General features: G+C 67.0%; 92 protein-coding genes, 1 tRNA gene and 2 riboswitches (1 of these 95 running past the window's edge). Of the genes, 44 read left to right on the top strand and 49 right to left on the bottom strand.

From position 1 onward, the window contains the following. Nucleotides 1-27 precede the first annotated feature (27 nt). The 5 genes from HV786_RS01745 to HV786_RS01725 all read right to left on the bottom strand — a co-directional run bounded on the left by HV786_RS01745 (nucleotide 28) and on the right by HV786_RS01725 (nucleotide 5,509). A tRNA-Gln gene (locus HV786_RS01745) sits at nucleotides 28-104 on the bottom strand. A gap of 1 nt (nucleotide 105) precedes the next feature. Then, a complete protein-coding gene (gene ispE, locus HV786_RS01740; protein WP_128828957.1) occupies nucleotides 106-1,062 on the bottom strand; it encodes a 4-(cytidine 5'-diphospho)-2-C-methyl-D-erythritol kinase in 957 nt (318 codons plus the stop codon). Between the two features lie 129 nt (nucleotides 1,063-1,191). Continuing rightward, the gene (locus tag HV786_RS01735) at nucleotides 1,192-2,790 is read right to left on the bottom strand and encodes a methyl-accepting chemotaxis protein (protein WP_062840011.1); all 1,599 of its coding nucleotides are present in this window, start codon (nucleotides 2,788-2,790) and stop codon (nucleotides 1,192-1,194) included. A 233-nt stretch (nucleotides 2,791-3,023) separates the two neighbouring features. After that, nucleotides 3,024-3,626 (bottom strand): lipoprotein insertase outer membrane protein LolB, encoded by a 603-nt coding sequence (gene lolB / locus HV786_RS01730; RefSeq protein ID WP_128828958.1) that lies wholly within the window; start codon nucleotides 3,624-3,626, stop codon nucleotides 3,024-3,026. Continuing rightward, entirely contained in the window at nucleotides 3,623-5,509 is a 1,887-nt protein-coding gene (locus HV786_RS01725) for a tetratricopeptide repeat protein (RefSeq protein ID WP_128828959.1), read from the bottom strand. The genes lolB and HV786_RS01725 overlap by 4 nt, the downstream gene beginning before the upstream one ends. Here HV786_RS01725 and mutM point away from each other — a divergent pair. The 4 genes from mutM to HV786_RS01705 all read left to right on the top strand — a co-directional run bounded on the left by mutM (nucleotide 5,508) and on the right by HV786_RS01705 (nucleotide 9,427). Further along, a complete protein-coding gene (mutM, locus tag HV786_RS01720) occupies nucleotides 5,508-6,335 on the top strand; it encodes a bifunctional DNA-formamidopyrimidine glycosylase/DNA-(apurinic or apyrimidinic site) lyase (RefSeq protein WP_062840008.1) in 828 nt (275 codons plus the stop codon). The genes HV786_RS01725 and mutM overlap by 2 nt on opposite strands. Nucleotides 6,336-6,475: 140 nt before the next feature. Beyond that, a complete protein-coding gene (locus HV786_RS01715; RefSeq protein ID WP_056325358.1) occupies nucleotides 6,476-7,429 on the top strand; it encodes an MBL fold metallo-hydrolase in 954 nt (317 codons plus the stop codon). A gap of 100 nt (nucleotides 7,430-7,529) precedes the next feature. Next, a complete protein-coding gene (locus tag HV786_RS01710) occupies nucleotides 7,530-9,209 on the top strand; it encodes an FAD-dependent oxidoreductase (protein ID WP_175209815.1) in 1,680 nt (559 codons plus the stop codon). A gap of 17 nt (nucleotides 9,210-9,226) precedes the next feature. Further along, a complete protein-coding gene (locus HV786_RS01705; RefSeq protein WP_056325352.1) occupies nucleotides 9,227-9,427 on the top strand; it encodes a DUF2783 domain-containing protein in 201 nt (66 codons plus the stop codon). Between the two features lie 41 nt (nucleotides 9,428-9,468). Here HV786_RS01705 and HV786_RS01700 read toward each other — a convergent pair whose 3' ends face one another. Further along, nucleotides 9,469-10,377 (bottom strand): LysR family transcriptional regulator, encoded by a 909-nt coding sequence (locus tag HV786_RS01700; RefSeq protein WP_128828961.1) that lies wholly within the window; start codon nucleotides 10,375-10,377, stop codon nucleotides 9,469-9,471. A gap of 166 nt (nucleotides 10,378-10,543) precedes the next feature. Here HV786_RS01700 and hmgA point away from each other — a divergent pair, with 166 nt between their 5' ends. Together hmgA and fahA are read left to right on the top strand one after the other, a co-directional pair. Beyond that, a complete protein-coding gene (hmgA, locus tag HV786_RS01695) occupies nucleotides 10,544-11,842 on the top strand; it encodes a homogentisate 1,2-dioxygenase (protein ID WP_128828962.1) in 1,299 nt (432 codons plus the stop codon). A gap of 136 nt (nucleotides 11,843-11,978) precedes the next feature. After that, entirely contained in the window at nucleotides 11,979-13,295 is a 1,317-nt protein-coding gene (gene fahA / locus HV786_RS01690; RefSeq protein ID WP_142053186.1) for a fumarylacetoacetase, read from the top strand. Between the two features lie 22 nt (nucleotides 13,296-13,317). Here the strand turns inward: fahA and HV786_RS01685 are convergent, their stop codons facing one another. The 3 genes from HV786_RS01685 to HV786_RS01675 all read right to left on the bottom strand — a co-directional run bounded on the left by HV786_RS01685 (nucleotide 13,318) and on the right by HV786_RS01675 (nucleotide 17,284). Continuing rightward, on the bottom strand, nucleotides 13,318-14,307 hold the full coding sequence (locus tag HV786_RS01685; RefSeq protein ID WP_420809621.1) for an acyltransferase: 990 nt from the start codon (nucleotides 14,305-14,307) through the stop codon (nucleotides 13,318-13,320). 150 nt (nucleotides 14,308-14,457) lie between these two features. After that, nucleotides 14,458-16,353 carry an LTA synthase family protein gene (locus HV786_RS01680; RefSeq protein WP_128828963.1) on the bottom strand — a complete coding sequence of 632 codons (1,896 nt, stop codon included), beginning with the start codon at nucleotides 16,351-16,353 and terminating at the stop codon, nucleotides 14,458-14,460. A 202-nt stretch (nucleotides 16,354-16,555) separates the two neighbouring features. Next, a complete protein-coding gene (locus tag HV786_RS01675) occupies nucleotides 16,556-17,284 on the bottom strand; it encodes a FadR/GntR family transcriptional regulator (protein WP_128828964.1) in 729 nt (242 codons plus the stop codon). A gap of 129 nt (nucleotides 17,285-17,413) precedes the next feature. Between HV786_RS01675 and HV786_RS01670 the strand changes: the two genes are divergently transcribed. The 5 genes from HV786_RS01670 to HV786_RS01650 all read left to right on the top strand — a co-directional run bounded on the left by HV786_RS01670 (nucleotide 17,414) and on the right by HV786_RS01650 (nucleotide 22,075). Then, nucleotides 17,414-18,253 (top strand): NAD-dependent epimerase/dehydratase family protein, encoded by an 840-nt coding sequence (locus HV786_RS01670; protein ID WP_175209813.1) that lies wholly within the window; start codon nucleotides 17,414-17,416, stop codon nucleotides 18,251-18,253. A gap of 8 nt (nucleotides 18,254-18,261) precedes the next feature. Then, complete coding sequence (locus HV786_RS01665; RefSeq protein WP_128828966.1) at nucleotides 18,262-19,140, top strand: SMP-30/gluconolactonase/LRE family protein; 879 nt, start codon at nucleotides 18,262-18,264, stop codon at nucleotides 19,138-19,140. A 112-nt stretch (nucleotides 19,141-19,252) separates the two neighbouring features. Then, nucleotides 19,253-20,230: a TRAP transporter substrate-binding protein gene (locus tag HV786_RS01660; RefSeq protein WP_128828967.1), complete on the top strand. Its 978-nt coding sequence runs from the start codon at nucleotides 19,253-19,255 to the stop codon at nucleotides 20,228-20,230. Between the two features lie 7 nt (nucleotides 20,231-20,237). After that, nucleotides 20,238-20,801, top strand: coding sequence for a TRAP transporter small permease (locus HV786_RS01655; RefSeq protein WP_128828968.1), 564 nt, complete (start codon nucleotides 20,238-20,240; stop codon nucleotides 20,799-20,801). After that, entirely contained in the window at nucleotides 20,792-22,075 is a 1,284-nt protein-coding gene (locus tag HV786_RS01650) for a TRAP transporter large permease (RefSeq protein ID WP_056325325.1), read from the top strand. The genes HV786_RS01655 and HV786_RS01650 overlap by 10 nt, the downstream gene beginning before the upstream one ends. On the opposite strand, the gene HV786_RS01645 is transcribed toward HV786_RS01650, so the two are convergent. The 5 genes from HV786_RS01645 to HV786_RS01625 all read right to left on the bottom strand — a co-directional run bounded on the left by HV786_RS01645 (nucleotide 22,068) and on the right by HV786_RS01625 (nucleotide 27,108). Further along, on the bottom strand, nucleotides 22,068-22,814 hold the full coding sequence (locus HV786_RS01645) for a phosphatase PAP2 family protein (RefSeq protein ID WP_175209811.1): 747 nt from the start codon (nucleotides 22,812-22,814) through the stop codon (nucleotides 22,068-22,070). The two genes, HV786_RS01650 and HV786_RS01645, sit on opposite strands and share 8 nt — an antisense overlap. A gap of 62 nt (nucleotides 22,815-22,876) precedes the next feature. Further along, complete coding sequence (locus HV786_RS01640) at nucleotides 22,877-24,217, bottom strand: sensor histidine kinase (protein WP_128828969.1); 1,341 nt, start codon at nucleotides 24,215-24,217, stop codon at nucleotides 22,877-22,879. Continuing rightward, the gene (locus HV786_RS01635; protein ID WP_128828970.1) at nucleotides 24,214-24,927 is read right to left on the bottom strand and encodes a response regulator transcription factor; all 714 of its coding nucleotides are present in this window, start codon (nucleotides 24,925-24,927) and stop codon (nucleotides 24,214-24,216) included. The genes HV786_RS01640 and HV786_RS01635 overlap by 4 nt, the downstream gene beginning before the upstream one ends. Nucleotides 24,928-24,947: 20 nt before the next feature. Continuing rightward, nucleotides 24,948-26,363: an FAD-binding oxidoreductase gene (locus HV786_RS01630; protein ID WP_056325318.1), complete on the bottom strand. Its 1,416-nt coding sequence runs from the start codon at nucleotides 26,361-26,363 to the stop codon at nucleotides 24,948-24,950. 112 nt (nucleotides 26,364-26,475) lie between these two features. Further along, on the bottom strand, nucleotides 26,476-27,108 hold the full coding sequence (locus HV786_RS01625) for a BPTD_3102 family carboxylase-like protein (RefSeq protein ID WP_175209809.1): 633 nt from the start codon (nucleotides 27,106-27,108) through the stop codon (nucleotides 26,476-26,478). Between the two features lie 315 nt (nucleotides 27,109-27,423). Here HV786_RS01625 and HV786_RS01620 point away from each other — a divergent pair, with 315 nt between their 5' ends. Then, nucleotides 27,424-28,815 (top strand): phosphomannomutase/phosphoglucomutase, encoded by a 1,392-nt coding sequence (locus HV786_RS01620; RefSeq protein ID WP_175209807.1) that lies wholly within the window; start codon nucleotides 27,424-27,426, stop codon nucleotides 28,813-28,815. A gap of 7 nt (nucleotides 28,816-28,822) precedes the next feature. After that, the gene (gene pgi / locus HV786_RS01615; RefSeq protein WP_175209804.1) at nucleotides 28,823-30,370 is read left to right on the top strand and encodes a glucose-6-phosphate isomerase; all 1,548 of its coding nucleotides are present in this window, start codon (nucleotides 28,823-28,825) and stop codon (nucleotides 30,368-30,370) included. Here pgi and HV786_RS01610 read toward each other — a convergent pair. From HV786_RS01610 to coq7, 10 genes are all read right to left on the bottom strand, one after another. Beyond that, on the bottom strand, nucleotides 30,360-31,493 hold the full coding sequence (locus tag HV786_RS01610; RefSeq protein WP_128828971.1) for a glycosyltransferase family 4 protein: 1,134 nt from the start codon (nucleotides 31,491-31,493) through the stop codon (nucleotides 30,360-30,362). The genes pgi and HV786_RS01610 overlap by 11 nt on opposite strands. Next, nucleotides 31,490-32,647, bottom strand: a complete 1,158-nt coding sequence (locus tag HV786_RS01605; protein WP_175209803.1) for a glycosyltransferase family 4 protein — start codon at nucleotides 32,645-32,647, stop codon at nucleotides 31,490-31,492. The genes HV786_RS01610 and HV786_RS01605 overlap by 4 nt, the downstream gene beginning before the upstream one ends. Continuing rightward, nucleotides 32,644-33,759, bottom strand: a complete 1,116-nt coding sequence (locus HV786_RS01600; RefSeq protein ID WP_128828972.1) for a glycosyltransferase family 4 protein — start codon at nucleotides 33,757-33,759, stop codon at nucleotides 32,644-32,646. The genes HV786_RS01605 and HV786_RS01600 overlap by 4 nt, the downstream gene beginning before the upstream one ends. A 3-nt stretch (nucleotides 33,760-33,762) precedes the next feature. Then, nucleotides 33,763-35,694 carry an asparagine synthase (glutamine-hydrolyzing) gene (asnB, locus tag HV786_RS01595; RefSeq protein ID WP_175209801.1) on the bottom strand — a complete coding sequence of 644 codons (1,932 nt, stop codon included), beginning with the start codon at nucleotides 35,692-35,694 and terminating at the stop codon, nucleotides 33,763-33,765. Nucleotides 35,695-35,738: 44 nt separating this feature from the next. Further along, nucleotides 35,739-36,881 carry a glycosyltransferase family 4 protein gene (locus HV786_RS01590; RefSeq protein WP_128828974.1) on the bottom strand — a complete coding sequence of 381 codons (1,143 nt, stop codon included), beginning with the start codon at nucleotides 36,879-36,881 and terminating at the stop codon, nucleotides 35,739-35,741. Next, complete coding sequence (gene murJ, locus HV786_RS01585) at nucleotides 36,882-38,231, bottom strand: murein biosynthesis integral membrane protein MurJ (protein WP_175209799.1); 1,350 nt, start codon at nucleotides 38,229-38,231, stop codon at nucleotides 36,882-36,884. Further along, nucleotides 38,228-39,253: an SDR family oxidoreductase gene (locus HV786_RS01580; protein ID WP_128828975.1), complete on the bottom strand. Its 1,026-nt coding sequence runs from the start codon at nucleotides 39,251-39,253 to the stop codon at nucleotides 38,228-38,230. The genes murJ and HV786_RS01580 overlap by 4 nt, the downstream gene beginning before the upstream one ends. A gap of 11 nt (nucleotides 39,254-39,264) precedes the next feature. Then, nucleotides 39,265-40,542, bottom strand: a complete 1,278-nt coding sequence (gene tviB / locus HV786_RS01575; protein ID WP_128828976.1) for a Vi polysaccharide biosynthesis UDP-N-acetylglucosamine C-6 dehydrogenase TviB — start codon at nucleotides 40,540-40,542, stop codon at nucleotides 39,265-39,267. Nucleotides 40,543-40,635: 93 nt separating this feature from the next. Next, nucleotides 40,636-41,742: an MraY family glycosyltransferase gene (locus HV786_RS01570; protein WP_056325286.1), complete on the bottom strand. Its 1,107-nt coding sequence runs from the start codon at nucleotides 41,740-41,742 to the stop codon at nucleotides 40,636-40,638. A 767-nt stretch (nucleotides 41,743-42,509) separates the two neighbouring features. Beyond that, a complete protein-coding gene (gene coq7 / locus HV786_RS01565; protein WP_128828977.1) occupies nucleotides 42,510-43,187 on the bottom strand; it encodes a 2-polyprenyl-3-methyl-6-methoxy-1,4-benzoquinone monooxygenase in 678 nt (225 codons plus the stop codon). A 122-nt stretch (nucleotides 43,188-43,309) separates the two neighbouring features. On the opposite strand from coq7, the gene HV786_RS01560 reads away from it, so the two are divergent. From HV786_RS01560 to HV786_RS01545, 4 genes are all read left to right on the top strand, one after another. After that, on the top strand, nucleotides 43,310-43,753 hold the full coding sequence (locus HV786_RS01560) for an OsmC family protein (RefSeq protein ID WP_128828978.1): 444 nt from the start codon (nucleotides 43,310-43,312) through the stop codon (nucleotides 43,751-43,753). Between the two features lie 115 nt (nucleotides 43,754-43,868). Then, complete coding sequence (locus HV786_RS01555; RefSeq protein WP_128828979.1) at nucleotides 43,869-44,840, top strand: thymidylate synthase; 972 nt, start codon at nucleotides 43,869-43,871, stop codon at nucleotides 44,838-44,840. Between the two features lie 408 nt (nucleotides 44,841-45,248). After that, nucleotides 45,249-47,312 carry a putative bifunctional diguanylate cyclase/phosphodiesterase gene (locus HV786_RS01550; protein ID WP_175209797.1) on the top strand — a complete coding sequence of 688 codons (2,064 nt, stop codon included), beginning with the start codon at nucleotides 45,249-45,251 and terminating at the stop codon, nucleotides 47,310-47,312. 71 nt (nucleotides 47,313-47,383) lie between these two features. After that, nucleotides 47,384-47,869 (top strand): dihydrofolate reductase, encoded by a 486-nt coding sequence (locus HV786_RS01545; RefSeq protein ID WP_062839986.1) that lies wholly within the window; start codon nucleotides 47,384-47,386, stop codon nucleotides 47,867-47,869. Between the two features lie 10 nt (nucleotides 47,870-47,879). Here the strand turns inward: HV786_RS01545 and HV786_RS01540 are convergent, their stop codons facing one another. Beyond that, nucleotides 47,880-49,298, bottom strand: a complete 1,419-nt coding sequence (locus HV786_RS01540) for an aminotransferase-like domain-containing protein (protein ID WP_056325966.1) — start codon at nucleotides 49,296-49,298, stop codon at nucleotides 47,880-47,882. A gap of 158 nt (nucleotides 49,299-49,456) precedes the next feature. On the opposite strand from HV786_RS01540, the gene aptA reads away from it, so the two are divergent. The 10 genes from aptA (at nucleotide 49,457) to HV786_RS01490 (ending at nucleotide 64,485) form a co-directional block, all read left to right on the top strand. Next, a complete protein-coding gene (aptA, locus tag HV786_RS01535) occupies nucleotides 49,457-50,782 on the top strand; it encodes an omega-aminotransferase AptA (protein ID WP_056325267.1) in 1,326 nt (441 codons plus the stop codon). A gap of 106 nt (nucleotides 50,783-50,888) precedes the next feature. Then, nucleotides 50,889-52,382 carry a CoA-acylating methylmalonate-semialdehyde dehydrogenase gene (locus tag HV786_RS01530; protein WP_128828980.1) on the top strand — a complete coding sequence of 498 codons (1,494 nt, stop codon included), beginning with the start codon at nucleotides 50,889-50,891 and terminating at the stop codon, nucleotides 52,380-52,382. 171 nt (nucleotides 52,383-52,553) lie between these two features. Next, nucleotides 52,554-54,068 carry a M81 family metallopeptidase gene (locus HV786_RS01525; RefSeq protein WP_128828981.1) on the top strand — a complete coding sequence of 505 codons (1,515 nt, stop codon included), beginning with the start codon at nucleotides 52,554-52,556 and terminating at the stop codon, nucleotides 54,066-54,068. Between the two features lie 79 nt (nucleotides 54,069-54,147). Further along, entirely contained in the window at nucleotides 54,148-55,713 is a 1,566-nt protein-coding gene (locus HV786_RS01520; RefSeq protein WP_128828982.1) for an ABC transporter substrate-binding protein, read from the top strand. A 66-nt stretch (nucleotides 55,714-55,779) separates the two neighbouring features. After that, nucleotides 55,780-56,721: an ABC transporter permease gene (locus HV786_RS01515; protein WP_128828983.1), complete on the top strand. Its 942-nt coding sequence runs from the start codon at nucleotides 55,780-55,782 to the stop codon at nucleotides 56,719-56,721. Between the two features lie 10 nt (nucleotides 56,722-56,731). Continuing rightward, entirely contained in the window at nucleotides 56,732-57,637 is a 906-nt protein-coding gene (locus HV786_RS01510; RefSeq protein WP_128829043.1) for an ABC transporter permease, read from the top strand. Between the two features lie 5 nt (nucleotides 57,638-57,642). After that, nucleotides 57,643-59,352 (top strand): ABC transporter ATP-binding protein, encoded by a 1,710-nt coding sequence (locus HV786_RS01505; protein WP_056325253.1) that lies wholly within the window; start codon nucleotides 57,643-57,645, stop codon nucleotides 59,350-59,352. A 27-nt stretch (nucleotides 59,353-59,379) separates the two neighbouring features. Continuing rightward, complete coding sequence (locus tag HV786_RS01500; protein WP_175209795.1) at nucleotides 59,380-60,789, top strand: amidase; 1,410 nt, start codon at nucleotides 59,380-59,382, stop codon at nucleotides 60,787-60,789. A gap of 29 nt (nucleotides 60,790-60,818) precedes the next feature. Then, entirely contained in the window at nucleotides 60,819-62,294 is a 1,476-nt protein-coding gene (locus HV786_RS01495) for a M81 family metallopeptidase (protein ID WP_128828984.1), read from the top strand. 232 nt (nucleotides 62,295-62,526) lie between these two features. After that, nucleotides 62,527-64,485 (top strand): DUF945 family protein, encoded by a 1,959-nt coding sequence (locus tag HV786_RS01490; protein ID WP_128828985.1) that lies wholly within the window; start codon nucleotides 62,527-62,529, stop codon nucleotides 64,483-64,485. A 78-nt stretch (nucleotides 64,486-64,563) separates the two neighbouring features. On the opposite strand, the gene gcvP is transcribed toward HV786_RS01490, so the two are convergent. From gcvP to HV786_RS01450, 8 genes are all read right to left on the bottom strand, one after another. Beyond that, nucleotides 64,564-67,437 carry an aminomethyl-transferring glycine dehydrogenase gene (gene gcvP / locus HV786_RS01485; RefSeq protein ID WP_128828986.1) on the bottom strand — a complete coding sequence of 958 codons (2,874 nt, stop codon included), beginning with the start codon at nucleotides 67,435-67,437 and terminating at the stop codon, nucleotides 64,564-64,566. Nucleotides 67,438-67,537: 100 nt separating this feature from the next. Beyond that, nucleotides 67,538-67,915 (bottom strand): glycine cleavage system protein GcvH, encoded by a 378-nt coding sequence (gcvH, locus tag HV786_RS01480; RefSeq protein WP_056325238.1) that lies wholly within the window; start codon nucleotides 67,913-67,915, stop codon nucleotides 67,538-67,540. A 99-nt stretch (nucleotides 67,916-68,014) separates the two neighbouring features. Further along, nucleotides 68,015-69,115 (bottom strand): glycine cleavage system aminomethyltransferase GcvT, encoded by a 1,101-nt coding sequence (gene gcvT, locus HV786_RS01475; RefSeq protein WP_175209793.1) that lies wholly within the window; start codon nucleotides 69,113-69,115, stop codon nucleotides 68,015-68,017. A gap of 84 nt (nucleotides 69,116-69,199) precedes the next feature. Then, a riboswitch (glycine riboswitch) is annotated at nucleotides 69,200-69,322 on the bottom strand. Nucleotides 69,323-69,365: 43 nt separating this feature from the next. Continuing rightward, nucleotides 69,366-69,467, bottom strand: a riboswitch (glycine riboswitch). Between the two features lie 65 nt (nucleotides 69,468-69,532). After that, nucleotides 69,533-70,426, bottom strand: a complete 894-nt coding sequence (locus HV786_RS01470) for a ZIP family metal transporter (protein WP_128828989.1) — start codon at nucleotides 70,424-70,426, stop codon at nucleotides 69,533-69,535. 30 nt (nucleotides 70,427-70,456) lie between these two features. Further along, entirely contained in the window at nucleotides 70,457-71,071 is a 615-nt protein-coding gene (locus HV786_RS01465; RefSeq protein WP_175209791.1) for a superoxide dismutase, read from the bottom strand. A 169-nt stretch (nucleotides 71,072-71,240) separates the two neighbouring features. After that, nucleotides 71,241-72,443 carry a BaiN/RdsA family NAD(P)/FAD-dependent oxidoreductase gene (locus HV786_RS01460; RefSeq protein WP_128828991.1) on the bottom strand — a complete coding sequence of 401 codons (1,203 nt, stop codon included), beginning with the start codon at nucleotides 72,441-72,443 and terminating at the stop codon, nucleotides 71,241-71,243. A gap of 23 nt (nucleotides 72,444-72,466) precedes the next feature. Next, nucleotides 72,467-74,728, bottom strand: a complete 2,262-nt coding sequence (locus HV786_RS01455; RefSeq protein WP_128828992.1) for an arginine/lysine/ornithine decarboxylase — start codon at nucleotides 74,726-74,728, stop codon at nucleotides 72,467-72,469. 175 nt (nucleotides 74,729-74,903) lie between these two features. Further along, the gene (locus tag HV786_RS01450) at nucleotides 74,904-75,356 is read right to left on the bottom strand and encodes a hypothetical protein (RefSeq protein ID WP_128828993.1); all 453 of its coding nucleotides are present in this window, start codon (nucleotides 75,354-75,356) and stop codon (nucleotides 74,904-74,906) included. A gap of 106 nt (nucleotides 75,357-75,462) precedes the next feature. Here HV786_RS01450 and HV786_RS01445 point away from each other — a divergent pair, with 106 nt between their 5' ends. Beyond that, nucleotides 75,463-75,981: a GNAT family N-acetyltransferase gene (locus tag HV786_RS01445; protein ID WP_128828994.1), complete on the top strand. Its 519-nt coding sequence runs from the start codon at nucleotides 75,463-75,465 to the stop codon at nucleotides 75,979-75,981. A 9-nt stretch (nucleotides 75,982-75,990) separates the two neighbouring features. Here HV786_RS01445 and HV786_RS01440 read toward each other — a convergent pair whose 3' ends face one another. Further along, on the bottom strand, nucleotides 75,991-77,232 hold the full coding sequence (locus HV786_RS01440) for a GGDEF domain-containing protein (protein ID WP_175209789.1): 1,242 nt from the start codon (nucleotides 77,230-77,232) through the stop codon (nucleotides 75,991-75,993). 136 nt (nucleotides 77,233-77,368) lie between these two features. Here HV786_RS01440 and HV786_RS01435 point away from each other — a divergent pair, with 136 nt between their 5' ends. Continuing rightward, nucleotides 77,369-78,232 (top strand): GNAT family N-acetyltransferase, encoded by an 864-nt coding sequence (locus HV786_RS01435; protein WP_175209787.1) that lies wholly within the window; start codon nucleotides 77,369-77,371, stop codon nucleotides 78,230-78,232. A 4-nt stretch (nucleotides 78,233-78,236) separates the two neighbouring features. Here HV786_RS01435 and dcd read toward each other — a convergent pair whose 3' ends face one another. The 4 genes from dcd to apbC all read right to left on the bottom strand — a co-directional run bounded on the left by dcd (nucleotide 78,237) and on the right by apbC (nucleotide 85,754). Then, complete coding sequence (gene dcd / locus HV786_RS01430) at nucleotides 78,237-78,800, bottom strand: dCTP deaminase (RefSeq protein WP_008166733.1); 564 nt, start codon at nucleotides 78,798-78,800, stop codon at nucleotides 78,237-78,239. A gap of 109 nt (nucleotides 78,801-78,909) precedes the next feature. Further along, nucleotides 78,910-82,770: a translocation/assembly module TamB domain-containing protein gene (locus HV786_RS01425; RefSeq protein ID WP_420809619.1), complete on the bottom strand. Its 3,861-nt coding sequence runs from the start codon at nucleotides 82,768-82,770 to the stop codon at nucleotides 78,910-78,912. Further along, nucleotides 82,767-84,662, bottom strand: coding sequence for an autotransporter assembly complex protein TamA (locus HV786_RS01420; RefSeq protein WP_175209785.1), 1,896 nt, complete (start codon nucleotides 84,660-84,662; stop codon nucleotides 82,767-82,769). Before HV786_RS01420 ends, HV786_RS01425 begins: the two co-directional genes overlap by 4 nt. A gap of 3 nt (nucleotides 84,663-84,665) precedes the next feature. Further along, nucleotides 84,666-85,754, bottom strand: a complete 1,089-nt coding sequence (apbC, locus tag HV786_RS01415) for an iron-sulfur cluster carrier protein ApbC (RefSeq protein WP_128828995.1) — start codon at nucleotides 85,752-85,754, stop codon at nucleotides 84,666-84,668. 101 nt (nucleotides 85,755-85,855) lie between these two features. Between apbC and HV786_RS01410 the strand changes: the two genes are divergently transcribed. Together HV786_RS01410 and metG are read left to right on the top strand one after the other, a co-directional pair. Continuing rightward, on the top strand, nucleotides 85,856-86,131 hold the full coding sequence (locus HV786_RS01410; RefSeq protein WP_056325207.1) for a hypothetical protein: 276 nt from the start codon (nucleotides 85,856-85,858) through the stop codon (nucleotides 86,129-86,131). A gap of 132 nt (nucleotides 86,132-86,263) precedes the next feature. Then, complete coding sequence (gene metG, locus HV786_RS01405; RefSeq protein ID WP_256387871.1) at nucleotides 86,264-88,420, top strand: methionine--tRNA ligase; 2,157 nt, start codon at nucleotides 86,264-86,266, stop codon at nucleotides 88,418-88,420. Nucleotides 88,421-88,485: 65 nt separating this feature from the next. Here metG and HV786_RS01400 read toward each other — a convergent pair whose 3' ends face one another. From HV786_RS01400 to HV786_RS01390, 3 genes are all read right to left on the bottom strand, one after another. Continuing rightward, complete coding sequence (locus tag HV786_RS01400; RefSeq protein WP_128828997.1) at nucleotides 88,486-89,223, bottom strand: sulfurtransferase; 738 nt, start codon at nucleotides 89,221-89,223, stop codon at nucleotides 88,486-88,488. A gap of 88 nt (nucleotides 89,224-89,311) precedes the next feature. Continuing rightward, on the bottom strand, nucleotides 89,312-90,109 hold the full coding sequence (locus HV786_RS01395) for an META and DUF4377 domain-containing protein (RefSeq protein WP_128828998.1): 798 nt from the start codon (nucleotides 90,107-90,109) through the stop codon (nucleotides 89,312-89,314). Between the two features lie 31 nt (nucleotides 90,110-90,140). Continuing rightward, a complete protein-coding gene (locus tag HV786_RS01390; RefSeq protein WP_128828999.1) occupies nucleotides 90,141-90,668 on the bottom strand; it encodes an META domain-containing protein in 528 nt (175 codons plus the stop codon). A 304-nt stretch (nucleotides 90,669-90,972) separates the two neighbouring features. Here HV786_RS01390 and HV786_RS01385 point away from each other — a divergent pair, with 304 nt between their 5' ends. Beyond that, nucleotides 90,973-92,118: an acyltransferase family protein gene (locus HV786_RS01385; RefSeq protein ID WP_128829000.1), complete on the top strand. Its 1,146-nt coding sequence runs from the start codon at nucleotides 90,973-90,975 to the stop codon at nucleotides 92,116-92,118. On the opposite strand, the gene HV786_RS01380 is transcribed toward HV786_RS01385, so the two are convergent. Continuing rightward, nucleotides 92,099-92,497, bottom strand: coding sequence for a helix-turn-helix domain-containing protein (locus HV786_RS01380; protein WP_128829001.1), 399 nt, complete (start codon nucleotides 92,495-92,497; stop codon nucleotides 92,099-92,101). The genes HV786_RS01385 and HV786_RS01380 overlap by 20 nt on opposite strands. Before the next feature lie 569 nt (nucleotides 92,498-93,066). Here HV786_RS01380 and HV786_RS01375 point away from each other — a divergent pair. Both HV786_RS01375 and kch read left to right on the top strand, forming a co-directional pair. Further along, on the top strand, nucleotides 93,067-93,882 hold the full coding sequence (locus HV786_RS01375; RefSeq protein ID WP_128829002.1) for a response regulator transcription factor: 816 nt from the start codon (nucleotides 93,067-93,069) through the stop codon (nucleotides 93,880-93,882). Between the two features lie 424 nt (nucleotides 93,883-94,306). Continuing rightward, nucleotides 94,307-95,518: a voltage-gated potassium channel protein gene (kch, locus tag HV786_RS01370; protein ID WP_128829003.1), complete on the top strand. Its 1,212-nt coding sequence runs from the start codon at nucleotides 94,307-94,309 to the stop codon at nucleotides 95,516-95,518. On the opposite strand, the gene HV786_RS01365 is transcribed toward kch, so the two are convergent. Together HV786_RS01365 and HV786_RS01360 are read right to left on the bottom strand one after the other, a co-directional pair. Then, the gene (locus tag HV786_RS01365) at nucleotides 95,495-97,105 is read right to left on the bottom strand and encodes an EAL domain-containing protein (RefSeq protein ID WP_336298540.1); all 1,611 of its coding nucleotides are present in this window, start codon (nucleotides 97,103-97,105) and stop codon (nucleotides 95,495-95,497) included. The genes kch and HV786_RS01365 overlap by 24 nt on opposite strands. A gap of 74 nt (nucleotides 97,106-97,179) precedes the next feature. Further along, nucleotides 97,180-97,821 (bottom strand): TetR/AcrR family transcriptional regulator, encoded by a 642-nt coding sequence (locus HV786_RS01360; RefSeq protein WP_175209783.1) that lies wholly within the window; start codon nucleotides 97,819-97,821, stop codon nucleotides 97,180-97,182. A 194-nt stretch (nucleotides 97,822-98,015) separates the two neighbouring features. On the opposite strand from HV786_RS01360, the gene HV786_RS01355 reads away from it, so the two are divergent. The 10 genes from HV786_RS01355 to HV786_RS01310 all read left to right on the top strand — a co-directional run bounded on the left by HV786_RS01355 (nucleotide 98,016) and on the right by HV786_RS01310 (nucleotide 110,105). Further along, nucleotides 98,016-99,521, top strand: a complete 1,506-nt coding sequence (locus tag HV786_RS01355) for an efflux transporter outer membrane subunit (RefSeq protein ID WP_175209781.1) — start codon at nucleotides 98,016-98,018, stop codon at nucleotides 99,519-99,521. A gap of 43 nt (nucleotides 99,522-99,564) precedes the next feature. Then, nucleotides 99,565-100,632 carry an HlyD family secretion protein gene (locus HV786_RS01350; RefSeq protein ID WP_175209779.1) on the top strand — a complete coding sequence of 356 codons (1,068 nt, stop codon included), beginning with the start codon at nucleotides 99,565-99,567 and terminating at the stop codon, nucleotides 100,630-100,632. After that, nucleotides 100,632-103,367, top strand: coding sequence for a ribosome-associated ATPase/putative transporter RbbA (gene rbbA / locus HV786_RS01345; RefSeq protein WP_175209778.1), 2,736 nt, complete (start codon nucleotides 100,632-100,634; stop codon nucleotides 103,365-103,367). The genes HV786_RS01350 and rbbA overlap by 1 nt, the downstream gene beginning before the upstream one ends. A gap of 1 nt (nucleotide 103,368) precedes the next feature. Further along, on the top strand, nucleotides 103,369-104,493 hold the full coding sequence (locus tag HV786_RS01340; protein ID WP_056325177.1) for an ABC transporter permease: 1,125 nt from the start codon (nucleotides 103,369-103,371) through the stop codon (nucleotides 104,491-104,493). A gap of 49 nt (nucleotides 104,494-104,542) precedes the next feature. Further along, nucleotides 104,543-105,004, top strand: coding sequence for a hypothetical protein (locus HV786_RS01335; protein WP_338076516.1), 462 nt, complete (start codon nucleotides 104,543-104,545; stop codon nucleotides 105,002-105,004). Next, nucleotides 104,994-105,740 carry an acetoacetyl-CoA reductase gene (gene phbB, locus HV786_RS01330; RefSeq protein WP_128829006.1) on the top strand — a complete coding sequence of 249 codons (747 nt, stop codon included), beginning with the start codon at nucleotides 104,994-104,996 and terminating at the stop codon, nucleotides 105,738-105,740. The genes HV786_RS01335 and phbB overlap by 11 nt, the downstream gene beginning before the upstream one ends. 342 nt (nucleotides 105,741-106,082) lie before the next feature. Next, entirely contained in the window at nucleotides 106,083-107,519 is a 1,437-nt protein-coding gene (locus tag HV786_RS01325) for a cytochrome ubiquinol oxidase subunit I (protein WP_128829045.1), read from the top strand. A 4-nt stretch (nucleotides 107,520-107,523) separates the two neighbouring features. Next, nucleotides 107,524-108,531: a cytochrome d ubiquinol oxidase subunit II gene (cydB, locus tag HV786_RS01320; RefSeq protein ID WP_128829007.1), complete on the top strand. Its 1,008-nt coding sequence runs from the start codon at nucleotides 107,524-107,526 to the stop codon at nucleotides 108,529-108,531. Next, nucleotides 108,531-108,668, top strand: coding sequence for a DUF2474 family protein (locus HV786_RS01315; RefSeq protein WP_081259985.1), 138 nt, complete (start codon nucleotides 108,531-108,533; stop codon nucleotides 108,666-108,668). The genes cydB and HV786_RS01315 overlap by 1 nt, the downstream gene beginning before the upstream one ends. Before the next feature lie 27 nt (nucleotides 108,669-108,695). Beyond that, nucleotides 108,696-110,105 (top strand): aminotransferase-like domain-containing protein, encoded by a 1,410-nt coding sequence (locus HV786_RS01310; protein WP_128829008.1) that lies wholly within the window; start codon nucleotides 108,696-108,698, stop codon nucleotides 110,103-110,105. Nucleotides 110,106-110,119: 14 nt separating this feature from the next. Here HV786_RS01310 and HV786_RS01305 read toward each other — a convergent pair whose 3' ends face one another. The 5 genes from HV786_RS01305 to HV786_RS01285 all read right to left on the bottom strand — a co-directional run. Beyond that, nucleotides 110,120-110,701 carry a WG repeat-containing protein gene (locus HV786_RS01305; RefSeq protein ID WP_128829009.1) on the bottom strand — a complete coding sequence of 194 codons (582 nt, stop codon included), beginning with the start codon at nucleotides 110,699-110,701 and terminating at the stop codon, nucleotides 110,120-110,122. Between the two features lie 86 nt (nucleotides 110,702-110,787). Beyond that, complete coding sequence (locus HV786_RS01300; protein ID WP_175209776.1) at nucleotides 110,788-111,765, bottom strand: Bug family tripartite tricarboxylate transporter substrate binding protein; 978 nt, start codon at nucleotides 111,763-111,765, stop codon at nucleotides 110,788-110,790. 74 nt (nucleotides 111,766-111,839) lie between these two features. Continuing rightward, nucleotides 111,840-113,081 (bottom strand): tricarballylate utilization 4Fe-4S protein TcuB, encoded by a 1,242-nt coding sequence (tcuB, locus tag HV786_RS01295; RefSeq protein ID WP_128829010.1) that lies wholly within the window; start codon nucleotides 113,079-113,081, stop codon nucleotides 111,840-111,842. Further along, nucleotides 113,068-114,483 (bottom strand): FAD-dependent tricarballylate dehydrogenase TcuA, encoded by a 1,416-nt coding sequence (tcuA, locus tag HV786_RS01290; RefSeq protein ID WP_128829011.1) that lies wholly within the window; start codon nucleotides 114,481-114,483, stop codon nucleotides 113,068-113,070. Before tcuA ends, tcuB begins: the two co-directional genes overlap by 14 nt. 77 nt (nucleotides 114,484-114,560) lie before the next feature. Continuing rightward, nucleotides 114,561-115,343: the 3' portion of a LysR family transcriptional regulator gene (locus HV786_RS01285; protein ID WP_128829012.1), read on the bottom strand. 144 nt of this gene lie beyond the right edge of the window; 783 of the gene's 927 nt are visible here — the last part of the coding sequence; its start codon lies off the right edge, out of view; its stop codon occupies nucleotides 114,561-114,563.

Here is a 115,343-nt window from a genome sequence, read left to right as displayed (position 1 = left end):
GTTCAACAGCTTTTTTATGTATTCGGTTGGCTGGGGAGGAAGGATTCGAACCTTCGCATGCCGGAATCAAAATCCGGTGCCTTAACCAGCTTGGCGACTCCCCAACTATCTTGCAATCCAATTCCGCAACGGATGTTCAGCTAATCCAGTACATGCCTGCACTAACCGAAACCGTGGATGCGTTTGGCTGAATGTTTTATCAGCGCCGCGCATTATAGCGGTTATTTCTTGTTCTGCCAAAACGGCCTGCGATGTTTCGGAAAATTCGGCGAATAAACATGCGCCTGATCCCGACATGCGAACAGGGAAACCCCGCTCAGCAAGCCACCGCGATGCCCCAAGTACTTCAGGATAAAGACGGTAGACCACCGGCTCCAAATCATTTCTTCCGTAAAGCGCGCATCCTTTGGCAAATTCACCGCTGGCAAATTTACCGCTGGATTCGCTAGGCAAAAATGTTTGCGAAGCAAGAAAGTCCGCTATTGTGATGTAAGAAGAATTCCTTGTCAAATCGGGTGCGGAAAAAATGCCAACGGTCGGCACGCTGGCATCCGGTTGCGCCACCAGATAGGCGCGTTCGGGCAGGGTCACAGCCGTGAGATCTTCGCCAATTCCCTGCGCGAATGCCGACTGGCCGAAGACGAAGACGGGCACGTCCGCGCCCAGCGGCAGCGCCAGCGCCATGAGCTCGCGGCGCGTCAGCCCCGTGTTCCACAGCTTGTTCAATGCGATCAGAACTGATGCCGCATCGCTGGACCCGCCGCCCAATCCGCCGCCTTGCGGGATGCGTTTTTCAAGGCTGATCTGCGCGCCCTGGCGCGTGCCCGTGGCCTTTTGCAGCGCGCGCGCGGCGCGCACGGTGAGGTCCTCATCTTCCGGGACACCCGGCAGGTCAGTGGCGCGGCTGATGACGCCATCGGCGCGCACCTCGAAGTGCAGCGTGTCGCACAGATCGATGAAGCGGAACACCGTCTGAAGCAGGTGGTAGCCGTCGGCGCGGCGGCCCACGACGTGCAGAAAGAGATTCAGCTTGGCGGGAGCGGGAACGTCGTAGAGAGTCACGAAAGACAACCGGTGCGAAAGGATTCCGTCATTCTAGCGAGACGGGCCGGCGCGCCAGGAAAACTGGCGGGCCGGCCCGTGCGCCCAACGCGTGCGGACACGCACTGATGGCGGAACTGCGAGGTGACGTTACGCGAGTTGCGGCGTCATGCTGGCGCCCAGCCTGGCGGCGGGCGCGTCGATGACCTGACCGTCGGGCAGCTTGAAGACCGACACGGCGCCGGCCAGCTGGCGAGCCTGCTCTTCCAGCGCGCCGGCCGCGGCGGCCGCCTCTTCGACGAGCGCGGCGTTTTGCTGCGTCACGCTATCCATCTGCGACACGGCGCGGTTGACCTGGTCGATGCCGGTGGCCTGCTCTTCGGAAGCGGCCGAGATCTCGGCCATCAAGCTGGTCACGCGCTGCACGGACTCGACGATCTCGCGCATCGTGGCGCCTGCGTTTTCAACCTGCTCCGAACCCACGCCGACCTTCTGCGCGGAGTCCTCGATGAGCTGCTTGATTTCCTTGGCGGCCGCGGCGCTGCGTTGCGCCAGCGTGCGCACTTCGCTGGCAACGACGGCAAAGCCCTTGCCCTGCTCGCCCGCGCGTGCGGCTTCCACCGCCGCGTTGAGCGCCAGGATGTTGGTCTGGAATGCAATGCCGTCGATCACGCCCACGATGTCGGCGATGCGCGACGAGCTGCCCGAAATGGCGCGCATCGTTTCGACCACGCTGGAGACAGCTTGCCCGCCGCGCTGCGCGACGGCCTCGGAGGCGGCGACCATGCGGTTGGCTTCACGCGCGGTGTCGGCGTTCTGCTTCACGGTGGTGGCCAGCTCTTCCATGCTGGCCGCGGTTTCCTCGAGGGAGGCGGCCTGCTCTTCGGTGCGGCTGGAAAGATCGGTGTTGCCCGAGGAGATCTCGCGCGCGCCGACGTTGATTTCGTCGACGCCGCGGCGCACTGCCGACACGGTGCGCACCAGGCTGTCCTGCATGCCCTTGAGCGCGCTGAGCAGCGCGCCGATTTCGTTCTTGCCGAAGTCGGCGACGCGGCGCGTCAGGTCGCCTTCGGCGATGCGACGAAAGACCTCGCCGGCCTCGACCAGCGGACGCACGATCATGCGGCGGATCAGCACGTGTGCACCCACGGCCACCAGCAGGCCCAGCGCAAGAATACCGGCGAGCAGCCCGGTGAAGAGCGAGTTGAACATGGAGATTTCGTCCATGACCGCCTGGCCGGTTGCCTCGGCGCGCTGGATGAACGCATCGCGCTCACTCACCAGGCGCTCTTGCACCGACTGCGTGCCTTGCTTGAAGTAGGCCTCCATGTCGCCCGCTTCAAGGACGCGGCCCACGTTTTGCAGGTTGGTGCTGAGCTTGGTGTAGGCGTCGATGATGGCGGCCGATTCCGCTTTTTCCTCGGCGGTCAGGCCGCTGGAAAAGCCCTGGAAGGCCCGGTCGGCCGACACGATGCGCTGGCGCGCCGCGACGAGCGAGGTCTTGTCGTCGGTGTTGCCTTGCGCGACGCGGGTGGCGTAGCGGCTGAGGTCGGTGCGCGCCGCGACCAGCGACAGCGAAGCGGCGTTCACCGCGTTGACCTGCTGCTGCGACAGGCGATAGAGCTGCGCGACATCCTGGTTGGTCTGGCGCAGGGCGGCAAAGCCCATTGCGCCGATCACCAGCTGGAAGGTGAAAAAGATCGCGATGATTCCCAATAGCACCGTCGCGATGCGGGTGTTCCTGAACATGGCCATTCTCCAAAAGGGTGGGCGGCAGACTCGCGTCGACCCCGATTGCTGCTGCGCGTAAGTACCTCGCGCTAAGGCAGGGAGAATTATTCAGTCAAGGCAATATATTTCAAGCGGTAACACGCCCCGATTTGCGGCGCTTATTCGCTTGATTGGAAATCCGGGGGTGTGATAAGGGTTAACCCGTATTCGATGACGCTGGATGCACCGTGCGGCCGTGAAGCCGCACGGGATCAGGATTGATTGACGACCAGCCGAACGAGGATCCGGCGGCCCGGCTCCAGACGCTCCAGCACGAGAAGCTGGGGCCCTTTTTCGTCGTAGCGGGAGAGATTGGCGCGCCAGCCGCCCTGCTCGAAGGCGATGGGGCGGCCCAATTCGTCGCGCTTGACGTCAGAGGCCTGCGGATCTGCCGCCAGCTTGCCGCGCAGCCAGTCGCGCAAGCCCGACACGGGCATGCTGCTGCCCAGGGCGTCCTCGGCGAGCGCATCGGGGTTGTCGGCGACCAGGCGGGTGCCGTCCGCCTTGGTGAGGCTGGCGGCGCCGGGACGGCCTTCCACGCGGGCTTCGGTCGACCCCAACGGGTTGGTCAGGTCCAGCACATAGCGGCGCCCATCGTCGGACCACGAGAAGCCGCCCTGCACTGCATTCTGTTTGCCGCCTTCTTCGTTGACGGTGATGGCAAAGCGGCCAATGCGCGAGAACGCGTCGTCGCTGGCCCCTTCGATGGGTTTGGGCAAGGACGTGCAGGCGGCAAGCGTGAAGGCAAGCAGCGCCAGCGCCACCCAGCGCAAGCCGGACGCCGCGCCGCGAAATCCTGCAAAGACTGCCGTCACAGGTTGACCCCCAGACGCTTCACGACGTCCTGGACCGTCTTGTTCTTGGGATCCTTCTGCAAGGCGGCGCGCAGCAGGTCCGTGGCCTGATCGCGCTTGCCCTGCGCCCAAAGCACCTCGGCCAGATGGGCCGCGATGTCGGCTTCGGGACGCACACTGTAGGCCCGGCGCAGATAGTCCGCCGCCGCAATGGTGTCGCCCATGCGGAACTTGACCCAGCCCATGCTATCGAGGATGAACGGATCGTTGGGCGAGAGTTCCAGCGCCTGCGTGATGAGATCGAGGGCTTCGGGCAGGCGTTGGTTGTGGTCGGCCAGCGTGTAGCCCAGCGCGTTGTACGCGTGGGCATGGTCCGGATCCAGCGCGATGACCTGACGCAGCATGCGCTCCAGGTCTGCCAGACGGTTCTGGCGTTCGTACAGCATCGCCAGTTCGTATTTGATCTCGACCGTGTCCGGCAGCGCCTGGTCCGCGGCTTCCAGGGCAGCGACCGCCTGACCGATGCGGTCGGCATCGCGCAGGATCTGCGCCTTGGTCAGCGAGCCCAGGGCGCGTTCTTCTTCGTCCTGCGGGCCGGCCGAGTCGATCATGGCCAGCGCGTCGTCCACGCGGCCGCTCTTGGCGCGCAGCGCGGCCTGGCGCATGCGCACGGAATAGCGCAGCGTGGGATCGTCGATACGGCCGAGTTCGGCGATGGCTTCGTCGTAGCGGCCCTGGTCTTCGGCGATGCGCGCGAGCAGCACGTGCGCATCGGCGGCAGCCGCCCCGGCGTCGGTGGCGCCGGGCACCGTGGCCCGCTGGCGCTGGTTCTGAACGTCCAGATACTGCTGCAGCAGGGTCTTGGCCTGCGCGAGTTGTCCGGACTTGTAGGCCAGCTGGGCCTGCATGAAGAGCAGGTCGAAATCCTCGGGCGAGCGGCGCGACATGGCCTGAAGCTCGGCCAGGGCGGCGTCGTAGTCGCCGCTGTCGGCCAACTGGCCGGCCAGCATCAGGCGGACCTTGCGCGCGCCGGGATTGCGGTTGATGAAGGCGCGGGCCTCGGTCTGAGCGCGCTTGGGATCGACCTTGGAGCCGTACTCCAGCACGCGCTGGGCGGCGCCTTCGGATTTGGGGTCGGCGGCCAGCGCGGCGCGCGATTCCTGGGCGGCGCGCTCGTAGTCGCCGGCGGCGGAAGCCACGTCGGCCAGCGCGAGGTGCGCGGCAGGCAGCTTGCGCACGCTGTCGCTCAGGGATTCGTCCAGGATGCGCAGCGCAAGGCGGCGGTCGTTCAGGCGGCTGAGCACGGCAAGCGCCTGGCCGATGGCGGCCGGCTTGTCGCGCGAGGAATCGATGCGTTTGCGCAGCGCTTGGGCCAGGCCCTTGGTCTGGCCATTGGCGGCGGCCAGCGCCAGTTCGGTGGAGCTGGCTTCGATGTCGTTGGGGGCCAGACGGGCCCAGACGCGGGCGGCATCCAGCGCCCCGGGCAGATTGCCCCCGGCAAGCTGGAACTCGAGGCCGCGGCGGGCAAGGCGGGGATCGCCAGTGTCGCGGGCCAGACCGACCATGGTGGTGGCGGCCGTGCCGTACATACCGCGCTGGGCGGCGATCTCGGAAGCCAGTACGCGGTAGAAGATATCGCCGGTCAGCGACACATAAGGCAGTTGACCTGGGCGCAGGCGGATGACTTCGGTTTCAGGCTGGCGGCTTTGGGGAGCCATCCGTGGACCCGTCGCGTCACGCGTCCGGCCGTCGGCGGCCTGGGCCGGCGGGGCCATGATTGCTGCCAGCGCAAGCCCCAACGCGGCGATCCCGATATTCATTTGTTTAAAAGACGACTTCACGCGGCCCGTCCGGTTGATGGCACAATCTTCGTACACGCAATTGATGATCTTACACTGGCTCATGCCGGAACTGCCTGAAGTCGAAACCACGCGCCGAGGAATCGACGCCATCATCACCGGCCAGACGCTGTCGCGACTGGTCGTTCACGAACCCCGCATGCGTTGGCCCATCCCGCCGGAACTACCGTCCCTGATCGGCGGACGCACCGTGCTGGAATGCGCGCGGCGCGGCAAGTATCTGCTCCTGCGCTTCGAACATGGCACCCAGATCGTGCATCTGGGCATGTCGGGCTCCCTGCGCAGCGTGGCGCCCGGTGAATTCCTGCGCAAGCACGATCATGTCGAATGGATCTTCGACGGCGCCGTCCTGCGCCTGCACGATCCGCGCCGATTCGGCGCCGTGCTGTGGCACGACGACGCTGATGGCCCCCTCGAAGCCCACCCGCTGCTGGCCAAGCTGGGCATCGAGCCCTTCGACCCGCGCTTTGACGGCGCCTGGCTGCACCGGCACTTCAAGAACCACGGCGCCGCGGTCAAGCAGGTGCTGCTGGCCGGCATGGCGGTCGTGGGGGTGGGCAACATCTATGCGTCGGAAAGCCTCTTTCGCGCGCGCATCAACCCGAAGACCCCGGCCAACAAGCTGTCACTGGCCCGCTGCGAGCGCCTGGCCGACATGGTGCGGGCCACGCTGGCCGACGCCCTCACCTCCGGCGGCAGCACCCTGCGCGACTACGTGGGCGCCAGCGGCGAACCGGGCGCCTACTTCGAGATCCACGCGGCCGTGTACGAGCGCGAAGGGCTGCCCTGCCGGGTCTGCGGCACGCCGATCCGCCGCTTTGTCCAGGGGCAGCGCGCCACCTACTACTGCCCAAAATGCCAACGGAACTGATCGGCGACGTGACGACGCGCCTGGCGAAATCGCCGTTACAACTCGGGAATTCGTTTATAGCAAACGTATTGCACGAAAACTAACGCGGGACTATATTTCCTTCCACACACCCTATTCCTAGAAAAGTGGAAGGAGCCTCCATGAGCAAGCAATTCGCCTCGCACGCGGACATGGACGACAAGGTCGTCTCGTTCGAAAAGCTGTCCGACAACGCCTATGCCTACACGGCCGAAGGCGACCCCAACACGGGCGTGATCATCGGCGACGAGGCCGTCATGGTGATCGACACCCAAGCCACGCCGGTGATGGCCGAGGACGTGATCCGCCGCATCCGCGAAGTGACGGACAAGCCCATCAAGTACATCCTGCTGTCGCACTATCACGCCGTGCGCGTGTTTGGCGCCTCGGCCTACAACGCCCAGGAAATCCTGGCCAGCCGCGACACCTACGACCTGATCGCCGAACGCGGCGAGCAGGACAAGGCCAGCGAGATCGGCCGGTTCCCGCGCCTGTTCCGCAACGCCGAGTCGATTCCGCCGGGCCTGGTCTGGCCGACCATGACGTTCAAGGGCGAAATGACGGTCAACCTGGGCAACCTGGAAGTCAAGCTGCTGCAGGTCGGCCGCGGCCACACCAAGGGCGACACCATTGCCTGGCTGCCCGAACAGAAGATCCTGTTCGCCGGCGACCTGGTCGAATACCAGTCCACGCCCTACTGCGGCGACGCCTACTTCCGCGATTGGCCCACCACGCTGGACGCGCTGGCGGGCTTTGAAGCCGAAAAGATGGTGCCGGGCCGCGGCCCCGCCCTCAAGAACGCCACCGAAGTGCGCCAGGGCCTGGCCGGCACGCGCGCCTTCCTGACGGACCTGTACGGCGCCGTGAACCGCGGCGTGGCCGAAGGCAAGGACCTGAAGACGATCTACCGCGAGGTCTACGACTTCATGAAGCCGCGCTACAGCGACTGGGTGATCTTCGACCACTGCATGCCGTTCGACGTGTCCCGCGCCTACGACGAAGCCACGGGCTACACGCACCCGCGCATCTGGACCGACAAGCGCGACCTGGAAATGTGGGCGCAGCTGGAAGGCTGATCCCCCAACCCTGCCTCGACAAGCAAGAACCGGACACGCGCGACCCCTTGCGGCGCAGCGTGTCCGCATAACTAGAAAATGACCCACACAGGAGACAACCGTGGGAGACATCGACTTTCAGGCGATGGAGTTCGCCTATGAAAAGCACGCGGACCAGACGGCGGCCAGCCTGGCGCGTCATCAGGTCGTGGTGGTGGGCGCCGGCCCCGTCGGCCTGACGACGGCGCTGGACCTGGCGCGCCAGGGCGTGCACGTGGTGGTGCTGGACGACGACTACCGACTGTCCACCGGATCGCGCGCCATCTGCTTTTCCAAGCGCACGCTGGAAATCTGGGACCGCCTGGGCGTGGGCCAGCGCATGATCGACAAGGGCGTGTCGTGGAACGTGGGCAAGGTGTTTTTCCGCGAGCAGGAAGTGTGGCGTTTTGACCTGCTGCCCGAGCCCGGCCACCGGCGCCCGGCGTTCATCAATCTGCAGCAGTACTACGCCGAAGGCTATCTGTACGAAGCGGCCCGCCAGCAGCCCAACATCGAGCTGCGCTGGAAGAACAAGGTCGCCGGCGTCATGCAAGGCGCCGATGGCGTGACGCTGACCGTGGAAACGCCGGAAGGCCCGTACTCGCTGCATGCCGATTGGCTGATCGCCTGCGACGGCGCGCGCTCGCCCGTGCGCAAGCTCATCGGCCAGGAAAGCCACGGCCGCATCTTCCGCGACCGGTTCCTGATTGCCGACGTCAAGATGACGGCGGATTTCCCGTCCGAGCGCTGGTTCTGGTTCGACCCGCCCTTTCACCCCAACCAATCGGTGCTGTTGCACCGGCAGCCCGACAATGTCTGGCGCATCGACTTTCAGCTGGGCTGGAATGCGGACCCCGTCGAAGCCGTCAAGCCGGAGAACGTGCTGCCCCGCATCCGTGCGCTGCTCGGGCCGGACGCGCAGTTCGAGCTGGAATGGGTCAGCGTCTACACCTTTGCGTGCGAACGCATGGACAAGTTCCGCCACGGCCGCATCGTCTTCGCGGGCGACTCCGCGCACCGCGTGTCGCCGTTCGGCGCGCGCGGCGCCAACAGTGGCGTGCAGGATGCCGAGAACCTGGCCTGGAAGCTCAAGCTGGTGCTGGCGGGGCTTGCGCCCGACACGCTGATCGACAGCTACAGCGCCGAACGCGAGTTCGCCGCCGACGAAAACATCCTGAACTCATCGCGCGCCACCGACTTCATCACGCCCAAGAGCGAGATCAGCCGCAGCTTCCGCAATGCGGTGCTGAATCTGGCAAAGGACCATCCGTTCGCGCGATCGCTGGTGAACAGCGGCCGCCTGTCGCTGCCGGCCACCTACGCCGGATCGCCGCTGAACACGCCGGACGCCGACGCATTCACCGGCCGCATGGTGCCGGGCGCGGTGGCGCTGGATGCGCCGGTGCTGATCCGGGGCGAACCGGGCTGGTGGCTGTCGCAGCTGGATGGCGAGTTCGTGCTGGCGGTGTTCTGCGGCGCCACGCTGCCCGCCCGCGAAACGCTGGCCGCGTTGCGGGCGCTACGCATGGCGCCGGTGCCCGTCAAGGCCGTGCTGGTGGCTGATGCGCAGTGCGACGTGACCGCGCTGCCCGCCGAGGTGGCGGTGGTGCGGGACAGCGAAGGCTGCCTGGCCAAGCGCTATGACGCGCAGGCGGGCACCGCCTACCTGATCCGCCCCGATCAGCACATCGCCGCGCGCTGGCGCGACTTCGATCCCAACGCGGTCGCCGCCGCCGTTCATCGCGCGACAGGCCGCGCGTGATTTCAGAGGTTATCCCCATGCTTATCACCGACACCAACCTCGCCGCGCCGGACGACTTCTACGAAGCGCTGATCGATGCCCACCGCGACCTGTCCAACGAGCAGAGCCAGGAGCTGAATGCGGCGCTGATCCTGCTCTTGGCCAACCACCTGGGCGATCTGGCCCTGCTCAAGGAAGCCTTGCACCACGCACGCGCTTCCGTGACGCAGACGGCCTGAAACGCCGGCCCCGCCATCACGGCGCGGCGCCGCGCAGGCCGCTAGGAACCGACCGCGAAGGTATTGACGATCAGGGCGCGCAGCCACTGATTGCCGCCGTCGCGGTCCACCCGGCGCTGCCAGTACATGTTGGTTTGCAGCGCCGGCACCTTGAGCGGCGGCATCATGAAGCGCAGGCCAAAGGGCGCGGCGGCGCTGGCCGCCAGCTTTTCCGGCACGGTCGCCAAGAGGTCGGTAGCGCTGACGATGTAGGGCACCGCGGAAAAATGCGGCACGCTGAAATGCTCGGCCAGATCCACCCCCGCCCGCTCCATCGACTGGTTGACCTGCCCATAGGGCGCCGCGCGCGACACGATGAGGTGACGCTCCGCGCGAAACGCCTTGATCCCCATTCCCGCATGCGCGGTGGGATGCGCCTGGCGAAAGAGCGTGGCGTAGCCCTGGCGAAACAGCATCCGCTGAAGCGTGCCCGCCCCCATGTCATCGAACGCCCCGATCGCCAGATCCACCCGGCCCGACTCCATCTCGCGCGGCAGGTCCGGACCCAGCACGCGCACGGAGTCGATCCGGACCAGCGGCGCCTTCTGGACGCAGACCTCCATGAGGCGCGGCATGAAGTGGATTTCGCCGACGTCCGTCATGGCCACGCGAAAGCGCCGGTTGCTGGTGGCCGCATCGAACACGTCCTGGTCCTGCAACGCCTGCGATAGCAGGCCCAGCGCTTCGCTGACGGGTCCGGCCAGCCGCTGGGCCCGCGGCGTGGGCAGCATGCCCTGCGCCGTGCGCACAAAGAGTTCGTCGCCGAACGCCGTGCGCAGGCGCCGCAGGGCATTGCTGACCGCCGGCTGCGACAGATCCATGCGCCGCGCCACCGCCGACAGGTTGCGGTCTTCGAGCAGGTGTTGAAACAGCAGCAACAGGTTCAAATCCACGTCGCGCAACTCGGCCATTTGGCCTCCCTACTATTCACAAAATTTATAGTCGCTATTTTTGCATTCCCGTAGCCGCAACAGGGATTTTTTCCGACAATGGCACATCGGCTCGGGCAACGCCCGCGCCGGCCACCACACCAAGCCGCGCGGCCAAGCACCGCGCCCGCCGCCCCAGGAGGATTCCATGGAACTGCAATACCAGACCGGCTTCGGCAACGATTGCGCCACCGAGGCCTTGCCCGGCGCCCTGCCCATCGGCCGCAATTCGCCGCAGCAATGTCCCTACGGCCTGTACGCCGAGCAGCTTTCCGGCACCGCCTTCACCGCGCCCCGCGCCGAGAACCGCCGCTCATGGCTGTACCGGATCCGTCCGGGCGCGCAGCACAAGCCCTTTGAAGCCTTCGACGGCGCCACCGGCTGGCTGAGCACGTTCGGCCACGGCCCGGTCACGCCGAATCAACTGCGCTGGAGCCCGATGCCGATTCCGGACGCGCCCACGGATTTCCTGGAAGGCGTGAAGACGTGGGGCGGCAATGGCGGCCCCGACGAACAGGGCGGCGTGGGCATCCATCTGTACGCGGCCAACCGCTCGATGCAGGGCCGTTACTTCTACAACGCCGACGGCGAACTGCTGCTGGTGCCGCAAGAGGGCCGGCTGCGCCTGGCCACCGAGTTGGGGCTGATCGACCTGGAACCGCTGGAGATTGCCGTCATTCCGCGCGGCGTGCGGTTCCGCGTGGAGCTGCTGGACGGCACGGCGCGCGGCTACATGCTCGAGAACTTTGGCGCGGCGCTGCGCCTGCCGGAACTGGGCCCGATCGGCTCGAACTGTCTGGCCAACGCACGCGACTTCAAGACGCCCGTGGCCTGGTACGAAGACGTGGACGGCGACTTTGAACTGATCGCCAAGTTCACGGGCGGCTTCTGGCGTGCCTCGATCGATCATTCGCCGCTGAACGTGGTGGCCTGGCATGGCACGCACGCCCCCTACAAATACGACCTGCGCAACTTCAACACCGTCGGTTCGATCAGCTTCGACCATCCGGATCCGTCGATCTTCACGGTGCTGACGGCGCCGTCGGACACCCCGGGCACGGCCAACATGGACTTCGCGATCTTCCCGCCGCGCATCCTGGCCATGGAGAACACGTTCCGTCCGCCCTGGTTCCACCGCAATATCGCCAGCGAATTCATGGGCCTGATCCAGGGCGTGTACGACGCCAAGGCCGATGGCTTCGCGCCGGGCGGCGCCAGCCTGCACAACTGCATGAGCGGCCACGGCCCCGATGCCGAGACCTTCGAGAAGGCCTCGCATGCGGACACCAGCAAGGCGCATTACATCCGCGACACGATGGCGTTCATGTTCGAGACCCGCCGCGTGATCCGCCCGACGGAGCAGGCGCTGGCGTCGGTAGAATTGCAGGGCGATTACTACCGGTGCTGGCAGGGCATCGCAAAGCACTTCGATCCCAAGAAGGCGTGACGCGTCCGCGTCAGCCTTCATTGCCGGCGGCGATGCGCGAGGAGCGTATCGCCGTTTGGCGTTTCATGCATCCGGCGCGCGGCAGGCCCGTGCGCCCGGCCGGCTCCCATAACCACACTGACCGAGACACGCAGCCATGACCACCATCAACGAAACCCACGACCCGTCCTTGAAGAGCTGGGTCGCCAGCGCCAATTCGGACACGTCGGATTTCCCCGTGCAGAACCTGCCCTACGGCGCTTTCCGCCGCAAGGGCACGCAAGAATCCTTCCGGCCCGGCGTGGCCATCGGCGACCAGATCCTGGACCTGGCCGCGCTGGCCGGCAAGCAGCCGTTCGAAGGCCTGGCCGCTGAAGCCCTGGCCGCCTGCGCCACCGACAGCCTGAATGCGTTGATGGCCCTGGGCCAATCGCACTGGAGCGCGCTGCGCCTGGCCCTGTCGCGCGCGCTGCGCGAAGGCGCCGCCCTGCGCGCCACCGTGGAGCCGCTGCTGGTCGCGCAGGCCGACGCCGAATACACCACGCCCGCCCGCATCGGCGACTACACCGACTTCTATATCTCGGTGCATCACGCCACCGCCGTGGGCAAGCAGTTCCGTCCCGACAATCCCCTGCTGCCGAACTACAAGTGGGTGCCCATCGGCTATCACGGCCGCGCCTCCAGCATCGGCGTGAATCAGAAATTCCCGCGTCCCGTCGGCCAGACGCGCCCCGCCAACGAGGGCGAAACGCCGCAATTCGGCCCCTGCGCGCGCCTGGACTATGAACTGGAACTGGGGATTTTCGTGGGCACGGGCAACGCCCAGGGTGAACGCATCGAACTGGCCGATGCCGATTCGCACGTGTTCGGCCTGTGCATCCTGAACGACTGGTCGGCGCGCGACATCCAGGCTTGGGAATACCAGCCGCTCGGCCCCTTCCTGTCCAAGAACTTCGCGTCCACGATCTCGCCGTGGATCGTCACGATGGAAGCGCTGGAGCCGTTCCGCACGCAATGGAACCGCGGCGCGGGCGAACCCCAGCCGATGCCGTACCTGTCGTCGGACGCCAACCGCGCCAAGGGCGCCTATGACGTGCAGATGCAAGTGCTGATGACCACCGAGCAATCCCGCGCCGCAAGCACGCCGCCGGTGCAGCTGTCCAGCAGCAACTTCCGCGATGCGTACTGGAACGTGGCGCAGCTCATCACGCATCACACGGTCAATGGCTGCAATCTGCAACCGGGCGACATGCTGGGCACCGGCACGCTGTCCGGACCGCGTCCGGCGGAAGCGGGTTCGCTCTTGGAACTGAGCAATGGCGGCAAGGCGCCGATCGAACTGCCGTGGGGCGAAAAGCGCACGTTCCTGCAGGACGGCGACCAGATCATCATCCGCGCCGAATGCGTGAAGGCGGGTTATCCGCGCATCGGCTTCGGGGAATGCTCGGGCGTCGTGCTGCCCGCGCGCGTCTAAGGCTGCGCCCCCCGCAAACCCGCTAACTGGCGGGTGGGTTTGCGGGGGCCGGCCTTCCGGCGGCCGGCGATCCGGGGGCCGGCATCCCAGCCGCCGGCATTCCCGAGGCAGACGTACCCGGCCGCGCGACAAGCGCCTCGATCTCGTCGTCCTTGGCCTGCCACTGCTGGCCGAGCCATTGGTGGAACGTGGTGCGAAACGCCTTGTCGCGCGAGTAATCGGCTTCGCAGAAGGCTGGCGGCACCGGCAACTGCCGCATCCGCACCACCACCTGCCCTGCGCGTCCGCAGGCAAAATCCCAGAAGCTGGGCACGCCGTCCGGATAGGCGATGGTCGCGTCGATCATCGAACGGAACCGCGCGCCCATCGCATTCAAAGACACCGCCAACCCGCCCGCCTTGGGCTTGAGCAGATGGCGGTACGGGGAACCCTGCGCCGCGCGCTTGGCTGGGCTGAAACGCGTGCCTTCGGCAAATACCATCACGCTGGTGGGCACCAGCGAAAACTTGGCGCAGGCGCGGCGTGCGGCTTCCTGGTCCTGGCGCCCCAGATCCGGGTTCTTGCGCAGGGCCGCCTTGCCGTGCCGCTTCATGAAGGGAAAGTCCAGCGCCCACCACGCCAGTCCGATGACGGGAACATAGATGAGCTGCTGCTTGAGGAAGAACTTGAGCAGCGGGATGCGCCGGTTCAGCGCGTACTGCAGTACGAAGATGTCGACCCACGACTGATGGTTGCAATTGACCAAATACCAGTCCGCATAGCGCAGGCCCTGATTGCCCTGGATATCCCAGGCTTGGGGCTGAATGCGCATGAACCAGCCCGTATTGCACGATACCCACGCCGTGGCAATGCCGTTGAGAATGGGATCGATGCGCCGCCTGACCGCGGCAAACGGCAACGCCAGCTTCAGCAGCGAGACCGGGAACAGCAGCAGGCACCAGAACAGCGTGTTGGCGGCCAGCCAAATGGTGCTGAGCACGCCGGTTATCCACGCCAGCCGGCCGCGCGGCACGGGGATGGCCAGGCGGCGCCGCGGTTGCGGCGCCGCGGGTTGGGCGTGCGAAAGCGCCGGGGATGCGGCGCGGGAGGCTCCCGTGGAGGGGTTCGGCGTTGTCATGGCCGCCAGTGTGCTATCGGCCCGCGGAATGAGGCTTGAGTAGGATCAAGGCAGGCGGTACTTCTCTTCGCGGTACGCCCAGCTTGCCCACAGCGCGTGCGCCAGCGCCTCCTGGGTCAGGGCCGGGTCCGCCGGCTCGACCGGCGCGTACGTTTCATCCTGCCCCACCGGCGCCGCCTTGTAGCTGAACTGCCGGGGCGCCTTGGCGGGCTCCAGCACCAGCAGCTGATCGCCCTTCAGATAGCCGAAGTTGTCCGCGTACTGCATCATCGCGCGGTTGGGATCACGCTGCGTCAGGTCCACGCCCAGCATGGGATTCACATTGTCCAGGCCGATCAGCGACAGCAGCGTCGGGGCCATGTCGATCTGGCTGACCAGGCGATCGTCCTGCCGCGGCGCGATGCCCGCGCCCAGGATCAGCGCGGGGATCTGGAAGTGCCGCACCGGCACGGGAATGGACCCGTACACGCGAGAATCGTGGTCGGCGATGACGAGGAAAACCGTGTTGTCCCAATACGGCGCCTTGCGCGCCTTCTCGAAGAACTGGCCCAGCGCCCAGTCCGCATAGCGCACCGTGTTGTCCACCGTGGCCGGATCGCCCACGGGCTGGATGCGCCCGGACGGATATTCCCAGGGCGAATGGTTGGTCACCGAGAACGCCAGCGTGAAGACCGGCTTGTCGCCATCGGCGCGCAGCAGACGGTCGACCTGATTGAACATGTCTTCGTCCGAGGCGCCCCACGATCCTTCGAATACGGGGTCGACGAACTTGGGCCGGTCCACGATCTCGTCAAAGCCGTTGCCCAGGAAGAAGGCGCGCATGTTGTCGAAGTGGGACTCGCCGCCGTACACGAAGCGCGAGTGATAGCCATGCTTGCCCAACAGCTGCGCCAGCGTGAAAAAGCCCGTCTGCGAACGCGGCAGCTTGACCACGGCGTCGGCCACGCTGGGCAAAAAGCCCGCCGTCACGGCTTCGATGCCGCGCACCGACCGCGTGCCGGTGGCGTAGGCGCGGTGGAACATCCAGCCCTCCTTGCCCAAGCGGTCGATGTTGGGGGTGAGGTCGCGCCCGCCCAGGCTGCCGACGTACTGCGCGCCCAGGCTTTCCTGCAGGATGATCACCACGTTCAGCGGCTTGTCCCGCCGCACGGTCGCTTTCTGTTCATGCAGGCTGGGCAGCTTGGGATCCATGGGCGCGCCGGTCATGCCGGCCTTCTCGCGCACGATGGCGTTCATCTCGTCCACGGCCATCTTGGGATACATCGCGGCCGACGAGCGCTCGTCCCGCATGCGGTACGCCGCATCGAACACGCTGTACAACGAATTGAGCGCCAGCGCGTTCACCATGGCGTCCGAGCTGAACGCCACCTTGGCCGGATTGATGGGGCGGTGTTCCAGCGTGCCGCGCGCGCCCAGGAACACCAGCGCCAGGATCACGAAGGACGCGATGGGCCGCTTCCACCACGCCATGAAGGAATCGCGCGAGCGCGTCGGGAAGAACTTGACCGCCAGCCACGCCGCAAGGACCAGCACCACGAACGCGGCAAGCAGCACGCCCTTGTAGCCCTGCCACAGCATCGAGCCCACTTCCTTCGGATTGAGCAGGTAGATGAAGTAAAGGCGGTTGGGCCGCGTGTCGTATTCGGCGATGAACTGCGGGGTCGATACCTCCAGCAGCACATACAGCATCCACCAGACGCGGAACCACCATGCGGTGATGCGCACGGCAAGCGGCCGGTGACCGAACCACGGCGAAAACACCGCCGGCAGCGCGATCACCATCGACAAAAGGCACACGTCGATGCGCAGTCCGCCAAAGAGAAGCGGGCCGAGGCCTCCGGCCGCTTCGACGCGGTCCCACATCCAGAAGGCCAGCCCCAAGCGCGACAGCGTCAGGAGCGCCAGGACGGCAATGATGAATCGAAGGGTCAGGCGACGCATGCCAGCCCCTCGCGCGCGTGGGGCAATGCGTGCCCCCATGAAGAATGCGTACTGCCGTGTGTGCCGCGCAAAACCATGCCGTTTCGATGATCAAAAAAATAACCGCGCCAAGAGTAACGCGGTTTTGGATTTATCGACGGCGGCCCGTACCGTTCAAACGTTGTACGACATCACACTTGCGGCAAGCAAGGCCACGAGCGCGCTACTGCGCGCGGCGCAGGCGCTCGCGGCTGTTGCTCAGGTGCGTGCGCATGGCCGCGCGGGCCGCCTCGGGGTCCTGCCGCGTGATCGCGCTGAAGATGTCTTCGTGCTCGAGATTCACGCGCGCCAGATACGCTGCGCGGTCTTCGTGGGCAAACTTGGCCGAGTTGATGCGGGTGCGGGGAATGATGGCGGACCCCAGATGCGCCATGAGGTCCGCGAAGTAGCGATTGTCGGTGGACTGGGCCACCAGCAGATGGAACTGGAAATCCGGCGTGATGGTGTCGCCGCCGCTGTCCAGCGCCAGCTTGAAGGCATCGAGCGCCCGCCGCATCGCCTGCAACTGGTCTTCGCTGCGGCGGATGGCCGCCAGGCCCGCGGCCTCGCTTTCCAGGCAGATACGCAGTTCCAGCAGGACCAGCACGTCGCGCACGGTGGCGATGTCGGCCGGGTCCACGCGGAAATCGCCGCCCCCGCTGGGTTCCAGTGCATACGTGCCGACGCCGTGATGCGTTTCAACTAGGCCCGAGGCCTGCAACCGCGACAGCGCCTCGCGCACGACCGTGCGGCTGACGCCGAACTGACGCATGATGGCCGATTCGGTGGGAAGCTTGTCGCCGGGACGGATTTCACCGCTGCGGATGCGTTCGGAAATGTTCTCGACCAGGCCTTGCGCCAGGTTGCGGGGACGACGCTGCGGCAGGACAGGGGTATCGACAGGAGCGTTCATCAGGGATTATCCGAAGACGGTTGCGCAGCGCTTGACGCTGGAAAATGGCGATCATTATACTTCGCGACAGTTGTACGATAACGTACCAGACAAGTCCACTCCACCGCGCCATTCACAGAGCGTTGCGTCATGAGCCGAGCTGTCAACAACATGCCTGCATCTTCCCGGTGTCATCGTTTGTTATTGACCGGCGCCGCCGGCAACCTGGGCCTGGTCCTGCGTCCCCGATTGAAAGCCCATGCGGACATCCTGCGCGTGTCGGACGTGGTCGCCATGGCGCCCGCGCAGCCGGGCGAGGAAGTCGTCCCCTGCAACCTGGCCGACGCCGCCGCCGTGTCGGAACTGGTGCGCGGCGTGGACGCCATCGTGCATCTGGGCGGCGTCTCGGTGGAACGCCCGTTCGAGGAAATCCTTCCCGCCAACATCCAGGGCGTCTACAACGTCTACGAAGCCGCCCGCCTGCATGGCGTGCAGCGCGTGGTGTTCGCCAGTTCCAACCACGTCATCGGCTTTTACGAGCAGGGCCAGACGCTGGACGCGGACGTGCCCCTGCGGCCCGACGGCTATTACGGCCTGAGCAAGGCCTACGGCGAAAACCTCTCCCGCTTCTATTTCGACCGCTACGGCATCCAGACCGTGTGCCTGCGCATCGGTTCGTCGTTTCCCGAACCCAAGGACCGGCGCATGCTGGTCACCTGGCTCAGCCATGACGACCTGACCGACCTCGTCGTCCGCGCTCTGTTCACGCCGGACGTCGGCCACCTCATCGTGTATGGCGCATCGGCCAACCGCGACAGCTGGTGGGACAACAGCGGCGCGGCGGTGCTGGGCTTTGCGCCCAAGGATTCGTCGGAACCATTCCGCGCAAAGGTCGAAGCGCAGCCCGCGCTGGCCGCGGACGACCCCGCCGCGCGGTATCAGGGCGGCGCCTTCGTCAAGGCCGGCCCCTTCCCTTTCCCGAACGCCTGAAGCCTCCCATGTCCACCACCGCCGAACGTCTGGGAACTGTGTTGTGCGGCGTCGGAGAAAGCCCAATCTGGCGCCGGGCCGACCAGGCGTTCTACTGGACCGACATTCCCGGCAAGACCCTGTGGCGCTGGTCGCCGGAAACCGGCGCATTCGCGCAGTGGGCACTGCCGCAGATGGCGGGCAGCATCGCCATGCGGGGGGACGGCTGGCTGCTGGCGATGGAAGATGGCTTTTATGCTTGCGACGCACTGCGTGAAGGCCAGGCCTGCGCCGCTCGCCCGCTCGCATCCGTTGCCCATGCCGCGCCCGGCATGCGGTTCAACGACGGCCGCTGCGATCGGCAAGGCCGGTTTCTGGCGGGCACCATGGTCATGGACATGGCCCTGGCCTCGCCCGCCGGCGCGCTGTACCGGCATGACGCGCGCGGCGTTACCGTCCTGCTCGACGGCCTGATCGTGCCCAATGGACTGGCGTTCAGCCCGCAGGGCCGGACGATGTACCTGTCCGATTCGCACCCGTCGCGCGCCACCGTATGGGCGTTCGACTACGACACCGAGACAGGTGTGCCGGCCAACCGCCGCGTCTTCATTGACGCCCTGCCCGCCGGCCGTCCCGACGGCGCCGCGGTGGACGCGGCGGGCTGCTACTGGATTTGCGGCAACGACGCCGGCAAGGTGTATCGCTACACCCCCGACGGCCGGCTGGACCGCACCCTGGACGTGCCCGCCGCCAAGGTCGCCATGTGCGCCTTCGGCGGCTCCCGCATGGACACGCTTTTCGTGACGTCTATCCGCCCGGGCAATGCCGCGCCCGGCGCGCTGGACGGCGCCGTGTTCGCCCTGCACCCCGGCGTGCAGGGCCTGGAGGAAACCGCCAGCGCCGGTTAGCACCCGACGGGCGCGCCCCTTTGCGCCCACCCCGAGCAGGTCAGTGCATATCAAAGAGCTTCGGGGCCGTCCCGGCCCTCAACGAAACGCCGTACCCCATCCGGAGGTAGACATGCTGCACCCTCACCTGAGCCGCGCCATTCTGGCCGCGGCCGCCTTGCTGACGCTGATTCCCGCCACTCACGCCGCCGAGCTGCGCTCCGCGGACATCCATCCCGACGACTACCCCACTGTGCAGGCCGTGCGCCACTTCGGCGATCTGGTCAAGCAACGGACCAACGGCCGCATCACCGTGAAGGTGTTCTCTGGCGGCGCGCTTGGCAACGAAGACGATTCGATCGAACAGGTGAAACTGGGCGCGCTGGCCATGGCCCGCGTGTCGAGCGCGGCGATGCACAACATCTGCCAGACCACCCGCGTGCCCTCGCTGCCGTTCCTGTTCCGTTCCAAGGAGCATCTGCACAAGGTGCTGGACAGCGAGATCGGCGATCAGATCCTGCGCTCGTGCGAGGGTGCCGGCTTTGTGGGCCTGGCCTGGTACGACAGCGGTTCGCGCTCGATGTACACGACCAAGAAGCCGATCAAGACGCTGGCCGACGCCAAGGGCCTGAAGATCCGCGTGCAGCAGTCGGACCTGTCCGTGGCGATGGTCGAGGCGATGGGCGGCAACGCCACGCCGATGCCGATGGGCGAGGTGTACACGTCGCTCAAGACCGGGCTGGTCGATGCGGCCGAGAACAATTTTCCCAGCTACGAAAGCGCGCATCACTACGAGGTCGCCAAGTTCTATTCGCTGACCGAGCACACGATGACGCCCGAGATCCTGATCTTCTCCAAGCGCCAGTGGGACAAGCTGCCGCCCGACGACCAGAAGATCCTGCGCGAAGCGGCGCGCGAATCGGTGCCCTACATGCGCAAGCTGTGGGACGAGCGCGAGCAGAAGTCGCGCGCGGTGGTCGAGAAGGCGGGCTCGCAGATCTCGCAGGTCGACAAACCCTCGTTCCAGGGCGCGATGAAGCCGGTGTACGAACGCTTCGTCACCACGCCTGAAATGAAAGACCTGGTCGCCAAGATCCAGGCCGTGCAGTGAGGACATCATGTTGGCCACACCCACGAATGAACCAGATGTCGCCGCGGGGGGCCGGGAAGAAGCCCTGGCTGCCCCGCTGGATGCCTACTCCCGCGCCTGCGCCCGATTGGCGCGGATCTGCATGTGGACGAGCGTATTCGGGCTGATCTGCCTGATCGTCGCCGTCTCGCTGCAGATCTTCGGCCGCCATGTGCTGAACAGCACGCCGACCTGGGCGGAAAGCCTGGCGCTCCTGCTGGTGCTGTACGTCACCATGCTGGGCGCGGCGGTGGGCGTGCGCGACGCCGGGCATATCGGCTTCGAGTCCCTGCTCGACGCCCTGCCCCCCGCCGGGCAACGGCGGCTGCGCATCTTCATCCATCTGCTCGTGCTGCTGTTCGGCGTGCTGATGGCCTGGAACTGCGGCGTGCTGGCCGAGTCCGTCGCGGCCTACAAGATCCCCAACCTGGGCATCTCCAACGCGTGGAAGTACGTTCCTGCAACCCTGTCGGGCACCTTGATCGCGCTCTTTTCCGTCGAGCACATCATCGCGATCCTGCGCAACCAGAAGGTGGTACCGGCATGGCGCTGACACTACTGTCCTTCACCTTCATGGGGTTCCTCGTGATCGGCGTGCCGGTGGCCTTCGCCATCGGGCTGTCGTCCATCACGGCCATCATGTACGAAGACCTGCCGCTGGCAGTGGCCTTCCAGCAGATGACCTCGGGCATGAACGCGTTTTCGTTCCTGGCCATCCCCTTCTTCATCTTCACCGGCGAGCTGATGCTGTACGGCGGCATTGCCGACCGCATCGTGGCGTTCGCCAAGTCGCTGGTGGGCCATGTGCGGGGCGGCCTGGGCATGTCCAACGTGGTGGCCTGCACGCTGTTCGGCGGCGTGTCGGGATCGCCGGTGGCGGACGTGTCGGCGATGGGGTCGGTGATGATCCCGATGATGAAGCGCGAGGGTTATCACGCCGACTACGCGGTAAACGTCACGACCCACGCGGCGCTGGTGGGCGCGCTGATGCCGACCAGCCACAACATCATCATCTACACGCTGGCCGCGGGCGGCAAGGTATCCATCGCGGCGCTGATCGCGGCAGGCGTCGTGCCCGCCCTGATCCTGACCGCGTGCAACCTTGCCGCCGCCTACTTCGTGGCGCGCAGCCGGGGCTACCCGGCAGGCACGTTCCCGGGCTGGCACATCGTGTTCCGCTCGCTGGTGGCCGCGGCGCCGGGGCTGTTCGTGGTGGTGCTGATCATCGCAGGCATCCTGAGCGGCGTCTTCACCGCGACGGAATCCGCGGCGGTGGCGGTGCTGTATGCGCTGGCGCTGACGATCTTCGTCTACCGCTCGCTGACCTGGGACCAGTTCGTGCGCGCGGCCAGCAAGGCGGTGAAAACCACGGGCGTGGTGCTGCTGCTGATCGGCATCTCCGCCACGTTCGGCTACCTGATCAGCTTCTATGGCGTGGCCGAAAAGACCGGGCAGCTGATGGCGTCGATTTCCACGGAACCGTGGGCCATCTTCCTGATGGTCAACATCATCCTGTTCGTGCTGGGCACCTTCCTGGACATGGCCGCCACCATCCTGATCTGCACGCCGATCTTCCTGCCGATCTGCATGCAGTACGGCATGGGGCCCGTGCAGTTCGGCATGGTGCTGCTGCTGAACTGCGCGCTGGGGCTGAACACGCCGCCGGTGGGCACCACGCAGTTCGTGGGATGCGCCATCGGCGGGGTATCGGTGGGAACGGTGATGCGCACCATCTGGCCGTTCTACGGCGCGCTGCTGGCCGCGCTGGCGCTGGTGACCTACGTGCCGGCGTTCTCGCTGTGGCTGCCGGGCGTGCTGCTCAACTGACGCGCGGCGCGCGGGACGGGCCGTGCGCGGTCCGTCCCACGATCACCGGATAGAAGAAGATCGCGGCCAGCAGCCACATCAGCGCGGCGGACCACAGCGTCTGGCTGAGAAAGTGCGCGCCCTGCAGGATGCGCACGACGGAAAAGCCCGCGCCCGCCGCCACCCCGATCGCCAGCCCGCCCCAGCGCCACGCAGGCCGGCCCAGCGCCCATCCCGCAAAGTACAGGCTGAGCAGCGCGTAGCCCGCGCCGGCATGGCCGCTGGGCAAGGCGCCGCCGGCGCGCGCACGCGCCCAGGTCCACCAGTGCACCGGATACGGCGTGTAGCCGCCCAGCGTCTCCAGATCGTAGGGACGCGGCAGCGTCGTGTGATGCTTGAGCTGGTTGATGAGCACTTGCCCGGTCAGGCACGATGCCGCCACGGCGATCGCCGCGCCGCGCCAGCGGCGCCATGCGGGGATGCGGTAGCTGGCGGCCGCGATGGCGGCCGCGGCCAGACCCACGCCGATCGGCAGGGCGAGCACAATGCGGTGGCCCAGCAACTCCAGCCACCGGCTGCCGTGCAGCGGAAAATCGTCGATCACCGGGTCAAAGAGCGCACGCGCGATGTACATGTCCAGCCCCGATTCCTTGGCCCACCACGCCAGACAGGCAAGCAGCAGCGTCACGGCTCCGACATGGGTGAGCAGGTAAAAGGCTCTCGTCGGCGCGTGCGGCGCCGGCAGTAATGGGGACGGCATGATCGGGATTTTCCGGACGATTCGGGCCAGCGCACTTTACGGGCCCGACAGTCGAAAATTCGTCAAATTCGCGTGGTAGGCGCTGCCGTCTCGGCCTGCCGGAATCGCAATAGGAAGCGGGTGCCGCGCGCGGGCCCCTCTTGCGAGGACTCGACCGTGAGCGACCAGCCCTGCATGTCGCATACGCGCTTGGCGATCGCCAGTCCCAACCCGCGCGCCGCCTCGTCGCTGCCCGCCGCGCCCGAATCGCGCATGCGGCCGCTGAAATACCGGCGGAACAGGAACGGCAGGTCGCTGGCGGCGATGCCCTTGCCGTCGTCGCGCAGTTCCAGCCCGCCCTGCGCATCCAGCGACGCGGTCAGCGTGGCCGGCGCGGCGTGCTCGATGGCGTTGCGCACGAGGTTGCGCAGGACGGTGAGCAGGGCGTAGCGGTCCAGCGTCAGCACCTGGCTTGCCGGGATCTGGTTATCGAAGCGCAGGTCCGCCTGCCTGGCTTGGGCGGCGTAGCCGCGCCAGGCGTCCTCCATGCAGGCGGCAATGTCGACGGGCTCCGGCTCGCGCAACTGGTCGCGCGCCATCGCGCGCGCGCTTTCCAGGCTGACGATCACGTGGTCCACGTTGTCGACCACGCGCGTCAGGCGCTGCTGCTGGTCCGGCGTCAGCGCCTGCGTCAGCAGCATGAGCTCGCTGTCGGACCGGATCGCGGCCAGCGGCGTACGGACTTCGTGGCTGAGATTGCCGGCAAACTCCCGTTCGCGGGCGATCGACCGGTCGACCTGGCCCTGCACGCGGTTAAAGGCTTCGATGAGCCGCCCGGCCTCGTCGTCGCGCGTGACCGCCATGTCGGGCGACCCGGGCGCCCATGTCGACAGCCGGTCTGTCAGGTCCAGCAGCGGCCCGACCGCCACTGCTGCCACACGGCGCGACAGCGCGTAGGCCAACACCACGCACAGCGCGCCCACGCCCAGCACGATCAGACCGAAGTCGTGCACCCGCTCTTCGTTGTCGGTGGCGTCGTAAAGCAGATACACCTTGCCGCGGTCGGTCTCGGCCACCATCACGTGCCACGTGTACGCGCCCGGTTCGATGAGGTGCAGTCCGTTCTCCAGCGATAGCAGCTCGGGCGGCATGCCGACGGGCGGCTGGCCGTCCACGCTGAGCCACGCGCGCATGGACCCGCCCAGTTCACGCGGGCCGCGACGCGGCAGGAACTCGTCACTGCTGCGTGCATGCTGGACCAGGCGATCCATTTCGGTGTTGAGGATGTCGTTGACCAGATCGTCCTCCATCTGGTCGAACGTCAGGTAGGCCAGAAGCGCGAGCGCCGTGACAAACAGCGCCACCGCGCCCGTCAGCGCCCAGACGACGCGCTGGGTCAAGGTGCCGGAGGAAGCGCGGCTCATGATGCGGCGCCGGGCAACGCCAGGCGCCAGCCCGTGCCGTGCACGGTCTCGATGCCGTCAAAGCCCGCGTCGGCCAGCGCGCGGCGCAAGAGGTGCACCTGGCTGCGCAGCGCATCGGACGAAGGCGGCTCGTTGCCCCACAACACGGATTCGAGTTCCTCGCGCGTGACCACGCGGCCCGGATCGCGCAGCAGCACTTCGATGATGAGGCTTGCCTTGCGGGTCAGATGGACCGGCACGCCGCTGACCGACACCACACGGCTGCGCGCGTCGAACTGAAGCGGGCCGAACGTGCGCTCGGCGTCCACCGTCGACCCTTTGGCGCGCTGGATCAGCGCCAGCAGCCGGGCCTCGACCTCGAGCAACGCGAACGGCTTGGTCAGGTAGTCGTCGGCGCCGTGCGAAAAGCCCGCCAGCTTGTCTTCGAGACTGTCGCGCGCGGTCAGCATCAGCACCGGCACGGCCAGCCGCCGTTCCGTGCGCATGGCGTGCAGCACGGCGTTGCCGTCCATGCCGGGCAGGCCGATATCCAGCAGCACGGCGTCAAAGCGTTGCGTCTGCAACTGCTGCAAGGCGGCGGGTCCGCTGTAGGCCACGTCGGGAAGAAAGCCGCGCGCCTCCAGGAAGCTGTACAGATTGCCGGCGATGATGTGGTCGTCCTCGACGATCAGCACCCGGTGATTCGCGCCCGCTGCGGGAGGGGTTGCCATGTTCTGCGATCCTGGCCGCGTTACGTGGAAAGCACCTTGCCGGGGTTCATGAGCCCCTGCGGATCCAGCGCGCGCTTGATCCGGCGCATCAGGGCGAGCTCCACGGGATTCTTGTAGCGCGGCAGCTCGTCACGCTTGAGCTGGCCCACGCCGTGTTCGGCGCTGATCGAGCCCTTGTGCGCGTGCACGCTGTCATGCACCACGCCGTAGATCTCGCCCTGCAACGCCAGCAGCTCGGCTTCGCTCTGCCCCGGCGCATGCGCCACGTTGTAGTGCAGGTTGCCGTCGCCCAGATGGCCGAAGATCACATGGCGCACGCCCGGAAAGCGCGCCTGCAGCAAGGCGTTGGTCTTGTGCACGAATCCGGCAATGGACGAGATGGGAATGGAGACGTCATGCTTGACCGACTTGCCCAGTTCAGCTTCGGCCAGCGGGATGCTTTCGCGCAGGTGCCACAGCGCCTTGCTCTGCGAGACGTTCGCGGCGATGGCGGCGTCGTTCACCAGGCCCGCCTCGATGGCCTCGCCCAGCACGGCCTCGAAACGCTCGCGGGCGTGGGTCTCGCTCTCGCTGTCGGACAGCTCCAGCAAGGCGAACCACGGCGAGGCCGCCGATTCGCCTTCGAAGGGCAGGCGCTGCTGCGGAAAGAGGCGCACCACGCCTTGCAGGCAGGCGCCGCTCATGAGTTCGAAACCGGTCAGCGAGGCGCCGAACCCCGCGCGGGCGCGCGACAGCACTTCCACGGCGTTATCGATGCTGTCCAGCGTCAGTAGTGCCGTGCACGACGCCACGGGGCGCGGGTACAGCTTGAGGGTGGCGGCCGTGATGATGCCCAGCGTGCCTTCGCTGCCGATGTACAGGTCGCGAAGGTCGTAGCCGGTGTTGTCCTTGCGCAGGCCGCGCAGGCCGTCCCAGATCTCGCCTTCGGCGGTCACGACCTCCAGGCCCAGCGTGAGGTCGCGCGTGTTGCCATAGCGCAGCACCTGCGTCCCGCCCGCGTTGGTGGCCAGGTTGCCGCCGATGGTGCAGCTGCCTTCGGCCGCCAGGCTCAGCGGGAACAGGCGGTTCGCGGCCGCCGCGGCCTCTTGTACGGCCTGCAGGATGCACCCGGCCTCCACGGTGATGGTGTCGTTGTCGGTGTCCAGCGCGCGCACGGCGGTGAGCCGGGCGGTGGACAGGACGATGGCTGTGCCGGAATCGTCCGGCGTGGCGCCGCCGCACAGGCCCGTGTTGCCGCCTTGCGGCACCACCGGCACGCCATGCTGGGCGCACAGCTTGATGGCGGCCGCCACGTCGGCGGTGGAGCCGGGGCGGATCACCGCCAGCGCCGCGCCGCGATAGCGGCGGCGCCAATCCAGCACATAGGAATCCGCGTCCGCGCCCGTCAGCACGTGGGAGTCGCCCAGGAGGGCCTGTAGATCGCTCAGCAATGTCATGGATGCCGCACTTGAAATCGGCCCGGCCGCTGGGGCCGGGCGCAGTTCATCGGATGTGCGGACTATTGTAGGGGCTGGACGGCGCCCGCCGAAGCCCCGCCTGGCGGGCCAATCAGCCGACCGCCTGGTCCAGCCGGGTGCCCGTCATGCCCGAGCAAAAGGCGCGGGAGGCAATGCGCTCCATCAGGAAGGCGCGGTCCACGCCGGCGGGGCCGGGCAGTTCGGACAAGGCGCGGTAGGCGCGGCGCAGGACCTCGCCGCGGGTGGCGCCGCAGACCATCAAATGGGTGCACGGCAGGCGGCGGTCGCCGCAGCCGTCGATGCGCACTTCCAGCACGTGCGGCGCAATGGGATCGTGTTCGGCAAGCGGCACGTCGTGCCCGCGTGCCTGCGTCTGCGCGTCGATGACGCGGAAGACGCCGCTGCGGTCGTCCAGCGAAAACGACACGGTGCCGGCGGCCTGCCAGCCGCGGTCGCGCGCCACGCTGGCGGCCACCGTGCGCAACGCGCTTTCCATCGAGGCTGCCAGATGCGGCGCGGGGCACTCCGCGATGAGGACGCGCGCGTCGCGCCAGACGCTGCGTTCCCAGGCGCGGCCGGTGGCCAATTGGCCTGTCGCGGCGGCAGACACGTGGATATCAAGCCGGCGCTCGCGGCCCGCGGCCGGGCCGGCAAAGTCCGTGGGCGGTCCCCGCCTGCTTGTGGCGCCGCCCGATGACATGACTGTGGATACTTTGGCGCCCATGGCCCCTCCTGGTCTTTCTGCTTGCCCGGCAAGCGTATCACCTTCGGATGACGAGCAACTTTTGTGCCATGCGCGGCGGCCCGGGAGCAGGCCTTTGCGCCCGCCGCCGTGCACCGCAAACAGGCGGCGGCGCGCCGGGCGCCGCACCAAGGCGGGGCAGGCCGCACCGGGTAAATGCCCTACTCCGCCCGAAGGATGAAGCCCCCCGCGCCGATGGGGGATAATCCAACTTTGACCCCTGCCATAGCGGCTTGGATGTACGGGTTTACCATTACCCGGCAGCCGCCGCGCTGTCCCCCTCAACAAGGAACCGTCGTGGGCAACAATACACAATTTCCGGCCTCTGTTTTCAAGGCATATGACATTCGCGGCACCGTGCCGGACCTGATCGACGCAACCTTTGCCCGTTCGCTCGGCGTGGCGCTTGCCGCCCGCGCCCGCGAGCAGGGCGTGCAGACGCTGGTGGTCGGGCGCGACGGCCGCCTCAGCAGCGACATGCTGTCGCTGGCCCTGCAGGAAGGCATGCTGGAAGGCGGCGTCGACACGCTGGACATTGGCATGGTGCCCACGCCGCTCGTCTACTTTGCCGCGAACATCATGCAGACCGGCTCGGGCGTGGCCATTACCGGCAGCCACAATCCCCCCAAGTACAACGGATTCAAGATGATGATGGGCGGCCGCGCGCTGTTCGGCGACGACGTCCAGCAACTGGCGCAGACCATGAACGGGCAAGCCCCGGCCCCCGCCCCTGAACCCGGCACGCGCCGCCAGCTCGATCTGGCGCAGACCTACATCGCGCGCGTGGCCTCCGGCGTCAAGCTGGCGCGTCCCATGAAAATCGCCATCGATTGCGGCAACGGCGTGGCCGGCGCAGTGGCGCCGCAGCTCTTTCGCGCGCTGGGCTGCGAGGTCGACGAACTGTTCTGCGACGTGGACGGCAACTTTCCCAACCATCACCCCGATCCCGCCGAACCCAAGAACCTGCAGGACCTGATCAAGCACGTCGCCGAGACCGATTGCGAACTCGGCCTGGCCTTCGACGGCGACGGCGACCGCCTGGGCGTGGTCACCAAATCCGGCCAGATCATCTGGCCCGACCGCCAGCTCGTCCTCTTTGCCCGCGACGTGCTCGAACGCAATCCCGGCGCGACCATCATCTATGACGTCAAGTGCAGCCGCCACGTGGGCCTGTCGGTCGAAGCCGCCGGCGGCGCCGCGCTGATGTGGAAGACGGGCCATTCGCTGGTCAAGGCCAAGCTGGCCGAGACCGGCGCGCCGCTGGCCGGCGAAATGAGCGGCCACATTTTCTTCAAGGAACGCTGGTACGGGTTTGACGACGGCCTGTACACGGGCGCCCGCCTGCTGGAAATCGTGTCGCGCTCCGCCGACGCCTGCGCCCCGCTGGAAGCCCTGCCGCAAGACGTGTCCACGCCTGAGCTCAAGCTGGAAATGGAAGAAGGCCAGCCGTTCACGCTGGTCAAGTCCTTGCAGGAGCAAGGCCAGTTTCCCGACGCCAAGCGCGTGATCACGATCGATGGCGTGCGTGCCGAGTACGCCGACGGCTTCGGTCTGGCGCGGCCGTCCAACACCACGCCGGTCGTCGTGCTGCGGTTCGAGGCGCAAAGCGAAGCGGCCCTCGCGCGCATCCAGGCCGACTTCCGCCGCGAACTGGGCAAGCTCGCCCCGAACGCCACTCTGCCATTCTGATCCGCCCATGTCGTTAGCCAACAGCCCCGCGTGGCAGCAGTTCACCGCCGCAACACGCACGGCATCCCGGGATGGCCAGAAGCTGCGCGTCATCAATGCGCCCGGGCTGCGCCTGGACCTGAGCGCACAGGCGCAATCGCCCGAACTACTCGCCGCCTCACGGGCTCTGCTGGCGCAGCAGGACTTCGATACCTGGCGCGCGCGCCTGTTCGATGGCGGTCAGGCCAATTGGACGGAAGGACGCGCCGCCTGGCATACCGCCTTGCGCGCGGCCGAGCCCCCCGCAATGGTGGCCAAGGCGGTGCTTGCCGAGCGCGAACGCCTGCGCGAATTCGTGCGCGCCGCCGACGCGGCCGGCCGCTACAGCGGCGTGCTGCATCTGGGCATTGGCGGCAGCGATTGGGGACCGCGCCTGGTCACCCGCGCGCTGCGCCACGAGGGCGCGCGCCGCGACGTGCGGTTTGCGTCCAACGTGGACTCGCATTCGGTTGCCGAAGCGATGAGCCACCTGGATCCGCACAACACGCTGGTCATCGTCGCCTCCAAGTCGTTCACCACCACCGAACCGCTGGCCAACGCCGAGGTCGCGATGAACTGGCTGCGCGAAGCCGGCGTCGCCGATCCGATCAAGCAGGTCGTGGCGATCACCTGCAACGTCGAGGCGGCGCTCAACCTGGGCATCCTGCCCGACCACATCTTCCAGATCTGGGACTGGGTCGGCGGGCGCTATTCGCTGTGGTCCGCCATCGGCTTGCCGGTCGCGCTGGCGTTCGGCAACGACACCTTCGACCGGCTGCTGGCGGGCGCGGCGGCCATGGACGACCATTTCCGCAACGCGCCGCCGGACGAGAACGCGCCCGTGCAGCTGGCCCTGGCCGGCGTGGCCAACCGCAGCGTGCTGGGCTATGACTCGCTGGTGATCGCGCCCTACGATTCGCGGCTGCATCACATCGTGCCGTGGGCCCAGCAGCTTGAAATGGAATCGCTGGGCAAGGTAGCGACGGCCGACGGCAGTCCGGCCGGCGTGCCGACCGGTCCCGCGGTGTGGGGGATGCCGGGCACGGATTGCCAGCACACGTTCTTCCAGTGGCTGCATCAGGATGCGGCCGGCGCGCCGGTGGAATTCATCCTGTGCGAACAGCCGGACCATGCGTACGCCCGGCACCACGAACTGCTGGTCGCCAACTGCCTGGCGCAGCGTTCGGCGCTCTTGCGCGGCAAGACCTTTGAAGAAGCCTTGGCGGAAACCTCCGCCACGGAACGCGATCCGGCACGCGCGCGCCTGCTGGCGCAACACCGCGTGCACCCGGGCGGACGGCCGTCGTCGCTGATCGTGCTGCCGCGCCTGGAAGCCTATACGCTGGGCGCGCTGCTGGCCCTGTACGAGCACAAGGTGTTCACGCAAGGCGTGATCTGGGGCATCAACCCCTTCGATCAGTGGGGCGTGGAGTTTGGCAAGGTGTTGGCCAAGAACATCATGCGCGAGCTGGACGCGCCCCAGCCCAGCCAGCAGGACCCATCCACGCGCTTCTGGATCGACGCGATCAGGCGCTAAGCGCGTCGTACAGCGCGACGTGAATGCGCGCGACCTGGTTGATGTCGAACTCGCGCTCGGCGAGCGCCCTGCCCGCCGCGCCCATCGCCTGGCGCAATGCCGCGTCCTTGGCCAGGCGGGCAATGGCGTCGGCCAGGGCGGCGGCGTCCCGCACCGGCACCAGGAGGCCGGTGACGTTAGGCTCGATCGCGTCACGGCAGCCCGGCACGTCGGTCGTCACGACCGCGCGTCCGCAAGCGGCGGCCTCGATCAAGGATTTCGGCAGGCCTTCGCGGTAGGACGGCAGCACCGCGATGTGCGCGGCCGCATACAGCGCCGCCACATCCGATCGCTCGCCCAGCGCCTGCACGCAGCCATCCTGCTGCCACGCGTCGACATCGGCCTGCGTGGCGGAAGCCGGGTTGCCGGCATCCAGGCCGCCCACCAGTTGCATCGTCACCGGCACGCCACGTTCGCGCAGCAGCCTTGCCGCCTGCACGAACTCCTGCACGCCCTTGTCGCGCAGCAGGCGCGCCACCATCGTGACGACCACGGGCGGCGCAGGCGGCTCGGGCGTGGGACGGAAGGCGTCAAGGTCCACCCCCGCGCCGCGGATGATGACCACCTGCTCCTCGCGTACCGCGCCCAGCGACTTGAGCAGGTCGCGGTCGTTGGCGTTCTGGAAGATCACCCGGCTGTTCGGATGGCCCAGCGCGATGCGATACAGGCGCGCCACCACCGCCCGCACCAGCCGCATCTTCAGCGAATTGGACAGGAACACGAATCCCAATCCGGAAATCGCCGCCACCATGCCCGGCACACGCGCCAGCCGCGCGGCGATGCCGCCGTACAGCACGGGCTTGATGGTGACCAGGTGCACCACGTCGGGCCGCAGCCGGCGGAACAGGCGGACCAGCGCCAGCAACGTGCCCAGCTCCTGCAGGGGGTGCTTGCCGCTACGCGTCATGGGAATGGCGTGATGGGTCATGCCCAGCGCCTGGATGTCGGCCACGGCGGGGCCGTCCATCGTCGCGACGTGGACGTCGTAGCCCGCCTTCTGCGCGGCCAACGCGACCGGCACGCGGTGCGACATGAAGAACGCCGGGTTGTTGACGACAAACAGCAGGCAGCGTCCGGCGCTCATGCTTGGACTCCAGAAATGCGGCGCCAGACGGCGATATAGCTTTGCACCATGCGTGCAAGATCGAAATGTTCCAGGACGCGCGCGCGTCCTGCCTCGCCCGCGCGCTCGCGGCCTCGCGCGGCCACGTCGCACAGCGCGGACTCGATGCCGCGGGCCAGGGCCTCGGCCTGCTCGGGCGGCACTACCACGCCAGTATCGCCGACGATGTAGGCGGCGTCGCCCACGTCCGTCACCACGCAATACACGCCGCACGCCATGGCCTCGGCCACCACGTTGGGAAAGCCCTCTGCGCAGCTGGACAGCACGTGCAGGTCCAGTCCGTTCATGACGGCGGGCACGTCGTCGCTGGGGCCATTGAGCACCACGCGGTCGCGCAGATCCAGCTTGTCGAGCAAGGCGCCAAGCTGCGCGTTGCCTTCGGTCATGTCGCGGCCGATCAGCACGCAGCGCAGCCCCGCGTCGCGGCCATCGCGCACCAGCGCGGCCACGGCGCGCAGCAGGTTGGCGTGGTCCTTGAGCGGATCCCAGCGCGCCACGCAGCCGATCACGGGCACGTCCTCGGACAGGCCCCATGCGGCGCGCACGCGCGAGCGCGCCTGCGGGTCCGGCGCGTAGCGCGACAGGTCATAGCCGTTGGCGATCACGACCATGCGGTCGCGGCGGTAGCCTTTTTCAGCGTGGCGCTGCGCGGCATTCTGCGCGGCGCACACAATGGCGCGCGGGACGATGCCCGACAGCATGGCGCATGCGCGCAGCACCAGCCGCGCCGAGCGGCTGCTGCGTTCAAGGTGTGCCCCGGAATTGCGGATGCCCCAGGCGATGGCGCGCACGCCCGCCGTGCGGGCGGCCAGGCCGCCGATCAGGTCGGCGTGGTACATCCAGGTCTGCACGGCGTCCGGACGGGCCGAGGCGATCAGACGCCGAAGCGCCAAAAAACCGCCCAGACTGACCCGCCCGCGTTTCATGCCCAGCGTGTGCACCGTGACGCCAGCGGCGCGCAGGCGTTCGCCGTAAAGGCCTTCATCGGTCAGCGAGACGACCGTGTGCTCGACGTCCGCCTGCGGCCAGGTCGTCAGGCGGAACAGCACGGATTCGGCGCCCCCCTGCCCCAGCCCGGTGATGACGTGCAGAATGCGCAGCGGCCGGGTGCTCATCGCCCCTCCCGCACCGCTTCGAACAGTTCATCCCATTCGGTCAGCACGCTGGCCAGCGCGTAACGCTGGCGCACGGCCGCGGCGGCGCGCGCGCCCAGTTGAGCGCGCAGGGACGCGTCGCTCATCAGGCGATGCAAGGCATCGGTCATTGCGACCCGGTCGCCCGCCGGCACCAGCAGCGCATCCTGGCCGTCGCGCGTCATCTCGCGCGGACCGCTGGGACAATCGAACGCCGCGCAGGGCAGCCCCAGCGACATGGCTTCCAGCAACACATTGGGAAAGCCCTCGACGAGCGAACTGAGCACGAAGGCCTGGCCGCGCGCCAGTTCTTCCCACGGCGCTTCCGTGCGGCCGGGCAGGCTGACGCGCGACTGCAGGCGCAAGCGCGCCACCTGCTGTTCAAGCGCGCCGCGCTCGGGGCCTTCGCCCCAGATGCGCAGGTTCCAGTCCGGAAACTCCGGCGCAAGCTGCGCGAAGATGTCGATCAGGAGATTGAATTGCTTGTCGGGCACCAGCCGTCCCATCGCGATCAGCTCGCGCGGACCGGCGTCCTGGCGCTGCTGCACCAGCGGCGCATCCAGCAGGGGCGCGGGAAGCGGATTGGGAATGACGGCAAGTCGCCGGATGCCGGGCACCTGGCGCGCGAATGGACCGGCGGTGTCTTCCGCCTGCACGGTCACCATGTCGGCGCGCGGATACAGCACACGGCGCAGCTTGCGCCAGACAGAGCCGGTGGTGGTCTCGGCGACTGGATTGGTGCGCTCGCAGACGATCAGCGGCACATCCAGGCCTCGCGTGGCCAGGATGGCGGCCACGTTGACGTTGGTGAGAAAGGACACAACCACGTCAGGCCGGGAATCGCGGATGTGCTTGCGCAGGACCAGCAATCGCTTGAACGCCGCCATCGCGCCCGTCGCCCGGGTGCCGGCCAGATCCGCCAGCCACGCGAGCTGGACCTTGTCCGACAGGGGATAGAAGCAGGTGCCCTTGGATGAGTAGGTGGGCGTCAGGATGACGGTGTCTCCGCGCTCGGACCATGCGTTGACCAGGGTCGCCGCGACGCGTTCCGCGCCGCCGGCGTGCATGGAGCTGACCAGCATCAGTATTTTCATTCCTCAACGGTCCTCAATCGGTCCCCCTTGATCCATCCCCGCCCGGTAGCGGTCCAGCCAGGCCTGCATCATCAGCACGCCCCACAGATGGCTGTCCCAATTGCGATGCCCCGACGAGTGCTCGCGCCATTTGCGCAGGATGGGCTCGGGTTCGAACCAGCCTTCCTGGCGCAGGCGCGACGGATTCAGCAGCGCGTCGGCCCATTCCCGCAAGGGACCGCGCAACCACGCGGCCAGCGGCACGGCAAAGCCGCGCTTGGGCCGGTCGACCAGCGCCTGCGGCACGTGGCGGTGCAGGACCTGCCGCAACAGCCACTTGCCCGTATTGCCGCGCACCTTGTATTGGTGTGGCAGGCTCCAGGCAAATTCATAGACACGGTGGTCGATGAGGGGCACGCGGGTTTCCAGGCTGACGGCCATCGCCGCGCGGTCCACCTTGACCAGGATGTCGTCGGGCAGGTAGGTCACCGTGTCCAGCTTCATCATCGATTCGAAGAACGACCCCTGCATGGCGCGTTCGAACACCGACTCGGGTTCAACGCCGCCCTTCACCACACGGGCGGGGTCTGACCAATACGACACGAACAGGCGGTAGAACTCGCCTTGCGTGTCCGCGCGCAGCAGTTCGCCCAGCTTACCGACCTTGCCGCGCCAGGCGCCGCGGCCGGGCAGATGGGTGGAGGCGCTGAGCACCGCGCCGGCCGGCTTGCGCAGCAGGCCGGGCACGCGCTCGAACTGGCGCCACCAGTTGTCCACCCGGAAGTAGCGCGAATAGCCGCCGAAGAGTTCGTCGCCGCCGTCGCCGGACAAGGCCACCGTGACGTGCTGGCGCGCCATGCGCGTGACGAGCGACGTGGGGATCTGCGACGAGTCGGCAAAGGGTTCGTCATACATGTCGGCCAGCGTCGGCACGACCGCCAACGCGTCGTCCGCGGTGACGTAGAGTTCGGTGTGATCGGTGCCCAGGTGCGTGGCCACGGCCTTCGCGTGCTGCGCCTCGTCGTAGCCCTTCTCGTGAAAGCCGATGGCAAAGGTGCGCACCGGCTGCGAGCTCTGCGCCTGCATCAACGCCACGATGGTTGACGAATCGATGCCGCCGGACAGGAAGGCGCCCAGGCTTACGTCGGACAGCATCTGTCCGCCGACGGCCTTGGACAGCACCCCTTCCAGCGCCTCGGTGGCTTGCGCGTCCGAATCGAACGACAGGCGGTGCTGCGCAGCCGTGTCCGCGGCCTCGCGCGCCGACCAGTACACGCGCGGCTCCGGCATGCGGCGGCTGCGGGTGTCGTCCGCCGAGAACTCGACCCACGTGCCGGGCGGCAGCTTGGCGATGCCTTCGTAGATAGACTGCGGCGCGGGGATGTAGTTGTGCCGCATGAACGATGCGAGCGCGTTGCGGTTCAGGTTGCGCCCGAATCCCGGAATCGGCATCAGGCCCTTGAGCTCCGAGGCGAACACCAGTTCGGCATTGGAGTAGCCGTAGTAGAGCGGCTTCTCACCCATGCGATCGCGCGCCAGCACGAGCTTGCGCGCGGCCTTGTCCCACAGCGCGATGGCGAACATGCCGACCGCGGCCTGCAACGTGGCTTCGATGCCCAGCGCGGAAAAGCCCGCGAGCAGGGTCTCGGTGTCCGAATGGCCGCGCCAGGCCGGCGCCCGCGCCGAGTCCTCGAGCTGCTTGCGGATGTCCAGATGGTTGTAGACCTCGCCGTTGAACACCATCACGTATCGCCCGCACGCGGACGTCATCGGCTGATGGCCGGCTTCGGTCAGGTCCAGGATCGCCAGGCGCACATGCGCCAGCGCGATGCCGGCGTCAGTATCTTCCCAGAACCCGTTGCTGTCGGGCCCACGGTGGCGGATGCGCCGGCAGCTGTCCGCCAGCACCTGTTCCTTGTTCCCCAGGGGGCCCCAAATTCCGACTATTCCACACATGATGAGATTCTCGTGGTCACCGTAGCAACGGCGCGCGCGGGGCCCTAGCGGCCCTTCGCCCGCACGCCGTCAAAAAGTTCCTGCCATTTCCGCAGCACGCGCACGGCCGAGAATCGGTCGCGCACGTCGGTTGCCGCCTGCGCCAGGCGCGCGCGGCCATTGTCATCGCCCATGACCACGCCAAGCGCCTCGCACAGCGCCGGCACGTCGCCGTTGGGCCGCACCAGCACGCCATCGATGCCGTGGCGGATGATCTCTCGCGGACCCGTGTCGCAATCGAACGAGACCGCCGCCAGACCGCTTGCCATGGACTCTAGCAACGTGTTGGACAGCCCTTCGAAGCGCGAAGTCAGCACGTAAAGATCGGCGCTGTCGTACCAATCGCCGACATTGCCGGCACGTCCCGGCAACGAGATGCGCGATTCGAGCCCGGCTTCGCGCACCTGCGCTTCCAACGACTGGCGTTCGCTGCCCTCGCCCAGAATAACCAGATCCCAGCCGGGATGCGACGGCGCCAGCTGCGCGAACGCCTGGATCAGCAGGTCGAAACCCTTGTCGCCGTGCAGACGCCCGACCGCCAGGAGCCGTTTGCGGCCATCCCGGGGAGCCGGCTGCAAGAGCGGTTCGGCGCGCGGCAGCGGGAAGTGTACCGGGTTGGGAATGACTGCCAACCGCGAGCCCGGCACATGCTGTTCCAGCCACTGCGCGGTGCCGCGGGTCAGCGCGACCACGCGCGCGGCGCGCGGATAGGTCAGCCGGCGCAGCCGCTGCCAGAAGCCCGACAACGTCTGGGACGGCGGATGGGTGTGTTCGGTTGCAATGACCTGGCAGTTCAGGCCCGCAGAGGCCAGCACGGACAGCACCGACGCCGTGGTCATCATGCCCAGCACGATGTCGGGCCGGAACGACTTGATCACGCGGCGCAGCGCGCGCACGCGCTGCAGGTTGCCGAGAATGCCGCGCAGCCCGCCGCCCTCGCCCGCCGTGTGCAGGACCTCGCGGCGCACCTTGGGGTGCAGCGCATAGACATCGCCGTCGGCGCTGGCCTGCGTAACCACCATGACATCGCTGCCCTCGGACGCCCAGTGGGCGCTCAGGTCGGCGGCGACGCGCTCAGCGCCCCCGCCGTGCAGGGAATGGATGAACAGCAACACGCGCGCCGGACGGGCGGGGTCGGCTACGGACATTCAATCGGCCTCCTTGGGTTCGGCCTTGCGCATCGCCACGGCCAGGTAGCAGGCGAAGGACAGCACATACATGAGGCTGGTGGCCAGCATGATGCCGGCCGCGCCCATGCGGGGCGCCAGCACGGTGTTCAGCACGGCCTTCAGCGCAAAATTGGCGACCGCGATGGCGGCCATGATGCGGTAGCGGTTCTGGCTGGCCAGGAGTTGCACCAGGATCAGCACGCCGAAGTAGAACGGCAGCTGCAGCAAGCCCCAGCGCAGCACGTGCGCGACGGCTTCGGTGTTTTCGGCGGTAAAGGCGCCGCGCTGGAACAGCACCGACACGCCCCAGGGCGCCAGGACCCAGCCCAGCGCCACGGCGCCGGCGCCGGCGGCGACCATCAGCAACGACCATTTGAGCGCCATGCTGCGCGCGCGCGCCGTGTCGCCGCGCGCCTGCACATCGGCCAGCACGGGAAGCGCGGCGCGGCCCACGGACACGGCTCCGATGCCCAGCAAGAGGGACAGCAGCCGGCTGGCATAGCCGAGCGTGGCGTTGGCATTGGCGCCCAGGTTGGCGGCCGCGTACTGGTCCAGCGGACCCACAAAGCTCATGGCGACCTGGCCGATCAGCATCACGCCGGCCGCGCCCATCAGTTCAGGCCAATGCGGCGACTTCAGTGTCAGTGACGGCGCGCCCCAGAAGCCGCCGTCGGCGCGCGCGGCCAGCCAGGCCAGCCAGACGGTCTGGATGGCGTAGCCGACCAGCGTGCCCCACAGCAGCGGTCCCACGCCCTCGGCGCTGGCGGCCAGCATGACCCAGGCCAGCGTTGCCACGGCAGGCACACTGTCCAGCAGCGTGTTGACGTGGCGTTCCTGCGCGCGCAGCCGCGCGGCGCTGATGCCGGCGATCAGCAGCAACGCCGCCACGGGGGCAAAGGCGATCAGCAGGTCGCCCGTCATGGCGCGCACTTGCGCCGACAGGCCCTGCCCCAGCCAATCCACCACATACGGCCAGGCGAACCACGTCAACAGGGCCAGTGCGACGCCGGCGGCGGCGACCCAGCCCTGAAGTTCGCGAATGAAGAGTTCTTTCTCGGCCCCGCCGGTGCGCGCCAGGCGCACCAGCACCGGGATCAGCACCACCGACAGCACGCCCACGATCGTGACGGGCAGCCAGGTGCCCATGGTCATCGTGAACTGGTAGGCGTCTACGGCGTCGCTGACGCCGTAGCGGTACGCCACCGCCATCTCCTTGATGGCGCCGGCAGCCTTGCCCAGCAGCAGAAACACCGCCACCCGGAACGCGCCTTTGAAGATGCGCTGATGATCCGGGTGGATGTTGCCGAGTTTTCGGACGAGTGCTTTCAACGCAGGAACTGCGTGTACCAGGGCATGGCGACTTCCAGGCCTTGCAGCACCGTGTGCGTGGGCGCGTAGCCCAGCAGGCGGCCGGCCTTGCCGATGTCGGCCTGCGAGTGGCGCACATCGCCCGCGCGGAAGTCAGCGTAGACCGGCTGCTTGGCGTAGTTCACGCCCTGGTTGCCCAGGGCCTGTACCAGGAAGCTGAACAGCTGGTTCAGGGTGCTGCGGCCGCTGACGGCCACGTTGTAGACCTGGTTGCGCGCCTCGGGCGCGGCCAGCGCGCCCAGGATGTTGGCCTGCACCGCGTTTTCCACAAAGCAGAAGTCGCGGCTGGTCTCGCCGTCGCCATTGATGGTGACGTCCTTGCCCTGGATCATCGCGGCGGTCCACTTCGGGATCACGGCGGCGTAGGCGCCGTCCGGATCCTGGCGCTTGCCGAACACGTTGAAGTAACGCAGGCCCACCGTCTCGAAGCCGTAGGAGCGCGCGAAGACGTCGGCATAGAGCTCGTTGACGTACTTGGTCACGGCGTAGGGCGACAGCGGCTTGCCGATGTTTTCCTCGACCTTGGGCAGCGCCGGATGGTCGCCGTAAGTGGAGCTGGACGCCGCATAGACGAACGACTTCACCTTGGCGTCGCGCGCCGCGACCAGCATGTTCAGGAAACCGCCGATGTTGACTTCGTTGGTCGTGATGGGGTCATTGAGCGAGCGCGGCACCGAGCCCAGCGCGGCCTGGTGCAGCACGTAGTCCACGCCTTCGGCCGCGCGGCGGCAGGCGTCCAAGTCACGGATGTCGCCTTCGATGAAGGTGAAGCGCGCCCACTGCTGCGGCGAAACCGAAGCCTGGACTTCGTCCAGATTGCGCTGGTGGCCGGTCGCGAAGTTGTCCAGGCCGGTCACGGTCTGGTCAAGCTTGAGCAAGGTTTCGAGCAGGTTCGAGCCGATGAAGCCGGCGCAGCCGGTCACCAGCCACTTGCGCGGCGCGGCGGACAGTTCCTGGGTGACAGTATCGAATCGTGTGGTCATGGCGAAATCCTTTACAGACGCAGGTCGGATTCAGCGGGCGACAGCACGTACTTCAGGTCGTACAGGATGTGTTGCGGCTTGCCGAGCTTGCGGATGCCTTCGGCGCCCATGTCCTTGAACTGGTTGTGCGCCACGGCGAGGATCACGGCGTCGTACTTGCCTTCCTCGGGCTTGGCCACCGGCGTCAGGCCGTATTCGTGCATGGCTTCGTCGGCGTCCACCCACGGATCGTAGATGTCCACGTCGACGTTGTAGTCGCCCAGTTCACGGACGATGTCCACGATGCGCGTGTTGCGCAGGTCGGGGCAGTTTTCCTTGAAGGCCAGGCCCATCACCAGCACGCGGGCGCCCTGCACGTGAATGCGGCGCTTGGTCATGCACTTGACCAGCTGCGACACGACGTAGCTGCCCATGGAGTCGTTCAGGCGGCGGCCCGCCAGGATGATCTCGGGGTGGTAGCCGATGGATTGCGCCTTGTGCGTCAGGTAGTACGGGTCCACGCCAATGCAGTGACCGCCCACCAGGCCCGGACGGAACGGCAGGAAGTTCCACTTGGTGCCGGCGGCTTGCAGCACGGCTTCGGTGTCGATGCCCATCTTGTTGAAGATCAGGGCCAGTTCGTTGATGAGCGCGATGTTCACGTCGCGCTGGGTGTTCTCGATCACCTTGGCGGCTTCGGCCACGCGGATGCTGGACGCCTTGTGCGTGCCGGCGGTGATGATTTCCTTGTAGAGCTTGTCGACCAGGTCGGCGACTTCCGGCGTGGAGCCCGAGGTGACCTTCTTGATCGTGCTGACGCGGTGTTCCTTGTCGCCCGGGTTGATGCGCTCGGGGCTGTAGCCGGCGAAGAAGTCCTCGTTGAACTTCAGGCCCGACACGCGCTCCAGCACCGGCACGCAGTCTTCTTCGGTGGCGCCGGGATAGACGGTGGATTCATAGATGACGATGTCGCCGCGCTTGAGCACCGCGCCGATGGTTTCGCTGGCCTTGACCAGCGGGGTCAGGTCCGGCTGCTTGTATTCGTCGATGGGGGTGGGCACGGTCACGATGAACACGTTGGCCTCGCCCAGTTCGGCGCGATCGGCGGTGTAGCTCAGCTGCTTGGCTTCGGCCAGCTCGGCGTCGCTGACTTCCAGCGTGTGGTCGTGGCCCGCCTTCAGCGCGTCGATGCGGCGCGTGTTGATGTCAAAGCCAATGACCGGGCGCTTCTTGCCGAATTCCACGGCCAGGGGCAGACCGACGTAGCCGAGGCCGACGACAGCGAGTTTCACATCCTGGATTCGCAACATAACTCTCCCTTCACCGTAGAACGTTTACGGCATTTTAAAGATGGTCTGGTGATGGATACCGAGCCCCCGGCGGCTGCCGCCGGGGCACTCAAACTAATCGGTGGTTCGCAGCACGGACGGCAGCAAGAGCCACCCCGGGCGGCGCCAGGAGACCAGGCGCGCGTACAGCCAGATATAGACGCTGGCAAAGACAACCAGGCTGGCGCTCAGGGCCCAGGCGTTGTCCCACCAGATCGTGGCTGGCACCAGCCCGATCAGCGCCAGGACCCACATGTACGGGGACGCCAGCGCATTGCAAAGCGCGGGGACGGCGTGGCGCCGGCCGCGGCTGAAGGTGACCCGGACCAGCCGGCGGAACACGAGCTGGTGCAAGTGCAGCGCATCGGGCTGATCCACCGGCACGCCGCGCTTGAAGCGGCGGCGCCAGATCGAGAAACCGGTTTCGAAGACGGGGTAGAACAGGACCGCCAGCGCGTAGAACGGCGACACGGACGGGTTGCGCACAACCAGCAGCACGGCCAGTTCGGCCAGCATGAAGCCCAGGAAGTACGCGCCGCCATCGCCCAGGAAGACCCGGCCAAACGGGAAGTTCCACACGAGAAAGCCCAGGGTGGCCGACGCCAGCGCCGCGGCCACCAGGAAGATCGGCACATCGCCGACCTGCAGGGCAACCAGGCTGATCGACACCGCCATCAGCGTGGCGACCATGCCGGCCAGGCCGTTCATGCCGTCCACGATATTCAAGGCATGGGTACAGCCGCCCACCGCGAACATGGTGAACAGCAGCGAAACAGGCCAGAACGAAAGCACGTAATCCACAGGGGCCATGCCGACACGGCTGACGCCGCCCAGCAGCCACCACGCGATGGCCGCGGATAGAAAAGCGGCCAGCAAACGCTTGCTGGCGCCGATGTCCTTGGTGATGTCTTCAAGCAGGCCGGCCACGAAAACGGGCAACGCCGCGACGAACAGCGCGGGCCACAGCCAGGTAAGGGTCATGTTGCTGGGTCCGAGGACCAGCAGGCCAGCCAGCGTACCGGCAAGCACCGCCAGACCGCCGACGCGGGGCGTCGCGCGGGAATGATTGGCTTGGGGCTTGTTGAGGTCGCTATCGCCGGTAAACGCGCCATGCCAGCGCTCGGACGCCACGATGAGTCCCCCCACCATGAACGCGACCACGCATATGTACAGCCAGGTCACTGGATCACCTCTGGTTGGTCTATCGAGACAGGCCCGCCATTATCGGAGGCAGGTGTAACGCCCATATATGGGAGGGATAAAGAAGTGCAATTCCGCGGCACAGAACGTAACGCGCGCAGGCGGGCAATCCGTCCGCCGCGCATGTGACTGGAACGCGCTGGCGCGCGAGCGCCCGGCAGTACTGGTTTCATGTGGGAGATTGTAGAGCGTTCCGCCTCTGGGCACGCGAATTATCCGAGGGAAAACGCGGGGCCCTGAGAGCATCCGCGCGGCGCGGCGACTCGCGGGAATTGCCGCGATCGCTTACAAATAGGGACGCAACGATTCGGGGCAAAAAAAAGCCCGAGATCGTGAGATCTCGGGCTAAATCCACCAAAGGAGGAGGGTGGAGGAGACAACCGTGGCATGTTGGGAGCTGGCTTTCTGCTCGCTACGCTTCCGGGGTTTTCACCGCGCCGTCTGCGTTTCAACATCCGATGTGTGAATAGTACCTACGTTTTTTGTGCGTTGCAAGATTTTTTTTGATCTATTTTCGAGGGCCCGGAACGCGTTGCTTTTTTGCTGCAAATTTTTCGCGGCCCTCTCGCAAAGCCGCGCCAATCAACGACCTTGCCCAAAACCGGGTTTTTGCGAAACGGGTTTACCCCTTGCGGAATAACCCTGAATCATCGCGGGTAATCCCACCCTGGCCACCGCACCAAAATGGTGCCTCAGGCACCATGAGGCGGCGGAATTTGCGCATTGCAACATTTTTTGCAGGCGCGGTTTCAGATCCAATAGGCGGTGGTCGTCATTACCTTGGACATGGCGCGCATGGCCATTTTCACGGGTGCGGGCAACGGAACGCCCCCTGCCTGCTCGGCGCTGGCGCGGTGCTGCGCCTCGTCGTCCTTCATCTTCTGGACGATCTGGCGGGAACGCTCATCCTGCACCGGCAAGGTGCGCAGGTGTTCGTCCAGATGGGCCTCGACCTGCTTTTCGGTTTCGGCCATGAAGCCCAGATTGCGGGGCACGCCCGCCACGCTGGCCATCACGCCCAAGGCAAACGAGCCCGCGTACCAGACGGGATTGAGCAAGCTGGGCCGGCTGCCCAGCTCGTTCAGGCGCTCGTTGCACCAGACCAGATGGTCGACTTCCTCGGCGGCGGCGTTCAGCAGCAGCGCGCGCGGCGCGGGCTCCTTGCAGACCGACGCCTGGCCACGGTAGAGCGCCTGGGCGCAGACCTCGCCGACATGATTGACCCGCATGAGCCCCGCGGCGTGGCGTTTTTCCTGTGCTGAGAGGGTCTGGGGCGATTCCTGTGCGGTGGCGGGATAGGCCCGGCCGGCGCTGGCGTTGCCGGACAGCACACGCAACGCCCGGTCGGTCTCGGCCAGCAGGGCATCCAGGGGACCGTGGCGTCGGCGCAGGGAAACAGGACCGGTTTGGGACAACGTGGGGGACATGGCATCTCCTGGCAAATCGGACACCCCGCACCCCTGATGCGAGGCGGGGTTCTCATGCCCGGGATTGTACGCAACGGGTATCATCAGCCATTGACTGCGCTCAAGCTCAAGGACTCACCAAAATGGAATGCACGATCGACTGGGGCGGCCCAAGCGGCATGCTCTTTACCGCCAGCACGGGTAGCGGCCACGTGGCCGTGATGGACGGCGCCGTGGACGGCGGCGGCCACAACCTGGCGCCCCGCCCCATGGAAATGCTGCTGGCGGGCACGGGCGGCTGCACCGCCTACGACGTGGTGCTGATCCTCAAGCGCGGCCGCCACGCGGTCACCGGTTGCAGCGTCAAGCTGCAGGCCGAGCGCGCCGACACCGACCCCAAGGTCTTTACCCGCATTCACTTCGCCTTCACCGTCACCGGCCGCAATCTGCCGCGCGCGGCCGTCGAGCGCGCCGTGCAGCTTTCCCACGAAAAGTACTGCTCGGCCTCGGCCATGCTGGAAAAGACGGCCGCCATGACATTTTCCGTCGACATCGTCGACACGCAGGAAGCCGCCGCCACCACCTGAGCCGCCTCGCGCGGCCGTGGTGTAATTCGGCATTCACTATATATAGGCGCCGCCGCGACGCGTTCGTGGCGGCGCGCTTGCTTCCCGGACTGGGACAGCAGGCACAAGGATCGCCATGAAACAATACCTGGACCTCGTTCAATCCATCCTCGACACCGGCTCGTGGCAGGAAAACCGGACCGGCATCCGCACCCTCAGCATGCCGGGCGCCTCGCTGCGCTTTGACCTGCAGCAGGGCTTTCCCGCCGTCACCACCAAAAAGCTGGCGTTCAAGTCGGCCATCGGCGAAATGGTGGGTTTTCTGCGCGCCTCGCGCAGCGCGGCGGAATTCCGCGATTTGGGTTGCAAGGTCTGGGACCAGAATGCCAACGAGAACGCCCAGTGGCTGGCGAACCCCTATCGCGAAGGCCCGGACGACCTGGGGCCCGTGTACGGCGTGCAGTGGCGCCAATGGCCGGCCTACAAGATGCTGGACGCCAGCCGCCCCGCCCAGATCGAGGATGCGTTGTCGCGCGGGTACGCCAAGGTGGCCGACTTGATTCAGGACGGCGAGCCGAAGGTGCTGCTGTACAAGGCGGTCGACCAATTGCGGCAATGCCTGGACACCATCCACGAACGCCCGGGCGACCGGCGCATCCTGTTCCATGGCTGGAACTGGGCGCAGATCGAGGAAATGGCGCTGCCCCCCTGCCACCTGCTCTACCAGTTCCTGCCCAACGCGACGACCCGCGAGATCTCGCTGTGCCTGTACATCCGCTCCAACGATGTGGGCCTGGGCACGCCGTTCAATCTGACCGAAGGCGCGGCGCTGCTGCACCTGGTCGGCCGCCTGACCGGCTATACCCCGCGCTGGTTCACCTATTTCATCGGCGATGCGCACATCTACGAGAACCATCTGCCGATGCTGCGCGAGCAACTGACGCGAACGCCATATGAGTCACCCCGCCTCGTGCTGTCGGACCGCATTCCCGACTTCGCCGTGACCGGCCGCTACGAGCCCGAGTGGCTCGAGAAGGTCGAACCTGGCGATTTCTCATTGTCGGGCTACACGCACCACGCGCCCCTCACGGCCGCAATGGCCGTCTGACCCCGGCGCCGGCCTGGCCCGGCGCCCGCCTTTCAGGGCTGATCCGCAACCCGCCGGACGACCATCCGGCGCCCCATTCCTTGCACGTCCCGCAGCAGGTGAAGATTGGTGAGCTTCTGGAAGCGTGATTTCGGTATAACCCATCCCTTAGCCTCGGACGCGCGTCCAGCATGCCGCGCGCCCCGTCGCTATCGACCGGCCCTCGCGGCGCGCCATGCCGAACGCCCGAACCGCGCCGACCGCTGGCGTTGCCCCGCCCAATCCCCCATCCCTATAAAGAGAGTGTGAGAATCGCCAGCGACGAGAGCAGGATCCTCCTTGCGACCGTAATGCAACTGTTGACTACCAATTGAATTGAAAATCGTGCCCCGCGCCGCCGCCGCATGCGCTTAGGACAGGACCCCACAAATGCTCGTTGGAACTTATAACCCTTCGCTCGTCCTCGTATCCTTAGGGGTCGCCATCCTGGCGTCGTATACGGCGCTGGGCATGGCCAACCGCGTGAAGGCATCGAGCGGCCTGCCTGCCGCGAAGTTCTGGCTGGCGGGTGGCGCGTTCGCGATGGGCATCGGGATCTGGTCCATGCACTTTGTGGGCATGCTGGCCTTCAGCCTGCCCATCCCGATGGGGTACGACCTGCCGCTGACCGTGCTGTCGCTCGCCATCGCGATCGCCTGCTCGGCCTTCGCGCTGTGGATGGTCTGCAAGGACGAGCTGCCGTGGCGCAGGCTGGCGGCCGGCGCGCTGCTGATGGGATCGGGCATCGCGGCGATGCACTACGTCGGCATGGCGGCCATGCGCATGGCGCCCGGCATCGATTACGACCCGACATGGTTCGCGCTGTCCGTGGTGATTGCCGTCGCCGCGTCGGGCGCGGCCCTGTGGATCACCTACCGTCTTCGGCAGGACGGGCCGCGCGTGGCGCTGTCGCGCCCGGCGGCCGCGGGTGTCATGGGGCTGGCGATCGTCGGCATGCACTACACCGGCATGGAAGCCGCGGGGTTCCCGGCCGGCAGCATCTGCATGGCGGCCGACGCCGGCATCTCGGCCGGCTGGCTGGCCATCGCCGTGACCGCGGTCACGCTGAGCGTGCTGGCCATCGCCCTGGTCGTGGCCGTGCTGGACAACCGTCTTGAGGCGCGCACGTCCGCCCTGGCCTCGTCCCTGGCCGAAGCCAATGAAGAACTGGTGCAACTGGCGCTGCACGACACCCTGACCAAACTGCCCAACCGCATCCTGCTCGAAGACCGGATGGAACAGGCCATCGAAAGCGCGACCCGCCGCCGCGGCCATTTCGCGGTGCTGTTCTTCGACCTGGACGGTTTCAAGGCCGTCAACGACGCCTACGGCCACCATACCGGCGACGCGCTGCTGATCGATCTGGCGCAGCGCATCCGCCAGGCGCTGCGCACGCAGGACACCGTCGCTCGGCTGGGCGGCGACGAGTTCATCGTGCTGAGCGAGGTCATTGAACCGACCGACGCGGCCAACGTGGCGGACCGGCTGATCGAGGCCATCGGCCGTCCGGTCACGGTGTACGGCCACGACGTGCTGGTGACCTCCAGCGTGGGCATCGCGGTCTTCCCGAACGATGGCGAGGACACCCACTCCTTGCTGACCAATGCCGATGCGGCGATGTACCACGCCAAGCGGCTGGGCGGCACCGGCTACAGCTTCTTCGAGCCGTCCATGAACGCGGACGCGCACGAGCAGATCGAGCTGCTGCACGACCTGCGCCTGGCGCAGGAGCGCGGCCAGTTCGTCCTGCACTACCAGCCCAAGTACGAGGCGCCGGCCGGCCCGATCATGGGCGCCGAGGCGCTGCTGCGCTGGAACCATCCCACGCGCGGTCTGGTGGGCCCGGACCAGTTCATTCCGACGGCGGAAAAGACCGGCCTCATCCTCTCCATCGGCGAATGGGTCATCAACGAGGCCTGCCGCCAGATGCGCGAGTGGATCGACGTCGGCCAGGGGCACTGGACCATCGCCGTGAACATCTCAGCGCTGCAGTTCTCGCATTCGAGCTTGGTGGAAACGGTGCGGTCGGCGCTGGCGCGCCATGGCGTGCCGCCTGCGTGCCTGACCATCGAAGTGACCGAATCGACCGCCATGCGCGACGCCGAGACGAGCCTGACGGTGCTCAAGCGCCTGTCCGAACTGGGCGTCACGATCTCCATCGACGACTTCGGCACGGGTTACTCCAGCCTGCTCTACCTGAAGCGGCTGCCGGCGACCGAGCTGAAGATCGACCGGGGCTTCGTGAACCAGCTGGACAACGACAATGAAGATGCGGCCGTCGTGTCGGCCATCATCGCGCTGGCGCAGCAGCTGAACCTGCGCATCGTGGCCGAAGGCGTCGAGACCGCCGCGCAACAGAAATTCCTGACCGGGCTGGGCTGCGACTCGCTGCAGGGCTTCCTGCTGGGCAAGCCCATGCCGGCCACCGAGTTCCTGGAACACGCGGAAAACTGACAGGGCGGGCGCCGCAATTTGCTACGCTTACGGCATTCTTCCGGCTCAATCCTTACCCGTTCACAGCACGCATGCCCGCCAGCCTTACCCTGATCGTCGCCTATTCCACCAACCGCGCCATCGGCCGCGACAACGCCCTGCCCTGGAAACTGCCGGGCGACCTGGCGCATTTCAAGCGCAGCACGCTGGGCCATCCGATCATCATGGGCCGTAAGACGTGGGATTCGCTGGGCCGTCCCCTGCCCGGCCGCAGCAACATCGTCATCAGCCGCAATCCCGATTTCAGCGCCGCCGGCGCCATCCTTGCGCCCACCCTTGAGGCGGCGGTGGCCGCGTGCGGCGACATCGACGAAGCCTTCGTGATCGGCGGCGCGCAGATCTACGCGCAGGCCCTGCCGCTGGCCCGGCGCGTTCTGGCCACCGAAGTCCATGCCGACGTCGAGGGCGATGCGTTCTTTCCGCTGCTGCCCTCGTTCCAATGGAAGGAAACGGCGCGCGAACCGCAGCCCGCCGAAAACGGCTACGACTACGACTTCGTCACGTACGAACGCGCCTGACGACTCCCCCCTAGGCCGCGCCCGCATTGCGCATGAAGCGCCACAGCGCGGGCGCCGCCGAGTACGCCACGTTAAAGCGCACCCACGCCGTGTCGGCCTCGTCCGCTTCGAAGTAGGAGCCGGGCGCCAGCCAGATGCCGTCCTTGAGCGCCAGCTCCGCCAGGCCATTGGCGCCGCGTTCGCGCCACTGCCCCGCCACCTTCGCCCACAGGAACAGGCCGCCCTGCGGCCTGCCATGGATTTCAAAGCCGTGCTGACGCATCTGCTCGGCCACTTCCGTATGCGCCTCGGCCAGCCGCTCGCGGGTACGCGCAATATGCGCGCGGTAGCGGCCCTCCCGGATGACCTGGTGCACGATGCGCTCCATGATCTCGGGTGTGGTCAGGCCCACCGCCATCTTGGTGCGGGCGATGTCGCGCACCAGATCGCGGTGCGCCACCACATAGCCCACACGCACGGACGGACTGATGACCTTTGAGTAGCCGCCCAGGTAGACGACCCGGCGCGCGCCATCCAGCGCCGCCAGCATGGGCGTGACACCCGGCGCCAGCTCGCGCGAGATGTCGTCTTCCACCACCCACAGCCCGTGCCGCTCGGCCGCTTGCAGGATGCGGAACGCATTGGCCATGGTGATGCTGGCGCCCGACGGATTTTGCAGCGCGGTGTTGATGAAGAGCGCGCGCGGCCGGTGCTGGGCCGCCACCTGCTCAAGGGCGTCGCAGTCCAGGCCGTCGGCCGTCCTGGGAACCGCGATGACGCGCAGGCCGGCCAGGCGCAGCATCTGCAAGAGATTGGCGTAGGCCGGCTGCTCGACAATCACCGTGTCGCCCGGCCGCAGTAGCGTGCGGATCACCGTGTCCAGCCCATGGGTCACGCCCTGCGTCAGCAGCACCTGCGACGCCTCGACTTCCATGCCCTGCGCGCTCAGGCTGGCCGCGATGGTCTCGCGCAGCGGCGCGTAGCCATAGGGATGCCCGTAATTGGCGATCCGCATCGCGGGCACGCGCCCCATGTGGCGCAGCGCCACGTGCAGGCCTTCTTCGTTCAGCCATTCGCCGGGCAGCCACCCGCACCCCGATTTGATGGGGATGGAGTGGTCGGCAAAGATGTCCGACAGCAGCCACCCCGCGTTCAGGCGCGGCGGCTCCCAGGAGAGCGGTTCGGCGCGGCGCGTGGGCGCGTCGGGCGATGCCACCCGGTAGCCCGCGCCGGGCCGCGCGGCCAGCCAGCCCTGCGACACCAGCCGGCTGTAGGCGCTGGCCACGGTGAAGGTGCTGACGCCGTACTGGCGCGCGAACTCCCGGACCGAGGGTAGGGACATACCCGGACGCAGGGTCTGTGCCTCCACGGCGCGCAGGATCGCCGCGACCAGCTGTTCGACGAGGGTGGGCGCGGCCCCGCGGCCGCGGACGGGTTGGAAGTCGATCACAAGCAAACTGTACAGTTGTGGTGCCGACAACTATACAGTTAGCGGCAAATGCGCGGATCGTATATTTTCATTCCCGGCGGGACGTTCCAGAATCGTCCGAATCCCGCTGGCCGCGCGCGTGTTGCGGCGGCCACGGTTGTCCCTCTTCTGGAGTCACCATGAACGCCCCCGCCCAGTTGCCCGACCTGTCCCATCTCTGGATGCCCTTCACTGCCAACAAGCAGTTCAAGGCCCAGCCGCGCATGCTGGCAAAGGCCAAAGGCATGTATTACACGTCCACCGACGGCCGCCAGATCCTGGACGGCACGGCCGGACTGTGGTGCGTCAATGCCGGGCACGGCCGCGAGGAAATCGTCGAGGCCATCGCCCGCCAGGCCGGCGTCATGGACTACGCGCCGGGCTTCCAGCTGGGCCACCCGCTCGCCTTCGAGGCTGCCACCGCGGTCGCAGGCCTGATGCCGCAGGGCCTGGACCGCGTGTTCTTCACCAACTCCGGCTCCGAATCCGTCGACACCACGCTCAAGATCGCCCTGGCCTATCACCGCGCGCGCGGCGAAGGCCAGCGCACGCGCCTCATCGGCCGTGAACGCGGCTATCACGGCGTGGGCTTTGGCGGCATCTCGGTGGGCGGCATCTCGGCCAACCGCAAGACGTTCTCCGGTGCGCTGCTTCCCGCCGTGGACCACCTGCCCCACACCCATAATCTTGAGCAGAACGCCTACTCGAAGGGCCAACCCGCGTGGGGTGCGCACCTGGCCGAAGAACTTGAGCGCATCATCGCCCTGCACGACGCCTCGACCATCGCCGCCGTGATCGTCGAGCCGATGGCCGGCTCCACGGGCGTGCTGATTCCGCCCAAGGGCTATCTGGAAAAGCTGCGCGAAATTACCGCCAAGCATGGCATCCTGCTGATTTTCGATGAGGTCATCACCGCCTACGGCCGCCTGGGCGCCGCCACAGCATCCGAATTCTTCGGCGTGACGCCCGACATCATCGCCATGGCCAAGGGCGTCAGCAACGCGGCCGTGCCGGCCGGCGCGGTCGCCGTCAAACGCGAGGTACACGACGCCATCGTCAACGGCCCGGCGGGCGGCATCGAGTTCTTCCACGGCTACACGTATTCGGCGCACCCGCTGGCGGCCGCCGCCATCCTGGCCACGCTGGACATCTACCGCCGCGAAGACCTGTTCGGCCGTGCCCGCAAGCTGTCGGGCGCATTCCAGGAAGCCGCGCACAGCCTGAAGGGCGCGCCCAACGTCATCGACGTGCGCAACCTGGGCCTGGTGTCCGGCATCGAACTGGCGCCGCGCGCGGGCGCCCCGGGCGCACGCGCCGCCGAAGTCTTCCAGCGCTGCTTCGACAGCGGCCTGATGGTGCGCTACACCGGCGACATCATCGCCGTCTCTCCCCCGCTGATCATCGACGAGGCCCAGATCGGCCAGATCTTCGAGCAGATCGGCAAGATCCTGAAAGAGGTTGCCTGAGTTCCCATCCTGTCGCGCGCCCGCGGCGGCGTGCCATCCGCACACGGGCGGCCGCCGGCCGCCCCGCTGCATTTTCTGACGTATTCCCGCATCGAGCCTTGCACCCATGAAGAAGATTCCGCATTTCATCAACGGCCAGCCCTACGACGGCGGCAGCAGCCGCTACGCCGACGGCTTCAACCCGGCCACCGGCGAGATCTCCTCGTCCATCCCGCTGGCATCGAACGACGACGTGGCGATGGCCGTGGCCGCCGCCAAGGCCGCCTTTCCCGCCTGGTCGGAAACCCCGGCGCTCAAGCGCGCCCGCATCCTCTTCAACTTCAAGGCGCTGCTGGACCAGCACCAGGATGAACTGGCCGAACTCATTACCCGCGAACACGGCAAGGTGTTCTCGGACGCCAAGGGCGAAGTGATGCGCGGCATCGAGATCGTCGAGTTCGCCTGCGGCATTCCGCAACTGCTCAAGGGCCAGTATTCCGACCAGATCGGCGGCGGCATCGACAACTGGAGCATGCGCCAGGCGCTGGGCGTGGTGGCCGGCGTCACGCCGTTCAACTTCCCGATGATGGTGCCGTGCTGGATGTTCCCGGTGGCCATCGCCTGCGGCAACACCTTCGTGCTCAAGCCGTCCGAGCGCGATCCGTCCGCGTCCGTGCGCCTGGCCGAACTGCTAACCGAAGCGGGCCTGCCGCCCGGCGTCTTCAACGTGGTCCACGGCGACAAGCAGGCGGTCGACGCCCTGATCGCGCACCCCGACGTTGAAGCCCTGTCCTTTGTCGGCTCCACGCCGATCGCCGAATACATCTACGCCGAAGGCACCAAGCGCGGCAAGCGCGTGCAGGCCTTGGGCGGCGCCAAGAACCACCTGGTGGTCATGCCCGACGCGGACCTGGATCAGGTGACCGACGCACTCATGGGCGCGGCCTATGGTTCCGCGGGCGAGCGCTGCATGGCCATTTCGGTGGCCGTGGCGGTGGGCGACGTGGCCGACAAGGTGGTCGAACGCCTGACGCCGCGCGTCAAGGCGCTGGTGGTCAAGGACGGGATGCAACCGGACGCCGAGATGGGTCCGCTGGTCACCGCGCAGCATCGCAAGAAGGTGATGGGCTACATCGAGGATGGCATCGCCTGCGGCGCCGACCTGGTGGTGGACGGCCGCGACCTCACGGTGCCGGGCAACGAAAAGGGATTTTTCCTGGGCGGCACGCTGTTCGACAACGTCAAGCCCGCCATGAACATCTATCGCGAAGAGATTTTCGGGCCGGTGCTGTGCATCGTGCGCGTGCCGGACTTCGCCAGCGCGGTGGACCTCATCAATGCGCACGAGTTCGGCAACGGCGTGGCCTGCTTCACGTCCGACGGCGGCGTAGCGCGCGCGTTCGCGCGGCAGATCAAGGTCGGGATGGTGGGCATCAACGTGCCGATCCCCGTGCCCATGGCGTGGCATTCGTTTGGCGGCTGGAAGCGTTCGCTGTTCGGCGACCACCATGCGTATGGCGAGGAAGGCATCCGCTTTTACTCGCGCTACAAGAGCGTGATGCAGCGCTGGCCCGACAGCATCGCCAAGGGCGCCGAATTCACGATGCCTGTAGCGAAGTGACGCCCCCCCCGAGGCGCGTAGCGCCTCCCCCCAGGGGGCGTCGCAGCGGACCGGCAGAGCCCGGATCCGCGCGACCCCGCTTGGGAAGCAATGCTTGATTGAGGCGCGTCATTGTTGCCTTGAACTTAAGGGGCGCGCCTTCCGAATATCTGTACGACAGGGGGAAACCTGATGCGCATCGGGATCGGCGGCTTTCAGCATGAGACCAATACGTTCGCGCCGTCGCGCGCGGCGTGGGAGGATTTTGCGGACAAGGGTGGAGGATGGCCGAAGCTGGTCAGCGGACCCGCAATGTTCGAGGCGGTGGCGGGGGCCAATATTCCGGTGGCGGGATTTATCGAGGCCATGGGGCAGCATGCGTTGATACCCACGACGTGGGCCGCGGCCAGTCCCTCCGGGCATGTGACCCGCGATGCGTTCGAGCGCATCAGCGCGATGATTCTGCAAGGGCTGTCGCAGGCGATGCCGCTGGACGGCGTGTATCTGGATCTGCACGGAGCGATGGTCACCGAGCATCTGGACGACGGCGAAGGCGAACTGCTCAAGCGCGTGCGTGAACTGGTCGGCCCCAATGTGCCCATCGTCGCCAGCCTGGACCTGCACGCCAACGTGACTCGCGCGATGGTGCGCCATGCCGATGCGCTGGTCTGCTATCGCACCTATCCCCATATCGACATGGCCGAGACCGGCCAGCGCGCCGCAAACCTGCTGGCGCAGCGGCTGGGAGGCATGCCGCGCCATTACGTTGCGCTGCGCAGCCTGCCCTTCCTGATTCCGCTGTGCTGGCAGTCCACCGACATCGAGCCGGCCCGCAGCCTGTATCAGCTGCTCGGCGATCTGGAGGCGCGTGGCGCGGCCAGCAGCATCTCCTTTGCGACCGGGTTTCCGGCCGCGGATTTTCCCGAATGCGCACCCACGGTCTGGGCCTACGGCATGACGCAAGCCGAAGCCGACGCCGCCGCCGACGAGATGGCGCGCGCGGTCGAGAATGCGGAACAGGACTTCGGCGGCAAGCTCTACACGCCGGACGAAGCCGTGCAGGAAGCGTTGCGCCTGGCGCGCGATGCGTCCAAGCCCGTGGTCATTGCCGATGCGCAGGACAACCCGGGCGCTGGCGGCAGTTCCGACACCACCGGCGTGCTGCGCGCGCTCATCCGCCACGATGCGCGCGATACGGCGATTGGTCTGATTGTGGACCCGGCCGCCGCGCTGGCCGCGCACCGCGCCGGCGCTGGAAATACCCTTCGGATTGCACTGGGTGGACATTCGGGTATTCCCCACGACGAACCCCTGGACACCGAGTTCATCGTCGAGAAAACTTCCGATGGACGCTTCGATACGCATGGTGCGTTCTATCGCGGCTTTCACATGGATCTGGGCCCCAGCGCGTGCCTGCGCATCGGCGGCGTGCGCATCATCCTGGCCTCCAACAAGGTGCAGATGGCCGACCAGGAGATGTTCCGGTTCGCTGGCGTGGAACCCACGCGCGCCGCGATCCTGGTGGTCAAGAGTTCGGCGCACTTTCGCGCCGATTTCACCCCGATCGCGCACACGATCCTGGTGTGCGCGGCGCCCGGTTCCATGCTGATGGATGCGGCAAAACAATCATGGACACGGTTGCGTCCCGGCATCAGAATGGCGCCTTGCGGGCCGGTGTTCGACGGCCGGTCTGCAGCGACAGCCTGACCCTCGCGCGCCGCTTCACCGCGGCGCGTCAACGACGTAGCGGCCCATGCGCCGCTCACAACGCTTCAAGGGGAAATACATGCTCAAGTTTGTCCGAGCGGCCGCGCTGGCCGGCGTCACTCTCGCGATGGCTCACGGAGCCTACGCCGAGACCGTCATCAAGTCGGTGATGCACTCGCCACTGCGCCTGACCGATCCGCACGCCACCACCGCCTACATCACGACGTGGCACGGCTACATGATCTACGACACCTTGCTGGCCACCGACGCCGACAACAAGGTGCAGCCGCAGATGCTTGAGAAGTGGGAAGTCTCGCCCGACGGCAAGACCTACACCATGACGCTGCGCCCCGGCCAGAAATGGCATGACGGCCAGCCGGTGACCGCCGAGGATTGCGTGGCGTCGATCAAGCGCTGGGCCGCCGGCGACGGCATGGGCCGCACGCTGCTCAAGTTCACCGACAAGATCGAAGTCATCGACGACAAGAGCTTTCGCATCGTCATGAAGGAACCCACGGACCTGGCGCTGCGCGCCCTGTCCAAGCCCACCGGCACCGCGCCGTTCATGATGCCCAAGCGCATCGCCGAACAAGCCATCGGCAAGCCCATCACCGACATGACGGGCTCTGGCCCGTTCAAGGTCGCCGAGTTCAAGCCGGGCGTGAAGACCGTCTACGTCAAGAACACCGACTACGTGCCGCGCAAAGAGCCCGTCAGCGGCCTGGCTGGCGGCAAGGTCGTGCACGTCGACAAGGTCGAGTGGGACGTGATGCCCGACGCCCTGACCACCGCCAACGCGCTGCTGGGCGGCGAGATCGATTTCGTCGAGCAGTTCCCGTATGACCTCTTGCCGATGATTGAAGGCAATCCGGATCTGAAGGAAGAGTCGCTCAGCCCGGTCGGCTACTTCACGATGTACCGCTTCAACTTCAAGTACCCGCCCTTCAACAACAAGAAGATCCGCCAGGCCGCCATGTACGCGATCGGCCAGGAAGACGTGATGAAGGCGCTGGTCGGCAATCCCAAGTACTGGAAGACCTGCGCCTCGCTGTGGGGCTGCGGCACGCCGCTGGAAAGCGATATCGGCAAGGACATGATCGTCCCGTCCAACATCGAGAAGGCCAAGGCGCTGCTCAAGGAAGCGGGTTACGACAACACGCCCATCCTGGTCATGCACGCCACCGACGTGGGCACGCTGTCGGCGCAACCGGTCGTGATGGCCGCGGCGCTGCGCAAGGCGGGCTTCAACGTCAACCTGGCGGCGATGGACTGGCAAAGCGTGGCCACGCGCCGCGCCTCGAAGGCCGCACCGGCCGAAGGCGGCTGGAACATCCACAACACCAACTGGTACGCCACCGACGTGATGGACCCGGTGCGCTCCGCCCCCGCGGCCGCCAACGGCGACAACGCGTGGTTCGGCTGGCCCGACTTCCCGCAGATCGAAGAACTGCGCACGAAGATGGCGCTGACCTCGGACCCGGCGGCACAAAAGAAGATCTCCGAGGAAGTGCAGCGCATCGGCATCGACGAAGGCCTGTACGTGCCGCTGGGCCAGATGTCCGTGCCCACCGTCTACTCGACCAAGCTGTCGGGCCTGGTGCACGCGCCGGTCTTCGCGTTCTGGAACGTCAAAAAGGCCCCTTGATGGGCTCGGGGCCTGCGCGCCGCAGCAAGCAGTCCGCGCAGGCCTAATTGGTACAGGGGGAAATACATGCTGGCATTTGTCTCACGCCGGCTCCTCGCGACCATCCCAGTCCTGGTGATGGTCGCGGTGGTGGTCTTTGCGATATTGCGTTTCAGCCCCGGAGATCCGGCCATCATCATGGCGGGCGACGGCGCCACGCCCGAACGTATCGTCCAGATACGGCAGACGATGGGCCTGGACCAGCCGGTGGTCAAGCAGTTCTTCATCTGGGGCGGCAAGCTTCTGCAGGGCGATCTGGGCACCTCGCTGATGTCCGGCGTGCCGGTCACCAAGCTCATCGTGCAACGCCTTGAACCGTCGCTCAGCCTGGCCGTGCTCACGCTGGTGTTCACGCTGCTCGTCGCCATTCCGCTTGGCGTGCTGGCGGCATGGCGACAGGGCAAGCTGCTGGACCGCGCCGTCATGGGTTTCTCGGTGCTGGGCTTTTCCGTGCCGGTGTTCGTGACCGGCTACCTGCTGATCTGGGCCTTCGCCATCAAGCTGGGCTGGTTCAACGTGCAGGGCTATGTGCCGCTGGAAAAGGGATTCTGGCCGTTCCTGCATCGGCTCATCCTGCCTTCGCTGGCACTGTCCACGGTCTACGTGGCGCTGATCGCGCGCATCACGCGCACCAGCGTCATCGAGGTCATGGGCGAGGACTTCATCCGCACCGCCCGCTCCAAGGGCCTGGGCGAAACCGGGGTGCTGCTTGGCCATGCGCTGCGTAACGCGGCCGTGCCCATCGCCACCGTCGTGGGCGTGGGCATCGCGCTCCTGATCAGCGGTGTCGTCGTCACCGAGTCGGTGTTCAACATCCCGGGCCTTGGCCGGCTGGTGGTCGAAGCCGTGCTGGCGCGCGACTACCCCGTCATCCAGGGCCTGACGCTTTTCTTCGCGTTCGTCTACGTGTTCATCAATCTTGTTGTCGATTGCGCCTATACGGTGTTCGACCCGCGGATCAGGTACTGACACCATGAGCATGCAAACGCCAACCGACGCCGCCGCGCAGGCGGCCGCCGACCTCCCCGGAGGCGGCACCCCGCACACCACCGCCTGGCGGCAGATCCGCCAGGGGCTCAAGAGCTGGCCCGTCATGCTCGCGCTGGTGGTGCTGGCGGCGATCGTCTTCGTCGCCGTGTTCGCGCCGCTCCTGGGCACGGTCGATCCCACCCTCCTCAATCCGGGCGCGCGGCTCAAGCAGCCCTTTACCGACTATCTGCTGGGCACGGACGCGTTCGGCCGCGACGTGTGGTCGCGCGTCGCCTACGGCGCGCGCATCTCGCTGATCGCGGGGCTGGGCGCCGCCGTGGTCAGCGTGGTCATCGGACTGGTCATCGGCGTCATCGCCGGCTGGTTCCGGTCGCTGGACGGTCCGATCATGCGCACCATGGACGCCATCATGGCGATCCCCGGCATTCTGCTGGCGATCGCGCTGGTGTCGGTCACGGGCGCCAGCATCACGACCGTGCTCGTGGCCATCACCATCCCGGAAATCCCGCGGGTGGTGCGCCTGGTGCGCGGCCAGATCCTCAGCGTGCGCGGCGAGCCCTACGTCGAGGCCGCGCTGGCGCTGGGCACGCCGCTGCCGCTGCTCTTGTGGCGGCACATGGTGCCCAGCACGATCGCACCGCTGACGGTGCAGGGCACCTACGTCTTTGCGTCCGCCATGCTGACCGAGGCCATCCTGAGCTTCCTGGGCGCGGGCATCCCGCCCGAGATCGCGTCCTGGGGCAACATCATGTCCGAAGGCCGCATGTACTTCCGCATGCTGCCCGGCCTGATCCTGTTCCCCGGACTGTTCCTGTCGCTGACCGTGCTCAGCGTGAACATCCTGGGCGACGCCTTGCGCGACGCGCTGGACCCGAAAATGGTGCGCAGGATCTGATGCCGATGAACTATTCCCCCAATCCCCCCGCGGGCGATACCTCGTCCGCCATCCTGGCCATCCGCAACCTGTCTGTCGAAGTCGCCGGCGCGGGCAACCGCGTCGTGCGCAACCTGAGCCTGGACGTGCATGCCGGCGAAACGGTGTGCGTGGTCGGCGAGTCCGGTTCGGGCAAGTCCGTCACGTCGCTGGCCGTCATGGGCCTCTTGCCGCAAGGCATCCTGGGCATCAGCGCGGGCTCGATCCGCGTCGAGGGCGAGGACGTGGCCACGGCCACGCAGCGCCGGCTGCGCGAGCTGCGGGCCACCCGCATGGCGATGGTCTTTCAGGAACCCATGACCGCCCTGAACCCCGTGCACACGGTGGGCAAGCAGGTCGACGAGGTGCTGCGCCTGCACCGCAAGAACATGTCGGCGGCCGAGCGCCGCGCCAAGGTGCTGGACATGTTCCAGTCCGTGCACCTGCCCGACATCGAGCGCATCTACGACGCCTATCCGCACCAGCTTTCCGGCGGGCAGCGCCAGCGCATCGTCATCGCGATGGCGCTGATCCTGGAACCCAAGCTGCTGATCGCCGACGAGCCGACCACGGCGCTGGATGTCACCACGCAAAAGCAGATCCTCGCGCTCATCAAGGAGCTGCAGGTCAAGCACCGGACGGCAGTGCTGTTCATCACGCACGACTTCGGCGTGGTGGCCGAGATCGCGGACCGCATCGTCGTCATGAACCGCGGCGACCTGATCGAAAGCGGCTCGCGCCACGAGATCCTGGCCGAGCCCAAGCAGTCCTACACGCGCCGGCTGGTGTCGTCGGTACCCAGCCTGGTGCCCTCGCGCCGCGAGCCGCCCGGCGGCACGCCGGTGCTGCACGTCAAGGGCCTGGGCCGCACTTATGGCGCCAAGGGCTCGCTGTTCTCGCGCAAGGCGGCGCAGCACGTCATTGCCGCCACCGACGTCAACCTGACCCTGCGCAAGGGCGAGATCCTGGGCATCGTCGGCGAATCGGGGTCGGGAAAGTCGACGGTCGCGCGCTGTATCGTGCGGCTCATCGAGCCCACCGCCGGCCACATGATGATGGGCGGCGAAGACCTCAGCACGCTGTCCGGCTCGGCGCTGCGTCCCGTGCGCCGCCGCATCCAGATCGTGTTCCAGGATCCGTACCGGTCGCTCAACCCGCGCCGCACGGTCGGCGAATCCATCATCGAAGGCCTGCTGAATTTCGGCGTGCCGCGCGACGAGGCGCTAAAGCGCGCCAGCGAAACCCTCAGCGTGGTGGGCCTGAGCCCCGACGCGATGCGGCGCTATCCCCACCAGTTCTCCGGCGGCCAGCGCCAGCGCATCTGCATCGCGCGCGCCCTGGTCATGGATCCGGAAATCCTGGTGGCCGACGAAGCCGTCTCGGCGCTGGACGTGTCGGTGCAGGCCCAGGTGCTGGAGCTGCTGGAACAGGTGCGCGAGCGCACCGGCGTGGGCGTGCTATTCATCACGCACGACCTGCGCGTGGCCGCGCAGATCTGCGACACCATCATGGTGATGCAGCGCGGGCAGGTGGTGGAAACCGGCTCGGCAGAAACCGTGCTGACCGAACCCCGCCACCCGTACACCCGCGCCCTGATCGATGCCGCCCCGGGGCGCGACTGGGACTTCCGCAACTTCCGGCCGATCGCGCCTGGCCTATTGCCTGTCGCTCCCCCAGCCGCCTCCCCGGCCGCCTGAGGCCTTTTTCGCATCACTGGAACCGAGATGCCGCAACCGCATGAAATGTCCGCCCAGGAACTCCTGCAGGCGTATCGCAGCAAAACCCTGTCGCCCGTCGAGGCCACGCGTGCCGTGCTCGATCACATCGAGCGCTGGGAGCCTCGGCTGCACGCGACTTATGCGCTGGATCCGGAAGGCGCGCTGGCCATGGCCCGCGCGTCGGAAGCCCGCTGGATGAAGGGCGAGCCGCAGTCCTGCGGCGGATTTTCGCTGGATGGCGTGCCCGCCACCATCAAGGAGAACATCGCCACCCGTGGCGTGCCCGTGCCGCTGGGCACCGCGGCCACCGACCTCACCCCGGCGGCGGCCGACGCCCCGCCGGCGGCGCGCATGCGCGAGGCGGGCGCCGTCCTGCTGGGCAAGACCACCATGCCCGACTACGGCATGCTGTCCTCCGGACTGTCGAGCTTTCATGAACTGACGCGCAACCCCTGGGACCTGACCAAGAATCCGGGCGGCTCCAGCGCGGGCGCCGGGGCGGCGGCCGCCGCCGGCTATGGCCCCCTGCATATCGGCACCGACATCGGCGGCTCGGTGCGTCTGCCCGCCGCCTGGTGCGGCATCGCCACGCTCAAGCCCAGTCTGGGCCGCATTCCCATCGATCCGCCCTTCATGGGCCGCTGCGCTGGCCCCATGACGCGCACCATCACCGATATGGCCCTGATGATGGGCGTGCTGTCGCAGCCGGACGCCCGCGACCACATGAGCCTGCCCTTCCAGGAGATCGACTGGCTGAACCTGGACCAGGACGTGCGCGGCCTGCGCATCGGCCTTTTGCTGGACGCGGGCTGCGGTCTGCCGCTGGATCCGGAAACCCGCGATGCGGTCGAAGCCGCCGCGCGCGCCTTCGAAGCGGCGGGCGCCATCGTCACGCCCATGCAACCCTGGATGACGCCCGGCATGCTGGACGGCGTGGACCGCTTCTGGCGCACCCGTTCGGCCATCGACCTGGCGGCGCTGTCCGAAGAACGCCGCGCGAAGATCCTGCCCTTCATCCGCGCCTGGGCCGAAAGCGGCGGCGGCCACAGCGGCGAAGACGTTTTTCGCAGCTACTACGAAACGCTGAATGTGCGGGCGCGCACGGTCGCCGCCTGCGCGCCGTTCGATTACGTGCTGTCGCCGGTGGCGCCGGTGGTGGCCTACAACGCCGAGTGGCCCTCGCCCACCAACGAGGTCGCCACCACGATGCACCACATCGGGTTCACGCTGCCCTTCAACATGAGCGAGCAGCCCGCGGCTTCGGTCAATTGCGGCTACACGAAGGCGGGCCTGCCGATCGGCCTGCAGATCGCCGGCGCGCGCTTTGACGACCTGGGCGTGCTGCGCGTGGCGCGCGCGTGGGAACGGATGCGTCCCGCGCAGCGCCCCTGGCCGCAGCCGGTGTCGGCCCACTGACTTTCCACGGCAACCCACAGGAACATCCCATGCGTTGGCTTCTGGCAATGATCAAGCACGAGACGAACACGTTTTCGCCCGTGCCCACCCCCCTTGAGCGCTTCTTTCGCGGCAGTCCCGAGATCCTGGCCGGCGAGCGCGCCATCAAGGCCTACGAGAACACCGACAGCGGCCTGGGCGGCTACATCGAGGTCGCCCGCCGCGAAGGCGCGGAAATGGTCGTGCCGGTCGCGGCCGAGTCCTGGCCCAGCGGTCCCGCCAGCGCGCAGACGCATGAGCGCCTGTGCACGCTGATCCTGGACGAGGTCAAGCGCGGCGGTTTCGACGCCATCCTGCTGGACCTGCACGGCGCGATGGTCGCCGAGGGCGTCGAGGATGCCGAGGGCGACCTGCTGCGCCGCCTGCGCGAGATCGACCCCACGACGCCCGTCGCCGTGACGCTGGACATGCACGCCAACATCTACGACGACATCGTGCGCAACGCCACGGTGATCAGCGGCTTTCATACGTACCCGCACGTGGACATCCGCGATGCGGGCGTGCGCGCGGCGAACGTCATCGTCCGCACGCTCAAGGGCGAGATCAAGCCGGTGATGACCTGGGCCAACAAGCCCATGCTGCCGCACATCATGTGCCAAGGCACGCATGCCGCGCCCAACAAGCCGCTGCAGGAGCGGTGCAAGGAACTGGAAGCCGGCGGCGTGCTGGCGGCCTCGGTTTTCGTGGGCTTTCCCCACGCGGACATCCGCGAGGCGGGCCTGAGCGCCGTCGTCTGTACCGACGGCAACCTGGCCGAAGCCGAACAGCATCGCGACGAATTGCTGGACCGCGCGTGGCGCGGCCGCGCCGACTGGGTGTTCCATTCCGAGCCGCTGGCGCCCACCATCGCGCGCGCCAAGGCCATCGAACAAGGCCCGGTCGTGCTGCTGGACCACTACGACAACACGGGCTCGGGCGGGACAATGGACACGACGGCCGTGCTGGCCGAGGTGCTGCGCCAGGAACTGGACAACGTCGTCTTCTACGCCATCTGCGATCCGCAGGCCGCGCGCGAGGCCGCCGCTGCGGGCGTGGGCAACACCGTCACGCTCAAGCTGGGCGGCAAGCTGCCCATGCCGGCCATCAAGCAGCCCAGTGAACCGCTGGAGGTCACCGGCCGCGTCAAGCTGGTGTTCGACGGCGTCTACCTGAACCGCGGCCCCATGTATCGCGGCGTGCGCAACGACACGGGCCTGACGGTGGTCATCGACACCGGCCGGGTGGAGATCGTGGTGGTGTCCCGCCACCAGGAGCCCTTCGACATCAACTGCCTCCTATCGGCGGGCATCGATCCGCTGCAGAAGCGGTATGTGGTGCTCAAGAGCCGCATCCACTGGCGCGCGGGATTCTCGGAGATGGCCACCGAGATCATCGAATGCACCGGCGTGGGCGTCACGACCTCCGACTATGCCCAGCTTGATTTCAAGCACGTTCGACGTCCGATCTATCCGCTGGACTCCATCTGAGCCCTGGCACTTTGTCGACAAAAAAGCCGGCGCACCCGCGCCGGCTTTCATTTTGAAATCTTCGGTAACTGCGCGCGGGTTTGCGGGACACGTGTCTCGGTATACTCCGCCGCGGGCCTGACAGGCCGATGAACACGCGTATCCAGGAACGGTTCCGCTCGCGCGGACGCGAGTGGCGCAGTTGGCCGCCGCTGCCGGATATGACTCGACAATCAACGATATAAGCAGAGCGATGAAAAAGAGCGTAGCGATCACCCTGGGCGTGGTCATAGTGGGAGCGGGAAGCTGGGTCGGCGCCACGTGGTACACCGGCAAGCGCATCGAAGAAGACACGCAGCGTTACCTGGCGCAGGCCAACGAGAAGCTGGCCAAGGTCACGCCCCTGTTCGGTCTGCGCATCGACCAGCTCAAGTACGAGCGCGGCCTGTTCTCCACGCAAGCGCGCTATGGCGTGTCGTTCATCAAGAACGACAAGGGCCTGGACGACCTGCCCGGCGGCATGATCGAATTCGACGCGAACGTCGAGCACGGCCCCTTCCCCAAGAGCGCCCTGGCGCGCGGCGCCATTGCGCCCAAGCTGGCGTTCATCCACGCCGAGATCGCCAAGACGGACAACATCAAGCCCGTCTTCGAGCTGACCAAGGACGTGTCCCCGCTGATGAGCGACGCGATCGTCAGCTACAGCGGCAACGCAGTGACGACCGCCGCGGTCGCCCCCGTTACCGTCACGCACGACGGCAACGCGCTGGACTTCAGCGGCATGCGCATCGAAGGCACCTTCGACCGCGCCACCCAGGCGGTCACCGCGCACGGCGTGATGGACAAGCTGGCCGTCGACGGCACCAAGAGCAGCGACCCCGTGAAGATGACCGTGGCGGGCCTGACCATGGACGTCGACAGCCGCATGGGCAAGTTCGGCATTTCCATGGGCAATTCGGACCTGAAGATCAAGCGCGTGGACGTCCTGCGCCCCACCGACGACATGAAGGTGGCGCTGGACAACTTCAGCTATGGCGTGAAGCTGTCCGAGGACGACAAGGCGATCAATGTGCAGGCCGCCTATCAGACGGGCGACCTTACCGTGAACGACGTCGTGCTGGGCAACGGCCAGGCCGTGGTGAAGCTTGCCCGCCTGGACGGCCAGGCCGTCAAGCAACTGTCGGACACCTACAACCAGCTGATGCGCCAGTACATGCTGGGCGCCAGCGACGAAGGCCTGAAGGACGAACAGTTCGACGTCCTGCTGGACAACGCCGGCAAGCTGCTGGCCGGCAATCCTTCGTTCAGCATCGATCCGCTGAGCTGGAAAACGGCCAAAGGCGAAAGCAAGCTGACGTTCACGCTTGAAATGGCCAACCCGGCCAACGCCAAGGACCTGACCCCGCAGGAAATCGCGGTGCAGGCGATCAAGAAGATCGACGCCTCGCTGGTGATCTCCAAGCCGATGGTGCAGGACCTGATGGTGCAGTACGCCATGAAGAAGGAAGGCCTGACCGCCGAGAAGGCCGCGGCCGACGCCGACGAGAGCATCCGTCAGATGGCCGGCATGGCCGAAATGATGAACGTCGGCAAGAACGACGGCGACAACATCGTCGGCAAGTTCACGTTCGCCGATGGCATGGGCGATCTGAACGGGCAGAAGATCCCCGCCGATGAACTGTTCAGCGGCCTGCTGGGCGCCACGGGCATGAACGGCATGGACGATGACGATGAGCTGTCGGGCATCGGCATGGATTCCGACGAGGAATCCACCGCCGCCGCCGCACCGGTGGCGGGCGTCATGCAGGACTTCAACCTGGACGACGTCGCCAACATGCTGGACGACATGGGCTACACCGTCACCCGCACCGATGGCACCGACGGTCCCGTGCTGGTCCTGAACCCGGGCACCACCGGCGCCACCGACCTGCGCCTGGAGTTCCTGTGCAACGACTTCACGGAAAAGTGCCTGGACCTCGTGGCGACCGCCACGTATGCCACCAAGAAGCCGATGTCGCTCAAGGCGATCAACGCTTGGAACCAGGAATACCGCTGGAGCCGCGCCTACCTGGATGACAAGAACCAGGCCGTGCTGCAGATGGACATGAACGCCGAAGGCGGTCTGGGCAAGGACAACCTGCAGATTCTGCTCAACACCTTCATCAGCATCGCCGAAGACTTCGGCGCCGCGGCGAAAGCGCCCGCGAAGTAATGCGCGGCCGGCCTGGCGCCGGCCCCAAACAAAAGCCCCCGCCTGCGAAGGACGGGGGCTTTTTTATGCTGCCAAGGACTATGCGTAAGCTTCGATCGGCAGGCAGGCGCAGACCAGGTTGCGATCGCCGTAGGCGTTGTCCACGCGGGCGACCGGCGGCCAGTACTTGCCGTCGCGCAGCGTTGCCACCGGGTAGGCGGCCTGCTGGCGCGGGTAGTCGTGCAGCCATTCCTCGGCCAGCAGCATCTGGGCGGTGTGCGGTGCGTTCTTCAGGACGTTGTCGTCACGGTCGCGTTCACCGCGTTCGACCTGCGCGATCTCTTCGCGGATGGCGATCATCGCGTCGATGAAACGGTCCAGTTCGGCCACGCCTTCGGATTCGGTCGGCTCGACCATCAGCGTGCCGGCCACCGGGAAGCTCATCGTGGGCGCATGGAAGCCGTAATCCATCAGGCGCTTGGCGATGTCTTCGGCGCTGATGCCGCTGGTTTCCTTGAGCGGGCGCACGTCCAGGATGCACTCGTGCGCCACGCGGCCGTTGCGGCCAGCGTACAGGACCGGGTAGTGGTCGCGCAGGCGGGTGGCAATGTAGTTGGCGTTCAGGATGGCGACTTCGGTGGCGCGGCGCAGGCCGTCCGCGCCCATCAGCGCGATGTACACAAACGGAATCGGCAGGATGCCGGCCGAGCCGAACGGGGCGGCCGAGACCGGGCCGACTTTGGCGTCGCCCGGCAGCTTGCCCTGTTCGTTCACGACGCCCGGCAGATAGGGCGCCAGGTGCGCGCGCACCGCCACGGGGCCCACGCCGGGGCCGCCGCCGCCGTGCGGGATGCAGAAGGTCTTGTGCAGGTTCAGGTGAGACACGTCCGAGCCGAACTTGCCCGGCTTGGCCACGCCGACCATTGCGTTCATGTTGGCGCCGTCCAGGTACACCTGGCCGCCGGCCTGGTGGACCAGATCGCAGATTTCGGTCACGGCTTCTTCGAACACGCCGTGCGTGGACGGGTACGTGATCATCAGCGCGGCCAGCTTGTCGCCGACCTGCGCGATCTTGGCGCGCAGGTCCGTGAGGTCCACGTTGCCGTTGGCGTCCGAGGCCACCACCACCACGTCCATGCCGGCCAGCTGCGCCGAGGCGGGGTTGGTGCCGTGCGCCGACGACGGGATCAGGCAGATGTTGCGCTGGTGCTGGCCGTTGGCCTGGTGGTAACCGCGAATGGCGAGCAGGCCCGCGTATTCGCCCTGCGCGCCCGAGTTGGGCTGCAGGCTGATGTTGTCGTAGCCGGTGATTTCGCACAGCGCGGCCGACAGGCGGTCGATCAGTTCGACGTAACCCTGGCTTTGCGAGGCGGGCGCGAACGGGTGGATCAGCGCGAATTCGGGCCAGGTGATGGGGATCATCTCGGCCGTGGCGTTCAGCTTCATGGTGCACGAACCCAGCGGGATCATCGTGCGGTCCAGGGCCAGGTCCTTGTCGGCCAGCTTGCGCAGATAGCGCAGCATGTCGGTTTCGGACTGGACGCTGGAGAAGATGGGATGCGTCAGGATGGCGCTTTCGCGTGCCACCGAGGCGGGGATGCCACTGGGGGCCGCGGCGTCGAGCGCGTCGATGTCGAGTTCGACGTCATCGCGCTCCAGGCCGGCGGCGAACACATTGACCAACGCCTGCAGGTCGGCCACGGTGACGGTTTCGTCCAGCGAAACCGCCAGGCGCGCGCCGTCGACGCGGCGCAGGTTGATGTGGGCGCAGTCGGCGGCCGTCAGGATGGCAGGCGTTGCGGCGCCGGTTTCCAGCAGCAGCGTGTCGAAGAAGGTGTCGTTGACGACCTTGACGTCCAGCTTGATGAGTTCGGCGCGCAGGATCGCGGTGGCGCGCTGCACGCGCTCGGCGATGCGGCGGATGCCGGCGGGACCGTGCCACACGGCGTACATGCCGGCCATCACGGCCAGCAGCACCTGCGCCGTGCAGATGTTGGAGGTGGCCTTCTCGCGGCGGATGTGCTGTTCGCGCGTCTGCAGCGCCAGGCGCAGCGCGGGGTTGCCCTGCGCGTCCTTGGACACGCCGACCAGGCGGCCGGCCATGTTGCGCTTGAAGGCGTCCTTGCAGGCCATGAAGCCCGCGTGCGGACCGCCAAAACCGAACGGCACGCCGAAGCGCTGAGCCGAACCGACGGCGATGTCGGCGCCCCACTCGCCCGGGGCGGCCAGCACGGCCAGCGCCAGCAGGTCCGTCGCGCACGCCACCACGGCGCCTTGCGCATGGGCGGCTTCGGCCAGCTTGCGGTAGTCGGACACGGCGCCCGTGCTGTGCGGGTATTGCAGCAGCACGCCGAAGCACTCGGGCAGGCCTTCGGCTTCGTCGCCGATGCGGATCTCGATGTCCAGGCCTTCGGCGCGCGTGCGCACGACTTCGATGGTCTGCGGATGCACGTGGCGCGAGATGAAGAACACCGGGCTCTTGGACTTGGCGCTGCGGCGCGCGAGCGTCATCGCTTCGGCGGCGGCCGTGCTTTCGTCCAGCAGCGAGGCGTTGGAGATGTCCAGGCCGGTGAGGTCGGCGACCATGGTCTGGTAGTTCAGCAGGGCCTCCAGGCGGCCCTGCGAGATCTCGGGCTGGTACGGCGTGTAGGCCGTGTACCAGGCGGGATTTTCAAGAATGTTGCGCAACACCACGTTGGGCGTCTGCGTGCCGTAGTACCCCTGCCCGATGTAGCTGCGGTAGACCTTGTTGCGGCCCGCCACCTGCTTCAGTTCGGCCAGCACGTCGGCTTCGCTGCGCGAGGCGGGCAGCGCCAGCGGCGCCTGGCTGCGGATCTTGGGAGGCACGACTTCTTCGATCAGGGCGTCCAGGCTGTCGCTGCCGATCACGGCAAGCATGGCGGCCTGGTCGGCGTCGGATGGGCCGATATGGCGGGGAATGAAGTCGGTATGGGTGTCTAGGGCGCGCGACATGGGGAGATCTCGGGGTAGCGGGTGTCGTCCTGAGGACGGACGGTATTGCGTCTGGCGAGGGCGGCGGCGCCAAGACGGCCCGCCTCCCTCGCGGGCGGCATCAGCCGTTGGCGACGGCTTCGTAGCCGGCGGCGTCCAGCAGCTTGTCGGCGTCGGCCGCATTGTCCGGCTTGATCTTGAAGATCCAGGCGGTGAAGGCCGATTCGTTGATCAGGTTGGGGTTGCTTTCCAGTTCTTCGTTGAAGGCAACGATTTCGCCGGACACAGGCGCGTAGATGTCCGAGGCGGCCTTGACCGACTCGACCACGCCAGCGGTTTCGCCCGCGTTCAGCTTTGCGCCGACGTTCACGTCGCCGACGAAGACCAGATCGCCCAGTTGATCCTGGGCGGTGTCGGTGATGCCGACGACGAACACGTCGCCCTCGGCTTTGACCCATTCATGGGACTCGGTGTACTTGCGATCGGTGGGCAGACTCATGGGAACTCCTGAGGGAATACGGGTAGATGAATGGTGTTGCGCGCCTCGCGCGGGCGGCCGTCGCCCAGTCCGGGGCGGCGCACGCGCGAAGCTTCGAGTTTACGAGTGTTCGACGGCTTTGCCGTTACGCACGAAGGGCAGCTTGCACGCCACGGCGGGCACCCACTTGCCGCGGATATCGACCTCGACCGTATCGCCCGGCGCCACGCCTTGCGGCAGGCGGGCAAAGCCGATCGACACGCCCAGCGTGGGCGACATGGTGCCGCTGGTGAGTTCGCCCATGCCTTGCGGGGTGCGCACGGCCATGTGCGCGCGCATGACGCCGCGGTCCTTGAGCTTTAAGCCGATGAACGTGGCGGGCGTAGCGAATTGCTCGAGCGCATCGCGGCCGATGAAGCGGCGCTCGGCGTTCTTGAAGGACACGGTCCAGGTCAGGCCGGCCTGGCCGGGCTGGGTGAGTTCGTCCATGTCCTGGCCGTACAGGTTCATGCCGGCTTCCAGGCGCAGCGTGTCGCGCGCGCCCAGGCCTGCCGGACGCACGCCCTGGGCGGTCAGGTCGCGCCAGAGCTGGACCACGTCGGCGGCGGGCAGGACGATTTCAAAGCCGTCCTCGCCGGTGTAGCCCGTTCGGGCGACCAGCGTGTCGTCGCCCAGGCGGGCGGCGACGAAGGGGGTCAGCGGTTCGGTGGCGGCTTGCCAGGCCGGGCGGGCCGCCCAGACCTTGGCGCGGGCGTTGGGGCCCTGCACGGCCACCATGGCCAGATCGCGGCGCGGCGTGATGGCGACGTCGAACACGCCGGCCTGCTTGACGCGCTGCATCCAGGCCACGTCCTTGTCGGCCGTGCCGGCGTTGACCACCACACGCCATTCGTCGGCGGCGAAGAAATAGATGATGAGGTCGTCGATGACGCCGCCCTGCGGGTTCAGCATGCAGCTGTAGAGGGCCTTGCCCGGCACCGTCAGCTTGGACACGTCGTTGGCGACCAGGCGCTGCAGGAAGGCGAACGCGTCCGGACCCTTCACGTCGACGTTGAGCATGTGCGAGACGTCGAACATGCCGGCGTCCTGGCGCACCGCGTGATGCTCTTCGAGCTGCGAGCCGTAGGCAAGCGGCATGTCCCAGCCGCCGAAATCAACCATGCGGGCGCCGGCGGCGATGTGTTCTTCGGCCAGCGGGGTGCGTTTGAGGGGTGCGGACATGCGGGGAACTCCGGGACGGCGTGATGCCAGGGTTACGGAATGCCGCTGATTGCGGGCGGACGGCGCCCGCGCAACGGCTGAATCTTCCGCCCCTCTGTCCTTTTGCCTGAGAGTTGCCCCGCGTGGCGGGTTTGCACCTTCGGCGCCTGGGCTGCTCGCCATGTCCCTGTTTCAGGGGCGGCGCCAGGTCTCTCCAGAGTACTGTTTTGCCGCATCCGCATGGCCATGAGGCAACAAATGCGGGACGGGGCAAGCCTGCGCGGTATCGGTTACCTGAGCGATTCTGGGCGAATTGCGCCTTCGGCGGCGGCCGGGCTTGGTGCCTTCGGCCACTCTCTCCCGCAGCATGCGTGACAGCGCCGAAAGCATACAACGAAAGCCCGGGGTAAGCCTAGGCCTGTCGCGCGCGGGGCGGCGCTATCCCAGCGCCGTGTCCAGCAGCATCATCAGGACGAAACCCAGCATCAACCCGCAGGTGGCGTAGACCTCGTGCCCCTTGCGGTGCGATTCCGGGATGATCTCGTGGCTGATGACGAACAGCATGGCGCCCGCGGCAAAGCCCAATCCCCACGGCAGCAGCGGCGCGGACCACCCGACGACCGCGGCGCCCAGCAACGCGCCCACGGGCTCGATCAGCCCGGACAGCATGCCCAGCGCCACGGCGAAGGTCCGCTTGTAGCCGGCGGCCAGCAAGGCCACCGCCACCACCAGTCCTTCGGGGATGTCCTGGATTGCGATGCCGGTGGCCAGCGCCGTGCCGCGCACCGGGTCGCCCGCGGCATAGCCCACGCCGATCGCCAGCCCCTCGGGCAGGTTGTGCAGCATGATCGCGAACACGAACAGCCAGGTGCGGCGCAGACGGTGCGCCTCCATCCCTTCCCTGCCCTTGATGAAATGCTCGTGCGGCAGCGTCCGGTCCATGAGCAGCAGCACGCCCCCGCCCAGCAGGATCGCGGCGCCCACGGTCAGGCCCGCGCCCCACGGGCCGTAACCCAGGTCCTCGCCCGCGGCGATGCCCGGCGCCACCAGCGAAAACGCGCTGGCGGCCAGCATGACGCCGGCGCCAAAGCCGAACATGCTGTCCTGCGCCTTTTGCGGAATGGTGCGGGCAAAGAGAATGGGCAACGTGCCGAGCGCGGTGGCGCCGGCCGCGACAAGCCCGCCAAGCAGCGCGTCCGCCACGTGCGGCGCCCGCACGTCCAGGTAAACCCAGAGCTGGTAGAGGGCCAGGCAGGACACCATCACAGCCAGCGTCCAGACGCTGATGCTGGTGGCTGCCGGCCGCACGCGATGACGGCTGAAGGTATTCATAGGCGGCTGCGCTCCTTCGTGAAGATGCGCTCAGCCCTGTGCTGCGGCGTAGCGGCGCGAGACCTCGGGCCAGTTCACCACGTTGTAGAAAGCGCCGATGTATTCCGGCCGGCGGTTCTGGTACTTCAGATAATAAGCGTGTTCCCAGACATCCAGCCCCAGGATGGGCGTGTTGCCATCCATCAGCGGGCTGTCCTGGTTGGCGCTGCTCTCGACCACCAGCTTGCCGGCGGGCGTCACGCTCAGCCAGGCCCAGCCGCTGCCAAAGCGCGTCAGGGCCGCCTTGGTGAAGGCTTCCTTGAAGGCGGGCAGTCCGCCCAGGTCGGCGTCGATGGCCGCGGCCAGCGCGCCGTCCGGCTCGCCCCCGCCCTGCGGCGACATGACGGACCAGAAAAGGCTGTGGTTGGCATGGCCGCCGCCGTGGTTGCGCACCGCGCCGCGCACGGCGTCGGGCAATTCCTTGATGCGGGCGACCAGCGCTTCGACCGGCTCGTCCGTGTTGATGCCGGCGCCTTCCAGCGCGGCATTCAAGCCGTTGACGTAGGTCTGGTGATGCTTGGTGTAGTGGATCTCCATCGTCATCGCGTCGATGTGGGGTTCCAGCGCGTCATAGGCATACGGCAAGGGGGGAAGGGTGTAGGCCATGCGAGTCTCCGGCTGATCCGTCCCGGGCGGGACGGGCTTGATAAAGATCAAAACATAAATGATATGTATTTTTATTTGATATCACAATGCCGGATTGGCGATGCGTGCCGCAGTGGTGTCCGCAGCAGCGGAATGCGCGTCGCAGATTGGCGCTAACCGCGCCGCGAAATCAAAGCGCCTGTCCGCAGGCCACGCCGGACGCCCACGCCCATTGGAAGTTGTAGCCGCCCAGCCAGCCGGTGACGTCCACGGCTTCGCCGATGAAGTACAGGCCGGGAACCGACTTGGCCTGCATCGACTTCTGATCTAGGCCGCGCGTGTCCACGCCGCCGCGCATGACTTCGGCCTTCTTGTAGCCCGCCGTGCCGCTGGGCACGAGCGTCCACTGATGGATGTCCTGCGCCAGTGCGCGCAGCGTCTTGTCGGGCGCGTCGGCCAGGCGCAGGGCCGCCAGGCCGGGCTTGCCGCCCTGCTCGGCAAGATGCAGCCAGCGATCGGCCAGGCGCTTGGGCCACAATCCCCCCAGCACCGTGTGCAACTGTTGGCGGTTGCCGGACTTGGAGGCCAGCAGTTCCTGCGCCAGGTCACGCCCCGGCGCCAGGTCGATCACGATGGGTTCGCCCGGCTTCCAGTAGCTGGAGATCTGCAGGATCGCCGGACCGGACAGCCCCCGATGCGTGAACAACAGGTCTTCCAGGAACTCGCCGCGCGCCTTGCCCTGCCCGGTTTGCAGATTGACTTCCAGCGCCACGCCGGACAGCTCGGACAGCGGCTGCCACTGGGTGGGGTCGAAGGTCAATGGAACGAGCGCAGGCCGTGGCTCCACAACCTTCAGGCCGAACTGGCGGGCAATCTTCAGCCCGAAGTCCGTTGCGCCCAACTGGGGAATCGCCATGCCGCCGGTCGCGATGACCAGCTTGGCGGCCCGGATGACGCCCTGGCTGGTGCGCAGTTCGAAGCCGGCCTCGCCCTGCGCGATCTCGGTCACCGAACAGCCCATGCGCCATTGCACGTTGCCCGCGCCGCACTCGGCGCGCAGCATGTCGATGATGTTTTCGCTGGAGTCGTCGCAGAACAACTGGCCGCGATGTTTCTCGTGCCAGGCGATGCGGTGGCGCTTGATGAGCGCCAGAAAGTCCTGCGGCGTGTAGGCCGACAGCGCCGAACGGCAGAAATGCGGGTTTTCCGACAGGAAGTTGGCAGGGCCGGCGCCGATGTTCGTGAAGTTGCAGCGCCCGCCGCCGGAGATGCGGATCTTCTCGGCCAGGCGCTGCGCGTGGTCGACCAGCACCACACGCAGGCCGCGTTGGCCGGCGACCGCCGCGCACATCATGCCCGCGGCGCCCGCGCCCAGTACTGCAACATCGAACATCAAGATTTCCGGCCCGCCCGTGCTTACTCTTCGATCAGGCAATCAACGTAGTAACGCTTTTCGCCGTCCGGACCCACTTCGTCGGCCAGGCCGTGGATGTAGGTTTCGAAACCGGGGAAGCGTTCGTTGAACTCGCGCGCGAACTGCAGGTACTGCACGATGGTGCGGTTGAAGCGTTCGCCCGGGATCAGCAGCGGAATGCCCGGGGGGTACGGCGTCAGCAGCACGCCCGTCACGCGGCCTTCGAGCTTGTCGATGTCGACGCGCTCGACCTCGCGGTGCGCCATGCGGGCAAACGCGTCCGACGGCTTGAGCGCGGGCACCATGTCGCTCAGGTACATCTCGGTCGTCAGGCGGGCCACGTCGCGTTCACGGTAGGCCTCATGGATCTGCTGGCAGAGATCACGCAGGCCCATGCGCTCGTAGCGGCGATGGTCGCGGCAGAACTCCGGCAGGATGCGCCACAGGGGCTGGTTGCGGTCGTAGTCGTCCTTGAATTGCTGCAAGGCGGTCAACAGCGTGTTCCAGCGGCCCTTGGTGATGCCGATGGTGAACAGGATGAAGAACGAATACAGGCCGGTCTTTTCAACCACCACGCCGTGCTCGGTCAGGTACTTGGAGACCAGCGCCGCGGGAATGCCGGTCTCACCGAAGCTGCCCGACATGTCCAGCCCCGGCGTGATGACCGTGGCCTTGATCGGGTCCAGCATGTTGAAGCCTTCGGCCATTTCGCCGAAGCCGTGCCAGTGGTCGTTGGCTTCCAGGATCCATTCGTCGCGATTGCCGATGCCTTCGGCCACCAGGCGGTTCGGGCCCCAGACCTTGAACCACCAGTCGTTCTTGCCGAACTCGGATTCCACCTTGCGCATGGCGCGGCGGAAGTCCAGGGCTTCGCGGATGCTTTCCTCGACCAGCGCGGTGCCGCCCGGCGGCTCCATCATGGCGGCCGCCACGTCGCAGGACGCGATGATCGCGTACTGGGGCGAGGTGGACGTGTGCATCAGGTACGCCTCGTTGAAGACGTTGCGGTCCAGCTTGCGGGTCTCGGACTCCTGCACGATGATCTGCGAGGCCTGCGAAATGCCGGCCAGCAGCTTGTGCGTGGAGTGCGTGGCAAAAACCATCGCGTCCTGGCTGCGCGGGCGATCCTGGCCGATGGCGTGCATGTCCTGGTAGAACTCGTGGAACGACGCGTGCGGCAGCCAGGCTTCGTCAAAGTGCAGCGTGTCGACATAGCTGCCAAGCTGCTGCTTGATCATTTCGACGTTATAGATGACGCCGTCGTACGTGCTCTGCGTCAGCGTCAGGATGCGCGGATTTTTGTTCACCGCTTCGCGCGCGAAGGGGTTGGCTTCGATCTTCTTGCGGATGTTGTCCGGGTGGAACTCTTCCAGCGGGATCGGGCCGATGATGCCGAGGTGGTTGCGCGTGGGACGCAGGAACACAGGGATCGCGCCCGTCATCGTGATGGCGTGCAGGATCGACTTGTGACAGTTGCGGTCCACCACCACCACGTCGCCGGCCGCGACGTTGGCGTGCCACACGACCTTGTTCGAGGTCGACGTGCCGTTGGTCACGAAGAAACAGTGGTCCGCGTGGAAGATGCGCGCGGCGTTCAGCTCGGACTCGGCCACCGGGCCGGTGTGGTCCAGCAGCTGGCCCAGTTCGTCCACGGCGTTGCAGACGTCGGCGCGCAGCATGTTCTCGCCAAAAAACTGGTGGAACATCCGGCCCACCGGGCTCTTCAGGAACGCCACCCCGCCCGAGTGCCCCGGGCAGTGCCACGAATACGAACCGTCCTGCGCGTACTTCACCAGCTCGCGGAAGAACGGCGGCGGCAGGCTGTCGACGTAGCTGCGAGCCTCGCGGATGATGTGGCGCGCCACGAACTCGGGCGTGTCCTCGAACATGTGGATGAAGCCGTGCAGCTCGCGCAGGATGTCGTTCGGAATGTGTTCCGACGTGCGGGTTTCGCCGTACAGGTAGATGGGAATGTCCGCGTTGCGAAAGCGCAGTTCGCCGATGAAGGCGCGCAGGTTCTTGATCGCGCTGGCCACGTCCTCGGGCGAGTCCACGTCGAACTCTTCATCGTCGATCGACAGGATGAAGGCGCTGGCGCGGCTCTGCTGCTGCGCGAACGAACTCAGGTCGCCGTAACTGGTCACCCCGATCACCTCGACGCCCTCGGCCTCGATTGCTGCGGACAAGGCACGGATACCCAAACCGGACGCGTTCTCGGAACGGTAGTCCTCGTCGATGATGAAGATGGGGAAGCGGAATTTCATGCAGGCGCTCCTGGGGGCATGGCGAATCGGACGCGTATCGCGGCGCGAATGTACTGCGAGTAAAAAACCGTCCGAAGTCAGACGGCGCGAGCACCCGCCGGCGGCGGGAATTGCGGAATTGTAGGGCTGTTTTTCTTACAGCCCTAAGGGAAATCCCCAGAAGCGCCGGATCGGCCTATCGGATGGTCCGGGCTTCGCCCGTTTGCAGGGCTGTCATGAACATTTCAAAGTAGGCCGGTATGGCCTCGGCGGCCCCGTAGCGGATGCGCCGTTCGACCTTGGCAATGGCGCCAAAGCAGACTTCCGAGCCCGGTTCTCCGCAGACGAGAACCACCGGATCTTCGTCGTCGCAGACCTCGTAGAGCCCGCCGTGCGCACGGCGGCCGACTTCGTAGAGATAGGCGGCGGCGCCGACGGTTTGCATGGGGGTCAGAGGCAGCGTGCCCAGATGGGCGGCCTCCAGCGCGTCGTCCAGCGCATGGACGCTGGACGGGGAGTAGTCCAGGACGGCGCCGGTGGCTTCGGCTGCCTCTACAAAGTCCTGCGCGGCACCCGCGACACGTGCCACGAACTCTTCCTGCACCTCATGGCGCGTCGCATCCTGGTTTGTCTTGAGGAAACCGAACATCAGTGGCTCCTTGTTCAAAACCGCAAGCGGCGATGGGGCCATTATAGGCAAGCCCGTCCTCCTATACTGCCCAAACGTTCCCTATTCCCAACACTTTGATTCCGCCATGACCGCCCCTGCCGTCCGCCGCCTGACCGCCCCCGATGCCGCCGCCCTGCGGCAATTGCGTCTGAACGCGTTGGTCGAAACGCCCGAGTCCTTCGGATCGAGTTACGAAGAGGAACACACGCTGACATTGGCGGACATCCGCGGGTGGATCTCGCCGGCCGACGACGGCGCCATGTATGGGGTGTTCCTGGCGGACACGCTGGCCGGCATCGTGGGCGTCAGCCGCCAGCGCAAGCTGAAGCTGCGCCACAAGGCGCAAATCTGGAGCATGTATGTGGCGCCCGCTCATCGCGGACAGGGGCTGGGCCGGCTGCTCATGCGCGCGGCGATCGACCACGCGGCAACCATGCGCGGCATCCGGCAGGTGCAGCTGAGCGTGACCGCCAACAACACGGCGGCGTCCGCGCTCTACGCCAGCCTGGGGTTCACGGTGTATGGCCACGAACCCGAAGCGCTTTGCGTGAACGGACAGCTCTACGATGAAACGCTGATGGCGATGCCGTTGCCGGACGGATGACCCGGCGGGTCAGCCCGCGCCTGCCCGGCGCCGCGCGCCGAACGCGCATACCTGATTGCGCCCGCCGTCCTTGGCCTTGTAGAGCGCCTGGTCGGCCGCCTTGATGACGGCGTCGGGCGCGCGCAGGGCATCGCTGCGCTCGGCCACGCCGATGCTGACCGTGACGCGCAATGGCCGGGCGCCACGCCCTCCCCGTCCGCCACGCCGGCGCTGGCCGATCTGGTCCGCCTTGGGACGGGCCGGCTTGTCGCGCAGGCGCATCTGGTAGGCCTCGATGGCGCGCCGGACCGTTTCCAGATGCGGCATGGCTTCGGCCGCGGTCTTGCCGGGAAATACCAGCGTGAATTCCTCGCCGCCGTAACGATAGGCTTGGCCGCCGCCCGGTACGCGCCGCAGCTGCGAGGCCACCATGCGCAGCACCTGGTCGCCCACGTCGTGGCCGTGCGTGTCGTTGAACGCCTTGAAATGGTCGACGTCGGCCATCGCCAGCGTGTAGACGCGGCCCATGCGTTGCAGCCGTTCGTTCAGCGCGCGGCGGCCCGGCAGGCCGGTGAGCTCGTCGCGAAACGCCATGTGAAAGCCTTCATGCGCCAGCGAGATGCACAGGGACGTCAGCGCCGCGGCGGACATGAGGGCCAGTTCGAGCGGCTGGGCCGCCCCGCGGGGCAGCGCCCACGCCATGCAGACAAAACCCAGCCACTGCCCCGCCTGCTGCGGCCGCCCATAGCGCAACAGCAGGAGCGTCAACATCAGGCCGGTGGCCAGCAGCGCAATCAGCGCCTCGGCCGGTACGCCCATGCGCGCCAGGGTGCCCTGCAGCGCAATGGTGCTGAACAGTTCGTCCACGCCGTCCTTGCCGGCCAGCGCGATGATCGCCGCGCCCGCGGCCATCAGGCCGACGCGCAGCGCCACGTCGATCAGCATGCTGGACCGTTCGGACCACATGGCGTTGATGGTGTACACGAGCGACCACCAGGCCAGCACAGGCCCCATCGCCCACGGCGCGTCCCGAACCAGCGTGGGCCATGCCGCCGTGACGGCCAGCACGCACAGCATCAGCGCCATCGTTTGAGAGCGCTGATACATCAGGCAGATCGCCGAGCCGATCAGCGCCATCACCCACGGCACGAACGGCACGATCAGGCTTAACGCCGGCGGCCATTCCCGCCAGAACAGCAGTCCGATCGCGGCGGCCACCGGCAACGCGGGATAGAACAACAGGGGCAGCCAGGGGATATGGGGGTAACGCACGGATTGGGCCTTGCTAACGCTTGCAGAAATGACGTCGCCAAATCGGCAAACACATGTAATCTTTTTACGGACGCGGCAGGAGGTTCTTTAGCGCAGGCCGCGTAACGACGCGGCGCTCCACCATCAAAAGGCCTCCATGAGAATCCTGGTCAATATTGATGTTCCCGATCTCGAACACGCCATCGGCTTTTATCAGGCAGCCTTCGGTTTGACGCTGACCCGCCGGCTGGGTGCGACGGGCGCCGAACTGCTGGGCGCCGACGCCCCCATCTACCTGCTCGAGAAGGCCGCCGGCACGCCGGCGGCCGGCGCAGTGCGCCAACCGCGCGACTACGCGCGGCACTGGACGCCCGTGCATCTGGACGTGGTGGTGGACGACGTGGACAGCGCGGTCGCCCGCGCGGTGGCCGCCGGGGCGCGCCTGGAGGATCCGCCCGCCACGCACGCCTGGGGCCGCATCGCGCATCTGGCGGACCCTTACGGCCACGGCATCTGCATCCTGCAATTCCTGGGGCGCGGTTACGACGAACTGGCCAGCGAAACGCAGGCCGGCGCCGCGCCGCTGCGCTTTACGCCCGCAACGCAGGCGGATTTCGAGGCGCTGCTGGCCTTGCGGATCGACGCCATGCGCGACAGCCTGGAGCGGCTGGGCCGCTTCGATCCGGAGCGGGCGCGTGAGCGGCTGCGCGGCACGTTCCGCCCCGAGTGCACCTGGCACATCGAGGCAGACGGCGATCGCATCGGGTTTTATTGCCTGCGCCCGGACGGCGAAGGGTTGCGGCTGGATCATCTGTACGTGCATCCCTGTGCGCAAGGACGAGGCGTGGGCGGCCAGGTGCTGCGCCGGATCTTGCGGGACGCCGACCGCGACCGCCAGGCAGTGACCCTGAGCGCGTTGCGGGGCAGCGATTCAAACCGCTTCTATCGCCGGCACGGCTTCGTGCAGACCGGCGAAGGAGAGTGGGACATCGAATACCTGCGGCCGCCGGCCGCAGGCTGAGGGATCAGGTGCGCGGCAGCGTGACGCCGCGCTGGCCTTGATACTTGCCGCCACGATCGCGGTACGAGGTCTCGCAGACCTCGTCGCTTTCCAGGAACAGCATCTGCGCGCAGCCTTCGCCGGCGTAGATCTTGGCAGGCAGCGGCGTGGTGTTGGAGAACTCGAGCGTGACGTGGCCTTCCCATTCGGGTTCCAGCGGCGTCACGTTGACGATGATGCCGCAGCGCGCGTAGGTGCTCTTGCCCAGGCAGACCGTCAGGACGCTGCGCGGAATGCGGAAGTATTCCACCGTGCGCGCCAGCGCGAACGAGTTGGGCGGAATGATGCAGACGTCGCCCTTGAAATCCACGAACGAGCCTTCGTCGAAATTCTTGGGATCGACGATCGTGGAATTGATGTTGGTGAAGATCTTGAATTCGTCGGCGCAGCGCACGTCGTAGCCGTAGCTGCTGGTGCCGTAGCTGACGATGCGCCCGCCATTGGCCGTACGGACCTGACCCGGTTCGAAGGGTTCGATCATGCCGGCTTCGGCCTGGCGGCGGATCCAGCGGTCGCTCTTGATGCTCATGGTGGGTGTGGTGCTAGGGATTTGAATGGGCGTCATTTTATCCCGACCGCGCCGGCCGCCTTGATTTGAGGCGGGACAGGCTTGTCCCGCCTCAAGGTTGGGCGTCTGCTCAATTGCCGAACAGCGTGCGATAGACCAGCGAAATCCCGTTGACCGAGCCGCCCTTCAAATCCAGGGACAGACCACGCGCCAGCCGGTAACTTGCCCGGCCCACGGTGTCGCTGCCCGAGAGCGCCTGTTCGACGCTCAGCGTGATGCCATTGGCGAAGTTCTTGCTGGCCACCAGAAATTGCGTGGACAGGTCGCTGCCGATATCGCGGTTCACGTTGCCGGCCACCGTGCGGTCGGGCAGGATGCTGCCCGAGCTGCCCATGTTGCCGGTGCGCACGGCCACGTCGTCCAGGCCGAACTGCTTGTAGAACGGCTGCCCGCCGCCCAGCAGCGCCGTGCCGATCGACACGAGCAGGGCCGCGTCGCCCCCGCTTTCGTCCGGCCCCCGGCCCAGCAGCAGCCACGACAGCTTTTCGACGTCGCTGACTTCGGGATAGGACACCAGATCGATGCGCGGCCGCTGAGCCGTGCCCACCACCCGCACGCCGGCCTCGACCAGTTCGCCCGTGCGCAGGGCCTCGATGTCCAGGATGGGATTGTCCAGCCGGCCCTGGAAGGTCAGCGTGCCGCGGCTCAGGCGCAGCCGCTGGCCATAGGCCTCGATTCCGCCTCCGCGCGTGCGCAATTGTCCCCAGCCCGTCAGCCGGCCGTCATTCAGGCGGATCTGGATGGAGCCGAGCAGACCGGCGTCCAGCCCCATGCCGGTGATGTAGAAGCGCGGCCCCATGTCGAACTTCAGGTCCATGCTGGTCTGCAGGGGAGTGGACACCTTGCCGGGTTCGTCGCCCGCGCGGATCACGCGCACGTCATCGTCCAGCGTCGGCACGCCCTGCAGGATTTCCAGGCTGAACCAGCCGGCATCTGCGCTCAGGTCGCCCACGATTTCCAGGCGCGGCATGGCCGCCCGCACGTCGACCGTGCCGGACACCATGGCGTAGCGGTCCGAGCGCTGCAATGCCGGGAAGCGGAACAGCGTCAGCCGGATTGCGCCGCCGCCGTCCATGATGTTCCAGTCGCCCTTGGCCTCCGCGTACCCGCCCTTCGCGCCCGGGTTCGTGGTGATCCATTCCTTGGTGCGCCATTCGGCCGGCATGACGCGCAGCGACGCCGGAAAGCGCAGGCTGTCCAGGATCAACCGCTGGCCGTCCAGACGCGCGGACAGGGTGCCGTCGATCAGCCGCACGCCGTCGTCGATGCGGACCAGCCGCAGCTTGTCGCCCCGGATGGCGCCCGTCGCGCCCCATTGGCCCGCCAGCGTGCCCTGCACGTCGATGTTGGCCTTGAGCGTGCCGCCGACTTCCATGGCGTCGCCCACGAAAAGGCCCACCCAGGCGAGGTCCGCGATATCCGCGTTCAGCCGCGCCCGCAGCGGCTGGCGCGTATCCAGCGCCATGCCGCCTTGTGCGTCCACCAGCAATACCGCCGTGCCGGTGCCGTTGATCGAGCCCATCTTGTCCGTCGACAGATCCAGGCGGGCATCCAGCCGGCTGGCGTTGGCCGACGTGGGCGTGGCGGTCACGTCGACGACCAGCGTCTTCACCCCCAAGGGGATGGGCGGGTCGCCCGGGATCAGCAGATCGCCCGTACGGCGCGCGATCCGGGCGCGCCCCGCCAGGCGCCCGTCGAATTTCAGATCCCACAGCAGGTCGATCGCAATGCGGCGCTGGCCGTCGGGCACCATCGCGTTCACGCGGCCGGCATTGCGGCCCAGCTTGGCTGCGGCTTCCGGGTCGAACGCGCCGATCACCTGGCGCGCCACGGTCGCGGTGATGACCAGATTGTCGGACTGCCCGGCGGTTTCCCAGCGCTTGCCGCCGCCGCGCGAACCCTGATGCGCCACGGTGAGGCGCTCCTTGCCCGGCAGGACAAGGCTCAGCGCGGTCTGGCCCACCTGCCATTGCCACTGCGGCGCCACCGCCGCAGGCAGGAAGGACAACGTGACCGGCCGGTCCACGGAGACGGCGAACCCGGCGGTATCCGCGCCCAGCCGCGAGAACGTGCCGCGCCAGCCCACCAGCGCCGCATCCGGCTGGCCCGCAGGTCCCCTGCCCCAGCCGCCGTTGAAGGTCAGGTTGGCCTGCGCGCGCGATTGCCCGATGATGCCCGGCCGGGGCCGGGGCGGCGTATAGCTGGCGGTGATCTCGCCGCGGTGCGCGGCCACCGTGCCATCGATGCGGGCGCGCACATCCGCGCCGCCCGGCACATCCGGCCAGAAGGCGTCCAGTTGCGGGGCCTGGGCGTCCAGCGTGATCGCGCCGTTTGCCGCGCCCAATTCGCCCGTCGCGCGCACGCGGTTGCGGCCCAGCCGCAAATCCACGTCCAGGTCGTGGATCCGCAGGCCGGCCAGCGGGTCTGCCGACGGATCCGGCGCGGCGCCTGTCGCCGCGGCATTGGTCGCAGCAGCGGCTGCCGCAGCTCCGGCTGCCGCAGCATCGGCTGCCGCAGCATCGGCTGCCGCGGCGACGTCCACCTGCGCCTTCAGATTCCCGCTCAGCGCTTGCCGGTTCCAGCGGCTGCCTTCTTCAAACCGCAGACTGACGGCGGCATGGCGCAGTTCGCTCAGGTTCTCGATATCGGCCTGTACATCGGCGCGTACGGTAAGCAGCGCCGGCGGTATGGCAGGGCCCGTCCAGGGCGCAAGATCGAGCCGCTGCGCGTCCAGCGAGCCGACGATCCGGTTGCGCCCGGGCGCGTCGCCCGCCTGCAGGTCAAACTGCGCGGCCAGCGTGGACTTGTCCGGCAACTGCGCGCGCGCCCGGGCGCTGCGCAGCACCAGCGCCGTGCGCGGCGCCAGGTCGGCCACCACGTCCAGCACCAAATTCGAACCGGTGCCGTCCACCTTCGCCTGAATGCCGTCGAGCGATCCGGCGGCGTCGGCGCGCAGCACGACAAGGCACGTGGGCGCGGGCGGGCCCATCGCCGCCGCCGCGGGCTCCGTTTTGTCCTTGTTGCCCTTGTCGCCTTCCGCGGCGTCGGCGGGGGCCTTGGCCGCCGCTGCCGGCTTGACGGCAGTTGCGCCCTTCGCGCCCTTGCCTCCCGCATCCGCCGCACGCGCGCCTGCGCGCTTCGCGGCGTTCTGGGCCTTGGGCGCTTCAGCCTTTTTCACCGGTTCGCCGGCCTTGGCGCCGGGCTGCGCCTGCCCCGCCACCGGCCCGAACACGCCGCTCAACCGGTCGGCCTGGCACAAGGGGGACTCGGGTCCCGCGCCGCGCGCCGTCACGTCCAGGCGCGCCGCAAACGGCCACGGGTCGGCCAGGTCCTGCAATTGCGCCTGGCCCGTCACATCGGCCTCGCCCACTTCGTGTCCGACCCGCAAGCTGGCGATACGCAACTGCGCGCCCTGCTGGCCCGCGGCGAACGTGGCGCTCAGGTCGTTCAGCGTGACGGGCAGCGCCTGGCCATCCTGGGTGAACTGGAAATCGCCCAACGCCAGCCGGTCCACGGCGATGGTCACCGGCAGCTTGGGCAGGGTGAAGGGTCCGCCGTTGTCTTCGGCAGGCGGCGCCTCGGGCGAGGACACCATGTCCACGCGCACCGAACTGGCCGACAGGTTGCGCACGTGCAGCAGCCGGTCGCCCAGGGCGCGCCAATGCACGGCCAGGTCCAGATCATGGATATCGATGTGCGTGCCGCCGGCCGTCAGCGTCAGCTGGCCCACGGTCACCCCGCGCAGGAGCGAGCCATTCACGTCCAGCGCCTGGCCGTCCAGCTGCTGCGCGGCCGTCGTCAGCAAGAGTCGCGTGCCGTTCTGCGAGGCCACGAGCCAGAAGATGAATCCGGCCGCCAACGCGGCCAGCATGGCAAGCCCGGGCAGCCACCACACCAGCACATGGCGCAGGAATTTACGCACGAACTTCAAAACGCGATCCCCAACGAGAAATGCAGGCGCAGGTCGCGTTCGCGCTGGCCGTAGGCCACGTCCAGGAACAACGGGCCGGCCGGCGTGCGCACGCGCGCGCCGACGCCGTAGCCCACGGACATTTTCATGTCGCCGAACGATTCGGCGGCATCGCCCGCATCCACGAACACGCCCATGCCCCAGCGCTCGTCAAAATAGTGGTCGTATTCAATGCTGCCCACCAGCAGCGTGGGCGCGCCCACCACAGCGTTGTCGCGGTGCACGCCAATGCTCTGGTAACGGTAGCCGCGGATGGTGCGCGCCCCGCCCGTCCGAAAGCCGAAGTCGTCCGGAACCTGCACGTCGCCGTTGGACCACACGCGGCCGACTTCGCCGCGGATCGTCAGCACGTCCAGCTTGCCGATCGGCCACCACTTCTGGCCGCGCAGCCGCAGGCGCGTGTAGGGCTCGCCTGTATCCAGCGTAATGCCCACGCCGCCGCCCACGGCAATCAGGTTGCCTTCGCGCGGATCGTATTTGTTGTCCACGTCGCGTCGCAGCCATTCGGCCGTGGTGGTCACGGTGGGCAACGTGTAGCTGTCGCCGCCGTCGATCTTGACGTGGTCCTGCGCCAGCAGCACGCCGTAGCGCGTTTCGTATTCGACCCGGCTGTCGCCCGCGCCCTTGCGTTCCTGCGTTCGCGTGGCGCCCAGCGCGTAGCGGGTCACTTCCAGCCCCTGGATGTCGGAGCGGTCCGCCAGGATCCCGAAGGAATCGCGATAGCCGCGCTCGGAAGGCGGCAGCAGGATGTCCATGAAGGCGCGCTGGCGCAGCCGGTCCACGCCAAAGCCGGTTTCCATCGTGACGGGCTGGCCGAACACGACGTTCTGGCGATACAGGGACTCCACCCGCACGCCGGCCTCGTCGTCCACGCCGATCGACGCGGAAAAGCGCTTGGGCGGCGCCTCGACCACGCGCACCTGCACGGGCAGCGTGATTTCGCCGTCCGAATCGAACTGCGCGGGCGGCGGGGGCAGGCCGCCCGACACCGTGGGATCGCCTGCCGGCGCGGCCGCGGCGGCGTCTTCGGCGCCAGGCCCGCGGGCGCGGTCCGAGATCGGGTCCGTGGGCTGATCGGTCTGGCTGGGCGGCTCCTGCAGCGAAACGAACGCGCCGCGGAAGAAGGCGGTCGATTGCAGGTCCTGCTGCCACTGATCGAGCCGGTTCTGGTCGAACGCGGCCCCCACGTTGTAGCGGACGTAGCGATCGATCAGCGTTTCGGGCACCCGTTTCAAGCCCTGCGTGTTCAGTTCGCCCATGCGCACCTGCGGGCCGCTGTCGATGGTGACGTACAGATGCGCGACCGCGTTGTCGGCGTCGATGTCGGCGCGCGAGGACGTCATGCGCGCCAGCAGGAAATCGCGCGTGGAAATCTCGTCCAGCAGCGTGGCCTTGGCGCGGTTCCAGTCGCTGTTGATAAAGGGCTGCCCTTTGCGCAAGCTCCAGTCGTCGCGCAGCCGCTGCACGCGCTGCGCGTACTCGGGACGCGTGATGCGGCCCGTGAACGCCAGGTTCACGGATTCGACGGTCGTGCGTTTGCCGGGCACGATGGCGATGTCCCAGGTTTCGCCGCCGATATCGGTGCCGGCCTCGAGCGTGACCTTGGGCGAAAAATAACCCTGGGTGGCCAGCGCGGCCAGCGTCGCATCGCGCGCGCGCCGGCGCAGACGGTTGATTTCACCGCCGTCCTGGTCTTCGGCCAGCCGCGCAATCGCATCGACCGCCTGGGTGATCGCCTGCAGCGCGGCCGGGGGCACACCCCCCGGGTCCACAATGACTTCGGGGCGCTTGGCCAACGCCTCGCCCGCCAGCATGCACAGTCCTGCCAAAAAGGCGCGGGCAGCCCACCGCATGCTTCAGGTCGGTTGTTGGACGACGATGGAGGGAAACTTTCCGGCCATGTCGCGCGGAAGCGCCGCAACGCCCGCGGCCAGCTTTCGAGCGATCGCGCGGTACAGCGACGCGGCCTCGCTGCCGGCGTCGGACACCACCGTCGGCGTGCCGGCGTCGGTCTGCTCGCGAATCGCAAGCGTCAGCGGCAGGCTGCCCAGCCACGGCGTCTGGTATTGCTCGGCCATGCGCTGGCCGCCGCCTTCACCGAAGATGTGCTCGGCGTGACCGCACTGCGAGCAGATGTGGATGGCCATGTTCTCGACCACGCCCAGAATCGGCACTTCGACCTTCTGGAACATCTTCAGGCCCTTGCGCGCGTCCAGCAGCGCCACGTCCTGCGGCGTGGTGACGATGACCGCGCCCACGACGGGCACCTTCTGCGCCAGCGTCAGGGCCACGTCGCCCGTGCCGGGCGGCATGTCGACGATCAGGTAATCCAGGTCGCGCCAGTTGGTCTGGCGCAGCAGCTGCTCCAGCGCCTGCGTGACCATCGGACCGCGCCAGATGGCGGGGGAATCGGCGTCGATCAGGAAACCGATGGAGTTGGCCTGCAGGCCGTGGCCGGTCAGGGGCTCCATGCTCTTGTTGTCCAGGCTTTCGGGACGCCCGGAGATGCCCAGCATCGTCGGCACGCTGGGGCCGTAGATATCGGCGTCCAGCAGGCCGACCTTTGCGCCCTCGGCCGCCAGGGCCAGCGCCAGGTTCACGGCGGTGGTGCTCTTGCCCACGCCGCCCTTGCCGGAAGCGACCGCAATAATGTTTCGCACGTTGGGCAGCGGCTTCAGGCCCTTCTGCACCGCGTGGGCGGCAACCTTCCAGGTGACGTTGACCTGCGCATCGGGCGCGCCGGCTTGCGCCAGCGCGCGCACGGCGATGTCGCGGACTTGTTCGCGGACGGCGTCGGCGGGATATCCCAGCTCCAGCGTCAACGCGACACGGCCGCCAGCCAGTTGAATGTCACGATCTTTTACAGAAACACCCAAATCCAAACCGGTATTCGGGTCTTGCGCGGCGCGCAGTGCGGCGCGGATGTTTTCTATCGTTATACTCATGTCACTATGGTTCCGTAGGCAGCGCGGCGTCTGCGGGCCGCCATCCCCTAAAGGATAGCGGATACACGGGAACCTTTCGCTGCGTTTTGCATCCGACATTCATGACCAACACACTTATCCGCTTCTTTCGTGCCGTCCTATTCGCCGCCCTGGCCTTGATCGGCATGGCGATGGCGCTGGTGTTCATGCTTTCCACGGCATTCGCCGTGGCGATCCTTTATGTGGTCGCCAAGGTGCGCGGCAAGCCCTTCGGCGTTCGCGCCTATTGGAGCCAGCGCCAAGGCGCCCGCCCGGGACCCTTCCAGTCCGCCACCGCTCCGTTTGCCACGCAACCGCGTGGCGACGTGATCGACGTCGAGGCCCGCGAAATCCGCTGACGGCGGTTTTCCACTGGCTTGCGCGTCATTGCGCGCAAGCTGACCGTTGCGTGTTGCGCAAGGTCGCACCAGACGCCACGGCCACTCTTCCCTCAACCCGCCTGATTCGCATTGATGCGATGGGCGGGTTGTGTGCTTTCCGGGCCCCGCTGCGGGCAGGCCTGCGCGCTTGCCCTAAAATGGCCGCCAAATCCCTTTTCCCCTCAACCTCAGTCGACAACCATGTCTCGCACCCTCTTTGTCACCACTGCGCTGCCCTACGCCAACGGATCCTTCCACATCGGCCACATCATGGAGTACATCCAGGCCGATATCTGGGTTCGTTCGATGCGAATGGCGGGCCACACGGTGCACTTTGTGGGCGCGGACGATGCGCACGGCGCGCCGATCATGCTGAAGGCCGAAAAGGAAGGCATCACGCCGCAGGCGCTGGTTGCGCGCTACGCGGCCGAACGCCCCCAGTATCTGAACGGCTTTCACATCCGCTTTGACCACTGGCACTCGACCGACTCGGCGGAAAACGTCGCGCTGTCGCAGGACATCTACCGCGCGCTGAAAGCCCAGGACCTGATCGAAACGCGCTCCATCGAGCAGTTCTACGATCCGGTCAAGGGCATGTTCCTGGCCGACCGCTACATCAAGGGCGAGTGCCCCAAGTGCCACGCCAAGGACCAGTACGGCGACTCCTGCGAGGTCTGCGGCGCGGTCTACGCGCCCACCGAACTGATCAACCCGTACTCCGCGCTGACGGGCGCCACGCCCGTCCTGAAGTCGTCCGACCATTTCTTCTTCAAGCTGTCCGACCCGCGCTGCGTCGAGTTCCTGCAGCAGTGGACCACGGGCGCGAACCGGCACGGCGGCAAGCATCTGCAGCCCGAAATGCTGGCGAAGACGCGCGAGTGGCTGGGTGGCGAAGACGGCGAGGCCAAGCTGGGCGACTGGGACATTTCCCGCGATGCGCCCTACTTCGGCATCGAAATCCCCGATGCGCCGGGTAAGTATTTCTATGTCTGGCTGGACGCGCCGGTGGGCTACCTGGCGTCGCTCAAGTCGTATTGCGCGGTCAAGGGCATGGACTTCGACGCCCTGCTCGACCCCAACGGCGACACCGAACAGGTTCACTTCATCGGCAAGGACATCGTGTACTTCCACGCACTGTTCTGGCCCGCCATGCTGAAGTTCGCCGGCCGCAAGACGCCGGACGCCATCAACGTGCACGGCTTCATCACCGTCAGCGGCGAAAAGATGTCCAAGAGCCGCGGCACCGGCATTTCGCCGCTGCGCTACCTGGAACTCGGCATGAATGCCGAATGGATGCGCTACTACATCGCCGCCAAGCTGAACGCGCGCGTCGAAGACGTGGACTTCAATCCCGAGGACTTCATCGCGCGGGTGAACAGCGACCTGGTCGGCAAGTACGTCAACATCGCCAGCCGCGCCGCCAGCTTCATCACCAAGCACTTTGACGGCGTGCTGGGTTATTCGGGCGACACGGCCGCGCTGTCCGCCGAATACGCCGAACAGGCCGAGTCGATCCGCGCCGCGTTCGAGGCCCGCGAATACAACCGCGCCATCCGCGAAATCATGGCCTACGCCGACCGCATCAACCAGGCGTTCGACACGGCGCAGCCGTGGGTGCTGGCCAAGGGGCTGGCCACGGCCGAAGACGCGCAGAAGGCCGCGCTGCAGGACATCTGCTCGCGCTCGCTGGCCGGCTTCAAGGCCCTGTCGGTGATGCTGGCCCCGGTGCTGCCCCAGCTCGCCGAACGCGTTGCCCTGGAATTGTTCGGCGCGCAGGCGCCGTTCACGTGGGCCGATGCCGCGGTGCTGCCGCAGCGCGTCGCGCCGTTCAAGCATTTGATGCAGCGTGTCGAGCCGCAGATGCTGGAAGACCTGTTCGAGCCGCCCGCCGCGCCCGTCGTGGTGCCCGGCGGCGAGCCGCTGGCCGAGACCATCTCCATCGACGACTTCGCGCGCGTCGACCTGCGCATCGCGCAGATCGTCAATTGCGAACACGTCGAAGGCTCGACCAAGCTGTTGCGCCTGACCCTGGACGTGGGCGAAGGCCGCCACCGCAACGTGTTCTCGGGCATCAAGTCGGCCTACAAGCCCGAAGACCTGATTGGCAAGCTGACCGTCATGGTCGCCAACCTGGCCCCGCGCAAGATGAAGTTCGGCGTGTCCGAAGGCATGGTGCTGGCTGCCAGCCATGCGGATGAAGCCGTGGACGCCGGCATCTACGTGCTGGAACCGTTCCCCGGCGCCAAGCCCGGCATGCGCGTGCGCTAAGCGGCGTTCCCCCATGCAAAGAGCCCGCAAACGCGGGCTCTTTTTCGTTGCAGCGCCGGATCGGATCAGGCGTTGCTGGGCGCAAGCGCCGGATCCAGCGAGATGCGCTCGTCGAAAACGAAGCATTTGCCTTCGTAGCCGGGCCCGCCCGTTTCCTCGAAATACTTGAGAATGCCGCCGTCGAGCTGATAGACGTTTTCGATGCCGGCCTCGTTCATGAAGATGGCGGCCTTTTCGCACCGGATGCCGCCCGTGCAGAAACTGACGACGGTCTTGCCCTCGAGCTGGGCGCGGTTCGCCTGCACCGCCGCAGGAAACTGCGTGAAGCGGTCGATGCGCCAGTCGATGGCGTTCTTGAACGTGCCCTCGTCCACCTCGAAGGCGTTGCGCGTGTCCAGCATGACCACGGGACGGCCCTCGTCGTCCACGCCTGCCTCCAGCCAGCGCGCCAGCGTGTGGGCGTCGACACCGGGCGCGCGGCCCGCCGCCGGACGGATGGCGGGGTGGTTCATGCGGATGATCTCGCGCTTGATCTTGACCAGCAGCTTGCGGAACGGGATTTCGGTGCTGTGGCTGAACTTGACCTCCAGGTCCGCGAAGCGCGGATCGGCACGCAGACTCTGCAAAAAGGTGTCGATGCCGTTGGCCGCCCCCGCGAGGAACAGGTTGATGCCTTCCTCGGCCAGCAGGATCGTTCCCTTGAGCCCGGCGGCTGCGGCCTCGGCAAGCAAGCGTGCGCGAAGGTCGGGCAGGTCATCCAGCGAAACGAATTTGTAAGCGGCGATATTGACGACGGCAGTCATGGCAAAGCAGTGAAGATGGGCGATGAAGCCCGTAATAGTAATCGCTGGGCGGCGCACGCCGTCCGGGCCGCTGCCCCGGCCGCTGCCATCAAGGGCTGACGACCTGCTGCTCCACGACGGCGTCCAGCACCCAGCGGAGCGGGGACGCCCCCATCGGCGGATTCGGATCCTCGATTTCCACCACACGCAGTCGATACCGCACCCCGGGCTGGAAGTTGAAACCGGTGATCTCGCCGTGCCAGACCTGCCAGGGTTGCGATGCGCTGTCGCGAACCTGATAGCACAGGGCGCGGCCAGCGCCGGTCTCGCAAGGCACGCGCTCGGCGTTCACGTAGACCAGTTTGGCGGCGCCCAGCTGGCCACCCGCCACGGGATCCACGCGCCGTCCGAAATCCAGCGTGTCGCCGGTATTGAGCTTCCACGTCATGCGCTGCGGGTTATTGGTGTTGTCGAACGACGTGGCGGTGATGCGGGTGAGCGCCGCCAGATACGCGTGCTCGATCTGCATGACATCCGGGGCACAGACCATCCGGGTGGATACGGGATCGGCGCGCACGATCAACAGTCCGTTGGCGATGGTGTAGGGAGCGTTGTAGGCATTGCAGCCGGCAAAACCCATGAGGCGTGGCGAGCCCCGGTCATGGATGAACGCGGCCGAGATGGGGCGTTGCGATGCCGAGGGATGCGGCACGGGGCGCAGCGCGCCCCCCGGCAGCGTCCAGCGCGCCAGCTCCCAATTCGTCTGCACCAGAATGTCGGATGCCGAGGCCGGTTGGAACCGTGGATCCTGGCCATCGGCCGCGCGCATCGGCGGCGACGAGCAGGCCACGAGACTGGCGCACAGCAGGCCGGGCGCCAGTCGGCGCAGAAAAGAGGGGTTGCGCATGCAGGTTCTCGAATCGCGCCTGGGCGTCGGGTCAGGGTGTCGGCGGATCCTGGCGGCGCTCGAACTCCAGCACGTCGCCGCCACGCAGGTTGAACGTCAGGTGGCGGGGCGCGCCACCGCTATCCAGCGTGAATGTGTCGATGGCGCGCAGCGCGCGCAGGTAATCGGCTTCCAGCTTCGCGCGCTCGGCGGGCGCGCAGGCCATGCGCGTGGAGGCAGGCGCGTCGATGACGAGCTTGTTGCGCTCGAGCTTGTACGTGCCGGTGTAACGGTTGCAGCCGGAGAATCCGTTCACCTGGTATTGCTTGCCCTGCGCGAGAAAGGTCAGGCGGATGGGTTCGCCGTTGTCGCCGTGCGGAATGTCGCGCAGCGCCCCGCCGGGCTGCGCCCAGCGGACCAGTTCCCAACTCGTCTGCGCCAGCGAATCCTTGCTGGTGGCGGCGCTGGCGGCTGCGGCGCCTTCAGGGCGCGCACCGCCGGTGCCGGCGCAACCGGCCAACGCCGCGGTAAGCAGCGCGAGGCAGAGCAATCTGCCGTGCGGGGACAGGATGGTGGGCATGGACGGGACTCCAATGGTTCGTACCGTCGTACTGTAACCGGCCTCGCCCAGAGACGCGATTTTCTCCGTCCGACAGCGGTATCCAAAAGATGCACGGTTGAGCCGGAGGTTCTAACGCTGATGATCTCCGGTTCTGCATCGAATGCCGCATGGCGAGGGGTCAGGCCGACGCGCAGAATCGATGACAGTTGATGACTCCGGCCTAAAAAGTAATACAGGGAAAGAGGAGCGGAGCCCGCGACGACCGCATGCGCAGTGTCCGGCCCATCGGGCCTGAGAACAATATCCAACGGGGAGATGCGCGATGGGCTTTTTGAGAACCTTACTGGCACTGTCAGTGGTGGTGGACCATCTGGGTGGCGGCTACGCGGACCATCTGGTCGGCGGCAGGCTTGCCGTGCAGCTCTTCTATGTCATCTCCGGCTTTCTGATCTCGTACGTGCTGACGGCCACGGATCACTACCAGGGCGCCACCGGCAAATTCTACGCAAACCGCTTCCTGCGGCTTTTCCCCATCTACCTGTCGGTGGCGGCGTTGACGCTCACGGCCCACATCGTGAGCGGCGGCTCGTTCTTTCGCATCTACGAAGCCCTGCCCTTCAGCGCCGAAGTCTTCCTGTTCCTGTCGAACCTTTTCATCTTCGGCCAGGACTGGCTGATGTTCTTCGGCATCCGCGACTCGGCCCTGGCCTTCACAGGCAGCTTCGCAAACAGCGACGTGCCGCTGTACAAGGGCCTGCTGGTGCCGCAGGCCTGGACGCTGGGCGTCGAAATGAGCTTCTACCTGGTGGCGCCGTTCATCCTGCGTTCGCCGCGCAAGCTGCTGGCGTTGCTGGCGGCATCGCTCGCCCTGCGCGCCATCCTCATCTGGACCGGGGTCGGGCGTTCCGATCCCTGGACCTACCGATTCTTCCCCACGGAGCTGGCGCTGTTCCTGATCGGCTCGCTGTCGCACCAGGTGGTGTTGCCGCGAATGAAGGCGTGGACACAGCGCGTCAAGCGCCTGCCCGAGCTGGGCACGGGCATCCTGTTTCTCTACGTGGTGGCGCATTTCTCGATCGGGATCAATCCGACCGTGCGCGATGGCCTGGCTGTCCTGCTGTTTGCCGCGCTGCTGCCGCTGGCGTTCCTGTTCCAGTCGCGCCACCGGCTGGACAAGGCAATTGGCGAGTTGAGCTATCCGCTCTACATCTGTCACATGCTGGTGATCATGGCGTTCAGCTGGCTGATGCACGACGTGCAGGAACACCAGCCCATGCTGTTTGCGGCCATGTCGATCACGGGTTGCATCGGATTCTCGGCAGTCTTGAACTACCTGATCGCGGATCCGGTGGAGCGCCTGCGCAGCCGTCTACGTACCGACCCTGTGGGCGTCACCGCGCCCGCGGATGCCTCGCGGCGCCCGCAGGCGCCCGCGCAGCCGATAGGGACTATTCACCGCGTGCCTTGATGTAGGCGCTGAGCACCAGCTCGATCTGCCGCCTTTCCTGTTGGCTGAGGCGGGCGTAGGCTGAATACGAGATCGTCTCGAAGGGCCAGGCGGCGGGGTTGGGGGTCTCGGCGGCGAAACCCGCTGCAGTCTGCCCGTGCGGTGCGTCCACCATGGGGCCTTCGCCGGTACTCAGCCACAAGGGATTGACGCGCAGCGCGCGCGTCAGCTTGATGAGCGCCTCGCTGGAGGGCTGCTGACGCTGCCCGCTTTCGTAGTTGCCGATGGCGCTTTGCGACAGGTTGCTTGCGACCGCCAAGTCTTTTTGAGTCCATCCCTGAAGCATTCTTGCGTTGCGCAGACGATGGCTAAACGTGTCCAATCGATCAACCCGAGACATTAATTGTTTGGTTTTATTTGATTAAAGCATTTCAGTTCCGCGGCCAAATAAACGGATTAGGCCCCTATTTCCGGGCTAATCCATAAATCGCCGTGAGGCCCCCTGGCTCCGCGTACAAGCTGCTGCGTACGCGCCCCTTCCGATGCAAGCCGCCCTTAAAAAATTCATATATTTCATCGGCTTGCAATACTGCGCCAGTCATCGCGCCGGCCCCGCGAGCGAGCCTGCGACAAGAGCGGTGAGCAAAAAAGACGAATGAGTTTATGAGCGCAGCCGTTGGCAGAAGAGAAAATAATGTATCGGTAATACATAATACTTTTCTGATGCAAATTGGGGATCAAACGCCGTTTCAATGGATGCAGGCGGATTCCCCCCCGGACGGACTGTTACCGTCCGAAACCATAGAAACGTATCTTCACAAAAAAACACGCCCGTGTTTAAATGAAACACAGGCGTGCCTCCCATGAGGACTCGCGCCCACAACGGCCGGCAACGGCATGGCTTGAGCCAGGCGTCCGGCATTTTCCTGGCGCCCACGGCCTGCCCGCGCCGCCTCATTGGAAGCATCAATGAACAACACGCTGGATGTCATTTTTCTTGGCAGCGACGACGCCAGGCATGCCAGACTGGTCGAGTCCCTGTCCCATCTGGGATTCAACGTCCGCCGCTGCCCCGATCTGGTGGACGTCTACGACAGATTTTCCCGCCGGCCCAGCCCGCTGGTGGTCCTGGAAGCGCCGCTTCCCGATGTGCACAACGCCGCCGTGCGCCTGCGCGCGATCGACCGCAGCCTGGGCATCGTGGCCATCGCCCCATTCCTCGACGCCGAAAGTCGCATCCGCACCCTGCTGTGCGGGGCGGACGCGTGTCTGCCGCCGGATGTCACGGGCCTGGAACTCGCAGCCGTCCTGCAGGCGCTGGTGCGTCGCGCGGTCGGGCTGGATGGCCTGGAGACGGGCGCGGATCCGCACTCGGCCGAGGAATCGGCCCAAGAAGGCTGGCGGCTGGCGAACAAGGGGTGGACCCTCATCAGTCCCAAGGGCAGGACGCTGGGGCTGACGACGGGCGAACGCGACTTCCTGTCCAGACTGGTGAACGCGCCGGACCGCAAGGTCAGCCGCGATGCATTTCTTGCCGATGGGGCGGACGAAGCCGACAGCGGCATCACCCGCCGGCGCTTCGTGGATGTGATGATCAGCCGATTGCGGCGCAAGGCCGCGGCCAACCAGATGACGCTGCCGATCCGCGCGGTGCACGGATGGGGCTACATGTTTGCGGCCGACATCACGCTGGATCTGGAATACCGGGTCACGGCGCCGACCCCGCGCGCTGACGGGCGAGAAGCCTGGCGCAGCGAAGAAGCGGACGCGAACGCGTCCGTGTAACCGAAGCAGCGGACGCGCCACGCGTGCCTGCAAGGGTAGCCCGGCACGAATCGCCGGGCGAAAAAAACGCGGCGCTGCCCCCGAAGGGTAAGACGCCGCGCTAAAACAACACGTGAACCCGGAGTCATCGGCCGGCACCGATGCCTTCTACCTGGATCACGCGATTCCAACATTCGTGCCTCATACTACTCACGCACGGTCCAACCGTTGCCCGCGCCGGGTCTCTAGTCCCTGCACTGGCTGCAACGTGATCAACGCCTGGCAATGCGTCCACCCTGACTGCTGGTAGGCTTTACTGCCATATCGGCGGTGTTCCTTCCGGATAGCCGCCTGATGAGGAAAGTTTATGACCTCGGACGCGTTTGCAGTAATTCTTTGTTGATAGTCTTCCATACCATATTGATATAGGAAGCTTGTGCCCTCGATGCCCCTGCCCCAGCCTCCCCTGCGCCATCGGCTCCGTAAGATATTGGCGTTCTTCCCGCCGAACTGGTGCCTCGCCTTCCTGGTGGCGCTGGATGGATACGCCTTCATGCACCCGGTGCTGCGCGAAGTCCGCGCTCGCGAATATTCGTTCTGGCTTGCGCTGGACAACTGGCACGAGATCATGCGCGTGGTCGGGTTGCTGGAGATTCCCCGCCTGGTGCTTGGCGTGGGCCTGCAGGTGATTGCGCTGGGCCTGATCCTGAAAGCGCGCATTGCGTGGGCGTTCTCGCTGGTGCTGCTGATCGGCATCGGCACGTTCGCCATCCTGGGCGATGGCGGCCGCGCGGGACTGGGCATCTATACCTTGGTGCTCGTGATTGCGCTGGTGGCCTACTGGCGCCGCTTCGACCGCGCCAGCGTGACGGCCGGGTCGCTCTTCGCCCTGGTGAGCGTGCTGTCGCTGATGATCTACGCCGTGTTCGGCACGCTCTACCTGGGCAACGAATTCAATCCGCCCATCCTGGATGCCGGCACCGCGCTCTACTTTTCGATCGTCTCGATGTCCACGGTGGGCTATGGCGACATCACGCCGCACAGCGGCACGGCGCGGCTGTTCACCGCGTCGATTATCATCCTCGGCATCACCGTCTTCGCAACCTCCGTCAGCGCGATCGCCGGCCCGGTGATCGGCGGCAACCTGAAACGGCTCGTCAAAGGCAGGTTTTCCTCGGCCATGAGAAAGAACCACATCATCATCGCCGGCGCCACGCCCCTCGCGTTGAGCGTCTACCAGGGCCTGCGCAGCCGCAACGAAGAAGTCACCGTCATCGTCCCGACCGGCGTGGCGCACGACTACCCCGCCGCCACCGACCTGATCGAAGGCGACCCCTCGAGCGTGGACGTGCTGCACGTGGCGGGCGTGGCGCGGGCGCGCTATGTGCTGGCGCTGCGCGATGACGACGCCGAGAACGCGTTCATCGTGCTGGCCGCCAAGGAAGCGACCGGTGCGGACGGCGCCAAGACCGTGGCGCTGGTCAACACCAGCAAGCATCTCGAAAAGATCCGCCGGGTGCAGCCCGACCTGGTGTTCTCGGTGCAACTGCTGGGCGCGGAATTGCTGACCCGCGCGATCAACGGCGAGCCCATGGACAGCCAGGCCATCACCGACCTGTTCTTCGCCAAGCCTTCAACCGATGCCAAACCCGCTTGAACGCAGTTGCGGCTCGCCCAACGGCGCGTGCCGGGCATACCACGCCACGAATTGATCCGACGGCATGGGCCGCGCAAACAGGTAGCCCTGGATGAACGCCACGCCGCGGCCGCTGAGATAGCGGAACTGCAGGTCGGTTTCGACGCCTTCGGCCAGCACGGCCAAACCCAGCCGGTGCGCGAGTGTGATGATGACGTCCAGCACCGGCGCGTCTTCGCCCGTGGGTTCGATGGCATGCACGAACCCCTTGTCGATCTTCAGGTAGTCCACCGGAAACCGCTGCAGATACGACAGCGAACAATGGCCGGTGCCGAAATCGTCGATGGCCACGCGCACGCCCTGCGCGCGCAAGGCCTCGATATTGCGCCGGGCCTGCCCGTCGTCGGTGACCAGGCTGCGTTCGGTGATCTCCAGCACCAAGGTCGGTTCACGCTGGGCGATGTTGGCGGCAAAGCGCTCGATGTCGGCGGTGAATTCGGGGCAGGACAAGTGCGCGGCGGCGATATTGACGCCGACATGAAAGCCGCGCGGCGTGTCCCAGTCGCGCATGTCCCGCTCGATCAGCGCGAACAGATGGCGCGTCAGCGGGACGATCATGCCATTGGTTTCGGCGGCGGCGATGAAGACGTCGGGCCGCACGGCGCCCACGCCAGGCCGCTCCCAGCGCAACAAGGCCTCTACCCCGCTGCACTGGCCCACCGCATGGCCGTATACCGGCTGGTAATGCACCCGGAATTCGTCGGCAACGATGGCGCGGCGCAACTGTTCCTTGAAGGACTGGCGGTTGACCTGCTGGCGAAATGCCGCCACGGCCAGGCCGAGGCCGAGCAGCGCCGCGGCGGGCAGGTAGGTCATCAGCAGTTGCTGCCACGCCTGCACGACCGCTTCGGCCGGCGCGCTGACACTGAGGGTGACCGGTGCGCGGCCGTCGGGGTTCGTCGTCTCGGTGTAGATCACTTCGCGGGGCGCGCCCGCTGCCCCCTTGCGATCGTTGTGGATGGGCACGCCGCCCTCGCCTACCTGCACCTCGATCTGGTAATCGCGCAGATTGGATAGCGCGTTCAGCAGATCCTGCACGTACCGGCCGTCGACCACCACGACCGCGCTGTGGCCTTCGACCCCGGGCCGGCCCAACAGAACGGCGGGACGTTCCGGCGCCAGCGGAGTTCCGGCCACCGTGATGAGCCAGCGGTCCGGGGACCCGCCCACCGACCATCTGCGAAATTCCGACACCGCGTAATCGACCTTGCCGACCGCCGACGAGCAATAGATGCGCTCGCCGCGCACCAGCACCAGGGACCGGACATACGGGTTCAGCGAACCCCAGCGTTGCAGATCGGGCAGCGCCTCGTCGCAGGACAGGGCGGTCAGCGGCGCCACGCGGTCCAGAAGTTCCCAGGACTGCGTCAGGATGTGCTGCGTCTGGACTTGAACGATGCGCGCGGCCGACTCGGCGTCATGGCGCTGTTCCTTCTGGGCATGCCACCAGGTCCAGGCCACGCACGCGATCACCGGCAGCACCAGCGCCAGGGCCACGGGCAGATAACGCCACGACGGTACGCGTTCCATCAGGCCTGATGTCGGCAAGGGGTCTCCGCAGCAGTAAAGGGGCCATTAGTGCGGGTGCATCGATGCGATGGGACACCATGCGCGGCGCGGCGTCAAGAACTGCGTGCAGCCCGCCGCTGCCGGGCCGCCGGGGCCAACAGTTCGACGATCATCGCCACGTGGGCGTCGCGGCGCGCCGCGAGGCCAAGCTCGTCGTCCGGCCCAAGCAGCGCGGCCATGACCACGGCGTGCACCACCGGCGCCAGCAGCAGCCAGGGTTCGCGCAGCGTGACGCTGTCGCGGCACAGCCCCCGCCGGCGGGCCAGCGCCAGCAGACGGCCCAGGTCGGCAAGCTGCGCCTCGGCGGTTTCGTGTCGCCAGCGCGCCGCCAGATGCGGCACCCTGCCGCTTTCGGCAAGCAGCAGACGCAGCGTGCTGATCATGGCGGGATTGGCGAGGCTTTCATGCAGATGATCAGCAATGCGCTCGGCCAACGCCTGCACCGAGGCGGCGCTGTCGACGATGGCCGGGATATCGAGCGGCGCGGGCGCGAGGTGGCGTTCCAGCAGCGCCTCGAAGATGGCTTCCTTGCTTGCGAAATGCGCGTACAGCCCGCCCTTGGACACGCCGGCGCGCAACGCGATGTCGTCCATGCGCGTGCCCGAGTAGCCCGCCCGCGAGAATTCCCGCAGCGCGGCGTCCAGGATCTGGCCGATCCGTACCGGCGGCGGCAGGCGAGTGCGCGGCCTGTCCATGTCTGATTGCTCCAGGGTCACGATGCGCCCATTACATACCGACCAGTCAGTCGCTAAATTGATTCGCGTCAAGGAAATTTGCGGCCGGATGGGCACAATAGGCACACGCCCTGGCGCCGGAACCGTCCGTGCCGCAAGGCCAAAAGCCTGCCGCGCGCAAGACGCTTCCGCCCCCCGAGCCGGAGACCCGCCGCATGACAGCAACCGCGTTTTCCGCTTCGATACCTCCTCGTCTAGCCGCCGCCGCCCTGACGCTGCTGATGGCCGCCGGCTGCACCTCGCTCGCGCCCGAATACCAACGCCCTGCCTTGCCGGTGCCGCAGGCATATCCCCGCGACAGCCAGCCGCCAGCCTGCACGCCGGACGCCGCCCTGCCCGCGGCGGCCCCCGCGTCCATCGCCGCGCCCGCCGCCGCCCGCATCGCCTGGCAGTCCTACTTTCCCGACCCCGCGCTGCAAGGCCTGATCGCCACCGCGCTGGAAAACAGCCGCGACCTGCGCGCGGCGTTGCTGCGGGTCGAGGAAGCGCGGGCGCTGTACGGCATCCAACGTTCCGACCAGTTCCCCACCGTGGGCGTGCAGGCGCAAGGCTCGCGGGCGCGCGTACCGGGCGACCTGAACGTGACGGGCCAGCCGCAGGTTTCCAGCCAGTATCAGGTCGGCCTGGGCATGGCGACCTGGGAACTGGATTTCTGGGGACGGGTGCGCAGCCTCAGCGATGCGGCGCTGGAAAACTATCTATCGACGCAGGCGGCGGCCCAGGCGGCCACGCTGAGCCTGATCGCCCAGGTGGCGGACGGCTACCTGCGGCTGCGCGAACTGGACGAGCGCCTGGAACTCACCCGCGAGACCATCGACTCGCGCGCGGAATCGCTGCGCATCTTCCGCCGCCGCTTCGAGGAAGGCGCCATCTCGAAGCTGGACCTGACGCAGGTCGAGACGCTGTGGCAGCAGGCCAAGGCATTGGGCACGGAGCTGGAACGTTCACGCGCCGCGCAGGCGCACACCCTGGAATTGCTGGTGGGTGCGCCGCTGGATCTGCCCGCCGGTCCGGCGCGGCTCAATGACGAGGCCGTGATGCGCGACCTGCCGGCGGGTCTGCCGTCCGACCTGCTGACCGACCGGCCCGACATCCTGGCCGCGGAGCATCGGCTAAAGGCCGCCAACGCCAACATCGGCGCGGCCCGCGCCGCCTTTCTGCCCAGCATTACGCTGACCGGGGCCTTCGGCACCGCCAGCGCCGAACTTGACGGACTGTTCGCGGGGGGAAGCCGCGCCTGGAATTTCGCGCCCAGCATCAACCTGCCGATCTTCGATGCCGGCCGCCGGCAGTCCACGCTGGACCTGACCGAAGCGCGCCGGGACCTGGCCGTCGCCAGCTACGAACAGACCATACAAAGCGCATTCAGGGACGTGTCCGACGCGCTGGCGTCGCGCCGCTGGCTGGCCGAACAGGTGGACGTGCTGCGCGCCACGGTGGCGGCGCAGGCCGAGCGCACCCGCCTGGCGCAATTGCGCTACGACCATGGCGCCTCCCCGTACCTGGAAGTGCTCGACGCCAAGCGCGATCTGCTGGCCGCGCAGCAGCAGCTGGTGGAAACGCGCCGCGCGCTCCTGTCCAGCCGCATCGGCCTGTATGCCGCGCTGGGCGGGGGGTCGCTGGCGCTTGAAGCGCCTGACGCCGGCTCGGCCCAACGCTGACGGGCCCGACGCTGAAAAGCCCAAAGATCAAGGACACGCCGACATGCCTCTACCCAAACGAAAACTGGTCTTCCTGATTGCCCTTGTGGTTGCCGCCGCCGCGGGCTACTACGGCTGGCGCATGCTGGCGGACACCGGGCCGGGACCTGGCTTTGTCAACGGCAACGGCCGGATCGAAGCCACCGAGATCGACGTGGCCACCAAGCTGGCGGGCCGCGTGCAGGAAGTGCTGGTCACGGAGGGCGACTTCGTCGCGGCGGGCCAGCCGCTGGCGCGCATGCAGATCGACACGCTGCAGGCGCAGCGCGAGGAAGCGCGGGCGCAGCATCAGCAGGCGGTCAATGGTGCGGCCAGCGCGGCGGCGCAGGTGGCGCAGCGCGAGAGCGACAAACGGGCCGCCGAAGCCGTCGTGGTACAGCGCGAAAGCGAGCTGGACGCGGCGCGCCGGCGCCTGGCCCGTTCGCAGACGCTGTCCAAGGAGGGCGCCTCGTCGATCCAGGAACTGGACGATGACCGCGCCCGCGTGCGCAGCATGCAGGCGGCGGTGAACGCCGCCCGTGCGCAGGTCACGGCAGCCGCCGCGGCCATCGACGCGGCCCGGGCCGCGCAAGTCGGCGCCCAATCGGCAATTGCGGCCGCGCAGGCCACGGTGTCGCGCATCGACGCCGACATCGCCGACAGCGAACTGCGCGCCCCGCGCGCCGGCCGCGTGCAATACCGCGTCACGCAGCCGGGCGAGGTCCTGGGCGCGGGCGGCAAGGTGCTCAACATGGTCGACCTGGCCGACGTCTACATGACGTTCTTCCTGCCCGAGCAGGCCGCGGGCCGCGTCGCGCTGGGCCAGGACGTGCGCATCATCCTGGATGCCGCGCCGGAATATGTCATCCCCGCCACGGTGTCGTTCGTGGCCAGCACCGCGCAATTCACGCCCAAGACCGTCGAGACCGCGAGCGAACGCCAGAAGCTGATGTTCCGCGTCAAGGCGCAGATCAGCCCCGACCTGCTGCGGCGCCACCTGACGCAGGTCAAGACAGGGCTGCCCGGCGTGGCGTGGCTGAAACTGGACCCGGATGCCCAATGGCCCGCCTATCTTGACGTCAAGGTGCCCTGATGTCCCCGGCCGTCCCGCCCGTCGCCTCGCTGTCCGATGTCGGCCTGCGCTATGGCAAGACCCAGGCGCTGGACGGCATCACGCTGGATATTCCCGCCGGACGCATGGTGGGACTGATCGGCCCCGACGGGGTGGGCAAGTCCAGCCTGCTCGCACTGGTGGCGGGCGCGCGGGCCGTGCAGCAGGGCAGGGTCATGGTGCTGGGCGGCGACATGGCCAGCCGAAGGCACCGCGAGGCCGTCTGCCCGCGCATCGCCTACATGCCGCAGGGCCTTGGCAAGAACCTTTACCCCACCTTGTCGGTGGAAGAGAACCTGCAGTTCTTTGGCCGCCTGTTCGGCCATGACGCGGCCGAGCGCCGCCGCCGCATCGACAGCCTGACCCGCAGCACCGGCCTGTCGGCCTTCCTGTCCCGGCCCGCGGGCAAGCTGTCGGGGGGCATGAAGCAGAAGCTGGGGCTGTGCTGCGCGCTGATCCATGATCCTGACCTGCTCATCCTGGACGAGCCCACGACCGGCGTGGACCCGCTGGCGCGCGCGCAGTTCTGGGATTTGATCAACGAGATTCGTGCGCAGCGGCACGGCATGAGCGTGATCGTGGCGACCGCCTACATGGACGAGGCGCAGCGTTTCGATTGGCTGATCGCCATGGACGACGGCCGCGTGCTGGCCACCGGCACGCCCGTCGAATTGCAGGACCGCACCGGCGCGCAGACGCTGGAAGCGGCCTTCATTGCGCTGCTGCCCGAGCAAAAGCGGCGCGGCCACAAACCCGTCGAGATCGTGCCGCTGGCCCTGGACGAGGACGCCGGCATCGCCATCGAGGCACGCGACCTGACCATGCGCTTTGGCGACTTCGTGGCCGTGGACCACGTCAACTTCCGCATCCGGCGCGGCGAGATCTTCGGGTTCCTGGGCTCGAACGGCTGCGGCAAGTCGACCACCATGAAGATGCTGACAGGCCTCTTGCCCGCCAGCGAAGGCCAGGCCTTTTTATTCGGAGAGGAGGTCGATCCGCGCAACATCGACACGCGCCGGCGCGTGGGCTACATGTCGCAGGCCTTTTCGCTGTATGGCGAGCTGACCGTGCGGCAGAACCTGGTGCTGCACGCGCGGCTGTTCCACGTGCCCGAGGCCGACATCCCCGCGCGTGTGCAAGAGATGGTCGCGCGCTTCGGCCTGGACGGCGTGCTGGACGCGCTGCCGCAGAACCTGCCCATGGGCGTGCGCCAGCGGCTTTCGCTTGCCGTGGCCATGGTGCACAAACCCGAGCTGCTCATCCTGGACGAGCCAACGTCGGGGGTGGATCCCGTCGCGCGCGACGGATTCTGGAACCTGCTGATAGAACTGGCCCGCAAGGATCACGTCACGATCTTCATCTCCACGCACTTCATGAACGAGGCCCAGCGATGCGACCGCATTTCGCTGATGCACGCGGGCAAGGTGCTGGTCAGCGCCGCGCCCGACGAAATCATTCGCCTGCGCGGCGCAAGCTCGCTGGAAGCCGCCTTCATCGCCTACCTGATCGACGCGGGCGCCGGCACCGCGGCCGACACGGGCGCGGTGCCGCCCATCCAGGACGCCGCCCCGCCCGCCCAGCCGGCGCGGCGCGGGTTCAGCCTGCATCGCGCGTTCAGCTACATGTGGCGCGAATCGCTGGAGCTGCAGCGCGACCCCGTGCGCGCCACGCTGGCGCTGCTGGGCTCGCTCTTGCTGATGTTCGTGATGGGCTACGGCATCAGCCTGGACGTCGAGGACCTGCGCTATGCGGTCATGGACCGCGACCAGACGGGCCTCAGCCAAAACTACAGCCTGAATCTGTCGGGGTCCCGCTACTTCATCGAACATCCACCCATCGCTGATTACGCGGACCTGGACGCGCGCATGCGCAGCGGCGAGCTGTCGCTGGCCATCGAGATTCCGCAGGGCTTCGCGCGCGACGTGGAGCGCGGCAAGCCCGCGCAGATCGGCGTCTGGATCGACGGGGCCATGCCGCAACGGGCCGAGACCATACGCGGCTATGTGCTGGGCATGCACCAGGGCTGGCTGGCGCAGCAGGCACGCGAGCGGCTGGGCGCCAGCGCGCAGCTTCCCGTCAGTGTGGAGACGCGGTTTCGCTACAACCCCGATGTGCGCAGCCTGCCCGCCATGGTGCCCGCCGTCATTCCGCTGCTGCTGCTGATGATGCCGGCCATGCTGACGGCGCTGGCCGTGGTGCGCGAAAAGGAATTGGGCTCGATCACCAATCTTTACGTCACGCCGGTGACGCGGCTGGAATTCCTGCTGGGCAAGCAGGCGCCGTATGTCGCGCTGGCGATGCTGAATTTCCTGCTGATGGCGCTGCTTGCCGTGACGCTATTCGGCGTGCCCATCAAGGGCAGCTTCGGCACCCTATTGCTCGCCGCGCTGATCTACAACGTGGTGGCCACCGCGATCGGGTTATTGGCATCCACGTTCACGCGCAGCCAGATCGCCGCGCTGTTCTTCACGATGATCGGCACCCTGGTGCCGGCCGTGCAGTTTGCCGGGCTGCTCAACCCGGTGTCGTCGCTGGAAGGCGCGGGCCGGCTGATCGGACAGGTCTATCCCGCCACCCACATGCTCATCATCAGCCGCGGCGTGTTCAGCAAGGCGCTGGGGCTGCATGACCTTTACGCCTCGTTCTGGCCGCTGCTGATCTCCATTCCCATCATCCTGGGCGCGGCGGCGCTGCTGTTGAAAAAGCAGGAGACCTGACATGCGGCATCTGGCGAACATCTACCGCCTTGGCGTGAAAGAGCTCTGGAGCCTGGCGCGCGACCCGATGATGCTGGTGCTGATCGTCGTGTCGTTCACGTTGATGATCTACACGGCGGCCACCGCCGTGCCCGAAACGCTGCACAACGCGCCCATCGCCGTCGTGGACGAAGACCAGTCGCCGCTGTCCGCGCGCATCGTCTCGGCCTTCTATCCGCCGCACTTCACGCCGCCGCAGCTTGTGACCCCGGCGCAGGCGGACGCCAACATGGACGCAGGCCGCCAAACGTTTACCGTCAACATCCCGCCCAATTTCCAGCGCGACGTGCTGGCTGGCCGGCCGGCGCAGATCCAGCTGAATGTGGACGCCACCCGGATGAGCCAGGCATTCACGGGCAGCAGCTACATCCAGCAGATCATCACCGACGAGATCAACGAGTTCGTCAGGCGCTATCGCGCGCCCACCGAGCTGCCCGTCGAACTGGCGGTGCGCATGCGATTCAACCCGAACCTCACCCAGTCGTGGTTCGGCGCGCTGATGGAGATCATCAACAACGTCACGATGCTGTCCATCATCCTGACCGGCGCCGCGCTGATCCGCGAGCGCGAACACGGGACCATCGAGCACCTGCTGGTCATGCCCGTCACGCCCACCGAGATCATGGTCGCGAAGGTCTGGTCGATGGGGCTAGTCGTACTGGCGTCCGCTGGGCTATCGTTGACGTTCGTGGTGCGGGGCCTGCTGCACGTGCCGATCGAAGGATCGGTCGCGCTGTTTCTGGCCGGCGTGGCGCTGCACCTGTTCGCCACGACCTCGATGGGCATTTTCATGGCTACGCTTGCACGCAGCATGCCGCAATTCGGCATGTTGCTCGTACTAGTGCTGTTGCCCCTGCAGATGCTGTCCGGGGGCACCACGCCGCGCGAAAGCATGCCGGCTTTCGTGCAGAACATCATGCTGGCCGCTCCCACGACGCATTTCGTGGAGCTCGGCCAAGCCATCCTCTATCGCGGCGCGGGCATCAGCGTCGTATGGCAACCCTTCCTGGCGCTGGCGCTGATCGGCGCCGTCCTGTTTGCGCTATCCCTGGCGCGTTTTCGCAAGACCCTCAGCCAGATGGCATGAGGCCCGTGTGTATTCGTTTCCCCTTACCACTTTCATAAAAGGACGGATGATGAAGAAAGCAAATGCCTCCCTGCCCGACGGTCTGACCGGCGCCAACGTCGCCTTTTGCCAGCGCCTGGCCCAGCTTGCGCAGGAAAGCCAGCAGCGCTGGCTCGAAATGGGCCAGCGGCTGGCCAGCGACAGCTCCGGCCAGTACCTTGCCGGCCTCTCCCCCTTGCCCCCCACCGCCAACTGGCAGGACGCCATGCCCGCCATGGGCGAACTCGCGCGCAAGCGCTGGCAGACCCAGCTGGAAGCCAGCCAGGCCCTCACCCACGCGGCGCTGCAGGAACAGGCCACCTTGGCCGCCGGCGTGGGCGAAGCGATGTGCGAATGGTTCAAACATGCCAACGGCGCGGCTGCCGACAATTCACCGCTCGCGCAGATGTGGTCCGTGATGACCAAGCAGATGGCGGCCGCCTGCGCCGCCATGCAGGACGCCAACCAGCAAGGAGGCCGCCATGACCTCTAAGCGCACGGCGCTCATCACGGGCGGGACCGGATGCCTGGGCCGCGCCATCGCCGTGGCGCTGCACGATGCCGGCCACGACGTCATCGTCACCTACCATTCCAGCGAGGCCGCCACGCGCGACTGGATCAAGGAAGAGGCGGCGAAAGGCCGAACGTTTTCCTCGTACAAGGTGGACGTGGCGGACTTCGACGCCTGCCAGGCGCTGGCCCGCCGGCTCGAAGAGGACGGCCGCCAGATCGACATCCTGGTGAACAACGCGGGCATCACGCGCGACGCGAGCCTGCGCAAGATGAGCGCGCAGGATTGGGCGGACGTCATGCACAGCAACCTGGATTCCATGTTCAACATGACCCAGCCGCTGTGCGGTCCGATGGCGGATCGGGGCTGGGGCCGCATCGTCAACATCTCGTCGGTGAACGGCAGCAAGGGCGCATTCGGGCAGACCAACTACGCCGCGTCCAAGGCGGGCATTCATGGGTTCACGAAGTCGCTGGCGCTGGAAATGGCCCGCAAGGGCGTGACGGTGAACACGGTGTCGCCCGGCTATCTGGCCACGCGGATGGTGCAAGCCGTGCCGCCGGAAGTCATGCAGGAAAAGATCCTGCCGCAGATCCCGGTGGGGCGGTTGGGCGAACCCGATGAAATCGGCGCGCTCGTCGCGTTCATCTGCAGCGATGCGGCCGGTTTCATGACGGGCAGCAACGTGGCCATGAATGGCGGCCAGCATATGTATTGATGCGCGTTGATGCGCCGCGATGCCGAACGATCCCTGACCGCGATGTCCCCGCCCGCGGCATCGCGCACGGCGCGGTGAGCCAGACGCGGCCCCCGAGGACGCTGCGCTGCTTTTTTTGTATCGACGATTGCCTGCCTCTCACCCAGGCACAGCATGCTTGCCGATGAAAATGCGTGCTTCCTGCGCCGCGGCGCGCCAACTGATCCGCTTTTTTCCGCTCTCTCTGAATCTGTACTGTTCGCTGCGCAAGGCCTAACTTGGCGGGGTAGTTCAAACACCCGTCAGCGCCCGCCGCCTCGTGGCGATCCGTCCGTGCTGGCAATGAAAGTCAGGAATACCGTCATGGACAGCGACGCGCTATTGCTCGCACGAATACAGTTCGGCTTCACCATCTCGTTTCACATCGTCTTTCCCGCCATCACCATTGGGCTGGCCAGCTACCTGGCCGTGCTCGAGGGAATCTGGCTGCGGACCGGCAAGACGGTCTACCGGGATCTTTATCACTTCTGGACCAAGATCTTTGCCGTCAATTTCGGCATGGGGGTCGTGTCGGGCCTGGTCATGGCCTATCAGTTCGGCACCAATTGGAGCTTTTTCTCCGACTTCGCGGGCAGCGTCACCGGGCCGCTGCTGGCCTACGAGGTGCTGACCGCGTTCTTCCTGGAAGCCGGCTTTCTGGGTGTGATGCTGTTCGGCTGGTCGCGCGTGGGGCCGGGGCTGCACTTTTTCTCGACCATCATGGTGGCGCTGGGCACCCTGGTGTCCGCGACCTGGATTCTTGCCTCCAACAGCTGGATGCAAACGCCCGCCGGATACGAGATCCTGGACGGGCGCGTGGTGCCCACCGACTGGCTGGCCGTGATCTTCAACCCGTCATTTCCCTACCGCCTGGCGCACATGGGCATTGCGGCGTTCCTGGCCACCGCGCTGATGGTCGGGGCGTCCGGTGCCTGGCATCTGCTGCGCGGGGACCGCAGCCCGGCCGTGAAGAAGATGTTTGCGATGGCGATGGGCATGCTGCTGCTGGTGGCGCCGCTGCAGGCCGTGGTGGGCGACTTTCATGGCTTGAACACGCTCAAGCACCAACCCGCCAAGATCGCCGCCATCGAAGGTCACTGGGAGAACGAGCCCGGCGCGGGCGTGCCGCTGACGCTCTTCGGCATCCCCGACATGGCGCGCGAGGAAACGCGATATGCGCTGAACATCCCGCGGCTGGGCAGCCTGATCCTCACGCACAGTTGGGACGGCCAGTTTCCGGGCCTGAAGTCCTATCCGCCCGAAGACCGCCCCAATTCCACGGTGGTGTTCTGGTCGTTCCGCATCATGGCGGGCCTGGGCCTGCTGATGATCGGCCTGGCGGCGTGGGCGCTATGGGCGCGCTGGCGCCGCCGCCTGTACGAAGCGCGCTGGCTGCATCGCTTCGCCTTGTGGATGGGGCCTTCGGGCATCGTCGCCATGCTGGCCGGCTGGTATGTCACCGAGATCGGCCGCCAGCCCTGGATCGTGTATGGCGTCATGCGCACCGCCGACGCCGCCACGCCGCATGGACTGGGCGAGCTGACGCTGACGCTGGCGCTGTTTGTGGTCGTCTACCTGTTCGTGTTTGGCGCGGGCGTCTCGTACATGCTGCGCCTCATCCGCATGGGCCCCACTCCCGCGCCTGGCCACGCGCCGTTGTCCGGCGGACCCGGCGAGCCGCGCCAGCCTTCGCGGCCGCTGTCGGGGGCCTCTACCCTCGCGGGCGTCTCGCCCGCGCAACCCAAGCATTCCGGAGCCTGACGCCATGGGTGTGGATCTTGCATTGATATGGGCCGTCGTCATTCTGTTCGGCGTGATGATGTACGTCATCATGGATGGCTTTGACCTGGGCATCGGCATCCTCTTTCCGCTGGTGACCGACCCGGAGGAACGCGACGCGATGGTCAACACCGTCGCCCCCGTCTGGGACGGCAACGAGACCTGGCTGGTGCTGGGCGGCGCGGGCCTGATGGCGGCGTTTCCGCTGGCCTACTCGGTGATTCTGAGCGCGCTGCACCTGCCGCTGGTGTTCATGCTGCTGGGCCTGATTTTCCGCGGCGTGGCTTTCGAGTTCCGCTTCAAGGCCGACGCGCATCACCGCCCGCTGTGGGACAAGGCCTTCGTCCTGGGCTCCGTGTGCGCCACGTTCTTCCAGGGCGTCACCCTGGGCGCGTATATCGAAGGCATTCCGGTGGTGGGGCGCGCGTACAGCGGCGGCCCGTGGGATTGGATCAGCCCGTTCTCTGTCTTCACCGGCGCTGGGCTGGTGGCGGCTTACGCGCTCCTGGGCTGCACCTGGCTCATCATGAAGACCGAAGGCCGCCTGCACCGCCACATGTGCCGCCTGGCGCGGCCGCTGACGCTGGCGCTGCTGGCGGTCATCGCCGTGCTGAGCGCGTGGACGCCGTTGGCGCAGCCGATCATCGCGCAGCGCTGGTTCAGCCTGCCCAACATGTTCTGGTTCTTCCCGGTGCCGTTGCTGGTGGCCGCCGCGGGCTTTGAACTGATGCGCCGCGTCAAAGGTGCGCCGGCGGCCGGCCCGTTCGTGCTGTCGCTGGCGCTGGTGTTTCTGGGCTACAGCGGCCTGGGCATCAGCATCTGGCCGGCCATCATTCCGCCCGGCGTGTCCATCTGGGCGGCGTCCGCGCCGCCGCAGAGCCAGGGTTTCGCGTTGGTCGGCGCCCTGGCGATCATTCCGATTATTCTCATGTACACCGCCTGGTCGTATTACGTCTTTCGCGGCAAGGTGCGCACTGGCGAGGCCTTTCACTGATGAACGCATCCCCCTCTTCCTCGTGGCGCTCGCGCCTGCTGTGGCTGGCGATGATCTGGGCGTGCAGCGTCGCGGCGCTGGGCGCGGCGGCGGGCGCGCTGCGGCTTGTCATGCGCGCGATCGGCATGTCGGCCTGAACCTGCCTCACGCATCCAGATGCCGCCATGAAGCGCTATGAACGCCTGACCGAAGAAATCACCGCCTCGATCCTGTCCGGCCTGCTGCAGGTGGGCGACCGCCTGCCTTCGGTGCGGCAGACCAGCGCCAGCCGCGGCGTCAGTCCGTCCACCGTGTTCAAGGCGTACTACCTGCTGGAAGCACGCGGCCTCATCCGCGCGCGTGACCGGTCGGGCTATTACGTGCAGCGCGCGCCGCGCGCCGCGTTGCCCGAGCTGGACAGCGTGTCCAGCGCCACCGCGGGCCGCCATCCGGTGGACGTCAGCGACAACGTGCTGCGCGTGCTGAACGCCACGCTGCGCCGCGACATGCTGCCGTTTGGCTCGGCGTTTCCCAGTCCGTCCTTGCTGCCGTACAGCCGGCTGGCACGCTTCATGGCGGCGACGGTGCAGAAGCTGGATCCGTGGGCGTCCATCGATGACTTGAGCCCCGGCGACGCGGCGCTGCGGCGCGCCATCGCGCTGCGCTACCTGGCCGATGGCCTGACCGTGCCCGTGGACGAGATCATCGTCACGAACGGCGCGCTGGACGCGCTGAACCTGAGCCTGGCGGCGGTGACCCGCCCCGGCGATGCCGTGATCGTGGAGTCCCCCACTTTCTATGCCGCGCTGCAATCGCTGGAACGCAACGGCCTGCATGCCATCGAGGTGGCGACGCATCCGCGCGTGGGCATCGATCTGGACGCCCTGGAGGACGCCATTCTGCAGCACCGCCCGCGCGCCTGCTGGCTGATGACGACGTTCCAGAATCCGCTGGGCAGCCTGATGCCCGACGAGAAAAAGGAAGCGCTGGTCAAGCTGTTGACGCGCCATGACGTGGCGCTGATCGAAGACGATGTGTACGGCGAACTCTATTTCGGCGAGTCCCGCCCACGGCCCGCGAAGGCATTCGACACCGAAGGCATCGTCATGCACTGCGCGTCGTTTTCGAAGACCCTGGCGCCGGGGTATCGCGTCGGCTGGGTGGCGGGCGGGCGTTACACGCGCCAGATCATGCGCAACAAGCTGACCACCAGCCTTGCCACCCCTGCCCCCACGCAGGCGGCCATTGCGGCCTATCTGGAAAAAGGCGGGTTCGATCGCCACCTGCGGCAGTTCCGGCAGGCGCTGGCGCTGCAACAGGGCGAACTGCTGCAAGCGGTGGCGCGCTACTTCCCGAAGGGCACGCGCGCCACGCGGCCGGCCGGCGGCTACTTCGTCTGGGTGGAATTGCCCGCGCACATCGACACGCTGAAGGTGCACCGCGCCGCGCTGGACCAGGGCATCAGCATTGCGCCGGGGCCGCTGTTTTCCGCGACGGGCGGGTTTGGCAACTTCCTGCGCCTGAACCACGGCCATCCGTGGAACGACGGCATGGAACAAGGGATGGCGACATTGGGCAAGCTGCTGGCCGGCTGACGGCGGCCGTTCTTTCAGCGTTCCGGCGCCTTGCGCGCCGCCTGCATCTGCGCCCGCAACGCGATCGCGTCCGGCCGCATGGGCAGCGCCAGCCGCCCCTGGCGGTCGATGGCGCCCCATACTCCGCCCGTCACGAAACTGTGTTCGCCGTCGCGCGTGCGCTCGATGCGGCAGCCCTTGCATACCGCGGCCAGGCCGCCTTCGAAGCGGTCGACCCAATCGTAGGGCGTGGCCAGCACGCGGTTGAGCTGCTTGTCGTAGTAGGCCATGCCGCCGGCCCACGGTCCGCGCGTGAGGCCTTCCTCGAAGTCGTCGGCGCTGTTGTCGAACGTGAGCACGGCCACGGCGCGTCCGTCGGGCCGCACCCAGTGCCACGAGCCGTTGGCCGTCGCGGGCGACAGGCCATCGTCGCCAAAATCCATGCGCGCCAGCACGGCGGGCCGGAACTCGACGCTGTCCTTCGTGGCGCGGGCGCAGTGCTCGACGTGTTCCAGCGAGCCTTGCGCCTGCCTGTCCGCAAAGAAGCACGCGAGGTCGTATTCAACGGCATGGCCCGGGGTGAGGGCCAGCGAGGTGAGCAGGGCGGCGATCAGCATGCGGGGCATCCTAGCATGGCGCCCGCGTGCCGATCGGCATGCTCGTCGTCCAGAAAAAGGCGGCCCGCGGGGACCGCCCCTGCCCTTCAGTTGGCCGTGGCGCCCGAATCCTTGACCGCCTTGGCCCAGGCCGCCATCTCGGTCTGGATGAACTTGCCGAATTCAGCCGTGTTCACGCCGGAGGCGCGCGCGCCCTCCTCCATCAACCGCTGCTTGACCTCGGGCGCCGCCAGCGCGCCGGTCAGCGCCTGGTTCAGCCGCGCCACCACCGCGTCCGGCGTGCCGGCCGGCGCGACGATGCCGTGCCAGGACACCGCCTGGAAGCCGGGCAGGCCGGACTCGGCCATCGTCGGCACGTCGGGCATCGCGGACGAGCGCTCGGGCGAGGTCACGGCCAGGGCGCGCAGCGAGCCCGCCTTCACGTGCGGCAGCACGCCCGGAATGGTGGTGAACATGAAATCGATCTGGCCGCCGATGAGATCGGTGATGGCGGGACTGCCGCCCTTGTAGGGCACGTGCGTGAACTGCAACTTGGCTTCGCTCTTGAACATCTCGCCCGCCAGGTGTCCCGGCGTGCCGGCGCCTGCCGAGCCCATGTTGGTCTTGTCGCCTTGCGAACGGATGAAGGCGATGAGTTCCTGCACGTTGCCGGCCTTGACGTTGGGACCGACGACCAGCACGTTGGGCACGGTGGCCAGCAGCGTGACGGGCGTGAAGTCCTTGACCGCGTCATAGGAAATGCGCGAATAGAGCGACGGGTTGATGCCGTGCGTGCTGGCGGTGGCCAGCAGCAGCGTGTAGCCGTCCGGCGCGGACGAGGCCACCTGCTTGGCGGCGATGGTGCCGTTGGCGCCGCCCTTGTTGTCGATCACGATGGTCTGGCCCAGCGTCTTGGCGGCTTCGGCGGCGACGGTGCGCGCCAGAATGTCGGACGTGCCGCCGGCCGAATGGGGCACGACCAGCGTGATCGGCTTGGCGGGATAGGTTTGCGCCATCGCCGCAGGCAGGGCGGGCGTCAGACAGGCGGCCAGCGCGCAGCGCGCCAGCAAACGAGTGCGGAACATTGATGTCTCCAGGGTTGTGGCCGGCTGCGGCGCCTCGTGCGGGCGCCGTCAGGCCGGCGATAAGGCCGGTCCGGTCAGTCCGAACCGAGCTGCAGCTTGTTCGGCTGGCGTCTCTCGATGGACCACTTCAAGAGGGCCGCCGAGCGGTAGATGCCATGCGCGAACTTGCCGTAGGGCAAGGTCAGGAACAGCGCCATCACGACGCCCAGGTGGATCGCCAGCAGCAGCGCCATTGCGCTGCCGTCGCGGCCGGCCAAGAGCGCCAGGCCCGTCGCGCTGGTCAGGAACAGCAGCACGATGAAGCCACGGTCCATCGGCTTTTGCGCCGCGTCGCCCTGCAGCGGATGACGCTTGACGTTCAGCCACAGCAACCCGGCCGGCCCGATCAGAAGGCCAATGCCGCCCGCGGTGCCCAGCAGCACGGGCGCGCTCAGGATCGGATACGGCGCCTGCTGGCCCAGCAGATAGTGGTACAGCGTGGCGACACAGGTAGCCGCAAAGCACAGCATGAAACCGTAGAACGTGAAATGGTGGAACCGCCGGCGCCACAGCGTGAAGGCATCGTCGGCGTTGTTGCAGCCCTTGCCGTGGCCGCCGTCCAGATAACGCAGCCGCAGCGCGTCGTGCGCCGCCTCGGCCACCGCCGCACCGGAGGCCGCCCCCGGGCTGACGTTGCGCCAGAAGCGGGTCACCCCCACCGCCAGCGCCAGCATCGAAAAGCCGAACACCACGCCGAACATCAGCGCCAGCGTGTTGTGCGGGAAGACGGCGTAGAAGTTGCCGGCCATCGGTTCATGGAAAAGGCCGCCCGTCATCACCACCGCCAGCACCAGGAACAGCGCCAGGCCTGCCGCCGTGGCCAACGACAGCGCCAGGCCATTGCGCTTGTACAGCGTGCCCAGCGCGGCGGGCCACGCGTAATCGGTGTACGTCTGCATCCGCACCTTGGCCATGGCCTGCGGCACGTTGACGGCGAATTCGTGCGGCGGCGCGTACTGGCACGCGTGCAGACAGGCGCCGCAGTTGTGGCACAGGTTGGCCAGGTAGTTCAGGTCCGCCTTGCCGAATTCCAGGCGGCGGGTCATGGCGGGAAACACCGCGCAGAAGCCTTCGCAGTAACGGCAGGCGTTGCAGATCTGCATGACGCGCGCCACTTCGGTTTCGTCGCCGGTCAGCGTTTCGGTCAGCGGCTTGGCGCCCTGGGCATGAAAGCGCACCGGCTGCTCGGCCGGGGCCCCGGGCTGGACGGGCGTTGAACCCGTCTGACTGCTGGAAAAGGACTGCGCCTCGCGGGCCAGGGCTTCAAGCTGCTTCATGGTGTGCTCCCGCATGTTTCTGGCTAAGCGCCGCCGCCGCGGCGCGGGTGCCGGCAATGCGGCCAAATGCCGTGCCGATGGACATGCCCACCCCGGCGGTATAGCCCTTGCCCAGCACGTTGCCGGCCATCATTTCGCCGGCGACAAAGAGGTTGTCGCTGGGCGTGTCGTTGAACCGGACCGCGGCGGTGTCGTCCACCTTCAGGCCCAGGTACGTAAAGGTGATGCCGGGACGCAGCGCATAGCCGTAGAACGGCGCGGTGTCGATCGGCCGCGCCCAGTGCGTTTTGGCGGGCGTCACGCCTTCGGTATGGCAATCGTCCAGCGCCGTGTGGTCGAACTTGCCCACGCGGCAGGCGGCGTTGTAGTCGCCGACGGTCTTGGCGAAGGTGGCCGGATCCAGACCCAGCTTTTCGGCCAGTTCGGGCAGCGTGTCGGCTTTCACACCCGGGAACACGGGCGGCATGAAGCGGCCGATCGCCTTGGCATCGATGATGGAATAGGCGATCTGCCCGGGCTGCATGGCGGTCAGGCGGCCCCAGATCGCGTAGCGCTTGGGCCAGAAGTCCTCGCCTTCGTCATAGAAGCGCTCGGCGTCGCGGTTGACGACCACGCCCAGCGACACGCAGTCGATGCGCGTGCAGATGCCGCCGTCGTACAGCGGCGCGCGGGCGTCGATGGCCACGCAGTGCGATTGCGAGGGGTCGCCGATGCCGTCGGCGCCGGCGTCCAGCATGAACTTGAGCAGCACGCCCATGTTGAAGCGCGTGCCGCGGATCAGGAAGTTGTCGGCCGGCCACTCGCCGCGCTCGTTCTGGCCCCAGGCCTCGCGCAGCCATTGCCGGTTGGACTCGAAGCCGCCCGCGGCCAGCACACAGGCGCGGGCCTCGATGCGTTCGGCGCCGATGCGCGCGGCCACGAAGCGGCCGTTGTCCAGCTCCAGCGAATCGACCGGCGCGTTGTAGCGGACCTGTACGCCCAGCGCTTCGGCGCTGCGGTAATAGGCATTGACCAGCGCCTTGCCCCCGCCCATGAAGAAAGCATTGGTGCGGGCCACGTGCAGCGCGCCCGACAGCGGCGGCTGGAAGTTCACGCCGTGGCGGCGCATCCAGTCGCGGCAGGTGGAGGATTCGCGGATGACCAGCCGCGCCAGGTGTTCGTTGGTCTGCCCGCCCGTCACCTTGAGCAGGTCCTGCCAGTATTCTTCTTCGGGATACGCGTCGACCAGCACGTCCTGCGGCGCATCGTGCATGCAGCGCAGGTTGCGGGTGTGCTGTGAATTTCCGCCCCGCCATTCCTTTGGCGCCGCTTCCAGCAGCAGCACGCTGGCGCCGGCTTCGCGCGCCATCAGGGCCGCGCACAGCGCCGCATTGCCCCCACCAATCACCAAGACGTCAACCATGCCATCTTCCCCAGTTCAAGGGGCAGACTCTACGCAGCGGCGCGCCGCTGCGATATCAGGCAGGCGTCAACGGGTGTTCACGATTCGTGAAGGGTCACCACCGCCCATTTGCCTTCCCGCGCCAGGGTGCGGGAGACATCGGCCATGACCAGACGGGCGGCCAGCGCCGCGGGCGACAGTTCCTCGTCCGACAGGCTGGCGAGCAGGTTGGAGCGAAACAGATGGGCATCGTCGATGCGCGCCATCTGCAACTGGCCGGGCGCGATCCGCGCGGTGGCCGAGCTGGGCTGGATCGTGGCCGCGCCGCCCTGCTGCACCACGTCCATGAGCAGCGACAGGCCGTCGACCTCGGCCACCACCCGCGGCGTGCGCCCCAATTGCTGAAACGCGTTGTTCACCAGCGCCCGCAGGCCGTGGCGGCCGCTGGGCAGCACCAGAGGCAGGTCGGCAATCGCCTCCAGCCGCGTCGTGTCGCCAAACGGCACGCCGGGCATGTCTGGCCGGGCGAACAGGAACAGGGGTTCGTCCAGCAGCGGCATCACGCTCCAGCGGCGCGCGGATTCGGCGTGGAACACGATGGCCAGGTCCAGCAGGCGGCCGTTGAGCATGTCGGTCAGATGCCCGGACAGCGCCTCGACCAGGTGCAGCCGGATATCGGGGTAGCGCTCGTTCATGGCCTTCAGGAAGGGCGCCCCCAGCACCGCGGCCGTGGTGGACGGCAGGCCGACGCTGACGTGGCCCGCCAGCCGCGCCTGCTGGGCCGCCTGGACGGCGTCGTCGGCATGGCGCAGGGCCAGTTGCGCCTGCCGGAAGAAAGCCAGCCCCGCGTCCGTGGGCACGACGCCGCTGGCGCTGCGCTG

The organism is Achromobacter mucicolens (assembly GCF_902859725.1).
Taxonomy (GTDB): Bacteria; Pseudomonadota; Gammaproteobacteria; order Burkholderiales; family Burkholderiaceae_B; genus Achromobacter; species Achromobacter mucicolens.
The sequence above is the reverse complement of the archived record's forward strand: the minus strand, read 5'-3'. Positions and strand labels throughout refer to the sequence as shown.

Coding starts and splice junctions, on each gene's coding strand:
- HV786_RS01735 (WP_062840011.1), bottom strand. CDS start 2,790: ATGTTCAGGAACACCCGCATCGCGACGGTGCTATTGGGAATCATCGCG.
- mutM (WP_062840008.1), top strand. CDS start 5,508: ATGCCGGAACTGCCTGAAGTCGAAACCACGCGCCGAGGAATCGACGCC.
- HV786_RS01725 (WP_128828959.1), bottom strand. CDS start 5,509: ATGAGCCAGTGTAAGATCATCAATTGCGTGTACGAAGATTGTGCCATC.
- HV786_RS01715 (WP_056325358.1), top strand. CDS start 6,476: ATGAGCAAGCAATTCGCCTCGCACGCGGACATGGACGACAAGGTCGTC.
- HV786_RS01705 (WP_056325352.1), top strand. CDS start 9,227: ATGCTTATCACCGACACCAACCTCGCCGCGCCGGACGACTTCTACGAA.
- HV786_RS01700 (WP_128828961.1), bottom strand. CDS start 10,377: ATGGCCGAGTTGCGCGACGTGGATTTGAACCTGTTGCTGCTGTTTCAA.
- hmgA (WP_128828962.1), top strand. CDS start 10,544: ATGGAACTGCAATACCAGACCGGCTTCGGCAACGATTGCGCCACCGAG.
- fahA (WP_142053186.1), top strand. CDS start 11,979: ATGACCACCATCAACGAAACCCACGACCCGTCCTTGAAGAGCTGGGTC.
- HV786_RS01680 (WP_128828963.1), bottom strand. CDS start 16,353: ATGCGTCGCCTGACCCTTCGATTCATCATTGCCGTCCTGGCGCTCCTG.
- HV786_RS01675 (WP_128828964.1), bottom strand. CDS start 17,284: ATGAACGCTCCTGTCGATACCCCTGTCCTGCCGCAGCGTCGTCCCCGC.
- HV786_RS01670 (WP_175209813.1), top strand. CDS start 17,414: ATGAGCCGAGCTGTCAACAACATGCCTGCATCTTCCCGGTGTCATCGT.
- HV786_RS01665 (WP_128828966.1), top strand. CDS start 18,262: ATGTCCACCACCGCCGAACGTCTGGGAACTGTGTTGTGCGGCGTCGGA.
- HV786_RS01660 (WP_128828967.1), top strand. CDS start 19,253: ATGCTGCACCCTCACCTGAGCCGCGCCATTCTGGCCGCGGCCGCCTTG.
- HV786_RS01655 (WP_128828968.1), top strand. CDS start 20,238: ATGTTGGCCACACCCACGAATGAACCAGATGTCGCCGCGGGGGGCCGG.
- HV786_RS01650 (WP_056325325.1), top strand. CDS start 20,792: ATGGCGCTGACACTACTGTCCTTCACCTTCATGGGGTTCCTCGTGATC.
- HV786_RS01645 (WP_175209811.1), bottom strand. CDS start 22,814: ATGCCGTCCCCATTACTGCCGGCGCCGCACGCGCCGACGAGAGCCTTT.
- HV786_RS01640 (WP_128828969.1), bottom strand. CDS start 24,217: ATGAGCCGCGCTTCCTCCGGCACCTTGACCCAGCGCGTCGTCTGGGCG.
- HV786_RS01635 (WP_128828970.1), bottom strand. CDS start 24,927: ATGGCAACCCCTCCCGCAGCGGGCGCGAATCACCGGGTGCTGATCGTC.
- HV786_RS01630 (WP_056325318.1), bottom strand. CDS start 26,363: ATGACATTGCTGAGCGATCTACAGGCCCTCCTGGGCGACTCCCACGTG.
- HV786_RS01625 (WP_175209809.1), bottom strand. CDS start 27,108: ATGGGCGCCAAAGTATCCACAGTCATGTCATCGGGCGGCGCCACAAGC.
- pgi (WP_175209804.1), top strand. CDS start 28,823: ATGTCGTTAGCCAACAGCCCCGCGTGGCAGCAGTTCACCGCCGCAACA.
- HV786_RS01610 (WP_128828971.1), bottom strand. CDS start 31,493: ATGAGCGCCGGACGCTGCCTGCTGTTTGTCGTCAACAACCCGGCGTTC.
- HV786_RS01605 (WP_175209803.1), bottom strand. CDS start 32,647: ATGAGCACCCGGCCGCTGCGCATTCTGCACGTCATCACCGGGCTGGGG.
- HV786_RS01600 (WP_128828972.1), bottom strand. CDS start 33,759: ATGAAAATACTGATGCTGGTCAGCTCCATGCACGCCGGCGGCGCGGAA.
- asnB (WP_175209801.1), bottom strand. CDS start 35,694: ATGTGTGGAATAGTCGGAATTTGGGGCCCCCTGGGGAACAAGGAACAG.
- HV786_RS01590 (WP_128828974.1), bottom strand. CDS start 36,881: ATGTCCGTAGCCGACCCCGCCCGTCCGGCGCGCGTGTTGCTGTTCATC.
- HV786_RS01580 (WP_128828975.1), bottom strand. CDS start 39,253: ATGACCACACGATTCGATACTGTCACCCAGGAACTGTCCGCCGCGCCG.
- tviB (WP_128828976.1), bottom strand. CDS start 40,542: ATGTTGCGAATCCAGGATGTGAAACTCGCTGTCGTCGGCCTCGGCTAC.
- coq7 (WP_128828977.1), bottom strand. CDS start 43,187: ATGTCCCCCACGTTGTCCCAAACCGGTCCTGTTTCCCTGCGCCGACGC.
- HV786_RS01560 (WP_128828978.1), top strand. CDS start 43,310: ATGGAATGCACGATCGACTGGGGCGGCCCAAGCGGCATGCTCTTTACC.
- HV786_RS01555 (WP_128828979.1), top strand. CDS start 43,869: ATGAAACAATACCTGGACCTCGTTCAATCCATCCTCGACACCGGCTCG.
- HV786_RS01550 (WP_175209797.1), top strand. CDS start 45,249: ATGCTCGTTGGAACTTATAACCCTTCGCTCGTCCTCGTATCCTTAGGG.
- HV786_RS01545 (WP_062839986.1), top strand. CDS start 47,384: ATGCCCGCCAGCCTTACCCTGATCGTCGCCTATTCCACCAACCGCGCC.
- aptA (WP_056325267.1), top strand. CDS start 49,457: ATGAACGCCCCCGCCCAGTTGCCCGACCTGTCCCATCTCTGGATGCCC.
- HV786_RS01530 (WP_128828980.1), top strand. CDS start 50,889: ATGAAGAAGATTCCGCATTTCATCAACGGCCAGCCCTACGACGGCGGC.
- HV786_RS01525 (WP_128828981.1), top strand. CDS start 52,554: ATGCGCATCGGGATCGGCGGCTTTCAGCATGAGACCAATACGTTCGCG.
- HV786_RS01520 (WP_128828982.1), top strand. CDS start 54,148: ATGCTCAAGTTTGTCCGAGCGGCCGCGCTGGCCGGCGTCACTCTCGCG.
- HV786_RS01515 (WP_128828983.1), top strand. CDS start 55,780: ATGCTGGCATTTGTCTCACGCCGGCTCCTCGCGACCATCCCAGTCCTG.
- HV786_RS01510 (WP_128829043.1), top strand. CDS start 56,732: ATGCAAACGCCAACCGACGCCGCCGCGCAGGCGGCCGCCGACCTCCCC.
- HV786_RS01505 (WP_056325253.1), top strand. CDS start 57,643: ATGAACTATTCCCCCAATCCCCCCGCGGGCGATACCTCGTCCGCCATC.
- HV786_RS01500 (WP_175209795.1), top strand. CDS start 59,380: ATGCCGCAACCGCATGAAATGTCCGCCCAGGAACTCCTGCAGGCGTAT.
- HV786_RS01495 (WP_128828984.1), top strand. CDS start 60,819: ATGCGTTGGCTTCTGGCAATGATCAAGCACGAGACGAACACGTTTTCG.
- HV786_RS01490 (WP_128828985.1), top strand. CDS start 62,527: ATGAAAAAGAGCGTAGCGATCACCCTGGGCGTGGTCATAGTGGGAGCG.
- gcvP (WP_128828986.1), bottom strand. CDS start 67,437: ATGTCGCGCGCCCTAGACACCCATACCGACTTCATTCCCCGCCATATC.
- gcvH (WP_056325238.1), bottom strand. CDS start 67,915: ATGAGTCTGCCCACCGATCGCAAGTACACCGAGTCCCATGAATGGGTC.
- gcvT (WP_175209793.1), bottom strand. CDS start 69,115: ATGTCCGCACCCCTCAAACGCACCCCGCTGGCCGAAGAACACATCGCC.
- HV786_RS01470 (WP_128828989.1), bottom strand. CDS start 70,426: ATGAATACCTTCAGCCGTCATCGCGTGCGGCCGGCAGCCACCAGCATC.
- HV786_RS01465 (WP_175209791.1), bottom strand. CDS start 71,071: ATGGCCTACACCCTTCCCCCCTTGCCGTATGCCTATGACGCGCTGGAA.
- HV786_RS01460 (WP_128828991.1), bottom strand. CDS start 72,443: ATGTTCGATGTTGCAGTACTGGGCGCGGGCGCCGCGGGCATGATGTGC.
- HV786_RS01455 (WP_128828992.1), bottom strand. CDS start 74,728: ATGAAATTCCGCTTCCCCATCTTCATCATCGACGAGGACTACCGTTCC.
- HV786_RS01450 (WP_128828993.1), bottom strand. CDS start 75,356: ATGTTCGGTTTCCTCAAGACAAACCAGGATGCGACGCGCCATGAGGTG.
- HV786_RS01445 (WP_128828994.1), top strand. CDS start 75,463: ATGACCGCCCCTGCCGTCCGCCGCCTGACCGCCCCCGATGCCGCCGCC.
- HV786_RS01435 (WP_175209787.1), top strand. CDS start 77,369: ATGAGAATCCTGGTCAATATTGATGTTCCCGATCTCGAACACGCCATC.
- dcd (WP_008166733.1), bottom strand. CDS start 78,800: ATGAGCATCAAGAGCGACCGCTGGATCCGCCGCCAGGCCGAAGCCGGC.
- HV786_RS01420 (WP_175209785.1), bottom strand. CDS start 84,662: ATGCGGTGGGCTGCCCGCGCCTTTTTGGCAGGACTGTGCATGCTGGCG.
- apbC (WP_128828995.1), bottom strand. CDS start 85,754: ATGAGTATAACGATAGAAAACATCCGCGCCGCACTGCGCGCCGCGCAA.
- HV786_RS01410 (WP_056325207.1), top strand. CDS start 85,856: ATGACCAACACACTTATCCGCTTCTTTCGTGCCGTCCTATTCGCCGCC.
- HV786_RS01400 (WP_128828997.1), bottom strand. CDS start 89,223: ATGACTGCCGTCGTCAATATCGCCGCTTACAAATTCGTTTCGCTGGAT.
- HV786_RS01395 (WP_128828998.1), bottom strand. CDS start 90,109: ATGCGCAACCCCTCTTTTCTGCGCCGACTGGCGCCCGGCCTGCTGTGC.
- HV786_RS01390 (WP_128828999.1), bottom strand. CDS start 90,668: ATGCCCACCATCCTGTCCCCGCACGGCAGATTGCTCTGCCTCGCGCTG.
- HV786_RS01385 (WP_128829000.1), top strand. CDS start 90,973: ATGGGCTTTTTGAGAACCTTACTGGCACTGTCAGTGGTGGTGGACCAT.
- HV786_RS01380 (WP_128829001.1), bottom strand. CDS start 92,497: ATGTCTCGGGTTGATCGATTGGACACGTTTAGCCATCGTCTGCGCAAC.
- HV786_RS01375 (WP_128829002.1), top strand. CDS start 93,067: ATGAACAACACGCTGGATGTCATTTTTCTTGGCAGCGACGACGCCAGG.
- kch (WP_128829003.1), top strand. CDS start 94,307: ATGCCCCTGCCCCAGCCTCCCCTGCGCCATCGGCTCCGTAAGATATTG.
- HV786_RS01360 (WP_175209783.1), bottom strand. CDS start 97,821: ATGGACAGGCCGCGCACTCGCCTGCCGCCGCCGGTACGGATCGGCCAG.
- HV786_RS01355 (WP_175209781.1), top strand. CDS start 98,016: ATGACAGCAACCGCGTTTTCCGCTTCGATACCTCCTCGTCTAGCCGCC.
- HV786_RS01350 (WP_175209779.1), top strand. CDS start 99,565: ATGCCTCTACCCAAACGAAAACTGGTCTTCCTGATTGCCCTTGTGGTT.
- rbbA (WP_175209778.1), top strand. CDS start 100,632: ATGTCCCCGGCCGTCCCGCCCGTCGCCTCGCTGTCCGATGTCGGCCTG.
- HV786_RS01340 (WP_056325177.1), top strand. CDS start 103,369: ATGCGGCATCTGGCGAACATCTACCGCCTTGGCGTGAAAGAGCTCTGG.
- HV786_RS01335 (WP_338076516.1), top strand. CDS start 104,543: ATGAAGAAAGCAAATGCCTCCCTGCCCGACGGTCTGACCGGCGCCAAC.
- phbB (WP_128829006.1), top strand. CDS start 104,994: ATGACCTCTAAGCGCACGGCGCTCATCACGGGCGGGACCGGATGCCTG.
- HV786_RS01325 (WP_128829045.1), top strand. CDS start 106,083: ATGGACAGCGACGCGCTATTGCTCGCACGAATACAGTTCGGCTTCACC.
- cydB (WP_128829007.1), top strand. CDS start 107,524: ATGGGTGTGGATCTTGCATTGATATGGGCCGTCGTCATTCTGTTCGGC.
- HV786_RS01315 (WP_081259985.1), top strand. CDS start 108,531: ATGAACGCATCCCCCTCTTCCTCGTGGCGCTCGCGCCTGCTGTGGCTG.
- HV786_RS01310 (WP_128829008.1), top strand. CDS start 108,696: ATGAAGCGCTATGAACGCCTGACCGAAGAAATCACCGCCTCGATCCTG.
- HV786_RS01305 (WP_128829009.1), bottom strand. CDS start 110,701: ATGCTGATCGCCGCCCTGCTCACCTCGCTGGCCCTCACCCCGGGCCAT.
- HV786_RS01300 (WP_175209776.1), bottom strand. CDS start 111,765: ATGTTCCGCACTCGTTTGCTGGCGCGCTGCGCGCTGGCCGCCTGTCTG.
- tcuB (WP_128829010.1), bottom strand. CDS start 113,081: ATGAAGCAGCTTGAAGCCCTGGCCCGCGAGGCGCAGTCCTTTTCCAGC.
- tcuA (WP_128829011.1), bottom strand. CDS start 114,483: ATGGTTGACGTCTTGGTGATTGGTGGGGGCAATGCGGCGCTGTGCGCG.